Origin of the sequence: Rhodococcus sp. BP22 (assembly GCF_014281965.1) — a bacterium.
Classification (GTDB): domain Bacteria; phylum Actinomycetota; class Actinomycetes; order Mycobacteriales; family Mycobacteriaceae; genus Rhodococcoides.
The window spans coordinates 169874-285216 of sequence record NZ_JACFTB010000003.1; the positions used below are offsets into that span (position 1 = coordinate 169874).

A 115343-nucleotide genomic window follows, 5' to 3' on the forward strand; every position below is an offset into this window, starting at 1 on the left:
AGGGGATCGAGACCCTCGACATCTCGGACATAGACGAGGTGCTGCCTCCGATCGACTACTCCGATGGCGACTACGAACCGAAGAAGTGGGAGACAGCGCGAGTGCTCGGTGAATTACATTCGGTGCCACGTCGACGCACCGCGATAGGTCTGCGGGTGAAAGGTGGGGCTCTCGTACAGGCATGGGCCAAGGACGACGACGCACTGCGGGCGGCACTCGAACATGCGCGAATCGAGTACTCGTGATCCGGGGAATCGCCGTCGCCGAGATCGTCTCCGCAGTCATGTTCGTGGCTCTTGCGATCCTGTGTTGGAACGCTGGTGTGACCGAGACGCTGTTCGCTGCGGCCGGCAACGGTGGGCCCGAGTATGTCTCCACCCGTTATGCCGGGCCATGGATCGCGCTGGGTGCGGTGGGTGTCGTCATCGCAGGGTTGTTGCTGATCGATGGCGTTCGACGACTCCTCCAGCCACCTCCGCATACCCGGTAGGGGTATGGTGGGCCTATGAGCAGCTATGCCACTGAACAAGACGACCTGCTGAAGAGGCTCAGGCGCATCGAGGGACAGGTTGCGGGCATTTCGCGGATGGTCACCGAGGATCGCTACTGCATCGACGTACTCACTCAGGTGTCTGCGGCAACGAAAGCGTTGCAGTCGGTATCGCTGAAATTGCTCGACGCGCACCTCGCCGGGTGCGTCGTCGAGGCGGCACGCAAAGGTGGCCCCGAGGCAGACGCCAAGGTCAAAGAAGCGTCCGACGCGATCGCGCGACTCGTCCGATCCTGATTCCCTGTCCAGAAAGGTGAAAAAGTGCAGAACAAGTACATCGTCGAGGGAATGACCTGCCAGCATTGCGCCGCATCGGTCTCCGAGGAAATATCCGAGCTGGCAGGCGTGAGCGGCGTGGACGTCGACGTCGCCAGCGGTGAAGTTGTCGTCACGAGCGATCAGGACATCGACGCGGCTGCCATCGCTTCCGCGGTCACCGAAGCGGGATACACACTCGTGTCCTGATGAGAGAACGGCACCTGATCGTGTACCCGAAAACGAATCGCCGCGTGGGCAGACCATCCGGCGCAATGCGATGAACACACTGCTGTCCGGTTCCGGCATTCTCGTCTCGATCATGGCGATTACTCTGGCCTGTTCCTCCGGATCGGTTGCCCGGGATGACAGCGGGGCACCTGCGCTGGATGTGACAACCGAACTGGACGGCCTGAGCAGGCCATGGGATGTGGTCGCGGCGCCCGACGGCGCAATACTGACCGGCGAACGGTCGGGCCGATTTTTAGTCGAGCGTGCGGACGGATCGGTGGCAGACCTCGAAGCCGATCTCGGCGATCTCTATGCCGAGGGTGAAACCGGTCTGATGGGAATCGAACTGGCACCGGATTTTTCCTCGTCCAGAACGTTGTACACCTGCCAAGGCGTCCTCGGCGAGGGCGCTGGAATGGACAGTTCAGGCGACCCGGAGGGAAACCGCATCGCCGTCGTTCGTTGGTCCGTCGACGCGGCCTGGACTGAATTGACGCGGGTCGCGACCGTGCTCGACGGTATCCCGGTCGCCGGCAACGGCCGTCATGGCGGCTGCCGAATCCTGGCTGCAGAAGATGGTTCGCTGTTCGTGGGAACCGGGGACACTGCGAGCCCGACTGTCCCGCAGGATCGAACTTCACTGGGCGGCAAAGTGCTTCATATCGATGCCGACGGCTCGCCCGCCGCAGACGCACCCGACCGCGTGTACACACTCGGACATCGCAACGTGCAGGGTCTGGCATTCGCGCCCGGCACCGACAGACTGTACGAGGTGGAGCAGGGCACGAGCCGGGACGACGAACTGAACCTCTTGGTTCCCGGCGGGAACTACGGATACAAGCCGGATCGCGAGCCGGGAATCTACGACGAGTCGGTGGAGATGACCGACTCCGATCGCGTGCCGGGTGCACGCGCTGCGGTCTGGAGTTCCGGATCACCGACGATTGCGACGCCAGGGCTGGCATTCGCCGATGGCGCAGCGTGGGGTGAGTGGAACGGCGCAGCTGTCGTCTCGAGTCAACAGGGCCAGAAGCTGGTTTTTCTGAAGCTGACGGACGACGGTACTGGGGTCGCTCAGCATGCCGTTGCGCTCGAGAACGAGTACGGCAGGCTCCGTTCGGTCACGAGCCTGCCCGACGGTTCGCTTCTGGTTACCACCGACAACGGCTCGGATGACAAGGTGCTGCGCATATCTCCTCGATGATGCCCATATGCCCTCCATAAGTCGGGGACCATCACGCAACCGGCGATGGTCCCCGACTTATGGCGGCGTCAGACTGCGTGAGCCTTGCTCGGATGATCTGCGGACTCCTCGTCGCTTCCCGCGCCCGGATGACCGAGCATGGCGGCGCCGAGGAGTCCTTCCGGCACGCCGAAGCCCTCGACCAGCTCGAGTGCGTGCGGACGCAGCGAGCGGCACCGCTCGTTGATCCCGCGGGTGACGGCCTTCGATCGCTCCGTCGAGAGATAGCGGTGCTCGACGAACCAGGCTTTGTCCTCCTCGATGACGGAGAGTGCATAGAGATCGCACACCTGCTCGAGGATCTTCTTGGCTGCTTCGTCTTCACACGAGTTGATACCGGCGCAGAACGCTTCGAGAACGATCCGATCGATGTGTGCGCGCGCTGCGTGCAACACATGGTCCTGGACGGAGTTGAATGCGTCGAACGCACTCATTTCCTTCGAGTTCTTCTGCAGGCGCCGTGCGACCGTCGAGAGAAGATAGTTCTCGCGATCCTCGAACATGCCTACCTGCGTGCCGCGATTGAACAGCGATCCCTCTTCCTCGTTGTCTTGGCGAGTGTCGAGGATGGTCTGGATGATCGTCTGTGCTGCAGTGCGTTTGATCACGCGATCGCCGGCGAACTCCGCGGCGAAGCGAACCCACTCGACCGGGCTCATGCTCTTCACGTCGTCGGCATAGGCGGTGAGTAGCTCTTTCGCGACGAGCTGCGTCAACACGTGATTGTCACCCTCGAACGTGGTGAACACATCGGTGTCCGCTTTGAGCGAGATGAGTCGATTCTCGGCCAGATAGCCTGCGCCACCGCAGGCTTCGCGCGCTTCCTGAATTGCGGCGGTCGCGTGCCAGGTGTTCGCCGCTTTCAACCCCGCTGCGCGGGACTCCAACTCGCGCTGCTCCTCTGGATCCGGGTCGTCACTCGTCTGAAGCTCGTGCATCTTTGCCACGAGCTCGTTCTGAGCGAATTGCAACGCGTAGGACTTGGCGATCAGTGGGAACAGTCGACGTTGATGCACCAGGTAGTCCATGATGAGGACTTCTTCTTCGGAATCCGGTGCCGTGAACTGCCTGCGCTGCAGGGCATATTGCGTCGCGATAGCCAGGGCGACGCGAGCAGCTGCGGCCGCGCTGCCACCGACTGTGACGCGACCACGAATCAACGTACCGAGCATGGTGAAAAAGCGTCGACTCGAATTCTCGATCGGTGAGGAGTACGTGCCGTCCGCGGCGACGTCGGCGTACTTGTTGAGCAGGTTGTCGCGCGGAATGCGGACGTGGTCGAACATGATGCGTCCGTTGTCGACTCCGGGGAGTCCGCCCTTGTATTGGCAGTCGCTCGTCGTAACTCCGGGGAGGTCTGCGCCGTCGGAGTCACGCAACGGAACGAAGAAGCAGTGGACTCCGTGTCCTTCCGGTTCCTCGCCCGGTCCTGCTGTGATCAACTGTGCGAATACTGCTGCGACGGTAGCAGTTTCGGCTGCGCCGCCGATGTAGTCCTTGCGTGAGGACGGCGTGGGGGAGTGCACGACGAATTCGCCGGTATCGGCGTCGTACGTCGCGGTGGTCTCGAGAGCCTGCACGTCGCTGCCGTGGCCGGTCTCCGTCATCGCAAAACAGCCGAGAAGGTCGAGGTCGATGAGGGGCCGCACGTAGGCCTCGTGATGGCGTTCGGTGCCGAGGTTTTCGATGGCTCCGCCGAACAGTCCCCATTGCACTCCGGCTTTGACCATCAGTGAGAGGTCCGACATGGCGAGCATCTCGATCATCGTCACGGCCCCGCCGACGTCTCCGCCGCCGCCGTGTTCCTTCTTGAAACCGTCTTCGGCTACGCCGTTTCGAGCAAGTAGCTTCATTTGTTCCAAAGCTTTGGTGCGGGCGATCACGGTGTTCGGGGTGTAGTGCGGACGGAACTCATCTCGAACGAGTTGCCTGCGTGCCTCGTTCTTCACATCACGCCAGCGGCCGTCCAATGTGTTGCGAAGGTGCTCAGAAGTGGTTGCCATACTCGACGGTAACCTTTCGGCCGCCGCGCCGGGAGTGAAGGGTCAGGAAGGCCACAGATAATTTCGGCCGCACCGCAGAACCTCCCGCATCCATCGATCCTTTAGTGTCGGCGCATCGATACCTCACAGATTCTGCGAACCGATGCCGCGCACGTCTGGCACCCGTACGGCGGCTTTCCCGCCTCGACCGCACCACTTGTCGTGGAGAGTGCAGCCGGCGTCCGGTTGCGACTGAGCGACGGCCGCGAGTTGGTCGACGGCATGAGCTCGTGGTGGGCGGCCGTGCACGGATATCGCCATCCGGTGCTCGACGCGGCGGTGCTGGACCAGCTGGGCAAGATGAGTCACGTCATGTTCGGCGGACTTACCCACGAACCGGCCGCTCGGCTCGCGGAACTTCTGGTGTCGATCACCCCGGATGGCCTCGACAAGGTGTTCTTCGCCGATTCCGGGTCGGTCTCGGTCGAGGTCGCGGTCAAGATGTGTATTCAGTTCTGGCGCAGTCGCGGTCTGCCCCGCAAGAGCAGATTGTTGACCTGGCGCGGCGGTTATCACGGAGACACGTTCGCGCCGATGAGCATTTGCGATCCCGACGGCGGGATGCACACGCTGTGGACCGACGTGCTCAACGCCCAGATCTTCGCCCCCGTTCCTCCGAGTGAATTCGATCCGGACTACGTCGCACTGTTCGAGAAGATTCTCGCGAGCAACGCAGGCGAGATCGCGGCGATCGTCGTCGAACCGGTAGTGCAGGGTGCGGGCGGGATGCGGTTTCACGATCCGCGCTATCTCGCCGAGTTGCGTCGGATGGCCGACGACCACGATGTCTTGCTGGTGTTCGACGAGATCGCCACTGGTTTCGGTCGAACCGGTGCACTCTTCGCGGCCGAACACGCGGGCGTTGCCCCGGACGTCATGTGCGTCGGTAAGGCTTTGACCGGCGGGTACATGACTCTGGCAGCTACCTTGTGCACTTCGGAGGTCGCGGAGGTCATCAGTGCAGGGGAGGCCGGTGGCTTGATGCACGGCCCGACGTTCATGGCGAATCCGTTGGCGTGTGCGGTTGCGGTTGCTGCCGTCGAGTTACTTCTCGCCCGAGAGTGGCGTACGGAGGTTGCTGCACTCGAATCGGGCCTGCGCTCGGGTTTGGCGCCGGCGCAGGCACTGTCCGGTGTTGCGGACGTCCGAGTGCGAGGTGGGATCGGGGTGATCGAGATGAAGGAACCCGTCGACATGCAGCTCGCGACGGATACGGCTGTGGCTCATGGTGTGTGGCTTCGTCCGTTCGGCAGGCTGGTCTATGCCATGCCGCCGTACGTGTGCGAGAAGCAGGACGTGGAGCGCATCGCGACGGCAATGGTGGCTATCGCCTCAGCAACTTGAACACTGTTCAAGTATGGTGTCTCGAGTGAGCACACTCGACTGGCTGACCGAAGCGGCGAACACCCGCCGAACGCTCGGGCTACATCGCACGCCGAACGTACGCCGTCGAGGCGACTCGGTCATCGATCTCGCGTCGAACGACTACCTCGGCCTGGTTCGCCACCCCGAAGTTGTCGAAGCATCCTGCGCTGCCGTGCGTGATTGGGGCACCGGCTCGACCGGATCGAGGCTTGTCACCGGGACGACGACGCTGCACTGTGAGCTCGAATCCGAACTCGCAGCCTTCGTCGGCGCGCAATCGGGGCTGGTGTTCTCCTCGGGATATACCGCGAATCTTGCTGTGGTGTCGGCACTTTCGGGGCGTGGCGCACTCGTGATGTCCGACTCGGCCTCCCACGCTTCGCTCGTCGATGCCTGCAGGCTCTCGCGCGCTCGAATCGAGGTATTCGACCGAGCGGACCTCGGCGCAGTCGAGCGGACGCTGCAGACGAGGCAGGAAGAGCGAGCACTCCTGGTCACCGACTCGGTGTTCAGCGCCGACGGCGATCTCGCGCCGCTGACCGAACTACATGCACTGTGCCGCAAGTACTCCGCTCTGATGATCGTCGACGAAGCACACGGCCTGGGAGTCCGAGGAGCCGGCGGACGTGGCCTGGTGCACGAACTCGGTCTTCACGGCCTGCCGGACCTGGTGATCACCGCGACGCTGTCCAAGGCGCTCGCCTCCCAAGGAGGGGTGGTACTGGGCCCGCCCGCAGTGCGGGAGCACCTCGTCGACGTCGCAAGGCCGTTCATCTTCGACACCGCACTCGCGCCGGCGGCCGTCGCGGCAGCTCGAGCCGCTCTCGCAGTACTCGTGCGCGAACCTGCGCGCGCAGTCGCAGTGCGCGAGCGGGCGCAGGATTTGGCCGACATCGTCGGAGTGACGGAACCGCAATCGGCCGTCGTGTCGGTCGTGCTCGGAGATGCGATCGAAGCCTATGAAGCCGCGCAGTACGCCCGCCGACAAGGCGTGCACGTCGGCTGCTTTCGTCCACCGTCCGTCCCCGAGGGCACCTCGCGGTTGCGACTCACCGCACGGGCCACGCTGACCGAGGACGATCTCACCGTCGTTCGCGAAGTATTGGGATCCGTGCTGAACCGATCACTACTGTGAGCGTTCTCTTCGTAACCGGAACGTCCACCGACGTCGGCAAGACCATCGTCACCGCGGCGCTCGCGGCGACAGTACGCGCGTCGGGACGCTCTGTTGCAGTGTGTAAACCCGCACAGACCGGTATCGCACCAGGCGAGCCGGGCGACCTCGAAGAGATTTCTCGACTCACCGGTGTCGAAAATCTACTGGAACTGGCCCGCTACCCGGAACCCTTGGCACCCGACGTCGCGGCTCGTCGTAGCTCGATGCCGCTACTTCGACTCGAAGACGTCTGCGATGCCGTGCGCGCCCTCGACGCGGACGTGGTGCTCGTAGAGGGGGCGGGTGGGCTGCTAGTACGCCTGGGAACCGACGGGTTCACGCTTGTCGACCTCGCCCGCAGAGTAGGCGCCCCGGTCCTCGTCGTCTGCGGGGCGGAGTTGGGAACTCTCAATCATTCCGCTCTCACCGTGTCCGCGCTGGAAACTGCCGGTGTATGGTGCGCAGGCTTGGTGATCGGGTCATGGCCGAGTGCACCGGATGTAGCGGCGGTCTCGAACCTCGAAGAACTGCCCTCGGTGACGTCGGCGACGCTGCTGGGCCGCCTACCAGAAGGAGCGGGCAAGCTGAGCGCACCCGAATTCACCGCTGCAGCGCCGTCATGGTTCGACGGAATCGAAGACATTCTGTTTCGGTGACACCGGATTCGCTCACGATTTCGACCACTGCGCCGCTGGTGAAAGCTGAGAACGGCGAGAAAAACCGGACTTTTCGTTTATTGCCGTCGGCGTCGGGTACTCAATGAACCACACCTACAGTTGGGGGCTGAAAATGAACACTGCAGTATGGATAGTGATTGCTGTTGTAGTAGTACTGCTCATCGTTGCGATTGCATTGGCGCTCGCCCGGAAGCAAAAGTCCGGCCGACGCGTGGAAGCCGAGCGTATTCGTGAGAAGGCCGCTGAGAAGTCCGTGCAGGTCGAGGAGCGCCAGGCGATTGCCGACGAGAGTGCCGCGAAAGCGCGCCGCTCGCAGGCCGATGCCGAGGCGAAGGCCGCCGAAGCTCGCCGTCTGTCGTTGCAGGCGGAAACCCACCAGGGTGATGCTGCAACCTCGCGCGACGAACTGGAGGCAGAGTTCGCCCGCGCCAACAAGATCGATCCGGATGTGAACACCAAGACCGGTGCCAGCAAGTCGGGCAGTGTCGACAAGGCATCCGCCGAGAAGATGGTTGCCCCGAATGCCACTCATACCGGCCACAATGACACCGGCAATCATGACGCCGCCCACAATGACACCGCCCACCATGACACCGGCCATCACGTAACCGATCGCCATGAGGGTGCAGTTCATGACGAAGGAGTTCGCGACGGCAACGTGCGTCCGGACGGCGTCGTAGGCAACGAGGACAGTGCTGTTCGTGGTGACAGTGCTGTTCGTGGTGACAGTGCTGTTCGTGGTGACAGTGCTGTTCGTGGTGACAATGTTGTTCGTGGTGACGAGGTTGTTCGTGGTGACGAGCACCTGCCGAACGACCCGCGTGGTGGCGAGCACCGCGCACCGTAAATTTCAGCTGTAGCTCTCTACTGCCCGCCCGCCGAAGTCTCTTCTCCTACTGGGAGCGGAACTTCGGCGGGCGGGTTTTGTCGTTGCTACACCCCGCGCAGCGCAGTCAGCCACTAAAATATCTCCGCAAACGGCAGGAGAAGTCGATGCACGATTTCGTCTTGATCCCAGGTGCGGGCGGCGACGGCTGGTACTGGCATTTGTTGGAAGCGGAGCTGGTACGGCGAGGCTACGACGTCGTCGCGGTGACCCTTCCGGCCGGCGATCCGGACGCCGGTCTGGTCGAGTACACCGATGCAGTCCTTGCTGCGATGGGGGGCGTCGGTACCGACGTTCTCGTTGCGCAATCGCTCGGCGGCTTCACCGCACCCCTCGTCGCGCGGAGAACAGAAGTCTCGATGATCGTCCTGCTCAATGCGATGACGCCGAAGCCCGGCGAGTCCCCGGGCCGGTGGTGGGAGTCGACGGGGTCAGCGCAGGCGCGAGCCGAACTGGCACAGCGTGAGGGCCGTTCGATCGACACCGAGGATCTCGTTGCCGACGTCTTCTTTCACGACGTTCCCCCTGAGGTCACTGCCGAGGCCATGCGGCGTGGTGCTCCCGAACAATCCGACGGCCCGTTCGTCCTTCCGTACCCGTCGACGCAGTGGCCCGATGTCCCGACGCGTTTCCTGCAAGGTGCGGAGGACCGTTTCTTTCCGATCGAGTTTCAGCGAAGAGTCGTGGCCGAACGGCTCGGTATGGACCTCGACGTGATGCCCGGTGGGCACTTGACGGCTCTGTCGCAGCCCATTCTGCTCGCCGACAGACTTCAAGCGTATCGAGCCGAACTCGGCGGCGATCGGTGAATTATTACGCCCTGTAGTTGGCGAAACGAGTAAACCTGGGACACTGGAGTTCGTGACTGTTCCGACCGGCGACGATGCCCCTGTTTCGGCCCGACTCTTCGAGCGCGCGAGCGCGGTGATTCCTGGTGGAGTGAACTCCCCGGTTCGCGCCTTCCAATCGGTAGGTGGAACCCCACGGTTCATCGCCGAGGCCAGCGGATACACGATGATCGACGCCGACGGAAAGTCCTATGTCGACCTGATCTCCTCGTGGGGCCCGATGATCCACGGACACGCTCATCCGGTCGTGGTCGAAGCGGTCCAGAAGGCAGCAGCGACGGGCTTGTCGTTCGGCGCGCCGACCGAGCGGGAAATCGAGCTCGCGGAGGAAATCATCGGCCGTGTGGGCCCGGTGGAGCAGGTTCGGCTTGTGAATTCCGGCACAGAGGCCACGATGAGCGCGGTCCGCCTCGCGCGTGGTTTCACCGGACGCACCAAGATCCTCAAGTTCTCCGGTTGTTATCACGGCCATGTCGATGCGCTGCTCGCCGATGCAGGCTCGGGTCTCGCGACCCTCGGGCTGCCGACGTCGCCAGGAGTGACGGGTGCGCAGGCCGGCGACACGATCGTGGTTCCGTACAACGACCTCGCCGCTGTCGAGGCCGCGTTCGCCGAGAATCCAGGCGAGTTCGCTTGCATCATCACCGAGGCTGCCGCAGGCAACATGGGCGCAGTCCCGCCGGTCACCGGCTTCAACGAGGGTCTGCGTCGCGTCGCCACCGACAACGGTGCGCTGCTGATCATGGACGAAGTGATGACGGGATTCCGCGTCAGTGCCGCCGGTTGGTACGGCATCGACGGCGTCGCCGGCGATCTCTACACCTTCGGAAAGGTCATGAGCGGCGGGCTCCCCGCGGCTGCATTCGGTGGTCGCGCCGACATCATGGCCTACCTCGCCCCAGTCGGCCCGGTCTACCAAGCGGGCACCTTGTCCGGTAACCCGGTTGCCGTCGCAGCCGGACTGGCCAGCCTGCGACTGGCCGATGCAGCGGTCTACGAGAAGCTCGAGAACAACTCCAAGCAGCTCGGCGGACTCCTCGGTGATGCCCTCACCGCAGCAGGTGTCCGTCATCATGTGCAGTTCGCGGGCACTATGGTGAGCGTGTTCTTCTCCGACGGACCCGTCACCGACTATGCAGGTGCCAAGGCAGCCGAGACCTGGCGTTACCCGGCCTTCTTCCACGGCCTGCTCTCCCGCGGCGTCTACCCGCCGCCGAGCGCATTCGAAGCCTGGTTCGTCTCCGCAGCCCTGGACGACAACGCCTTCTCGATCATCGCCGACGCTCTACCCGCCGCCGCTCGCGCAGCAGCCCAAGCAGAAGCTGGAACCTCCAAGTGACCGACGCGCCCACCACGAACGACGCCACGCACCCGCACCAGGCCAGCAGGACCATCGTCCATGTCCTGCGGCACGGTGAAGTGCACAATCCGAAGGGCATTCTGTACGGACGCCTCCCCGGATTTCGGCTGTCGGTCACAGGCCAGGCCCAAGCCACTGCCGTCGCCAATGCTCTTGCCGGACACGACATAGCGCTCGTCGTCGCATCGCCGCTCCAACGCGCACAGGAAACTGCGACACCGATCGCGGCGGCGCACGGTCTCACGGTGGCGGAGGACGAGAACCTCATCGAAGCAGGAAACGACTTCGAGGGCCTTCGCGTCGCCGTCGGTGACGGCGCCCTGAGCCGTCCGCGCCACTGGTGGAAGCTGCGTAACCCGTTCACCCCGTCGTGGGGCGAGCCGTACCTACAGATCGCGCACCGCATGCTCGCCGCGGTCGGAGCCGCCCGTGTCGCCGCGGTGGGCCACGAAGCCGTCGTCGTCAGCCATCAGTTGCCGGTGTGGACACTGCGGCGATTCCTGCAGGGAGAACGTCTCTGGCACGACCCGCGGCATCGTCAGTGCGGCCTCGCCTCGCTCACCTCCCTCGTCTACGAGGGCGACACCCTCGTCGACATCGTCTACTCCGAGCCCGGCGGTGCCAGCGATCCCAGGATCACCGGTGCGTAGATTTCTCGCTGCCGCATCTGCCGGCATCTCCGTCGTGGCACTGCTCGGCGCCTGCGCTACCGGCACCGACGCGGTCGCCACCGGCGGTACCTTCGACTTCGTCTCGCCCGGTGGTAAGACCGAGATCTACTACGACCCACCGTCCGAGCGCGGAACGATCGGAACGTTGTCCGGGCCCGACCTGATGACCGAAGGCGATACGACGTCGTTGTCCGATTACGAAGGCAAAGCCGTCGTGATCAATGTCTGGGGGCAGTGGTGCGGCCCATGTCGTGGTGAGGCCGACGATCTCGAAGAGGTCTACGAGAACACCAAGGATCTCGGCGTCGAATTCCTCGGTATCAATGTCCGCGACAACGCCCAGGACAAGGCGCAGGACTTCGTCATCGACAACAAAGTGACCTATCCGTCGATCTACGACCCCCCGATGCGCACACTCACCGCTCTCGGCGGCATACCGACCTCGGTGGTGCCCACCACGATCGTGCTCGACAAGAAGCACCGCGTCGCAGCAGTCTTCCTACGTGAACTGCTCGCCGAGGACCTGCAACCCGTCGTCGAACGGGTCGCGGGTGAGGGGCCCGAGCAACAGTGAGTAACACGGTCTACTTGGCGGGCATCGGTGAGACGTTCCAGACGACGGCGTCGACGGGCCCGCTCGTCCTCGCCTTCGGCGTGTGCGTGCTCGCCGGTCTCGTCTCGTTCGCGTCGCCGTGCGTGGTTCCGCTGGTGCCCGGATATCTGTCCTATCTCGCCGGGGTAGTCGGAGCAGACGCTCCGGCGGTGACCGCGACGGAAGCTGCGACGACGAAGGTGCGGACTCGGACTCGAATGCGAGTCGCCGGTGCGGCAGGGCTGTTCGTCCTAGGCTTCACCGTGGTTTTCGTATTGGCGACGGCAACGGTCTTCGGCGCTATCTCGGTACTGGCAGTCAATCGGGAACTGCTGATGCGAATAGGTGGAGTCGTCACCATCGCAATGGGGTTGGTGTTCGTCGGGCTCGTACCTGCCCTGCAGCGCGACGTCCGATTCGAGCCGCGCCGAGTCGGCAGTCTCGTCGGCGCACCACTGCTCGGTGGCGTGTTCGCATTGGGATGGACCCCGTGCCTCGGACCGACCCTCGCGGGCGTCATCTCGCTCGCAGCGGGAACCGAAGGGGCGACGGCGGCACGCGGAGTAATACTCATCATCGCGTACTGCCTCGGACTCGGATTGCCGTTCGTCATTCTCGCCTTTGGATCGGTCAGCGCACTTCGCGGAGTCGGCTGGCTTCGTACCCATTCACGACAGATACAGGTATTCGGCGGAATCATGTTGATAGCAGTAGGAATTGCCCTCGTGACAGGCGCGTGGGACGTGTTCGTCGGTTGGGTCCGCGACGCCTTCGTATCGGACGTGGTGTTGCCGATATGACCGATCTCGACACCCGGCCGGAGCAGACGCCCCGGCGGCAATCCCCGGCACGACGCGTCCTCGCCGGCGCCCGCAACGTCTGGCGTGGTCTGACGAGCATGCGGACGGCGCTCGTACTGCTCTTCCTGCTGGCCTTCGCGGCGATTCCCGGTGCACTGGTTCCCCAACGCAGCCTCAACGCGGGCAAGGTCGACGAGTACATCGCCGCCCGCCCGACGCTCGGCCCGCTGATGGACCGACTCGAACTCTTCGACGTCTTCAGCAGCTTCTGGTTCACCGCCATTTACGTGCTGCTGTTCGTCTCCCTCATCGGCTGCATCCTTCCGCGCTGTATCGAGCACGGAAAAGCCCTGCGCACCAGGCCTGTTCGGGCCCCCCGGAACCTGTCGCGACTACCTCACCATCGCCGGTACGTCGCCGACGGTTCACCGGAGGACACCGCAGCAATCGTGCAGGCACAATTCAGCGGCTGGCGCGTGGAGAAGCGTGAGAGCAACGGGGAGGTGACGCTGTCGGCGGAGAAGGGGTACCTCCGAGAGTTCGGCAACCTCGTCTTCCATATCTCGCTCGTCCTTCTCCTCGCCGCAATCGCATTGGGCAAGCTGTTCGGATACGAAGGCAACGTCGTGGTCATCGCCAACGACGGTCCGGGGATATGTAGCACCTCACCGGCAATTTACGACAGTTTCCGCGCAGGCAACCTCGTCGACGGCACCGGACTCGAACCACTGTGCGTCAGGGTCGAGGACTTCAAAGCCGACTATCTCGAGAACGGTCAGGCCGAGCAGTTCACGTCCAACATCGAATACCAGGCGGGCGATGACCTCGCGAACAACGTCTGGAAGTCCGATGTCCTGCAGGTCAACCATCCGCTACGGGTGGCAGGGGACCGTGTGTACCTGCAAGGTCACGGATACGCACCGACATTCACGGTGACCTTCCCGAACGGCGAAACCCGCACCGAGACCATCCAGTGGCAACCGACCGACGCCACGACCTTCCTCTCCAGCGGCGTCATGCGCATCGACCCACCGGGCGGGCTCTACCCAGACGCAGAGGACCGTCGCAAGAACCAGATCGCGATCGAGGGCCTGTTCGCACCGACTGCGTTCTTCCACGGCAAGCTGCTCTCCTCCAGCTACCCGGCGATGACCGACCCCGCCGTCGCCATCGACATCTACAAGGGTGACACCGGACTCGATACCGGACTTCCACAGTCACTGTTCACGCTGAACCAGGAGATGATCAACCAAGGCAGGCTCGTCAAGCAGGACCGAGTCAACCTGAAGCCAGGTGAAGCGTCGACGTTGTCCGACGGTACGACGGTCCGATTCGACGGTGCCGAAGAGTTCGTGAATCTGCAGGTGTCGCACGATCCGGCGCAGACCTGGGTGCTCGTTTTCGCGCTGACGATGATGAGCGGACTGCTGGTCTCGCTGGTGATCAAGAGGCGCCGAGTGTGGGTCCGACTCCTCGCGGACGCTGACCCACGACGTACTGTAGTAGAACTTGGCGGGTTGGCTCGTACCGATCAGGCCGGGTGGGGTGAGGAGTTCGACAACCTCTGCGAGCGTCTGATTGCCGACGTGAAAACTGTGGACACAAACTCTGTGAACACGAAGAACGACCAGGAGAACTGACCGATGCCGATTAACGAGACGCTCTCGCAGTACAGCGACTGGTCTTTCGAGTCCTCATTCACGATCTACGTACTCGCATTTATCCTGCTCATTGCGCAGTACGCCTCGGTGAAGGCCTCGGCCGTCCACTCCAAGGAACTGGTCGGCTCCGGTGCGCCCATCGCTACGGCCACCGGCCCAGGGCGGATTGCCGACGTGCCGAAGCCGCCGCTGTCCGAGCGTCTGGCAGGCATGGGATACGCGCTGCTGATCCTCGCACTCGTGCTGCATGTGGCAGCGGTCGTCCTGCGCGGGTTCGCAACGCACAGGTTCCCGCTGGGCAACATGTACGAGTTCGTCACCATGGCCACCGCCGCTGCGACCCTGACGTCGATCGTGTTGCTGCGCAAGCGTGCGATGCGCCCGATGCTCGTGTTCGTCCTGGCACCGATCATCATTCTGATGTTCCTCGCCGCCACGAAGCTCTACGCCGACGCCGCACCCGTCGTGCCTGCACTGCGCTCCTACTGGCTGCCGATCCACGTCACCATCGTCAGCGTCGGCAGTGGAATCCTGCTCGTCTCCGGCGTCGCGAGCCTGCTGTTTCTGCTGCGCATCAAACAGCCTGCCGGCGAGGAGAAGAGCACCGCGCTCGGCAGATTCGCCGCCAAGCTGCCCGACGCTCAATCGCTCGACCGGCTCGCGTACAAGACGACGATCATCGCGTTCCCGCTGTTCGGTGCAGGCGTCATCCTCGGTGCGATCTGGGCAGAAGCAGCGTGGGGCCGCTTCTGGGGCTGGGATCCCAAGGAAACGATGTCCTTCATCACCTGGGTCATCTACGCCGCATACCTGCACGCACGGGCAACGTCCGGATGGCGCAACACACGTGCAGCCTGGATCAACGTCGGTGGTTTCGTCACCATGTTGTTCAACCTCTTCATCATCAACATGGTGGTCTCCGGTCTGCACTCCTATGCCGGTCTGAACTAGCTGGTAACGTCCGCCTGAAATTATTGGCAGGACCGGGGTGGCGCGCTGGGGAGCGCGTCACCCGTCTCGGTAACGGTGGGGGGACAAGTTCATGGCCGATTGGCAGATGAGTTCGTGGCAGGCGGTGCGGCCGGAAGAACCGGACGAGGACCGGCCTTCGCCGATCGCTGCACCACCAGAAGTCACGCCTGCAGAAGTCACACCTGCAGAAGTCACACCCCAGGCAGTGACACCCCCGGACGCCGTAGCCCCGGTCGTCGCGCCGGTGGAGAATCCGTCCCGTGAGCCTGAGTCCGAGCCTAAGCCCGAGCCCGAGCCTGCAGTGGTTCACGACGCCGAGGCACCGGTCGTCGCAGCGTCCGACGCTGGCTTCCGTTCGACGCCCGTACCGATGCCGGCCGAGGATCAGTATCCACGCACTGCTGCGCCGCCGACTGCGCTGCCAACGCCGGTAATCGCTTCGTCCGCACTCGATCTGACCAACGCTTTGCTGGTGAAGCAGGTCAGTCCCGCGCCACTATCGGGCTGGCGTCGGTGGCTGTATTCCGCGTCGGGCAAGCGGGTGAACCTGGGCAACAGTCCGCGGGACGAAAAACAGTTGCGCCTGATTCGACAGGTCGACCGACAACTGGTCGGCTGCTACCGAGTGTCGGTGCTCAGCCTCAAGGGAGGCGTCGGAAAGACCACGACGACGGCGACTCTCGGGTCCATGTTCGCGAGCATCAGAGGCGACCGCGTCATAGCTGTCGACGCCAATCCCGATCGAGGGACACTGAGTCAGAAAGTGCCCATCGAAACGCCGGCGACGGTGCGAAACATGCTGCGCGACATCGATAGTTTGGATCGATACAGCGACGTACGCGGATACACCTCGCAGAACGAGTTCAGGCTCGAGGTGCTCGCGTCGGACTCCGACCCTGCTGTGTCGGAAGCATTCAGCGGCAGCGACTACGATCGCACCGTCGATCTGCTCGAAAAGTTCTACAGCATCGTCCTGACCGATTGCGGTACCGGTTTGATGCACTCCGCAATGGACAGCATCCTGTCCGGTTCCGACTCACTGGTCGTGGTCAGTTCCAGCTCGGTCGACGGCGCTCGGAGTGCGTCGGCCACCCTCGATTGGCTCGACGCACACGGCTACCGAGATCTCGTTCGATCCTCGGTAGCCGTCGTCAATGCCGTGCGGCCGCGAGCGGGGAAAGTCGATCTTACGAAGGTTGTAGAGCACTTTGCGCAACGGTGCAGGCAGGTCGTGCTCGTGCCCTTCGACCCGCACCTGGAAGAGGGAGCGGAGATCGATCTCGGTCGACTCAAACCCAAGACTCGGTTCGCTCTGCTGGAATTGGCTGCTGCCGTAGCCGCTGACTTCCCCAGTAGTCGACCGGACGCCGCTCGCGCGGAAGATCGGACAAGAACAGCCCGCTCCTGAGGAGCGGGCTGCAGACAGAGGCGCGAGGACGGTTTACCCGTCTCGCTCGTTACTCTGGTTGATCTTGTTTCCCCGAATCCTGACCATCGGTGCCCGAGCGTCGAGTATCGCGATTCATCTTCCACAGGAATTCCGGGTCGTCGTCAGGCCCGATCACCTTGCCTGCGGGTTCCTGCATCGTCGGACCGAACGCCTTCCAGAACAAGACGATCACTGCTACCAAACCGATCATCGCCAAAAGATAGATCATGTCGCACCTCCTCATAAGAGGGTAGCCGCGTGGGGATGTCATGTGCACCCCACGCGGCTCGCAGTTTCCTGAGAATCGCCTCTCCTGTGTGAGCGGCGGGCTATCTGTGTCCGGCCTCCGTGGTCAGCGAGGTCAGCAAAGCCATGACCTCGGACTCGCGGAAACGGCGGTGGCCCCCGGGCGTCCGAAGTGATCCGAGCCGTCCTGCGTGTGCCCATCGGGTCACAGTCTTGGGATCGACATGAAAGAGCGCCGCTACCTGCCCCGGTGTGAGCAGTGAATCCTGAGCCTTGTGCAGAGTTGGTGCGCTCATCTTCTCGTGTCCTCCTGCGTGCTGAATCGCATGTGATCGATCGCTGATGTGTCCGGTACTGCTGGTGTGTCTTCACCCCGACGTGGTCCTCGGTGAAGCAAGACCCGCCCTCATAGGGTGTGAATCCCGAATCGGGATCCGCCCACGAGGACCTGCGTTCTCGTCCGATCGGTCGAGCACGCGTGGTGTACGAGACCCATGGTTACATCCAGACCCCTAGGTACTCGACTGACCTAAAGTTGGTAAAGGGGAGGTAATGGACAAATCGGATAAGTCAGGCGGCATCGAGATGGGTTGTTCCGAGCGGTAGCCTGGGGTCGTGACCGAAAGCAACACGCCCCCCGCGCCCACCGCAACAAAGGGTCAGCTGTTCCGTGACGTAGCTCTTTACACCGGAGCACGCTTGTTGCTCGTCATCGTCATCGCCGCCGCCATCTTCGGAATCGGGCTCATCTTCGGCGTCGAGGTGCCCATACTCGTCGCCGCGGTATTCGGAGTACTGATCGCCCTGCCGCTGTCACTGCTGCTGTTCAAGTCGCTTCGCATACGAGTCAACGTGTCGATCGCCGGAGTGGACGAGGGACGCAGACAAGCGCGCGCAGATCTGCAATCGAAGCTGCGCGGAGAAGACGGCCGTTGATGACCCGCATCGTCGATCACTCGGCGTCGCGTGAATGGGTCGACAACGCAGTCCGGCTGATCGACGCCGACGCCCAACGCAGTGCCGACACCCATCTCCTGCGCTACCCACTGCCGGCCGCCTGGAACGTCCAGCTCTACCTCAAAGACGAGTCCACGCACATCACCGGAAGCCTCAAGCACCGGCTTGCCCGCTCACTGTTCCTCTACTCGATCTGCAACGGTTGGATCACCGAGAACACCACCGTCGTCGAAGCATCCTCCGGATCGACAGCAGTCAGTGAGGCATACTTCGCGCGCCTACTCGGCCTGCGCTTCGTCGCCGTCATGCCGCGCAGCACCAGCCCCGCCAAAATTGCGCTCATCGAAACCCACGGCGGCCGATGTCACTTCGTCGACGACCCAGCCGCGATGTACACCGAAGCACACCGACTCGCCGCCGAACCCGACACGCACTACATGGACCAATTCACCCACGCCGAACGCGCAACCGACTGGCGCGGAAACAACAACATCGCCGAATCCATCTTCGACCAACTCACCCGCGAAGAGTCACCCATACCCACCTGGGTCGTCGTAGGAGCAGGGACCGGCGGCACCAGCGCCACCATCGGCCGCTACATCCGATACCGACGACACGCCACACGATTGGCCGTCGTGGACCCGGAGAACTCCGCCTTCATCGGAGGCTACGAAAGCGGAAGCGCCGACTTCGAGACCGACAAACCATCGCGCATCGAAGGAATTGGACGTACACGAATCGAACCATCCTTCGTCGGACAGGTCATCGATCGCATGATCGCCGTACCCGACGCAGCATCCGTCGCCGCCACCAGACACACATCCACAGTTCTCGGAAAGCGCGTCGGCGGATCGACCGGAACCAACATGTGGGGTGCCTTCGGGCTCATCTCCGACATGATCTCCGCCGGCAACCACGGCAGTGTCGTGACAGTGCTGTGCGACGGCGGAGAACGCTACGCCGACACCTACTTCGACGACAGCTGGGTCGCCGATCAAGGAATGGACCTGACCGGCCCGACAACGGTCCTAGAGAACTTCCTCAAAACCGGAGAATTCGCACCCTGAACTCCCAGTTCCGCAGGCTCTACTCCCGCCCATCTGGGTCGTTCCGCAGGCTCTACTCCCGCATCAACACGAACGACGCCGCTGCCGTCGCCGCCGCCACCGAGCCCACCGCAGGCCAGGCGCCGATCTTCTTCGCCAACGGGTGCGAGGCCCCGAAACCCACGAGATAGGTCGCCAGGAGCGCACTGGCGACCTTCGGGCCAGAGGACGCATTCCATGAGACGGTGCACGCGACACCTGCCGCCGCGAGGACAGCGCCTCCAAGTTGCCGGTTCTTGGTCTTCCGTGCCACCGCGAAACCACCGAGGAGTCCACCAGCCGCGAGTGCCGACGTTGCAATCGTATTCAGAGCCATACCCCCGACAATAGTGCCGAAGGGTGCCGCACGCCGCATACGAGGTCGGTCAGGACTCCGCCGCCTCACGCACCCGAATTGCCCGGGCCAGGTGGTCCCGCTGTTCGATGACGAGCCTGCGAAGCGCCGCCGGCGCCCACTCGTGAGCAGCGAGCCACGCATCGGCGTCCTCGGTGCTCTGCTGCTGCGGGAACAATCCGATGACGAGCCTCCTGGCGATCTCGATACTTCGCCTGGCCCAGAGGTCCGAGATCACCTCGAAGTAGCGAGAGTCGAAGGGCGCCAACACATCACGTCGCCCACCGGCACGGAAACCGGACACCGTTGCGTCGACGGCGTCGTTGGACAGGTCGTCGGAGTCCATCAACGCCGACCACGCAGCCGACTTCGCTTCGGAAGTAGGTCTGGCCGAGATCGCGGCGCGATACGAATTGCGGCTGGAAGCCGATGCGTCCAAGGTTAATTCGGCATCGATCGCGTCCTTGTCGGCGCGACCGGAGGCGCTGAGCGCGCGCATCAGCAACCACCGCTGCTGTGGATCGAGGTCGAGGCCCTCGAGGGGTAGGGTGCCGTCGAGTAGTCCGAAGATGTCCTCGGCCCTGGAATCGGAGTTCTGGGCCGCCGCGCCGACCGCGCGTAGCCACACTACTTGCGCATCGCTTCCGGCGTCGGCCGACATCAGTTGAGACCAGCACGTGTCCAACCAGAGTCGATCAGCATCCTGACCGTCCGGAAGGTAGTGATCGATCGCGTACTGGGCATTGGCGAGAACAGCCTCCAGAATGCCGACCTTGCTCTCCGACGGCGCGAACCGCGAGACCAGGTCGAAGAACTTCGTCGGTGCGAATTCTGCGTCCCGTGTCGCGTTCCACAGTGCCGACCAGATCAACCCCCGAGCCAAGGGATCGACAATTCGGTCCAGTGAGCCGGCGATAGTGACAAGGGACTTCGCGTCCAGTCGAACCTTGGCGTATGTCAGGTCGTCATCGTTGAGGAGAACCAATGCGGCACTGGGCAATTCGATGGGGGTACTCGCATCGACGATATCGATCTCGCGACGCCCCGTCCGAACGAGATTGCCGTCGGCATCCGCGTCGTAGAGTCCGATGGCCAGGCGATGCGGGCGTGGATCGGTCTGCTCGACGCTTGTGCCGGTGTAGGAGAGCGTCGATACGCCGCTGGTCTGTAGCCAGGCGGTAGCCCAGCTGTCCAGATTTCTCCCGGAGGCGGCGGAGGCATGAGTCAGCAGATCTGCCAGTGTCGTGTTGCCGAAGGCGAACTCGGCGAAATACCTTCGCGAGGCCTCGAAGAAAGCCTCGTCTCCGACGTATGCTGCCAGTTGTTTGAGCACGCTGGCGCCTTTGGCGTAGGTGATGCCGTCGAAGTTCAGTTTGGCAGCTTCGAGGTCGGTGATGTCGGCGACGATGGGGTGGGTCGTCGGGAGTTGGTCCTGCAGATATGCCCAGGCCTTACGCTTGTTCGCGAAACTGACCCAGGCGTCGGTGAAGCGCGTTGCGTTCGCGGAGGCGAATGCGCCCATGAAGTCGGCGAAGGATTCTTTCAGCCACAGGTCATCCCACCACTCCATGGTCACGAGATCGCCGAACCACATGTGCGCCATTTCGTGCAGAATCGTGTTGGCGCGAGCTTCGTACTGGGCATCTGTTGCAGCGGAACGGAATACGTAGGACTCGGTGAAAGTGACCAGGCCCGGATTCTCCATTGCACCGAGGTTGTACTCCGGAACGAAAATCTGATCGTATTTGCCGAACGGATACGGGTATCGGAATTTGTCGTGGAAGAAGTCGAGCCCCCGACGAGTGATATCGAAGATGTCCTCGGGGTCGAAGTAGTCGGCGAGAGAAGCTCTGCACAGTGCGCCGAGCTCCACGGTGAGATCGTCTCGAGTCCAGGATGATTCGGATCGGTGATAGGGACCTGCGGCGACGGCGGTGATATATGTCGAAATAGGCAAGGTGGGGGCGAAGGTCACCGTATCTCCTGTGCGGATTCCAGTCCGGTTGGAGAGAACTTCCCAGCCCGACGGCGCGGTGACCACAAAGGTGAACGGCGCCTTCATATCGGGCTGTTCGAAATTCGCGAACACGCGTCGGGCGTCGGCCGGTTCGAATTGGGTGTAGAGATATACCTCGTCGTCGACAGGGTCGACGAAACGGTGAAGACCCTCACCGGACCGGCTGTAGCGAGCCAGCGCGTCGACGACGAGCGTGTTTGTCGAGGCCAAACCCACGAGCTGAATGCGTGCCCCGTCGTAGACCACGGGAATGTCGACGTCGTTGAGCCTGAGCGATTTTACTTCCGCGCCGATGAAGTCGATCCAGGTCGCCGGTGTGGACGCGTCGAACGTGATGGTGGTGCGAGAGGTAAACGTGTCGGCGTCGGCGTCGGTTGCACCGAGTAGGTCCAGCTCGATCCGATACGAGACATCGGTGATGTGTCGCGAGCGACGGCGTGTCTCGGTACGGGTGAGGTTCGCAGTGTTCACCTGTCGAGCGTAAGCCGCTCGACAGTGCTGCGGGTGGGCACACCCGTCGCCGCTGCGCCGCATAGTCTTGTGCGCATGACATTTCTGGTACGGCTCGTTATCAACGCTCTTGCGATCTGGTTGGCTGCGCAGTGGGTCGGTGGCATCGAACTCGCGAGCTCAGGCCGTGGAACAGGATGGGATTTGATCGTCCTGGCGGGTATTGCAGCGGTCTTCACCATCGTCAATGCGTTCATCAAGCCGATGGTGAAACTGCTGTCGCTTCCCCTGGTCATTTTGACGCTCGGATTGTTCACCCTCGTCATCAACGCGCTGATGCTGCTCCTCACCGCTTGGATTTCCTCGGTGACCGATTACGGCTTGGCGATTGCCGGCTTCGGTGCAGCATTCTGGGGCGCACTCATCATTTCGATCGTCAACTTCCTGCTCGGCGCGTTCGTGCCCGAGAATCGCTGACGGTCTACGCCAACGCCAATGCGGCTCCGGTCGTCAAGCCCCACACCAGCATCGCCAGACCGGAGTCGCGAAGCGCCGGGATGAGTGCGAATCCCGTCGCACCCGTACGTACCGGCGTGTTTGCGCGTGCTGCCAGCGGCAACGCGAGCAGCGCGAGCAGCGCCCACGGCGTACGCGCGACGAGCGCGACCGTCACCGCGAACGGAACGATCATCAGTGCAAGGTGGAGCAGGCGGGTGCGGGAGTCACCCAGTCGCACAGCGAGTGTGTGTTTTCCGGAGTCCGGATCGGTGTCGATGTCACGAAGGTTGTTGGCGACGAGCACAGCGCTCGAGAAAGATCCGACTGCGACGGCCGCGACCACGCCAACCCAGTCGACCCGACCCGCCTGCACGAACTGGGTACCGAGAACCGCAACGAGGCCGAAGAATACGAAGACCGCTACCTCACCCAAGCCGCTGTATCCGTAGGGCTTCTTGCCGCCGGTGTAGAACCATGCACCCGCGATGCAGACAACGCCGACGAGGATGAGCCACCATGCGCTGGTCACCGCCAACGCGATCCCGGCAACGCCGCCCACTACGAAACATCCGACGGCAGCAGCCTTGACGGAACCGGGCGAGGCAACCTTCGACCCGACGAGCCGGAGCGGGCCGACGCGTTCGTCGTCGGTTCCACGGATGCCGTCGGAGTAGTCGTTGGCGTAGTTGACACCGATGATGAGCGCCAGCGATACGACGAGCGCGAGCAGCGCCTTCCACCACACTGCGTCACCGAGTGACGCCGCTGCACCTGTTCCGACGAGAACGGGCGCAATAGCGTTGGGCAACGTGCGCGGGCGTGCGCCTTCGATCCATTGAGCAGTGGTGGCCATGCTGTGATCTTTGCGCATCGCCGTCGTAGATCTCCTCGGAGGGCCGAGTAACACGGCCCAGAATCAGGGAAGAGGCAGACGAGGCAACTCGGGCAGCTGAAATTTCGGCAGCTGAAGCGGCGGCAGCTGGAACTGCCGCGGAGGGGGCGGGGCGGGTGGGGCTTCGGGGGTCTCATCGGTGCTGCGATCGGGCACGTACCGAGTTTCGGTGGTCGAAGCAACAGGCGGCGCAGTGGTCGTAACGGGCGCCGCATCCGCCGTCGGAACCACGACCGTGGTGGTTACCGCTGTCTTGGGCAAGGGCGTCGTGGTGGCCTCGGCGGTGGGTTTCTCGGCGGTGGGTTTCTCGACGGCGGTGTCCTGGGTTCCGGTCAGCGACGGCTCCTCCCCGGCGCCGGGCCACAGCATCCAGGTGAAGAAGCTCAATGCGGCGAGGGTGGGAAGTCCGAAACGTACGAGCGGGGTCAACAGTGATGTGACGCTCCAGCGTGAGGCTCCGGATTCGGCTGTCTGCTGCTGGTCCACCCGGGCTGCGTACAGCGCTGCACCGCGAGCACTGATCAACTCCGGATCGCCGGGTACGACAACGGGAATCCGGAGATATCGCTCTAGTACCTCTTTCAGCAGGGGAATTCTCGCGCCGCCACCGATCGCGACCACCACCTCGGGCGGAATCTCGGACATCTCGGCGAGATCGCGGAGGGCGATTGCCGAGTGCTCGGCCGCTCGCATGATCTGCAGTTCGAACATGTGACGATCCAGCAGTCGAAATGCGCCGTCCGAAGTCTGTGTCGCCTCGTGTGTGGACAGTGCTTCCTTGATCTCACAACTGAATTCCAACAGAGCGTGTTCTTCGGATTCAGTGCGTGGTATCGCAAGAATGTCGAGGGTGAGGAGATGATCTCGCACAGCGCGATCGAGGACTTCGCCGCTCATCTCGGATGTTCGAGTCGCGGCGTAGACCGTTCCGCTGTCGATATCTGCGACGGTCATCTCGAGACCGGTAGCCCCGAGGTCGTAGAGCACGACGGTGCGATACCGGAATTCGGGGTCCGCTCTCAGCTGTTCGAGAGTGCCCGCAACCTCCGAGATCACGCGTACCTCCGACACGTACTCCTCGACCAGCGCCGCCTTCAACGCGGCACTGTAGCCGGGGTCGGGGAAGGCGACGCCGAGAGAATGCGGAGCGTCCGGCCGGTCGACAACGGCCCGGATAGCGTGCGCGACGTCCTCGGCATCGGGCGTCGGACCGGCGGTGGGGAACCATTCGGTGGAGAACGACCGGCCGTCGACGGTGCGGACTGCTCGAATGCCACTGGCACCCATCGATATGCCGACTGCTGAATCCATCGCTCTCGTGGCTTCCTTCCCTTATCGGCGGCGGCACACCTGTAGAACTTCCGTGTGAGCCTACCGTGTAAGGGTCGGTTTTCCGGTCGATAACAGACCTTTGATTCTTTTTCGGTGCACGAAGAGATGGACACCGGTCGGAGCGGGCATTCCCACCGAAAAAGACTCTAGGTGCCCAATCCCCAACCTTGCACCACCTCGACGGACTCGCCCAATGGCCGGGTCATGGACCACAGTGGGACCGCACGGCAATACGAAATCTTCCATTCGCCGGCCTCGACAACGTACTTGTCCTCGTACTCCATGGACGACACGGTTTCGGTGCGTGCGGTCATATTCAACTGGCGAAACGCGAGAGTCCACTTGCCTTCGGCATGGTCATTATCGACGACTCGGATTTCCGGATGAAATGCGTGATGCATGTCGAGGATGACGAATTTTCCCGATTCTTTCTTCAGCGCGACTTCGCGGAAGATTTCTGCGACTGGATCCGCATCCTCGTGTTTCCCTAATTGGCCGTAGTCCATGATCGCACCGCGCTCGATGAAGCATGCGCGAAATGTCTCGACATCCTTGGCGTCGCATGCTCTCAGGTAGCGATGTTTGAGGGACTTGATTGCCTCGATCTTCTCGAGGTCGGACATTCTTTGCTCGATCGATGGAATGCTCACATCAGTATCCTTTCGTCGGAAAAATTTGAATCGGTCTGAGCCTCAATCGATTACCGCGGAACTGTACTGCGGTGGATCGCCCAGCATCGGCCGATGCGAAGGGGGCAGATTTCCGTCGACGTCGACCACGCCGAGTTCGGCGGCGAGTTCTGCACCGACGAGAACCTGTCCGCTGCGCTGCATCAGGTGCGGATCACGCGCCAACGCTGCGATGATCCTTCCGGTGAATTCCGGTGTTTCTGCAGTAGCAGCCAACTGTGCGTACGCGTCCGGATTGGCGGCAAAGCTCGCGAGTGTGCGCTCGGTCTTGAGCAAGCCCATCCAGATCGAGACCACTGCCACACCGAACGGCCGGAAGTCGTGTGCCATGTCGTGTGCCATCTTGTCCACAGCTGCTTTTCCTGCGCCGTAAGCAGGTCCGTGCATGTAGCACGTGCCGCCGAAGCTGGAAGTGTTCACCACGAGGCCGCTTCCACCTTCGATCAGCAATGGCGCCGCGAAGTGTGTAGCGACATAGGTGGATCGCATCCCCACATCGAGCAAATCGAGCAACGACAGCGGCTTCTCCCAGAACGGACCCTTCATGGTCAAAGCGTCGGGAACGGCGAGCGCATTGTTGACGAGGATGTCCAGGCGACCTTGCTCTGTGCGAACTCTCTCGAAAAGATTCTCGACCTCACTGTCCACCGAGTGGTCGGTGATCACAGCGATGCCGGTTCCGCCGCGACGAGTGATCTCCTCGGCGGTGGCGAAAACAGTGCCTGGAAGACGCGAATCTCCCTCCGAGGCCGTACGTCCCGTGACATACACGGTGGCGCCGGTAGCGCCGAGCGCCAACGCTATTCCCTTGCCGGCCCCGCGGCTTGCGCCCGTCACCACGGCGACGCGATCAGATTTCGAACTCAACACAAGCTCCTTCTTCGATTCTTCCGTCACGGGATCACCCGAACGGTACGCGTTCGATCTCTCAGTGCAGCAACAAAAGTAGAAAGTCGGCTCACCGAAGGAACACCTTCGGTGAGCCGCATGCGACAGCTGTGCGGATACCGACCCGGGTGGATCAATTCATGGCGGATCGGTCCGAATCGCAGCGGCGACCATATATGTCGGAAGTCTTACCGTCAGATCATCGCTCGCAGTGGCCCCTCCGGCACTTCGCCCATGGTGGTGAGAGCTGTTGAATGGTAAAGGGTCCCTGGAACGTGAATCGCATGCTGCAATCCGACGTGTGCGTCCCGCCAGAAGCGCTGTACGACGTTGGTACGCCTCACCGCATTGCCGCCCGAGCGCGCGAAGATCTCGTCGACTGCATTGACAGCCCGCCACGCTGAACGCACCTGGTTCCGCCGGACCAGCGAGCGGTCCTCGAACGAGATCGTCTGCCCGGCGTCCGCGAGATCGTAGACACGTGAGATTCCATCGAGCAGTTGGGTTCGGGATGCAGCGATCTCTGCGGCCGCATCAGAGATCGCGTACATCACATAGGGGTCGTCCTTGATTCTGGTCCCTATGGCGGAGACGCGTCCCCGCTGGTAGTCGAGATGCGAGGCCAGTGCGCCCTCGGCGATACCGATAACGGCAGCGGTGATTCCGAGCGGGAACATCGTCCAGAACGGCAACTTGTACACGGTCTCGGTCCGGCCGACACGCTCCGCCACTCCGACCCCGGCCTGTACCTCCTCGTAGTCGATCGTCCGATAGGACGGGATGAACGCGCCGTCGACGACAACATCTTTGCTGCCGGTTCCTTGCAGTCCGATGACATCCCAAGTGTCGTCGACAATCGTGTAATCCTTGCGTGGCAGCACCACGTGAATCATCTCGGGTGGCATCAAGGCGTTTCCCTTGGCGTCGCCGACCATCGCGCCCAGAAAAATCCAATCGCAGTGATCGGTGCCCGAGGAGAAGTTCCAGTGGCCGCGCAGGGTGTATCCACCATCGGTAGGCGTCGCGATACCTTGGGCGGCGTACGGAGATGCGATCCAGGTGTCCGGATCCTCGCCCCAGACTTCCTCCTGAAGTTTGCGATCCATCAGGGCCATCTCCCAGGGATGGACTCCGCCCACACCACACACCCATCCGGTGGAACCGCAATTCTTTGCGACGGCCATGACGGACTCGGCGAAATCCCGGGGATGGGCTGCGTATCCACCGAAGTCGGTGGGCTGCAGCATTCGCATCACACCGGCTTGCCGGACCAGCTTCACGCTCTGGTCCGAGAGCTTGCCGAGATCCTCGGTCTCCTGGGCCGCTCCAGCCAACTGAGCGGCAATTTCCTGGACTTTGAGAACCACTTCATGCGCCATCGTGTACCTCCATGTGATGTCGGGCAACTCACCCTGTAGCTGAGTCCTTGATCACAGTAAGTTCCGGCCGTCCTCCGAAAGAACGGGAGCTCCCGCTCATCGGAAGCGCACTACGTATCGTCACGCCGGCAAGGGGCATCGATTCCCACGCCGTCCTCGGTTTGTTCGATGTTCCGGGGCAGCAGTATTACCCGACGTGCGAACAGGCACCCGTTCCATTAAATCTTTTCGCTCGAATCGTCTGCGCCTCGAGACATCCGGACGTCCTCAGGGGACCAATATGCTTTCGTCGAGGTGATCAGTCCATCGCCATCCAGCGTCATCACATCGAACGGCTCGATCTCGACAACTCCGTCTGCTGTGTAGGTCCGCACGAGAAAGTGAAATGCGACCGAATTGCCGCTGTGGCGGAAGTTGAGCAGTTCGGTCTCTCGTCTGGACTCGATCAACGGCTTGAAGAAATGTGCAATCGCGTCCTTTCCGCAGAGTGCAGCGGATCCGACTGGATCCTCCACCGTTGCTCCCTCGACGTACAGGCTTGCGATCTGGTCCGATGACGTCGCATCCGCGATCGTGGCCAGGTATCGGGTGACGGTGGAGAGGGCTGAATCGCGAGTGATCTCGTTTGTCCGGGTCATGTGATGAAACTACGACCACTCCACACTCGTAGGACACTGCTACTCCTACTGAGCGGACTGATCGAGAGTGCCCCCTCGCTCGGCCGGATTCCACAAAACGCGTCCGGGATCTGCCGATGAGCGGAAGGATTCGCTTCGGTGGTCGAACAGACGCAATAGCTTTGTGTCGAAAGCGAACTGAGACCTACCGTTTCTACACCGAGATACTGGGATTCCTACGAAGCGGAAGTTCCCGGTGTCTTCGACCCTCGGTCGGCACACCAACGACCAGATTTCCGCGAGTCTCAGGCTTTGGACATCGGGTTGATTCCCACGGAGCGTGAAATCTCACGTGAGGCAGAGCGTACCGAGCTGACCATTCGAGCGTCCATTTGATCGAGGGGGCCACAGATAGAAATAGCTGCCACAGTATGTCGGCCGTCGCTAGAAGTGGCGTGGCCTGCGCTGACAGAGCTTGCCACGCAGCCGATGTCGACGAGTCCCTCCCCGCGGTCGAAGGCAACACCGTCTTCACGTACCTTCGTGATCTCACGCGCAAGTTGCTCGCGGGTAACGATCGCCAGGGGTAGGCCGGGTTTCATTCGGTCGAACACCGGGGCGTGCAAGTATTCGTCCGGCTCGGCCGCCAGGAGCGCTTTACCCAGCGCTGTGCGATGTGCAGGCTGGTGACTACCGATGCGCGTGGGTATGTGTGCACCGAATTCTCCATCGAGCTTTTCCCAGTAAACAACGTCTCCGCCGTCGAGGTAGGCGAGGTGTACCACCAGTTTCGTGCGTTGCTGCAACTCGAACAGGTGGGGACGGACAAGCCGATAGAACCAGTGTGTGCGTACGCCTTCCGAGCCGAGTTCGAACATCCGAACGCCTATTTCATAGGCGTCACCGACACGGAACAGCCAACGTAGTCGCACCATTCGTTCGAGTAAGCGGTGCGCCGATGAGCGCGGAATCCCCGTTGCGTGCACCATTTGCGTCAGCGTCAAAAAGCCCTCGGTTTGCAGTGTATCGAGCATGAGCTCAGCTCTGCTGAGCTGGTCCGAGGGAGGTTCACCATGTGTCTGCATCAATCACCGCCCTTGAACGATCAGCAGGAACAACGCCCCACTGTGATCTGATCCACAGTAGCTCACTCTCGTGGAGCGTCGGATCAACGGTGAATCCGACGTCGGTGGTGGTTGGGTGCCTATCGACTCGACGTACCCTGTGCATCATGTCTGAGGCAAGTGAACTCGAAAATGCCCGAGGTGCTGCGCAAACGAGGCTGGAACGAGCAGTCGGTGAGGGGAGGCTGACGCTTGCGCAATATTCCGACCATGCGGCCGTGGTGTGGGCACCGACGGTAGAGCAGAACGAACTCGACGCGATTGCGCCCAACACGATGGAACCCGTCCCGACCCGTGCGCAATCTCAGTCGAAAATCCTGTGCCTGTTGAGTGATGTGAAGCGCGCGGGCCGATGGGCTTTGGCGAAGTCGACAGTCGCGGTGCTGATCATGGGTGACCTCACCTTGGATCTACGGTCAGCAATCATCGGCTCCAACGAATCGACCATCACCATCGTCTCGCTCTTCGGCGACTCCGAGCTGATCGTGCCCGACGGCGTGAACGTCGAGATCGGAGGATTCGACGTCCTCGGCGATCGCGACATCGATACGGGGTCGGTGGACCCGGGCCCGTATGCGCCCACCATCAAGATCCGATCGTTCTCGATGTTCGGTGACCTGAAAGTGCAGTCCCCACGCTGACCGTCACAGCGGCAATGCAGTCTCCGTCGGACCAGGCTCTGCGCCGACGCGTCGGAACCATTCGCGGCCGAATGCAGCTGTGAGCATGTCGAGCGGCAGGTCAAGGAACGGTCCGAAGTCGCCGACCTGAGTCTCGTGCGCGTGCATCGCTGCCCGCTTGGCGTCCATCGCGGCGCTGACGTCGACGATCGTGGTGATCTCCGCTTCCGGGAGCCCGAACGAATCGAGGTCGGGCGGAGAGTTCTCCTCGGACCAATTCGGGTTCGCCATCACGAGGGCCTTCATATGGTCGCGATTGGTCGTTGCCTCGTAGAGGTTTGCGATGCCTGCTAGTTCGGCCGCACGCATACCCACGACATGCACTTTGATGTGATCGGGATGCCCGTAACCACCATTGGGGTCGTAGATCGTGAGGACATCGGCCTGCTCTTCTTCGAGCACGTCGGCCAGCTTTCGCGCTGCGGCATCCACATCGGCATTGCAGAACGCGTCGGGATTGTCGTTCTCGACTGTCCCTGCCATCCCCGAGTCCGCATAGTGCAGCATCACCACACGGTCGGCGCCGAGGACCGACGCGGAGCTCTCCAATTCGAACCTGCGTCGCTCGACGAGGGTTTCACCGTCGCGGAGGATGCCGTCGGGGAACTCGCCGAGTGCACCGTCGGTTGCGATGACCAGAACGACGCGGTGACCGGCGTCGGCGGCGAGACGCATGATCCCGCCGGTGGTGAAGACCTCGTCGTCGGGATGGGCGTGAAAGCAGACCAGAGTGCTCATGCCCGAAATGTTTGCACGAACGCTCCGACAGTTCCTACTCGGTCGAGTCGGAGCACACCGAGTGCACACCCTTTTTGTAAACCGCAACCCTATCCTCGGACGTCGAAATGGTGTTTTGGTTTGCAAAAACGGTGCGCGCTCACCCAAGCAGCGAGACCTACGACGGCGTCAGCCCGGCCAGCGTGAGACGCAGCGCCGCCCGATCGAGTTTGCCGGGGCCGCGGGTCGGCAGGGAGTCGAGCAGGTACAGCTCGCGCGGTGCGGCGGTGACGTCCAAGGTGCTCCCGACGTGTTCGCGTAACGCCGCCAATGTCACTGGCCCGCCGACGACAGCGACCACGACGCGGTGCCCGAGACGGTCGTCTTCGAGGCCGACCACCGCGCATTCGCGCACCGCCGGGTGCGTCGAGAGTGCAGCTTCCACTACTTGCGGCACGACGGTGAGTCCGCCGGTCGTGATGGCCTCGTCGAGGCGGCCCTGTATCGACAGCACCCCGTCGAGGAGAACTCCGGCATCGTCGGTGCGGAACCACCCCGGCTCGGCGAAGGCAGGGTGAGCGGGCATGCCGCGGTAGCCGAGCGCGAGGGTCGCCCCACCGAGTACGACTCTGCCGTTGTCGATGCGGACCAGGGCGCCATCGAGCGGCATACCGTCGTACACGCAGCCGCCGGCGGTCTCGCTCATCCCATAGGTGCCGACGATGGTGATTCCGGCTGCAGCCGCCCGTTCGCGTAGGGGCACAGGTGCGGCCGCGCCACCGAGCAGCACCGCATCCAACGACGCGAGTGCCTCGACGGCAGCAGGGTGGTCCAGCGCTTTGACGAGCTGGGTAGGAACGAGCGAGGTATATCGACGCGGGCCGGCGAGCGCTCCGATTGCAGCAGGCAGCGCCGACGGGGCGAAGCCGGTGGAGACGTCGAGTATCACCGGATCGGTGCCGGCGAGAACGCTGCGCAGCAACACCTGTAGGCCGGCGATGTGATGGGCGGGCAGGGCCAACAGCCATGAGCCGGGGCCGCCGATGCGCTCGTGCGTAGCGGTGCCACTTGCCCGCAACGCTGCCGCGGAGAGCATCGCACCCTTCGGGGTTCCTGTGGTTCCGGAGGTGGCCACGACGAGGGCGGCGGCGGAATCGATCGGTGTTCCGGGAGCCAGCGCGTCGCGCAACCGAGCGCTCTCGCGCGCGTCGGACGCCGGGACCGGAAGTACCGCAGGGCAATTCCCGTCGAGTATGTCGCTCAGTCGTGACAGCAGATCGGCCGCGGCTGGTCCGGCCGGGATCGGTAGTTCTTCGAGCAGTTCCACATCGGGGAGCTTAGTCGGGTGCTCCCAGCGTGAACGGATCGGCGAGAGGCCATCCGCCCGTCGTGAGCTTCGACCGAACCCGATCGATGTCTTCTTCTCGTGGCATCTCGTTGGTGACTTTGGTGATGGTCACCGCGATACCTGCCTTGTCCGCGGGAAGTTGCCCGTCGGCGATGAGCGCGTCCATGACGGAATGAACCTCGTTGTCGGACAGTCGGCGGGCCAGCAGCGCCAGCAGCGGAATGTAGTCCGCGTCGGGTACACCTTCGGGGTACCCGACGCGGAACCAATCGAGGATCGCGGTGAGGAATGAAGGAACCGCCATCTACTTCAGCGATACCGGATCTGCGAGGGGCCATCCGCCTGCAGCGAGTCGGGCCGAGACGCGAGCAATGTCTTCGGGGGTCGGCTCGGTATCGATCAGTTCCTTGATGAACTCGGAGATCTCGTCGTTGGAGATCGCCCCGGCGCTCAGCGCACCACCGATGGGGGCGACCAAGCCGAGTACGACCTCGTGTACTTGGGCGTCGGTCAATTCGGCGCGACGCAGCAGAGCCACGAGAGGGAAGCGATCCTTCGGAGGTATGCCCTCGGGGTAACCGGCACGCAACCATTGGAGGACGGATGCAGGAAACGTGGTCTTGGGGTCGGTCATGATGCTTGTCCTTCCTGGTCGAATAGCGAAGATGGATCAGAAGACGGAAATTCCGAACGTGTTGTCGAGGAAGTCCTTCATGATGAAGAGAATCCCAGCGACGATGGCGAGTACGACAACGGCGAAGCAGAGCGCCGCGACGGCGGTGGCTGCTGCTGGGCGGGTAGTGCGGAGCTGGGCGGTGCCGGTCGCATCGTCCGGTGTCTCGCCGACGGCGAGGGCTCTGAGGCCTAGAGCGAAGATTGCCGGCAGGCCTGCTCCTAGAAGTAGCCCGACGAGTACGACTTTCCACAGCGAGTCGAGCGTGTGCGTGAGGGTTTCCATTGCCGCTCTTCCTAAACCGTTGTGGGGGACTTCTCGTCGGCCGGAACGAGGCCGCCGTCCCACTCGTCGTTGACGTTGTTCGGGTCGATCGGCTGGCGACGCGACCGCAGGTACATGAAGGCCGCCAAGGCGATGAGAATGGCAAAGACGACCAGCACGCCGGGCAGTCCGCCGACGATATCGGCGAGGTGCCAGCACGCCGCGCCGACGACGCCTGCGAGGGGCAGGGTGATTACCCACGCGACTGCCATGCGTCCCGCGACGTTCCAGCGGACCTGTGCGCCCGGCTTGCCCACGCCCGAGCCGAGGATGGATCCGGTCGCGACCTGCGTCGTGGACAACGGAAGTCCCAGGTGGCTGGAGGTCAGGATGATTGCGGCGGAGGAAGATTCCGCTGCCATTCCCTGGGGGGATGCGATTTCGACGAGTCCCTTGCCGAGTGTGCGGATGACACGCCAACCACCGAGATAGGTGCCCAGTGCGATCGCGAGTGCGCAGGTGAACTTGACCCACAACGGCATGTCGGCTTCGGGACCGACGGTGCCGTACGCGACGAGAGCCAGGAAGATGACGCCCATCGTCTTCTGTGCGTCGTTGGTCCCGTGGGCGAGCGAGACCAGCGATGCGGAGCCGATCTGGCCCCAGCGGAAGCCACGCTCCCTCGACTTCTCCGGCACCGCATTGGTGATGCGGTAGATGAGCCGGGTGCCGACGGTGGCAACGAGACCTGCGACGACAGGTGCGAGCACAGCGGGGAGCACGATTTTGCTCCAGACGCCGTCCCAGACGACCCCCGATGTGCCGAGGCCTGCGATTGTCGCGCCGATGAGCCCGCCGAACAGTGCATGTGACGAGCTGGACGGTATGCCTAGCAGCCACGTTGCGAGATTCCACAGAATCCCGCCGACGAGACCGGCAAAGATGATGGTCAGCAGCGCTTGACCACCGGTATCGCCGAGGTTGACGATGCCTTTGGCGACCGTGGCTGCCACCTCCACCGACAGGAATGCGCCGACGAGATTCAAGACGGCGGACAGGGTGACTGCAACCTTGGGCCTTAGTGCACCTGTTGCGATCGACGTCGCCATGGCGTTGGCGGTGTCATGGAAACCGTTGGTGAAGTCGAACGCCAAAGCGGTCACGACGACAACCAGAAGTACGACGAATTCTGCGCTCACACTACAAAGTGTGACGCCTGTACACCTCGATCTGTTAACTTCCCCCGAAGTGTTCTTCTTCGGTCCCTGGCCGACGCCACCTGTTCACCTTCCGTTCACTTGGCCGTCCTATATGTCCGATTTCGGAGAGGTCTGTGTCACGTCGTACCGACCGAGCTTTCGGAGACGGCTGTGGGACAGTGGAGCCCGTGGAATTCGACGACGGAATCGGTGGTGAGCTCGGGGGCCGGGACGACTCTGTGGCTGCTGCGCTGTCGTATCTCGACTCCGTCGATCCAGCGTCCGGGGCGGACGCTCGCATCGGCTGGGACGGACTGCAGGATGTGTCTCCGGATTCCGGTCCCACTCAGACTTCGGTGCAAACATTTCTGTGGATGCATCTACGCCTTCTCGGCGAGGATCGGGATCGGTCGTGGGAAGTGGCGCGGGCACTCGCCGATCTGCTCGATCGTCTCGGCCACGCCAGGTACGCCGACATTGCGCGAAGCGAACAGACGCGGACTCTGCTCTCGGCGGTAGACGACGCAACCTGGCAAGAGCAGTACCTCACCGCCGTCGCCGAATCCGGAATCGGGCCCGCGGACACCGAATTGGTCACCTGGCAACAGACACCGGAAGGTACCGAACGAGCCATCGTCGAGCTGATCGGGGAGACCCTCGAAGTCGCTACGGTTGCAGGTGAGTTCACGCCGTCTCGACACCACGCACCGCCGCTGAAGGCGAGTGCACTGGCCGCCCGTCGGCGCGGTATGACCGATGCCGTCCTGCGAACCGAGCGGCTCGGGGGCGTGCTCCTGGAACAGCTACTCGACCACCGGATCGCCCTCTGGTCCGCCTACAGCACCCCGCGGGCCGAGCTCTATCGCGGACTGACCGAGGAGCTGCACAGCGCGAACGAACCCGCCTTCGGATGCGTCCGTCGACTCGAAGGCATTCTCGACCTGGTCGGCGACGGCATCACGCTGACCGACACCGGTTTTCTTCCCGACTCGGTCGTGGAGCGGGCCATCGGCACCCTGTGGTCGCCGCGGGAATGGCCCTTTCCTGCCGGCTCCGAACGCGAGACGGCACCGGTCCTGACCGTTCGGCGCCTCTTGCTGCGGCTCGGGTTGGTTCGCAAACACCACGGTCGGCTGGTGCCGACGGCCCGGGCACGTGGAATGAGTGCCGACGGGATGTGGCGGACCCTCGTCGCCAGGCTGGTCGGGACCCAGTACCACCCGGAAACGATTGCAGCCGAAGTGGTGCTCGGCGAGGTCGCCCGAGGACGTAGGCCCGTCGAGACCACCGGACTCACCTCGGCTCTGCTGGCGGCCGAAGGGTGGACGCACAGCGGTCAATCTCCTCGGGTCGCCGACATCGAGCCACTCGCCGACGTCATGACCGCCGAACTGACGGCTCTGGGCGCATTTTCGTTCCCTGATTCGCGGTCCGGGCAGTTCTCGGAAACCCCGTCGCCCGACGGCGTTCGACTCGCAGCGGCCCTGCTCCGACACCGTCTTTTGCACACGCGGCTTCCGACTATCTGATCTCGTCGAGGGCGCGCACCGCTAAGCTGGACGAATACGTAGTCGGTCGGACCGCGCAGAGAGCAGGGAGACGCCGGTGGACCACGATCCCACGTCGCCCAATCTTCGGCCGCGTGCGCGTAGGCAGAGCGACTCGGCGAGGCGTTACCTCGACGTCGAGGCAACCACTCCGGCCCTTCGGAACACCGTCGAATTGGCAGCGAAAAGCGTCGGATTCGCCATTGCGCAGTTGAACGTACTCGATGAACAAACCCTGTACACACTGGTCAATATAGGTTTGCCGCCGATGTCGACCATGGATCGCTCCATCACGCTGTGCGATGACGTCGTCCGCGGAGGGAAGCCGGCAGTAGTGTCCCGCAATCGCGTCGACGCGACTGTTCGGCAACGTGACATCCTCGATCAGGTGGGATTGAGGGCCTACGCGTCCGTCCCACTGCGTGGTCGGGAAGGCCTGGTGATCGGGACGCTGTGTCTACTCGATCTGATGCCGCGTGAGGTCAGTGACGGCCAATTGCAGGAACTGGAGCAATTCGCGTCGGTTCTCGAGGAGCAACTGGACCTGCATCGACGCGTCGGGTCCACCACCGCCAAGCTCGACAGCGACGTCGATCTGGCCGGCGCACTACGTGGCGGTCAGATCGTGCCGTGGTTCCAATCGATCGTCGACCTCCGTACCGAGGAGATCGTCGGCTTCGAGGCGTTGGCGAGATGGCATCACCCGACCAACGGCCTGGTCTCCCCAGCGGACTTCGTCCCCTTGGCCGAGTCGAGCGAACTGATCATCGACGTCGACCTGGAGGTTCTGCGGCAGGCCGTGCGCGCGGCGGAGACATGGCAGAAACTTCGCCCGGGTCTGCGACTCAGCGTCAACCTGTCCGGGCGTCATCTGGCCCATCCGGACGCCGTGGCCCAGTTGCAGTGCGCAGTAGCGGAGGCCGATGTCGACCCACGCTCGATCTCGCTCGAGCTCACCGAAACGTCTGCGGTTACCGACGGTCCGCTGATTCGACGACACATCGATGACGTGCACGCCCTCGGGTTTCGAGTACTGCTCGACGATTTCGGCTCCGGCTGGTCATCCTTGGAACGGCTCGTCACCCTCGAACCCGACGGAATCAAGATCGACGGTCAGTTGTCTCGGCTGGTGGATACTCCTCGCGGCAACGCTCTGCTCGGCGCCATCTCGAAAGTCACGCGGGAACTCGGCCTGTCGATGATCATCGAAGGTATCGAGACCCGCGTGCAGGCCGATATCGCCCTCGAACTCGGATGCACACTGGCCCAAGGTTTCCTCTGGTCGCGCCCACAATCGGCCGGCGCGGTCCTCCGCCTTCTCAGCAGTGATCAGTCGCCGCGCACATCGCGGCGCAACGGATGATCGGGCGGGATCTGCACCAACACGATCTCGACGCCGTCCGGGTCGCGTAACCACATCTCGATCAAACCCCAGAACTCCGTTTTCGCTGCTCGTTCGATCCGAACCCCGCGAGCACGCAGTTCGGTCGCGGCGGACTCGATATCGCGAACCTGCAGCCACAGCGCGCCATCGAACGACGTCGGTTCGCTCGCTCCGCCGTGTGCGGCGATCTCGATGAGGCTCTGGCCGGCGAAGAACACTGTGCCGGCGCTGTATTCGCGATGTATGGCCAGACCGAGTCCGTCCCGGTAGAACGCGAGGGTGCGCTGGTAGTCGGCAGGGCGCAGAATCGTTCGACTACTCAAGATCTCCACACCACATCGATATCACATATGCGTCGACCCGTCGGTCGCCGTCATGGCGTCGCCTCGTGGCCGGGGGCGTGGTGAGTTCTGCGCGTCTCCTTCATCTCGGCCTCGAACACGTGCCGCTTTCCTTCCTGCAGTTCGGCACGTACCTGCTGCTCGTGGCGTCGGAAATGAGACCAGTACAGATCGTCGAATTCCTCGACGATCTGGAACGACCATCGTCCTTCGATCGCATTGCGTCCGACCATCTCTGTTTCGAGCCTGTCCGCCTGCGTGTGATGCCCGGCCTCCGTCAGCGCGGTGATTGCCTCGCCGAGTTGGAGATCGGCATGCCCCATCAGCTGATGAAACGAATAGAGGTGGCCGCGGGCCCGTTCGATGGTTTCGAGGGCCTCGGAGACCTTTCCGATCGCCGCGACGGTGTCATCGGAGGTGTTTGCCGGCCGTACATGCTCGGGCTCGGGTTTCTGGCGATCGTTGCTCATGACGCAGGCATGCCCCCACCGGCTCGATCCGAACCTGGTTCCTCAGACCAGGGTGGTTACCACTCGGTTGCCGCCGGCAGTTTTGGCCTCGTACATCATCGAATCCGCGACGCGAGTCGCAGTGCCGACGGGATCGGCGCTGTCGGTCCATAGATCCGATTCGGCGTAGAGAATGGCGGCTCCGATGCTGACTGTCACCGGTATGGCGTCGTTCGGGCCATGGAGTGCGCGCCTGACTCCGTGAATCAAAGCGTCGATGTGCAGGCGCGAGGTGACGACGGCAGCCAAATACTCCTCGCCACCGGTACGGCCCACGACCCCGTATCTCGAGACATGAGCGGTCAGGCGTTCCGCTACGCGGCAGATGACAGCGTCACCCTCGTCATGGCCGTAGATGTCGTTGACCGACTTGAAATTGTCGATGTCGACGACCACCACCGCGGCGCACCACCCGTGGCGTTGTCCCTGCGGCAGCAGGTCCTCGATCGCTGTCGTCAGTCCTCTGCGATTGAGTAGTCCGGTCAGCGGATCGAGGACCGAGCTCCGAGCGTCCGCCGACAATGTCGTCAGAAAGATGTGTGAGGTGATCGGCACACTCATGATGGCGAGGAGTACGACGTTGGTTCTGACCAACAGATTCAGTGTGTCGGTCCGGCCCTGTAGATACAGGGCCCCCGCGATGCCGAGTACGACGGCGGATGCGAACACCAGATGCAGCACGACCCATCGCGGGCTCGTGAAGAACGTGACGAACGCACCGATCACCGCGAACAGGACGCAACCGAGTAGAGCGTTCCCAAGTTCGAACAACACCAACGTGGATGCGATGCCGAGATCTGCGTACAAGGCGAACAGAACAACCCCGAGCCGTCCAGGAAACGACAGCAGTATCCACAGCGCCGCAACGATCAGGTTGGTAGTGCAGAGTGTCAACGTCCAGATAGTCGCGGCAGGACCGCTCGGGCCGCCGGCGGCGTACAACGACAGAAACGACATGAGGCTGATATTGATCATCGACAGCGCGATGAGCAGCCTGATGACCTTGCCCGAACGATGAGAGTTCTGGAACTCGCGCATCCATTCGTAGTCGTGAGCTGCCGTGAACCATTCGACGACAGCCTTCCGTGCGCCGGCGGCCGGCGGCCGGCGACTGGGTAGAGCTTCGCGCGAGAGGGACATGAGGGGGGTGTCGACTCTTTTTAGAAGTAGCGGGGGAACGGCGACCAGTCGGGATCGCGCTTCTCGAGGAACGAGTCGCGGCCTTCGACGGCTTCATCGGTCATGTACGCCAACCGTGTCGCCTCTCCCGCGAACAATTGCTGACCGACGAGGCCGTCGTCCTGCAGGTTGAACGCATACTTGAGCATCCGCTGCGCCTGTGGCGACTTGGCGTTGATCTTCGCGGCCCACTCGATGGCCACGTTCTCGAGTTCGTCGTGATCGACGACGCGATTGACGGCACCCATACGATGCATGTCCTCGGCCGTGTAGGTGTCGCCGAGGAAGAAGATCTCGCGAGCGAACTTCTGTCCCACCATCTTGGCGAGGTATGCGCTGCCGTAACCGCCGTCGAAGCTGCCGACGTCGGCATCGGTTTGCTTGAACCGAGCGTGCTCGCGGCTGGCGAGAGTCAGATCGCATACGACGTGCAAGCTGTGGCCACCGCCCGCTGCCCAGCCGTTGACGAGGCAGATGACGACTTTCGGCATGAAGCGGATCAGCCGCTGCACTTCGAGGATGTGTAGTCGGCCTGCGCGTGCTCGGTCCACCGTCTCGGCGGTCTCGCCGTCGGCGTACTGATAACCGCTTCTGCCTCGAATTCGCTGGTCGCCACCGGAACAGAACGACCACACGCCGTCCTTCGAGCTCGGTCCGTTACCGGTCAGCAACACCGTGCCGACGTCGGAGCTCATCCGAGCATGTTCGAGCGCGCGGTACAGCTCGTCGACGGTGTGGGGACGGAAGGCGTTCCTGATGTCGGGTCGATCGAACGCGACGCGAACCGTGTCGTCACGTACGTGGCGGTGATACGTGATGTCGGTGAGGTTTTCGAAGCCGGGAACGGTTTGCCACAGGGAAGGAGTGAAGGTCACCAGGCCACGATAGAGCGCCACGATCGGTACGTCGCGAATACCCGGTTCCTGACGACGGGTTACGGTGCTGGAATGAGCGAACAGGCAGGCCAGGACCAGTACGAGCGCCACGGCGGGTTTCCTAAGTACAAACAAGCCGACGTAGGACCTGAATACGGAAGGCTCGTGGAAGGGCTGCGAACGCTTCAGGATCTGGCGGTGAGCACCGCGCCGACGCCGGAGGCAACCGTCGAGGCCGCCGAACGAGTCGAAGCATTGATCGATTTGCTGAAGCCGTTCCAGGTGCCGGAGGGTCTCGCGCCTGCAGGCCGTGTGATGACCCTCCCCGGCCGCGGCTCGCTGCTGATGCTTCCGTGGACCATCGAGAAGTTCGATGCCGAAGGAGTCCGTAGCCGTGGCGTGTTCCGGCGTTATCACCTCGGTGGAAACGGAGCTGCGCACGGCGGCACGCTTCCGTTGCTGTTCGACGACATGCTGGGGCTGATTCAGCATGCCTACGGCAGGCCCATCAGCCGGACCGCATTCCTGCACGTCAATTACCGCAAGATCACCCCACTGGACACCGAACTCGTCGTCGAGGGCAGTGTCGACCGCGTCGAAGGGCGCAAGACGTTCATCAACGCCGTACTGCGCGATCTGGAAGGCAACGTTCTCGCCGACTGCAATGCGCTGATGCTGCAACTTCTGGAGGGTCAGCCGTGAACCCACCTTCCGTCGAGGAGTTTCTCGATGGATCTCACGTCCTCTCGATTCCGTTGCACACCAAGTTTCGCGGCATCACCACCCGTGAAGTCATGCTGGTCCGAGGACCGGCAGGGTGGGGTGAATTCTCGCCGTTCATCGAGTACGACGACCAGGAATCCTCCGCGTGGCTGCGCTCTGCCATCGAAGCGGCCTGGGAGGGGCCGCCCACGCCGTACCGCGAGCGGGTCCGCGTCAACGCGACAGTGCCCGCGGTGTCCGCGGCCGAGGTGCCGACAATTCTCGATCGGTTCCCCGGCGTCGACACCGCGAAAGTGAAGGTGGCAGAAAAGGGCCAGAGCGTCGCCGACGACGTCGAACGAGTGCGTGCCGTGCGCGCACTCGTGCCGCGGGTACGCGTCGACGCGAACGGAGGCTGGACCGTCGATCAGGCCGTGGAGGTCCTGTCGAAGTTGCTCGAAGACGGCGAACTCGAATACGCCGAACAGCCGTGTGCGACGGTGCCAGAACTCGTCGAGGTTCGCAGACGTCTACCGGCCGTTCGGATCGCAGCAGACGAAAGTATCAGGCGTGCCGAGGACCCACTGCGAGTTGTTCGAGCTGGGGGAGCCGATGTCGCCGTACTGAAAGTGGCGCCGCTCGGCGGGATGCGCGCGTTGCTGGAGCTGGCAGGCGAACTGGGCGAATACGGGGTTCCCGTGGTGGTCTCCAGCGCCTTGGACTCTGCTGTCGGTATGGCGTCCGGACTTGCTGCCGCGGCGGCCATTCCGAAACTCGAGTTCGCCTGCGGCCTCGGCACCGGAAGTCTGTTCGAATCCGATGTCGTTGCCCTGCAGGAACTTCTGGACGGCACTATGCACGCCGAGCCTGTCGAGCCCGACCCGGAGCGGTTGACGGCGCTGGCGGCACCGGAGGATCGGGCGCTGTGGTGGCGCGAGCGGGTGCGGCGGTGTTGGGCGGGAGCGCAGCCTGCGGAGTGACCTGGGGGCGGGAGCGCAGCCTGCGGAGTGAGCAGGTAGTGACCAGGGAATCGGGAGTCCAGCCTGTTGAGTGCCGGGGAAACAATCCTGAGGTACTCTTTCCCACGTCGTTCGCCGAACGTGAAGATCTGGGAGGAATTTCGAAGTGGTTGCTGCACTGAAGGAATCGTTGCTCGACGAGTCCAAGCGCGATGCTGTAATGCGTGATGTCTTGGCTTTGATCGACGCGGAGGTGTCGGACAAGAAGGGCGCGAGCGGCTTGGCCGTCAAGGGCGGTTACGGGGCGGTCAAGAAGGTCGGCCCGTCGTACATCGAGCGGGCCGTCGAACAGTTGTGGCCCGAGTTCGTGGACAAGTTGGAGCCGCTGTGGCAGTCGTACAATGCTGCTCCGGTGGGGTCGTTCTCGGACTATCTCGTCGCCAACTCGGATCAGGCATCGGACGCGCTGCTGGCGGTCACGGACGAGCGTATCGATGAGACGGACAAGAGCGTGGTGAAGAAGTTCTACGGGAGCCTTCGTGGCTCGGCGAAGAAGAATGTTGCCGAGGCGTTGCCGCGCGTCGGTGACCTGGTCACCACGTACGCAGGCTAGGCATTTCGTCTCGGATGAAGGGGATACGTTCGCAAGGACGTATCCCCTTCATCTGCTTGTGAGGCGGCCGTTCTTGATCGCCTGCAGTAGCAGTGCATGATCAGCCTCGGTTTGATCGGCGTACAGCCGCGCGAATCTGGAAAGCGCCACATCGAGAACGTCGGATTTGCCCACGTAGCCGGCGATCATCGAGGCCCCACTGGTCCGGGCGTGACCTTTCGCCAGCAGTCTGCCGACAACACCTGCGTAGTCGACGAGCGCAGGGGCGTCGATCGAGGACAGGTCGATGGTTCCCTTCATGTTGCGGAACTGTCGGACGTAGTACTGGCGCCCGTCGATGGTCGTCCACCCCAGCAGTGGATCGCTCACGGTCTGCAGATCCTGCTGGTACTCCACGACGCGTTGGCCCTGATGTGCATGCCACGCGGACTCGCCGTGGACATAGGGGGCCAGGACGGAGCGTCGTGCCTGCTTGAGTTGAAGGAACACGACGTCGTCGGGACTGCTGCCTTCCAGGAGCGCCACATAGGCGCGCAGGCCGACACTGCCGACGCCGACGACGCGATGCGCGACGTCGATCAACGTGTAGCCACCGAGCACGCGGCGCCAATGCGGGGACAAGGTGGCCAGGTACTCGTCGAGTCCTTGGGCGAGCAGTTCTTCGTCACGGGCAGGGATGCGTGTGGTGATCGGCGGTTCCTCGACCAGGCGGCGCTGCCCCTCGTGTTCGAAGGTGAATCTGGGGAGCGCACGATCGCTGGTACTTCGCCGAGCCTTCTTCGATGCCCGTTTGATCTCCTTGCGCAACGACCCTTCGGTGACGTCTGCCTCCAGTTTCTCGGCGGTCAGGCGTTGGAAGGACCGCGACATCAGCGGTTCGTCGGCCAGTCTCGACACTTCGAGTCGGTAGGAGCGGACGCAGGCAGCTACTGCTTCCTCACATTGGGATTCGGTACGGCCGTTCTGCCGTCCGGCCACCCAGATGCTCGCGGCGAGGCGTCGTAGATCCCATTCCCAGCCCCCCGGATGTGCCTCGTCGAAATCGTTGAGATCGATCACCAGGTCGCGTTCGGGGGAAGCGTAGAACCCGAAATTTCCCAGGTGCGAGTCCCCGCTGATGATGGGCGTGATTCCCGTGGACGGCAACAGTGCGACGTCTCGCGCCATGACGATCGCAGTCCCGCGGAGGAACCCGTAAGGAGACTCGGCCATCCGCTGGACGCGCACCGGTATCAGCCAGTCGATGCGACCGTCGTGCGAGAACTCGATCTGCCGGATCGGATCCGGTCGGTCGTGGGGCGCGGTCCAGTCGCCCATCGATTCGCGGGAGACCTTCTCGCGCAGGCTCCGACCGAGCTCGTATCGCTCGGCCCTCGGCGTCGGACGAGCCCTCAACGTCGCAAACGACCGTTTGTCGTCTTCGCCGATGCTGGCGACGACGGCGTGGCCATGGGGAGCGTTGGGCATAGGTGAACTCTAGGACCTGGCTGTCTCGGAGATGGGTCAGGTCGTGCAGCGGGCGGCAGAGTCAGGGTCGCGTGGGGCGATCGAGCGAGCGCACCCGAGGTGGGAGCCCCCATTCGGTTCGGCCGAGCCTGCTGAGTGGGGCGATGTCGGCGAACGACGGTAGGCCGTCTTCGGCGAGGAATTCGGGGCGCACGGCGACGGCGACGACGTTGCCCATGACGACGAAGGAGTCACCGACTTCGATGATCCGATGCAGGGTCGCCTCGATGGCTATCGGTGATTCGGCGACGCGCGGGGGAGAGACTTTCTCGCTGGGCTCGTGCGAGATTCCGAGTTCGTCCAGTTCACTGACGCCGTGTTCGTAGTCGGCGGACGACGCATTCACCTGTTCCATGAGCGGTTCGGTTGCGAGATTGATCACGAACTCGCCCGTTGCCTCGATGTTCCGCAGGCTGTCTTTTCGGCCTACCGAGGTGAATTGCACCACCGGCGGGTTGGCCGAGGACACCGAAAAGAAGCTGTAGGGAGCGAGGTTCGCCACACCTTCCGGCGACAGTGTCGACACCCAGGCGATGGGTCGCGGCACGACCGAGGCGGTGAGCACGCGATAGAAGCCGCTCGGGGGCATTTCGGACGGATGGAAGACGGTGCGCATCGGTTCATAGTGTCAAAGGACTCTGAAGCAGACGGCATCGGTTATTCGAAAGACCGGCTTGGGATTCGAAGACTAGGCCGAATACGCCGCGCCGCGTCGAATCTGACAACCTTGGAGATGTGAATCCGTCCAGTGCTCAGGCCACCGCCGTCGTCGACGAGCTGGTTCGGGGTGGTGTTCGTGAGGTCGTGCTGTGCCCGGGCTCGCGTAATGCTCCGCTCGCGTTCGCGCTACAGGAAGCCGACGCTGCAGGCTTGCTGCGGTTGCACATGCGGATCGACGAGCGCACCGCGGGATTCCTTGCGATCGGGTTGATTCTGGCCGGGGGGCGTCCTGTTCCGGTGGTCATGACCTCCGGAACCGCGGTCGCCAATCTGGGGCCAGCCGTTCTCGAAGCGAACTATGCACGAATGCCGCTGATCGTGCTGAGTGCGAACCGGCCCTACGAGATGCTCGGCACCGGCGCAAATCAGACCATCGAGCAGTTGGGGCTATTCGGCAGTCAGGTGCGAGCCACGGTCAGCCTGGGTCTGGCAGAGGACGGGTCCGGACAGAACAGTCAGTGGCGCAGCGCGGTATGCAGGGTGCTGGCGGCGGCGCGTGGAACTCGATCGGGCAACGCCGGTCCGGTGCACTTCGACATTCCGCTACGTGAGCCTTTGGTACCCGATATCGGCGACCGTGAGCCCGCCGGTCTCGGACGTCCCGACGGCGCAGCCTGGACGACGACCCAGCAGGCAACTCTCGATGTGCCGGTCGACATCGATCTCACCGTGGACACGATCGTCGTCTCCGGTCACGGTGCAGCCCTACGGCCCGAACTGGCGGGCCTGCCGACGGTCGCGGAACCGACGGCTCCCTTGCATGGCGTCCCTCTGCATCCGATGGCTCTGTCGCAGCTGAAGCCGCGTCAGGTGATCATCACCGGGCGTCCGACACTGCATCGAACCGTCTCGAAAGTGCTGGCCGATCCGGCTGTCGACGTCTTCGCCTTGACGACGGGTCCGCGGTGGCCCGACGTGTCCGGCAACGTCCTTGCCACCGGCACCCGCGCGCGCGTGTCGGGGACGCCGAGGGCAGCCTGGTTGGAGCGTTGCGCGACGCTGTCCGAGAAGGCGGATCGCGCCGTCCGAGATCAGCTCGATGCGCATCCCAAGCCGACGGGACTCCACGTCGCGGCAACGGTGATGTCCTCGCTGCGCGTCGGCGATCGGTTGCTGTTGGGAGCTTCGAACCCGGTTCGCGACGCGGCCTTGGTGAGTTATCCGAGCGAAGGCGTTTCCGTGTTGTCCAACCGTGGGGTCGCGGGAATCGACGGCACTGTCTCGACGGCCGTCGGTGCGGCGCTGGCAGGTGGGGGTCGCACGATTGCGCTTCTCGGCGACCTGACGTTTCTTCACGACGCGTCCGGCTTGCTCATCGGTACGGGGGAGCCACGGCCGAGTGATCTCACGATCGTCGTCGCCAACGACGACGGCGGTGGCATCTTCGAACTTCTCGAGCAGGGGGATCCGCAGTACGCCGGTGCGTTCGAGCGAGTGTTCGGAACTCCTCACGGCATGGATCTGGCGGCGTTGTGCGCGGCGTACCGCATCCCGCATCGCAGTGTCGACACAGCTGAGCTTGCCGTTCTGCTGGAGGGCAATGCCGATGGCATCCGAGTCCTCGAGGTCACCACCGAGCGGTCGGGGCTAAGGGAGTTGCACGCGGGGATTCGCGCTCGTCTCTAGAGGGAGTCGTTCGGATCGTTTTGTGCGGCAACCCAATCGATGGTTTCTTGGGTTTCGGTGTCGATGATGTCCTTGATCATGTCGTTGACGAGAGACTCGATCTTGCCGCCGATGAGTGGAATCTTGACCGTGGAGCTGCCCTTGACAGTCAGCTTCGCCCCGGTGCCCGCAGGCCGGAGAGCCAACGTGCCTGCGACCCTGGCTGGGAGCGAGGACGATCCGCCCGTCAAGGTGCCGTCCGCGTGGTCGCCTTGCAGCGGGCCCCAGTGGTCGGACCGGGTGATCAGCAGGGTGCCCTTGATGACCTTCTTGACCAATGCCGGTAGCTCGGTCACGCCGACTTCTTCCGAGATGTCCACTGTCAGACCGCCATCCTCGTGACTGGTCAGCTGGTAGCCCTCGGTCTTCTCGGCCTTGGCGAACCTGGCCATCCACTGCTCCTCGCTGGTCAGTGCCTGGTAGACCTGGGCGGGAGTGTGCTCGGAGGAAATGGTGAACTCGAAGTCGCGCGACATGTCAGCAGAGGCTACCGTCAGGCGCCCACCTGTGCGCCGAACTCGGGAAGTAACCTCTATCGACGTGGACGCCCCCGACAGTGCCGACGGACCGAACAAGGGGTTGGCTCGCGCGCGGATTTCGGTTCTCGTCGTCGCGATCGGAATTTCCGTGCTGGCGTTTCTTCTCGTCGTTGCAGCGTGGCAGAACGATCGAACGATCACCTCCGACGAGGGAACGGCGACGGCAGAGGTCCTCTCGGCAGGCAGACTCCGCTCTGCGGTCAGCTTCATCACTCCCGACGGGGTCACCCACAATCCACAACTGGGTGTGCTCTATCCGACCAATCTGATAGCCGGGCAACGAATCGACGTCGAATACAACAAGGCCGACCCCGATCTCGTTCGCGTGTCCGGCCGCGATGCGAGCGTTGCGATCATCCCGGCCGCGTCGGTCATCGTCGTGACCTGGCTGATTGCACTTCCAGTTCAACTGCTTCTTCGTAGGCGTGAACAAGCCCATCGGTAACCGTTCGGGTGAACTTCGCTCGCCCGTAACGTCGACGCTCCCTGGTAGCAGAAGACGCTCCCCACACTGAGGATCGTGCGAGTAGCCATCGTTGCGGAATCGTTCCTACCCAACATGAACGGCGTCACCAACTCGGTGCTCAGAGTGCTCGAGCATCTCGAACGAACCGGCCACGACGCCATGGTCATCGCGCCGGACAACCCGTCGGGCAGCCCCCGGGCAGACACCCTAATAGGGCGAATTCCGGTCCACCGGGTGCCGGCCGTCATGGTGCCCAGGGTGAGCTCGCTCCCCGTCGGGGTGCCGGGGCCTTCCCTGACGGCGGCTCTGCGCGGGTTCGGCCCCGACATCGTGCATCTCGCGTCGCCGTTCGTCCTCGGCGCGGGCGGGATGGCGGCCGCCAAACGGCTCGGAGTTCCCTCGGTCGCGGTCTACCAGACCGATGTCGCAGGGTTCGCCGAAAGCTACGGGCTCGGCCTGACGTCGAAAGCTGTGTGGCGGTGGACGCGTCGGGTTCACCGCGGTGCGGCGCGGACGCTTGCGCCGTCCTCGTCCGCGGTCCAGGCCTTGGAGGAGCACGGTATTCCGCGGGTGCATCGATGGGCTCGAGGCGTCGACGCTGTCCGGTTCGCACCGTCCGCCCGCCGAGAAACATTGCGCAGACAGTGGGCGCCGAGCGGCAAGCTCATCGTCGGGTTCGTCGGACGGCTTGCACCGGAGAAGCACCTCGAGCGGCTCGCCTCGCTGAGCGAGTCCACCGAACTCGTGATCGTCGGTGACGGTCCGGAGCGGGGTGCGCTGGAGAAGCTGATGCCGTCGGCGATCTTCACCGGGCAGCTGGGCGGCGAAGAGCTCGCCCAGGCGTACGCGAGCTTCGACATCTTCGTTCACCCGGGCGAACACGAGACGTTCTGTCAGGCCGTCCAGGAAGCCCTCGCCAGTGGAATTCCCGTCATCGGACCCGACGCAGGTGGACCACGAGACCTGATCACACACTGCCGCAACGGATATCTGTTGCCGGTGGACCGGTTCGCGGAACTCCTCCCGAGCGCGGTGTCGGCACTCGCGTCGCCGAAGATGCGAGCTCGGTTCGGTGAGGCAGCGCGGAGGTCCGTGCTGCACCGCACCTGGCCCGTGATCTGCGATGAACTTCTCGAGCACTACTACGAGGTCCTCGGTTGGGAAAACCGCGCCGCGCTCCGGACGGCGTGACCCGTAAGCTCGAGACGTGCCTACAAGTTCGCGTGCAACGCTCGACAAGGACCCACACGAGGTCGCATCGATGTTCGACGGCGTCGCCCGTCGCTACGACATCACCAACACCGTGCTGTCCTTCGGCCAGGACCGCAGCTGGCGGAAGGCCACGCGCGCCGCGCTGAATCTGAAAGCGGGCGAGAAAGTCCTCGATCTCGCAGCCGGTACCGGGGTGTCGACGGTCGAACTCGCTCGCAGTGGTGCGTGGTGCGTTGCCACCGACTTCTCGAAGGGGATGCTGCAGGCAGGTTCCGGTCGTCCGGTCCCGATGGTCGCGGGCGATGCGATGCACCTGCCGTACGCCGACGCGAGCTTCGACGCCGCAACCATTTCCTTCGGGCTGCGCAACGTCTCGGATTTCGAGGCCGGACTACGTGAGATCGCCCGCGTCACCAAGCCAGGCGGAAGGCTCGTCGTCTGCGAATTCTCGACGCCGGTCTTTCGGCCGTTCCGCACGGTCTACATGGAATACCTGATGAAAGCGCTTCCCGCAGTCGCTCGGGCGGTCTCGAGCAACCCTGACGCGTACGTGTACCTGGCCGAGTCGATCCGGGCATGGCCCACGCAGGATGAACTCGCGACGCGGATCGCCGACAGCGGTTGGTCGAACGTGCAGTGGCGGAACCTGACCGGTGGGGTCGTGGCTCTGCACCGTGCCGTTCGCTGATCACCTCAGCTGAACGGCGGTCGGGAATCGGCTTTCAGTGACACGCTGCCCGATGCACGCCACGCTCGTGCAACGAGGTCCGAATCGGCTTCGGTGACGAGGTTTCCCATCACCCGCACCGCGATCTTCATCAGAGCTGTCGAACGCATGCCGATAGGTCCCGTTGCGGGTAGGAACCGGGGGACCGTGAGTAGGCCTGCGAGTCGGCGGGCTATGGAAAATGCCTGCCCGTAGTGCTCGCGCAGCAGCGCGGGCCACGCCTCGCTCAGGTCGTTCTCGTCGAGCATGTCCGCGATCAAGCGTCCACCTTCGAGCCCGTAGTCGATCCCTTCACCGTTGAGTGGATTCACACAGGCAGCCGCGTCGCCGATGATCGCCCAGTTCTTTCCTGCAACGTTGGACACCGCGCCGCCCATCGGTAGCAGGGCCGACGCCACGGCCCGAAGGTCGCCGGTCAGTCCCCAGTCTGCGCGACGCTGCTCGGTGTAGAGATCCAGCAGCGGACGCAGTGCGCCCGGCCCAGGCCGCTTGGCCGTCGCAAGCGTGCCGACGCCGATGTTCACCTCGCCGGTGCCGAGCGGGAAGATCCAGCCGTAGCCCGGTTGCAGCACACCCTCGCCGTCGCGCAGCTCGAGATGTGAGGAAATCCATGGGTCTTCGCTTCGGCCGGAGGAAATGTAGGCACGAGCGGCGACCCCGAACGTGGTGTCCCGATGCCACTCGCGGCCCAGCTTCCTACCGAGGGAGGACCGGACGCCGTCGGCGATGATCAGCGTTTTGCACGTGAGAGTGCGTTCCATACCGCCGTGCTCGAAGGTGACCGACTCGACACCTCGCTCGTTCCGCGCTACCGACACCGCCTTGGCGCCTTCGAACATCCGAGCGCCGGACTCCAGCGCAGTGCGACGGATTCTGTCGTCGAGCTCCGAGCGGGGGACCGCGCTGCCTACCGTCGGAAGTGAACCGCCTGGCCATTCGAGCTGCAGTTCCTGCCCGAACCCGGACAGTCGCAGACCACGGTTCTCGACGCGTCCGCGGACCCACTCGCCGAGGCCCAAGCGATCGAGTTCGGCGATGGCACGTGGGGTCAGGCCGTCTCCGCACGTCTTGTCACGCGGGAACGTCGCAGCATCGGCGAGAACTACCTGCCGACCGGCGCGCGCCGCCCAGGCAGCTGCCGCCGAACCTGCGGGGCCTGCGCCGATTACCAGCACTTCGGCTTCGGTGGGAAACTGCGCTGTTGTGGACACAGATCCAGTATGCAGTGGACGGCGGCGGGTCCCACCGCGCCCGGACGTGGGGTGAAGCACCTTGTGGGTACGGCGCGCACTAGATTCACTACGGTAGTAGCGGGTATCCGGGGGCGCCGACCAACAGACGAGATTTCAGATCCGTTCAAGACACCGAGGACAGGACCAACAAACGTGAGCACAGACGACGCGGCCGGATCGACGGTCGTTGCCGGGGTGGATCTGGTCGATCCAGAGCTTGCACGAACCGTGGCCGCAGGTTTGGTCAGCGTCGAGAATCTGATGATCTCGGAACTGTCCGATGGCGAAGACTTTCTGACCGAGGCCGCGTTGCATCTCGCGCGGGCAGGTGGAAAGCGTTTCCGCCCGTTGTTCACCGTGCTGACTGCCCAGCTGGGACCCAATCCGACCGACGATGCAGTGGTGACCGCGGCGACGGTCGTCGAGCTCGTCCATTTGGCTACGCTTTATCACGACGACGTCATGGACGAAGCCTCGATGCGACGTGGCGCCGAGAGCGCCAACGCGCGATGGGGAAACAGCATCGCGATCCTGGCAGGCGACTACCTCTTCGCGCACGCGTCGCGGCTGGTCTCAACGCTCGGTCCCGAAGCAGTCCGAATCATCGCCGAGACGTTTGCGGAGCTGGTCACCGGCCAAATGCGCGAGACGATCGGTGTCAAAGCGGACCAGGATCCCGTCGCGCACTACCTCAAGGTCGTGTGGGAGAAGACCGGGTCCTTGATCGCCGCGTGCGGAAGGTTCGGCGGGACGTTCTCGGGCGGGGACAGCGACCATGTCGCCGGCCTCGAGCGTCTGGGCGATGCCGTAGGCACGGCGTTCCAGATCTCCGACGACATCATCGACATCTCTTCGGAGTCCGAGCAGTCCGGTAAGACTCCCGGCACCGATCTGCGCGAAGGTGTCCACACTCTGCCTGTGCTCTACGCACTCGCCGAGCAGGGCGTCGACGGCGACCGCCTCCGAGTACTGCTGGACGGGCCCGTCACCGACGACGCCGAATTGGCGGAAGCACTCCAATTGTTGGAACGCTCGCCAGGAATGGCAAAGGCCAAAGCGACACTGCAAGAGTTCGCCGACAAGGCCTATGCCGAGCTGGCGAAGCTCCCACAGGGTGCCGCGAACGACGCGCTGGGACGCCTGGTCCACTACACCGTCGAGCGAGTGGGCTGACCGCAGGGAACCTTGCCGAGTGTCGTGGACGTTCTCACGGTGAACAACCACGACACTCGAGGAAGAGGCACCATTGCGCTTCGCAAACGGGGCAAAGACGTTCGGGCTGCTGGTCGCGATGTCCGCGCTGATCGTATTCATCGGTGCACTGTTTCGGAGCCCGGTCATACTCTTCGGCTCGATCGTATTTGCCGTCGGAATGAACGGCTACGTCTATTTCAACAGTGCAAAGCTCGCACTGCGATCGATGCGTGCCCAGCCGGTGACTCAGCTCGAGGCACCCGCCATGTACAGAATCGTGCTCGAGCTGGCCACCACCGCGCATCAGCCCATGCCGGCGCTGTACATCAGTCCCACCAACAGTCCCAATGCGTTCGCCACGGGTCGTAACCCGAGGAACGCGGCTGTGTGCTGCACCACCGGCATCCTGGCGATCCTCGACGAACGTGAACTCCGAGCCGTTCTGGGACATGAGCTTTCTCACGTCTACAACCGGGACATCCTGATCTCCTCCGTCGCAGGGGCGATGGCCGCAGTGGTCAGCGGTCTCGCGAACTTTGCGCTGTACGCGTCCATGTTCGGTGGCCGCGGAAACGGGGGCGCCAATCCGGTCGCGCTCATACTCGTTTCGTTGCTGGGACCCATCGCGGCAACCGTCGTCAAGCTCGCGGTGTCGCGGTCGCGGGAGTATCAGGCCGATCAGTCGGGCGCCGAACTCACCGGTGATCCGCTCGCGTTGGCATCGGCGCTACGCAAGTTGGAGCGCGGCATTGCGGCCGCCCCATTGCCGCCTGAGCCGCGGATAGCCGCGGAGTCGCACTTGATGATCGCGAACCCGTTCAGAGCGGGGGAGAAGGTCGGACGGCTCTTCTCGACTCACCCGCCGATGGCTGAGCGGATCGAGCGACTCGAGCGGATGGCGATGGGCGGCTGACGACGTAGGTGGAAAGTGAGCTTCAGCTCACGTCTCACCCACCTACGTCGTATCAAGCCCGTCGTATCAACCCACGTCGATCACCTACCGGTAGTTGACGAACTGCAGTGCGATGCCGAAGTCCTCGCCCTTGAGCATCGACTGAATGGCTTGCAGATCGTCACGCTTCTTGCTGCTGACGCGAAGTTCGTCCCCTTGAATCTGCGCTTTGACGCCCTTGGGGCCGTCGTCGCGAATCTTCTTGGTGATCTTCTTCGCGTTCTCGGTGGTGATTCCCTGTACCAGCTTGCCGGTGACCTTGTAGATCTTGCCGGATGGCGACGGGTCGTTGGCCTCGAACGCCTTGAGTGAGACGTCGCGTCGGATCAATTTTTCCTTGAACACGTCGAGCGCGGCCTTGACCTTTTCCTCACTCTCGGACGTGATGACGATCACCTCTGATTCGCCACTGCCCGACCACTCGATCGTCGTGTCGGAGCCGCGAAAATCGAAGCGCGTCGACAGCTCCTTCGCCGCCTGTCCTACTGCGTTGTCGACCTCCTGCCGGTCGACCTTGCTCACCACATCGAAGGACGAATCTGCCACTTGACTACTCCTGTGTCGAATCGAATTGCGCAAGGCACTTACCCCGACGTTAGCCCGTTTGCATGGCCTCTATGCACCCGGTTTGCGTTCGAGGGGCACGTTCGTTGTATTCTTCAAACCGCATCGAGGAGAGCGAATCTCTCCGGTGCAAGCACGGCAGATTGCCCGAGCGGCCAATGGGAGCGGACTGTAAATCCGTCGGCGTATGCCTACGTAGGTTCGAATCCTACATCTGCCACCCAGGAGCCCCGGCGAGTTTCGACTCGCTGGGGTTTCTACTTGAAGAGTTGCGTTTCACCGGCGCCGAGCACGCAATTTGGTACTCGACGCTAGGAATGTGTAACCTCTTGAAGGCTTCAGTGCACGGCTTGCCGTGCTTGTCGCCACGCCCCCTTAGCTCAGTCGGTAGAGCGTTTCCATGGTAAGGAAAAGGTCAACGGTTCGATTCCGTTAGGGGGCTCGCTGGGTTGGATGGTTCGCGTCGGCACCCTTACTTTCGGTTACACACTCGGAAGTGAGAAGGTGTAGGGGTGAGCACCTGAGGCGGTGTAGCTCAGTTGGTAGAGCAAACGACTCATAATCGTTGCGTCGCCGGTTCAAGTCCGGTCACCGCTACACAAGAAGACCAGATACACGCAGCACCAGAAGTAAGCACAGTCCTGATTAACCGGATCAGATTTACCCGAAAGTAGGCGTCCAGTGGCCTCCTCCACCGATGTGCGGCCCAAGGTCACCTTGGCCTGCGAGGTTTGCAAGCACCGCAACTACATCACGAAGAAGAACCGTCGTAACGATCCCGATCGCCTCGAGTTGAAGAAATTCTGCCCGAACTGCGGCACGCACCGCTCACACCGCGAATCTCGTTAGGAAGCGGCCGGTTCGCCGGCCGCTCTTCTTCGTTCGGAGTCGATGCCACGCGTTGGGCTTACTCTTCGAACCCTAACGTCTGCGGCGTCCTGGGTAGAAAAGGTTCGTATACCGCGTGACAGAGTTAGTTCAAGATCCCGCCGCGCATGCTGCCGGTATGGTCGGCCACCACTACAGGGTGGACCATCCGTACGAGGTCGGTCGCGAAAAGGTGCGGGAGTATGCTCGTGCCGTTCAGGATCTGCATCCGGCGCACCATGACGAGGATGCCGCCAAGGCACTCGGCTACGACGGCCTGTTGGCGCCGCTGACCTTCATCTCGCTCGTCGGCATCATCGCTCAGTCGAAGATGTTCAAAGAGATCATCACCGGTTACGACCCGAGTCAGATTCTTCAGACCGATCAGCGTCTGCAGTTTCACAAGGCGATCCAGGTCGGCGACGAACTCACGTGCGACGTGCACCTCGAATCTTTCCGTCAGATGAGTGGTAGCGACATCATCACGACGAAGAACATCGTCACGGACCAACACGGTGAACTCGTGCAGACCACCTGGACAACACTGGTGGCCCGTACGGGAGGCGAAGTCGACGAGAACATCGCCCACGCAGTGAAGGACGTGATCATGCATGGCGCTTCGTAGATTTGCCGATGTCACGGTCGGTGAGGAACTTCCCGATCGTATCGTCAAACTCACTCGTGGCGACTTGGTCAATTACGCCGGGGTGTCCGGAGATCCCAACCCGATCCACTGGAGCGACGAGGTTGTCAAGCTTGCGGGCTTGGACAACGTGATAGCGCACGGCATGTTGACGATGGGTCTCGGGGCGGGATTTGTGACAGCGTGGCTCGGCGATCCAGGTGCGGTCACCGAGTACAACGTTCGTTTCACCAGCTCGGTGTACGTTCCGGCAGATTCGGCCGCGTCCGTGGAATACACCGGCAAAGTCAAATCGGTCGATCCTGAGTCCAAGTCGGCAGTTATTGCGATTACCGCGAAGTTCGAAGGCAAGAAGATCTTCGGACGGGCGACTGCGACCGTTCGTCTGGCGTAACCGGTCTGTCGATCCATTGATCCCGCGCAGGGATTTCAGGGTTTACACGCCGTGCAGTACACTGAGATTTCTGGGGTTACTCAGCCCTGCGCGCTGCCATGGCTCTCATTTCGAAAGTCCAGGGTTGGCGCGTATGTTGTGTAACGCAGTGTTGTGTAATTCCAGAACGGTTCCACCCGCGTGCGGGTAGTGCCGAAGGGGCGTAGCTCAATTGGTAGAGCAACGGTCTCCAAAACCGTAGGTTGCAGGTTCAAGTCCTGTCGCCCCTGCCCATGTTGCTCGTCTCCCGCCATTGGCGGGGGCTGCAACGGTGTCAGCTACTGAGAGGAACGACGGTGAGCGAGGAGCGCGGAAAGCGCGACGACCAGTCCGAGGACTCGTCGACGCCCGACGACGCCGCGGCCCGCACCGCCGACCGAGCTGCCACCGAGGGTGCAGCCGATTCGACAGCAGCGGTCCGGCCGACCGGCAAACGAACAACTCGTCGGACGCGCAGTGCGTCGGATGCAGAGTCTGCCGATGGAGCATCATCCGGCAAGGTCTCCGTCACCAAGTCGTCGACAGCCAAGATCTCGACTCGTGCTGACAGAACTCGTCAGCCGAAGCGCATGAATATCTTCAAGCGCTTGCGTAAGTTTCTTCGTGAGGTCCTCGCCGAGTTGCGTAAGGTCATCTGGCCGAACCGCAAGCAGATGGTCACCTACACCTCGGTAGTGCTCGCGTTCGTGGTGTTCATGGTTGCGTTCATCAGCGGCTCGGATCTGGCGTTCATCAAGGGTATCGGCTGGCTGTTCGGCTGAAACTTCACGACCAACACTGCGACGACCAGGTCGACGACCGCCGACACGCACGAAACGAAAGAAAGGGTGCTGCTGTGAGCACGCCGCACAACGACGCCACCGAAGTGGCCGCATTCGACGCCGATGTCGAGGCGACCAAGCAGGGCCTCGAAGCGGAGCAGGCCGCTCAGGACCGCGAGACCGACGAAGCCATCAAGGCCGACGTCGCGGCAGCCGCCGGTGAAGACGTTCCGACCGAAGGTGACGACGCCGATTCAAGTGTCGATGCTGACATATCAGCCGAACCCGAGGACCCAGTTGCGGAGATGAAGGCTGCGCTGCGGCGCGCCCCCGGCGACTGGTACGTCATCCACTCGTACGCAGGGTACGAGAACAAGGTCAAGGCCAACCTCGAAACCCGAGTTCAGAACCTTGACGTCGGCGACTACATCTTCCAGGTCGAGGTTCCGATCGAAGAGGTCACCGAGATCAAGAACGGCCAGCGCAAGCAGGTCAACCGCAAGGTTCTGCCGGGTTACATCTTGGTCCGCATGGAACTGAACGACGAGTCCTGGGGCGCGGTGCGCAACACCCCCGGTGTAACCGGTTTCGTCGGCGCTACCTCGCGCCCTTCCCCGTTGACCATCAACGAGGTCGTCAAGTTCCTGATGCCGCAGGAAGGCTCGAAGAAGGACGCCAAGGACTCGAAGGCGTCCGGCGACCAGGGCGAGTCTTCTTCGAAGCCGACCATCGAGGTCGACTTCGAGGTCGGCGAGTCGGTCACCGTCATGGACGGCCCGTTCGCGACCCTTCCGGCCAGCATCAGCGAGGTCAACGCCGAGCAGCAGAAGCTCAAGGTTCTGGTGTCGATCTTCGGTCGAGAGACTCCGGTCGAACTCGGCTTCACCCAGGTCGCCAAGATCTAGCCGGCCTCCTCACAACTTGCAGTAGCAACCGCAAGAAACCCGAGCGAATACAAGGAAAAAGAAATGCCCCCGAAGAAGAAGAAGAAGCTAGCCGGGATTATCAAGCTCCAGATCCAGGCAGGAATGGCCAACCCGGCCCCTCCCGTCGGTCCCGCGCTGGGTCAGCACGGCGTCAACATCATGGAGTTCTGCAAGGCGTACAACGCAGCGACGGAGTCGCAGCGCGGAAACGTCGTGCCGGTTGAGATCTCGGTTTACGAAGACCGCACGTTCGACTTCAAGCTCAAGACTCCGCCGGCAGCCAAACTGCTCCTCAAAGCAGCAGGCGTAGCCAAGGGTTCGGGCGAGCCGCACAAGACCAAGGTCGCCAAGGTGACCATGGAGCAGGTGCGCGAGATCGCCAAGACCAAGGCAGAAGACTTGAACGCCAACGACATCGATCAGGCCGCGAAGATCATCGCAGGCACTGCTCGCTCGATGGGTATCACCGTAGAGGGATGACCTCCTCGTCAGCTTCTACCAGGAGCTGGCAACCGTACGACGTGGTAGGGCCGGCCAGGCCCGTCAACCACTTCTGAACCAACGATTGGACAGTAAACATGGCAAAGAGAAGTAAGGCGTACCTCGAGCAGGCAGCGAAGATCGACGCTGACAACCTGTACTCGCCGCTGGAAGCAGCACAGTTGGCCAAGGACACGGCGTCGACCAAGTTCGATCCGACCGTCGAGGTTGCTGTTCGTCTCGGTGTCGACCCTCGCAAGGCCGATCAGATGGTGCGCGGCACCGTCAACCTTCCCCACGGCACCGGCAAGACCGCTCGGGTTATTGTTTTTGCCGCTGGCGAGAAGGCTATCGAGGCACAGGCAGCAGGAGCCGACGTCGTCGGCGCCGAGGATCTGATCGAGCGCATTCAGGGCGGATTCCTGGACTTCGACGCAGCGATCGCTACTCCCGATCAGATGGCCAAGGTCGGCCGCATCGCCCGCGTCCTCGGACCGCGTGGCCTGATGCCGAACCCGAAGACGGGCACAGTCACCAATGATGTGACCAAGGCCGTCAACGACATCAAGGGCGGCAAGATCAACTTCCGTGTCGACAAGCAGGCCAACCTGCACTTCGTCATCGGCAAGGCGTCGTTCGATCAGACCAAGCTGGTGGAGAACTACGGCGCTGCACTGGACGAGATCCTGCGCGCAAAGCCGTCTTCCGCGAAGGGCCGCTACGTCAAGAAGATCACCGTATCGACCACGACGGGCCCGGGCATTCAGGTCGACCCGACCCGCACGCGTAACCTTCTCGAGAACGATGTGACCGCGTAGTCACACCGCAACGACAAGAAAAAAGGCCGGCCCCCTCGATGGGGCCGGCCTTTTTGCGTCAGATAGTTGCGGCCTTCGCGAAGTTGGTGGACAACTCGCCGAGGATTTCGTCCCACAGCTGCTTTGGGAGGTCGTGCCCCATGCCCTCGATCAGATGCAGTTTCGATCCTTCGATCGCACGCGCGACGGCCCTTCCGCCTGCCGGCCGCATCAGCCGGTCGGCGCGTCCATGGATCACGACGGAAGGGGAAGTGATCGATGCGGCAATGCGCCGCAGACTGCCGGTTCCGGTAACTGCAGCCATGTGGCGGAGTGCACCCGCGGGGTAGTAGTTGCGGTCGTACATCTCACCGGCTGTCACGAGTAGTTCGGTGAGCGGTGTCGGGTACGCAGGGCTGCCGATGACCCGACGGGTATTGGCCGAGTGCGCGATGATCTGCTCGCGCGTTGCATCCGGTCCTGGGCCCTTCATGAGTGGGAGCAACGCCCGTGGATCAGGTGGCGGCAGGAAGGCCTCGTTGGTACTGGAGAAGATGATTGCGGTGCTCGATACTCGCTCCGGATACAGGCCGGAGAATACCTGCGCGATCATTCCGCCCATCGATGCGCCGATGACGTGCACCCGCGGAATCTCGAGGTAGTCGAGCAGTCCGAGCGCATCGAGTGCCATGTCCCTCAACGTGTATGGAACTTTGCTGGACGCACCGAGTTCGGTACGCAACAACCGCAGCAGCATCGAACCTTCGATACGGTGGCCGTCCATCTTGGTGGACAGGCCGATGTCGCGGTTGTCGAATCGGATGACTCGAAAGCCTTGCCGGACAATCCGTTCGCAGAACTCGCGTGGCCACAACGTCATCTGGGCGCTCAGGCCCATGATCATCAGAACCACGGGGTCGTTCGGATTGCCCATGTCCTCGTAGGCGATCTCGATCGAATTCGAGGGCGCGAAACCCGTTGTGGAGTGCATGGTTCTCCTTACCAGCCAGGTTCGCCGAGTAGCGGAACCACGAGGAAACTCGGGTGCTCGGGGTCGAGGATCAGGTCTTGTCTTCGCCCTCGCGTGCGCAGCAGATCCGGGAGAATGGGCATGAATCGTGGTGCGTCCGTGGGGAAGACGTCGACCCGGAGACGGTGGCCCGCTGCGATCATCGCTTCGGTGGTCAGTAGATCGATATCGAGAGTCAACGGCCGACCGATGGGAACAGGCAGGAGAGTCGCTGCCGTGAGCGGGTGATGCGGGCGGGTGTAGTCACCGTTGGGTGCGTAGAGGGACAACTCGTCGTCCACCGCGCGACGTGTAGTCAACAGCGCGCCGTTGGTCAGGACGGTGGATCGCCCGTGCGGATCGACGTCGCACAGCATGATCGCCCATAGTGCTTCCGGGGCATGACACACCACTCGGAGGTGGAGGTTCATCGGACCCGAAAGGACGGTGTCGGAGTGGGCGACGGGCGTGGTGAAGGTCAGTGCCCCCCGCTCGGCCGTTCTGTTGTCATAGGTGAATCCACCACCGAGAATGGCGGGGATGCCTGCAAGAACCTGAGTGGTGTCGCGCGAGATGATCGACCACAACGACGGCCGCACTGTGAATTCACCGCATGTCCCATCGGGTGAGCTCCCGAGACTTCCATCGTCCACCGCATGTGGCGCCGTCCCCGACGTCGCAGCCGAGAGATACAGGCGCGTGGGTTGCGCCTGCGGTGCGGGGAATCTGCCGTGCGCGGTCCACTGTCCGCCTTGCTGGCGAAGGGTGACGGGTCCGTAGTTTTCGATTCCGTTGTCCTCGTCGCGAAGCCACTTGTCGAACCAGGCGCGCTCGAGCACATCGAGTCGTGGTGGAAACCCGGGTTCGCCGAATCCGATACCCGGGTTCCCGTGGTAGCCGTCGCCGACGAGAAGTTGTTTGTCTCCGCGCGGTAGTGACAGCCGGTTGTAGATATCGGGCGCCGATCCGCCGAAGATGTCGTGCCAGCAGCCGTAAAGAAACGTCGGGGCAGTGATCTCCTCGATCGTCGCGTTGATCGTGTCGTAGTAGTCGACGTCGTAGATTCGCGGATCACCGCCTGTGACGAAACCTCTTGCCAGGTCCAGGAGATCGGTTGCGGGTGAGCGCAATCGGTCCCGTAGCCATTCCGAGAACTCGAGATCGCCGAGGGACGGTGCCCACTTGAGCGCATTGACTGCGGTGAGCCACAACGGAATGAACAGCGACGGCGCACCACCGGTCGCGAAGATTTCCCGAACTATGTCCACCGACCCTTCCACGGCGAAAACTGCCTCGAGTCCGGCGGGGCGTTTGGAAGCAGACTGGAGCGCGTTGATCGCGGAGTACGAAATTCCTGCCATTCCGATTCGACCGTTGCACCATCCCTGGGTCCTTGCCCATTCGATGATCTCGAGTGAATCGAGTTGCTCACGGGTACCGAGAACATCCCATGTTCCCGTCGATGACCCGGTTCCGCGAACGTCGACGATGATCTGCACGTATCCACTACGCACCAGATGGCGATTGACCGACATCAGGTCGGCGGCTCCACCTGAGACGACCCTGGTCATCTCGGTGATGCCATCGAACGGGGTGCCCAACAGGTCGAATGATGCAGAGAACTTTCTGATCAGGGGGCCGAGCACCGGAGTGTCGAGGACCGAGTCGATCCCCTTGATGAGCAGTTTGTTGTAGGGCGTGATGTTGAGGACGGTAGGAAATTCGGCCTGCACGGCACGTCCCGATGCATCGGCGGGGCGAAAGACGTAGGCGCGCAGCACAGCGCCGTCGCTCATCGGGATTCGTACGTTCTTCGAGATGGCGATCTTCGGGTGGAGAGGGTGCTCGTCGATCAGTGCACGCCACCGCTGAGCTGCGGTACCCCCGCTGGGGTCGCGCTCGCTTCCCGACCCGGGAGCGCGGCCGGGGCGAAGCAATGGACGTAGTTGTGCTGCCGTCATGCATCTGATTGAACAGTCATCGACGCGGTTTGTCTTTCAACAGGACAATATTGTCCCAACTGGCAGTGTGTTCGGCGAGTAGTCGGTGCGTGGTCACAGGGTGCCGACCATGCTGTGCGTGCAGCGCTTGTGGAAACCAGGCCTGCCGTTCACCGCTCGTTTTGGAGTTGGCGCCCTGGCTGAGGTAACCTGGGCGACGGTTCTGATCACGGTGACTTTCGAGTGGCCGCGGGATGATCCGCCCAAATCAAGTTCTACCCAAGACCGTTGGTCACCGCCTTTCTCGAGGGCTTGTTCTGATTCCAGGACGTCCTGAGAGGTATGCGGTTGAAGGTCCGAGCATGTTCGGACGACCCACGCAGGAGAACGAGGTCAGGGACCTGCTGTACGGCCTTCGAGCCGTATGTATGTCTACGCCCCGTGTGCTTCCTGCGCCCGGGGCGTTCGTCGTTTTCCGGCCCTCTCGCGATCGACAAAACCTCAACGAGAGGAGGCGAAGTATGGCAAAGCCCGAAAAGATCTCAGCAGTATCGGAGATCACCGAACAGTTCAAGGGATCGACGGCTGCTGTCGTCACGGAATACCGCGGTTTGTCGGTTTCCGGTCTGACGCAGCTCCGACGTGCACTTGGCGATGGTGCCACGTACTCCGTCGCCAAGAACACCCTGGTCAAGCGTGCAGCTGCCGAGGCCGGTATCACCGGGCTCGACCAATTGTTCGTCGGACCGACCGCCATTGCATTCATCAAGGGCGAGCCGGTCGACGCTGCGAAGGCCATCAAGGCCTTCGCTAAGGACAACAAGGCCTTGGTCATCAAGGGCGGCTACATGGACGGCGCAACGCTGTCCGTGGACGAGATCAACAAGATCGCCGACCTCGAGTCGCGCGAAATCCTGTTGGCAAAGCTCGCAGGTGCCATGAAGGGCAACTTGTCGAAGGCTGCAGGCCTGTTCAACGCTCCCGCATCGCAGTTCGCCCGCTTGGCGTTCGCATTGCAGGAGAAGAAGGCAGCAGGAGAACCTGCAGCTGCCGAGGCTCCTGTAGAAGCAGAAGCCCCGGCGGAAGCTCCCGCCGAAAGCTGATCCGCGCACCAGCGAACAGCTCAACCCGAAACACTTTCGTCGCGGATCAGCGACTGGAGTACTTATCAGGAAGGACCCGCCACCATGGCGAAGCTCAGCACCGAAGAATTGCTCGGCCAGTTCAAGGAGCTCACCCTCCTCGAGCTCAGTGAGTTCGTGAAGGCATTCGAGGAGACCTTCGAGGTCACCGCAGCCGCTCCCGTCGCAGTTGCCGCTGCAGGCGCAGCCGGCGCTCCGGCCGAGGCTGCAGAAGAGCAGGACGAGTTCGACGTCGTGCTCGAGTCGGCTGGCGACAAGAAGATCCAGGTCATCAAGGTCGTCCGTGAGGTCGTTTCCGGCCTGGGCCTGAAGGAAGCCAAGGATCTCGTCGAGAGCGCTCCGAAGGCCATCCTGGAGAAGGTCGCCAAGGATGCTGCCGAGGCAGCCAAGGAGAAGCTCGAAGCAGCAGGCGCGAAGATCTCCATCAAGTAATTCTTGATGGGCCGTCTTCACGGTCTGTTCTGTTACAACGAAAGGGCCATTCCCATAACGGGAATGGCCCTTTTTGTGCTCTCGGGAGTGAATTCTTTTGGAGCGTACCTTTTGCTTTGCGCGCCGAATGGTGACCGGATGGTCGATCAATCCGCAGTAAACAGTGTTCGACGACAGACCGGCGCTCGTTCGCAGCGCCCCCACTCGGACCCGGGCGAAAATTCGGCGAGTTGCCCGCGTGCCGCCCTGTGATGGGTCACACTGACTACAGGATCCGGGTCCGGGTTCGAGGATGTTGTTACTCGGCAGTAGGCTCCATTGTCGGTGCGGACACTTACATGCGATAGAGTGACGCAACCCACATGAGGGTCGATGTCAACGAACTGTGGAGGTCAGCGTGGGAGTCGAGGTTTCGGTCGAGGGATTGACCAAGTCTTTCGGTGTACAGAAGATTTGGCAGGACGTCTCTTTGACGTTGCCGTCGGGTGAAGTCAGTGCGCTGCTGGGGCCGTCGGGTACGGGTAAGTCGGTGTTCTTGAAGTCGTTGATCGGATTGCTCCGTCCTGAGCACGGCAAGATCTTCATCGACGGGACAGATATTTTGCAGTGCTCCTCGAGGGAGCTCTACGAGATCCGCAAGTTGTTCGGGGTGCTGTTCCAGGACGGCGCATTGTTCGGATCGATGAATCTTTACGACAACGTCGCGTTCCCGCTTCGTGAGCACACGAAGAAGTCCGAGTCCGACGTCCGCAAGATCGTGATGGAGAAGCTCGAGCTGACGGGTCTGATCGGCGCGGAGGAGAAGCTTCCCGGTGAGATTTCCGGCGGTATGCGCAAGCGCGCCGGACTGGCACGTGCCCTCGTACTCGACCCGGAAATCATCCTCGTCGACGAGCCGGACTCCGGTTTGGACCCAGTGCGCACGACCTACATCTCGCAGACCTTGATCGATATCAACGCCGAGATCGATGCCACCATTCTGATCGTCTCGCACAACATCAACCTGGCGCGGACGGTCCCGGACAACATCGGGATGCTCTTCCGTCGTCAGCTGGTTATGTTCGGTCCCCGCGAGGTGCTGTTGACCTCCGACGAGCCGGTGGTGAAGCAGTTCTTGAACGGCACGATGATCGGACCGATCGGAATGTCGGAGGAGAAGGACGAAGCGCAGATGGCGCAGGAACAGGCGATGGTCGATGCCGGTCACCATGCCGGCGGTGTCGAGGACGTCGAAGGCATTGTCCCGCAGATGAAGGCCACCCCAGGTACACCGGTGCGCAAGGCAGTGGGGCGTCGTCAGGAACGAGTACGCCAGATCATGCATACGCTCCCGCACAGCGCACAGGTCGCCATTCAGGAAAGCCTCGACACCACCGACCCGGGTGATCATATTCCGGCCTACAGTGGCGCGGGCTCGTACGAAGAAGGCACTTACGCCGAAGCAGGTCAGGGCCAGGTCAACGACAACGCTGCTTACGGTAACGCTGCCTATGACAACTCCGGTTACAGCAACCCGGGTCAGGACAGCGCCGGGTACGACAACGCTGGTTACGAGACCGGGCACAACGACCCGGGCCACAGCCCATCGCAGGGGCGGGGACAGTAAGAGCTATGGGCAGTTCCAAAAAATCCGTTTTCGCTCCGGCGGAAGCCGCAATTGCGCAAGCCGGAAACATTGTCGAACTGCTCGTAGACGTCGCACGGAACACATTCAGAAGGCCTTTTCAGTTCCGCGAGTTCATCGAGCAGGCCTGGTTCATCGCCAGCGTCACAATTTTGCCGACGGCTCTGGTTGCCATTCCATTCGGTGCTGTCGTCTCACTTCAGACCGGGTCGCTGATCAAGCAGCTCGGTGCAGAGTCCTTCACCGGCGCCGCAAGTGTTCTCGCAGTCATTCAGCAGGGAAGCCCGATTGTCACGGCACTGCTCATTGCCGGCGCCGCCGGTTCTGCAGTGACCGCTGACCTCGGTTCGCGGACGATCCGCGAAGAGATCGACGCAATGCGTGTGTTGGGTATCGATCCGGTACACCGACTGGTGGTCCCTCGGGTCCTTGCGATGATCCTTATCGCGTTGCTGCTCAACGGCCTCGTATCGGTCGTCGGAATTACCGGCGGCTACTTCTTCAATGTTGTTCTTCAAGGTGGTACGCCGGGCGCCTATCTTTCGTCGTTCTCGGCGCTCGCCCAGCTTCCGGATCTCTACGTTGCAGAATTGAAGGCGGCCATCTTCGGCCTCATCGCCGGAATCATCGCCTCCTACAAGGGTCTCAACCCCAACCCGGGTCCGAAGGGCGTGGGTGAAGCAGTGAATCAGACGGTGGTCATCACCTTCCTGTTGTTGTTCTTCGCCAACCTCATTCTCACCCTGGTTTACCTCCAGGTTGTTCCGGCGAAGGGAAGCTGACCCGCAATGACCATCTCGAAAGGTCGGGGCGACCGTACCCTCATGCGCGTGAAACGCGTTGCGAGTGCACCACTGAACGTGCTCGACAAGGCCGGCGAGCAAATGTCGTTCTACGCCCGTGCCATCGGGTGGATACCTCGGACTCTGATTCATTACAAGAAGGAAGTTCTGCGTCTTCTTGCAGAAGTCACCTTCGGTAGCGGTGCACTCGCCGTCATCGGCGGCACCATCGGTGTCATCGTGATGCTGTCCGGCGCAACAGGCGTCGTCGTCGGACTACAGGGCTATGCCGCACTGGAGCAGCTCGGCAGTTCCGTCCTCACCGGCTTCTTGTCCGCATACGTCAATACTCGCGAGATCGCCCCCATCGTCGCCGGTCTCGCGCTGTCCGCGACCGTAGGAGCCGGCTTCACAGCGCAGCTCGGGGCGATGCGCATCTCGGAGGAGATCGACGCGCTCGAGGTCATGGCAGTCCCCAGCGTTCCGTTCTTGGTGACGACCCGCATGATCGCCGGTTTCGTCGCCGTCATCCCGCTGTACATCGTGGGTCTGCTCGCGTCGTATATCGCTTCGCGTGGGATCAGCACGATCTTCAACGGTCAGTCCGGCGGATCGTACGACCACTACTTCAACCTCTTCCTACCGCCGGAAGACGTTCTGTATTCGTTCCTGAAGGTGTTGATCTTCGCCTTCGTGTTGATCATGATCCACTGCTACTACGGATTCCATGCTTCGGGCGGTCCGGCAGGCGTGGGTGTCGCCGTGGGACGCGCTGTTCGAACTGCCATCGTGACGATTGCTGTTCTGGACTTCTTCCTCAGTCTCGCTATCTGGGGAACCACCACCACAGTGAGGGTTGCCGGATGATCGACTCGCCATCGCGATTGAGGCGAACTCTGCTCGGTCTTGCCTTCTTCTTGATTCTCATCCTGTTCGTCGGATGGTCGATCACGTCGTACAACAAGACCTTCAAGAAGGTCGTCAGTATCGATCTGGTGACCGATTCGGTCGGCAACGCCTTGCCGTCCAACGCAGACGTCAAGGTCCGCGGCCTCATCGTCGGTGAGGTGCGCTCGGCGTCTACCCAAGACGGAGTCGTCACTGCACATCTGGCGATCGATCCGGACAAGGCAGAGTTGATCCCGTCGAACACCACGGCACGGCTGCTTCCGAAGACATTGTTCGGTGAGCGGTACGTATCGCTGATAGTCCCACCTGGTGATACGGCATCGCCGATCACCAACGGCACTGTGCTGAAACAGGACACCAGCGGCAATGCGATCGAGGTCGGTCAATTGCTCGACAATCTGTTGCCGTTGCTCGAAGCGATTCCGCCGCAGGACCTGGCGAGTACGCTCGGTGCGCTGGCGCAGGGGCTGAGCGGGCGCGGTGAACAGCTCGGCTTCACGATCGACCGGTTGGAAAATATCTTCAAAGGGTTGAATACCGAACTCCCGAACATTCAACAGGGTCTGCGTGGCCTCGCCGACTTCTCCGAGACCTATTCCGATGCGGCTCCGCAGCTGATCGATGCTCTCGACAATCTCAGCGTCACCGGAAACACGTTGGTAGAACAGCGTCCTGCGGTGGATACGTTGATTTCCTCGTTGACCTCGACCAGTTCGAGTACGGCCGATTTTCTGCAGGCCAACTCGTCGAATCTGATCGCTATCGCTGCCGATTCGCGGGAGGCGTTGGGATTGTTGGCGGAGTATTCGCCGTCGTTCGGATGCACTTTTGCTCAGTTCGTTCCTATCGTGGCGCGTGCGCAGCAGGTGATCGGCGTCGGTGACGAGTATCGAGGCATCAATGTCTCGGCGTCCTTCGTCAATCCCAAGGGTCGTTATCTACCAAATCAGGATGAGCCGCGACTGTTCGACGATCGCGGCCCGCGCTGCTATACCCCCGCAGATACTGCTGCGGGAGAGTTCTTTCCCCAGTACCCGGGTGGTTCGGCGAACGACGGCTCCTACCAGGTTCCGTCGAGAAACCCAGGGCCGCAGGATGTTCCGGAGCTACCGTCCCCGCAGTACTCGGCAGTGCCCAGGGCTGCGACCGGTGATGCCGCACCGGCAAGCTACGAGGGTTCCGATTTCGAACGCGACACTCTGGCAGTGATCTACGGCCAGGCAGGGGGAGTGGCCCCAGGCGAGATTCCGTCGTGGACGACGTCTTTGGGAGCACCGGCACTGAGAGGAGCGGAGGTGACCATCAAATGAGGGGACTTCTTGCTCCACTCGTCAAGTTGATCGTGTTCGCAGTGGTGACGATCTTGGCCACCGCGACGCTTGCATTCTCGATTGCCAACATCAGTGGTGGCGGTGGCGAGACGTACAGCGCTGTGTTCAGCGATGTAGCGTCGCTGAACAAGGGCGACGAGGTCCGTATCGCAGGCGTCCGTGTCGGTGACGTCAAAGACATAAAGATCGTCAACGAGCGCGAGGCGGAAGTCGAGTTCTCGGTTTCGGGTCGAGACTGGCTGCCGGCCACCGTAACTGCGAATCTGCGGTACCGGAACCTGGTTGGTCAGCGCTACATCGCGCTCGAGCAGGGGGCTGGTGAGCAAGGCCGCAAGATCAACCCGGGTGAGACGATTCCGCTCTCGCAGACGAAACCCGCTGTGAATCTGACGACGCTGTTCGACGGTTTCCGTCCGCTGTTCACCACACTCAACGCCGACGACGTGAACAAGCTGTCGTACCAGATCATTCAGGTGTTCCAGGGTGAGTCGGGAACGATCTCGGAGTTGGTACGCAGCACCGCGAGCCTCACGAACACCGTTGCAGACAAGGACCAGGTGATCGGCGCAGTGATCACCAATCTCAATACGGTGCTGCAAACGGTCAATCAGCATGACAAGGAACTCGATTCGTTGATTGTCAATACCCAGCAATTGGTGTCGGGACTTTCCGCCGATCGTGAGGTTGTCGGCTCGGCCGTCACTTCACTCGCCGGCCTGACCGATGCGACGGCTGGTCTGCTCGAACCGACACGTCCGGCGATTCAGGGTTCGATCGCTGCACTGAACACGTTGGCGACGACGTTGAACAACCGAGAAGATGACCTGACGAAGGTAATCCAGACGTTGCCGAAGAAGCTCGACAAATTGGTTCGTACCGCACAGCAGGGATCGTGGTTCACCTTCTACCTGTGCGGTCTCGACATCAAGGCAGGGCCGGGTTCTTCACCCAATCTGAATTTGCCGACAGGACTTCCGACCGTGAATCAGCCGCTGTACACGAATTCGGCTTCGCGTTGCAAAGCTGGGGGGATCCAAGGATGACAAAGCGCAGCCCGCTGGTACTAGGCGCGCTCGGCATTTCGATCGTGCTGCTTGCGACAATTTCGGTCTTCTTTCTCGACAAGCTTCCGATTCTCGGGGCCGGCTCGACGTTCAGCGCCGAGTTCTCCGAAGCTGCAGGCCTGAAGCCCGGCAACGAAGTTCGCATCGCCGGGGTCAAGGTAGGCAAGGTCGACTCCGTGGAACTCGCGGGTGACCGTGTTGTCGTCGACTTCCGAGTCCAGGACGCATGGGTCGGCAACAACTCGTCCGCATCCATCCAGATCAAGACTGTGCTGGGTCAGAAATACCTTGCTATCGACCCCCGCGGCGACGCTGTGCTCAAACCCAAGGACCCGATCCCGTTGGAGCGCACCACGTCCCCGTACGACGTCATCGACGCGTTCTCCGACGCGGCATCGACCATCACCGATATCGACACCCCGCAGCTGGCATCGAGCTTCGAGGCGCTCTCGCAAGCGTTCTCCGAAACCCCGGCCGACGTTCGGGCGTCGCTGGACGGGGTGAGCCGGTTGTCGGAGACCATCGCCAGCCGTGACACGGATCTGAAGAAGCTCTTCGAGGCGACGGGAAAGACGTCGAAGGTTCTCGCCGACCGAAACGAAGAGTTCAACCGCCTCATCACCGACGCCGGCCCATTGTTGGCCGAACTCAACAACCGGCAGCAGTCGATCTCGCAGCTCCTGACCGGCGTTCAGCGCCTGTCGACACAGCTCACAGGGCTGGTTCGTGACAACGAAGAGCAGATCAACCCGATGCTCCAGCAGTTGAACGGAGTCATCGACATTCTCAACCAGAACAACGACGCGCTCTCGCGTGGACTGGAGCTCTACGCACCCTTCGTGCGGCTCTACGCCAACGTCGTCGGTAACGGACGCTGGCTCGACATCACGTTGGCCAACCTCACGCCTCCTGGCCTGCCGCTGATCCCGGGCTACCGTCAGCCTGCGCAAGACCTGGGAGGCAACTGATGAGTGACACCGGAGAATCCGTGAAGAAGGCAGGCGGGGGCCGTGTTGTCATCATCGGCGTAGTCATCGTCGCCCTGGTCGTCGCAGTCGGTGGCTGGTGGCTGCTCACCCGCGCTGGTTCGACGAACATCACCGCCTACTTCGACAAGTCGGTCGGAATCTATTCCGGTTCCGATGTGCGCGTGCTGGGGGTAGAGGTAGGGCAAGTGACCTCAGTGGTGCCACAGGGGGACCAAGTCGAGGTGAAGATGCGCGTCCAGCGTGGGGTCGACATCCCCGCGGATGCCAAGGCCGCTCAGATCACGCCGTCGTTGGTGTCCGACCGATACGTTCAGCTTGCCCCCGCATACACCGGCGGCGACACGATGGCAGATGGCGCAGTGATTCCGCGTGAGCGCACGGCGACCCCTGTCGAGGTCGATCAGCTCTACGCAAGCATCGACGAACTCTCCACTGCCCTCGGGCCGGACGGGGCCAACAAGAACGGCGCTCTCACCGATCTGGTCAACACCGGCGCAGCCAATCTCGATGGCAACGGAGAGGCATTGGGGGACACGATCACTCAGCTGTCCGAGGCATCGCGAACTCTCAGCGACTCACGCGGGGACTTGTTCGACACGGTGAAGAACCTGCAGACGTTCGTGTCGGCGCTTGCTGCCAACGATCAGCAGGTTCGGGAGTTCAACAATCAGCTCGCAGACCTGACGGGCTTCCTCAACGGAGAACGCGACGACCTCGGCGCTGCATTGAATCAACTGTCGATCTCGCTCGGTGACGTCGCTGTGTTCGTCGCAGACAACCGCGAACAGCTCGTCACAGCCGCCAACGGCTTGGTGCAGCCGACGCAGACGCTGTCCGATCGAAAGGATTCGCTGGTCGAAACGCTGACCCTGCTGCCTCTGGCCATCAGTAATCTCGTCAACTCGTACGACGCGGAGTCCGGAACCCTTGCATCCCGTGCCAATTTGCAGGGTGAGACTCAAGATCCGCTGGGAACGGTGTGCAAGCTGATCGACCTCGGCAAGCTCGTGCCGGGCGACCCGCGATTCGAACAACTGGGCGCCCAGATTCAACCGATCATCGACCGTTGTGGTGAGTTCACCAAGCTGATCCAGGGGCCCGTTCTCGACAATCCGGATCTAGTCCTTCCGTTCGGATTGCTCAGCGGCGAAAAGGAACAGAGGAATGCGGTTCCGGGAACCGTGCCGGGGACCGTCTCACCGCGGTTCAGCAGTGGCACCCCATTGCCCGGGATCGAGCAGTCGCTTGGAGGGGGACAGTGAGCATGTCGAAAATGGGTAGGCGCCCACTCGTCGCCATCGTTGGGGCTACCGTCGTCGCATTGTCGGCTACCGCGTGCTCGCAGGGTGTCTATTCGATTCCACTACCAGGTGGCGCGGACACCGGCAGTGACCCGATGCACCTGACCCTTCAGTTCGAGGACGTTCTCGATCTGGTTCCACAGTCGACAGTCAAGGTCGACGGCGTCCAGGTCGGTCGCGTCGACTCGATCACAGTCGCGGACGGGGAGTGGACGGCCAATGTAGGTGTCGTCGTCAACAACTCGGTAGATCTGCCTGCCAATGCCTTTGCTGCGGTGGAACAGACGTCGATCCTCGGTGAGAAGTTCATCCAGCTCACGGTGCCCGAGGGTGATGCGGATCCGCAGAAGCTATCCGACGGTGACACGATTCCCCTGGATCGGACTCGCGCGACCATCAATATCGAGCAGGTACTGGGTGCCTTGTCGTTGTTACTCAACGGCGGTGGCGTCGGACAGCTCGCTCCGATCGTGAAGGAGCTCAACGCGGCTTTCGCCGGTCGCGAGGGGACGACCCGAAGTTTGCTCGAGCAGGCGAACACGCTGATCGGCGGGTTGGATGAGCAGCGCAACGACATCACGAGGGCTTTGGACGGACTCGATGTTCTGACGACCGAGGTCAGTGGTCAGACGGAGAAGATCGACAGGGTGTTGCAGGACCTCCCGATCGCTACCGAGACGTTGGAGCAGCAGCGTCCGCAGCTCACTCAGATGTTGTCTCAGTTGGATCGTCTCGGCGCTGTCGGTACCGATGTAATCGAGCAGTCGAAGGACAATCTCATCGCCGATCTGCGCGCGTTGCGGCCGACGCTACAAGCACTTGCGGCCTCGGCGGACGACATCGTCTCCTCGTTGCCGTTGGTTCCGACCCTTCCATTCCCCGACGGCATCGAAGAGGTAACTCAGGGAAACTCCGCCAATCTGTTCCTCTCACTCGACTTGACGATCGGAACTGCGCTACGCAACTTCGGTGTCGGAGAGGGCGACCCGGTGTACATCCCGCCGAAGTTCGGTGACACATTGCCGTTGGTCGACCCGACGAACCCGTACTACAACGGCAACGGCCCACGCCCAGGCTGGCCGACCGTCTCGTTGCTGCCGTTGCCGCCGATCACTCCTGCCCCCGCACCTGCGCCCGGTGTGCCGGTGGCACCGGGAACGGAGCCGGTATCTGCCGTTGCGAACGGTGGGGCGAAACCGACGCCGTTCGGTCCGCTCAATGATCTGATCGAGCAATTCGGAGGTGGACAGTGAGGTCGAGGCTGGTCAAATTTCAGCTCATCGCGTTCGTCCTCGTCGCCGTGCTCGGCGTTCTTTACGTCGGCGGAAAGTACGTTCGTCTCGACAACCTGCTCGGTTTCGGGCAGTACAGCGTCAATGCTCAGTTCGCGGACTCCGGGGGCATCTTCAAGAATGCCGAAGTGACCTACCGAGGTGTGCCAGTGGGAACTGTCGGCGCTTTGTCGTTGACCTCGGATGGCATCAACGTGGAGTTGCTGTTGAACGATGGCGGTCCGAGCATTCCGTCTTCGGCAAAAGCAGTAGTGGCCAACAGATCCGCAATCGGAGAGCAGTATGTCGATCTGCAGCCGACCAGCGACGAGGGACCGTATCTGGAAGACGGTTCGATCATCACCGAGGCGAACACCGCGACTCCTGTTCCGGTGGAGGAGGTGCTCGCGAGCACAGATCGGCTGGTGAGTTCGGTTCCGACGAAGAATCTGACCACCGTAGTGAAGGAACTCGGCACCGCTTTCAACGGCAAGGGCGACGACCTGCAGCTACTGATCGATTCGCTCGGAACACTGACGGAGACCGGTAACGAAGCGTTACCCCAGACGCTCGCGCTCGTTCGCGACACCCGAACAGTTCTGGACACGCAGTCCGAACAGTCCTCGTCGATTCGGCAATTCAGCAACGATTTGAACAATGTCACCGCCCAGCTGCGAAGCAGCGACCCCGATATCAGGCGTCTCATCAATACCGGGACAGCGGCAAGCGATCAGATGGGTGCCTTGATCGCCGAGGGCGGCCCTGCGTTGACGACCGATCTGACGAACATCAACTCGGTGACCTCGCTTGCCGCACCGCGTGCAATGGCACTGAGACCCTTGCTGATCTTCCTGCCCGCCTTGGCTGCGGGAGCAGGCACTCTCACACCGGGTGACGGGACGATTCACCAGGGTCTGTTGCTGGAAGCGAACAATCCACCGCCGTGCACCATCGGTTACGAGGCTTCGCAGGCAATTCTTGACGAGGAGAAGGCGAAGAACCCGAACTTCGATCTGACCCAGGAAAACTATCCGCTGAACTTGCAAGCGAATTGTGCAACACCGCAGGGCAGTATCACCGGTGTGCGTAGCTCGAATCGGATCGTTTTCGCAGACCCGGCGACACCGCAACCGTGGGATCTGAAGCCGAAGGTCGATCCGGACAAGCTCAACTTGAATCCGATCGCCACTCAGCTAGCACCCCTCGTTGGAGCGTCGCCGAAGTAAGCGTCGGTATCGTGGCCGGTGGCTGTGTACCTACCGATGGATCGATAGAAGACAAGTAACTAAGTTACTGAGTAGTAGGGTTGTGAGTGTGACGTCAAACACCGACACCCAGGAGGCGACACCGTCGTCCCCTGGGTCGAAGAACAAAGCCAGGCCGGTCCTGATCGGCGTATCCATCGTTGCCGTCGCAGCTCTCGTCGCTGCGGTGTGGTTCGGAATAGGCTGGGGGCGAGCCCTCTTCGTCGACAAGCCCATCGCCGACACCCGAGATTCTGCGTTGACAGGCGCACAGCAGGTGGCGATCAATCTCAACACCGTCGACGCAGCCAATATCGACCAGTCGTTCGAGGACATGAAGTCCTCTATCACCGGTGACTCTATGTTGAACGACCTGACTTCCACTCAGTCGACCATTTCCGACGCAGTACGCAATTCGGGTGCCAAAGGTTCAGCCGAACTGCTGCACGGGACCCTCACCGAACTCAGCGCCGATGAGGGAACCGCAACGGCGCTCGTGGTCATCGCAACGACCACGACCTGGCCGGATCGCCCCGCAGTCAAAAGCAAGCTGACCTTGCGTCTGTTCATGGAAGAAGTGGACGGTACGTGGAAGGCCAACAAGGTCGACCCCGTAGGGACCGGAATCGCCCTCGACAACGGTGCCGGCGATCCGAACGCGGTGCCGACGAATCCGAATGCAGTGCCGGTCGATCCGAACGCAGTCCCGACGGATCCGAACGCTGTGCCGGTTGATCCGAACGCGGCACCGTCCACAATCGAAGGTCCCGCGGCGGTACCCGACGCAACCGGTGGGCAGTAAGCCCGTCCGGATGTTTCGTCGAACCACATGTGCGTCGGTCGAAGAACATATCTCACAAGGAGTTGTCCGCAGTGCCTCCTCAGCGCCGGAAAATAGTTCCACCCAACACCACCAGCAAGGCCCGCAAGAAGGTCGCCGGATCGAACCGAACTCAGAGCGGCGAACCTGCACAGGTGCAGGATTCTGCCATTCGCGAAGCGTCTCCAGCGGTGAATACGACTGGCGTCGGCCCCTCAGGCGGTACAGAAGCGGCTGACACGACGTCCCCTGCGACGCCGAAGGTGTCCATTGCGAAGGCTGAGAAAGCAGACGCGGCAGAGCCCGTCGATGCTCCGAAAGTCGGCGCTGTCACCGCTTCGAAACGAACCAACTGGAAACCGGTGATCGTGGTCGGCACAGTCGCCGTCGTCCTGGCCGCGTTTGCAGTGGTTGCGGCGTTTCGACCTGGTGCGACCATCGACAACCAGGCCTGGGTAGACCAGGGCGCAACGTCCGAGGCCACTCGTGCTGCGACGGATGCCGTCGTTACTTTGTACTCGTATAAAGACACGACCATCGACGAGGATTTCGACAGGGCGCGAACCTACCTCAATCCACAGATGCTGTCCGATTTCAACGAGGCGGCCGAGACGACGAAGTCGGCGGTTCAGCAGACCCAGACAGCGACAGAGGCCAGCTTGACCGATATCGGTGTCACGATCCTCGAGGACGACAAGGCTGAACTCGTTGCGAACTTGAATGTCAGTGCGACTCGAGAAGGTGTCGCGCAAGGCAACGCCGAAGGACCGATCACCATCAACCTCGAGAAGGTCGACGGGAAGTGGCTGTTGTCGGCGCTGTCGGACAAGTAGCACTTTCGTAGGATCGTGGCCGGGCCGATCGGGGCATGGGATCGGATACACGCAAAAGGTCCGTCCAAACTGCGGTTAACATCGCGACTGCGTCCTGCAGTGGGGCGAGCTCTGGTTGCTCGAGGTCGCCGCGGGGTGCGCGGGCGGCCAGGGGCGGGTTTCGCGAGATCACGGAGCAGTCATGACCGACACGACAAGTGCACGAGTTTCAACGCAGTCCTCCGGGAGGGTCGGATTTTCGGAGCGGGTGAACCCCGAGCTGATGCGGCTGTTGAGCGCCGTCGACCTGGACACGGAGTATGTCCGGGGCGACGGCACAGTCTTGTTCGACGCCGAAGGTCGAAGCTACCTCGATTTCGCGGGCGCATATGGGGCCTTGCCTTTCGGGCACAATCCTCGAGCTGTGTGGCAGGCGATGGACGCCGTACGCAACAGTGGTGAGGCCGTCTTCGTACAACCGGCTGTGCTCTCTGCGGCCGGGGATCTTGCGTCGAGTTTGGCCTCTGTCGCGCCTGCAGGCCTGGGGCGGGTCACGTTTGTCAACAGTGGCGCCGAGGCGGTGGAGGTCGCCATCAAGATCGCACGATCAGCGACAGGGCGACTGGGAGTTCTCAGTACCCACAACAGCTTTCACGGAAAAACCCTCGGCGCACTGTCGGCCACCGGGAATGCCAAGTATCAGGCGGGCTTCGGCGCTCCGGCCCCCGGGTTTGCCACTATTGCGTTCGGTGACAGTGACGCGCTCGACGCAGCGCTCACCGACAATCCAGATCAGTACGCGGTGTTCATGGTCGAACCCATCCAGGGGGAGGGTGGGGTAATCACGCCACCGGAGGGATACCTGCGTCGCGTACGTGAAATCTGCTCTGCGCATGGAGTTCTCATGGCAGTGGACGAAGTGCAGACCGGGCTGGGGCGAACTGGAAGGCTGTTCGCCTGCGAACACGAATCGGTAGTTCCGGACATCTTGACGCTTGCCAAGGCTCTGGGCGGCGGCGTTCTGCCCAGTGGCGCAGTGCTGTGCAAGCCTGAGTTGGTTGGCGAAAGCTTCTCTCTCCGTCACACTTCGACGTTCGCCGGAAATGCCTTGACCGCTCGCGTCGGAGTGGCCGTGGTGAATGAATTGATTGCCGACAGTCAGGCGCTGGTCCGAAGAGTCCGTGACTGCGGTGAGGTGTTGAAGCGTGAATTGGAAGGGGTCGCACAGAAGTATCCGTCGGTCGTCACCGATGTTCGTGGGCGTGGACTTCTCCTCGGCGTCGAGTTGACGGCCGACATCAATTTCGTGGGTGTGCAGTCGCTCCTCGGCTCCATCGCACATCAGGAGAACCTTGCGGTGATGATCTCCTCATACCTGTCACGGGTCGAAGGAATACGTCTCGCGCCGACGCTGTTCGGGGCGCGGGTACTTCGTGTCGAACCACCACTGACCGTGTCCGACTCCGAATGCCGTCAATTCGTGGCAGCTTTGGATCGCGCCCTCGCCTTCGTGGCAGAGGGTGATCTGGGCGGTCTGATAGGCCACCTCGTCGGACGGCCGGCCAAAGCGGAGCCGACGGTATATCCGACGGGGGCACGGCGGATCCCACACATACCGGCACAGGAGAACGACCACCGATTCGGCTTCATCGCGCACCCCCTGAACTTGGAGGTGTTCGGCGCGTTCGATCCGACCCTTGTCGAATTCACACACGCGGAACGGGCGGAACTGTTGAATCGATTCGCTTCGGCAACCTCGGAATTGAATCCGTCACCGTTCGTCATCGGAAGTGGCCGAGTCGTTCCGACTTCAGGGGATGCCGCGCACGGGTACCTGATCGGATTGCCGTACACCTCTGCGGCGCTACTCCAGTTGCCGCCCGAGGTAGCGGTGGCATCGGTAGCGGCCGCGGTGGAGTTGGCCTTCGACGCGGGAGCCGAAGTTGTAGGTCTGGGTGGGTATTCGTCGGTGGTCACCGCCAACGGTCTGGCGCTCGGTGAGATGTCGGGTGTCGTGACGACGGGAAATTCGTTCACCGCGGCAGCCAGTATCCGCGCGGTGCGACGTGTCTGCGCTGAGCGGGGGCTCGACCTTCCAGATCTTCGCGTGACCATCCTCGGTGCCGCGGGTGCGATCGGTCGGACGATTGCGCGAGCTCTGGCGCCCGACGTCGGCACCGTCACTTTGGTAGGCCGCCCCGGCGAACGGGGCCAGATTGCCCCGAAGCTGTGGGATGCCGCAATCGAAATCGCAGCAGCCGCGCGTGGCGGGAGAGGTGCACTGGCCGATGCGGCAGAGCGGGCAGGTGGATCGGTCGACGACTTGATCGGATCAGGGCATCTGGAATTCTTCGATGACCCGGCGGCGGGCGTAGCGCACGCACATATCGTGATCGCGGCGACGTCGGCCCCCCACGCGCTGATCGAAGCAGCCGACCTGGCTCCGAACGCGATTGTGTGTGACGTCGCTCAGCCGCCGAACATTCCTTACGACGTCGGCCTCGTCCGCCCCGACGTGACCGTGTTCGACGGTGGGATCGTGCGTCTGCCCGAGGGTTCGGACTTCGGTCTTACTTTCGGCCTCGCACCTGGCCTGACTTACGCATGCTTCGCCGAGACGATGTTGTTGTCGTTGTCTCGGCAATTCGAACTTCGTAGCCTCGGTACCGCTCTGGACGGTGCGAATGTCGAACGGCTCGGAGAGTTGGCCGACCGCTACGGTTTCGAGCTGGCAGAGGCGACCCGCTGGCGCGAGACGAAGTAGGGACGAGCCGGTAGCGGTGGTGACGGGTGGGCGTGGTCGAGTGGCTGCTGCCCGCCCGGTACGTCGCGGCCCTATCGCTTGAATGGCGCACCCAAGTCATCTGATCGTATGAATGGCACATCGAAGCGATGGTGGGGTGAGGTGCGCCTCGGTTCGGCCAAACCGGACTGTAAAGCGCATGGAAAGCGCATGGAATACGCATGGAACGCAGACTCGCCGACCGGCCCTCTTGACGCGCGGGCGCGCAGGGTCCAGTCTTGTCGTCGTAAGCACCCCCGCGGTGAACGACCGGAGTGTTCGGTCGAACGCACGGTCTGCGACTCGCCGTTCTCAGGGCCTCGCAGGATCGAATCCCGGGTGCTACTTTTGATGCCCCTGTTGCGCCGTGCGCACGTATGGGGTACCTTTGGACGTTGCGCTGGGTGCCTCCTGTCCACCTCTCGATTGCTGTGCTGCGAAGTGATTACTTCGTCGGTGTTGTGATGGGGATTCGTTCGGGTTGTGACCAGCGAATTCGCCCCACATTAAGCAAGCAGATACAGCGGCGGTCGCACTGCACGAGCGGCCCGCGTGAGGTGCTGGAAGGACGCATCTTGGCAGTCTCTAGCCAGACCAAGGCAGTTGTCGGAACACCGGGAGCCCCGAGGAGGGTTTCGTTCGCGAATATTCGCGAGCCGTTGGAGGTACCCGGTCTCCTAGATGTACAGACGGACTCTTTCGAATGGCTGGTAGGTGCGCAGAGTTGGCGCGACCGTGCCGCCGCGCGCGGAGACAGTGGTGTCTCCGGCGGTCTCGAGGACATCCTGACCGAGCTGTCCCCGATCGAGGACTTCTCGGGCTCTATGTCCCTTTCCTTCTCTGATCCACGGTTCGACGAGGTCAAGGCCTCGATGGACGAGTGCAAAGACAAGGACATGACGTACGCGGCGCCATTGTTCGTGACGGCCGAGTTCATCAACAACAACACCGGTGAGATCAAAAGCCAGACGGTCTTCATGGGTGATTTCCCCATGATGACCGGCAAGGGCACGTTCATTATCAACGGCACCGAGCGTGTCGTCGTCTCCCAGCTCGTCCGCTCTCCAGGCGTCTACTTCGATCATTCGGTCGACAAGACGACGGAGAAGGACCTGCACAGCGTCAAGGTCATTCCTGGTCGCGGTGCCTGGTTGGAGTTCGACGTAGACAAGCGCGACACCGTCGGTGTTCGTATCGACCGTAAGCGTCGCCAGCCCGTCACGGTGCTGCTGAAGGCTCTCGGCTGGTCCACGGAGCAGATCACGGAGCGCTTCGGCTTCTCCGAGATCCTCATGGCCACGCTGGAGAAGGACAACACAGCCGGTACCGACGAGGCGCTTCTCGATATCTACCGCAAGTTGCGTCCGGGCGAGCCGCCCACGAAGGAGAGCGCGCAGACGCTCCTGGAGAACTTGTTCTTCAAGGACAAGCGCTACGACCTCGCTCGCGTGGGTCGTTACAAGATCAACAAGAAGCTCGGCCTCAATGCAGGTCAGCCGATCGTCGCTTCGACGCTCACTGAAGAAGACATCGTCGCCACCATCGAGTACCTCGTGCGTTTGCACGCAGGTGACACCTCGATGACGGCACCGGATGGTGTCGAGGTTCCCGTCGAGGTCGACGATATCGACCACTTCGGTAACCGTCGTCTCCGTACCGTCGGTGAGCTGATTCAGAACCAGATCCGCGTGGGGCTTTCCCGCATGGAGCGCGTCGTTCGTGAACGTATGACGACTCAGGATGTCGAGGCCATCACGCCGCAGACCCTGATCAACATCCGTCCCGTCGTCGCCGCGATCAAGGAGTTCTTCGGAACCTCCCAGCTGTCGCAGTTCATGGACCAGAACAACCCGCTGTCGGGTCTGACGCACAAGCGTCGCCTGTCGGCTCTCGGACCGGGTGGTCTCTCTCGTGAGCGCGCCGGCCTCGAGGTCCGTGACGTTCACCCGTCGCACTACGGCCGTATGTGCCCCATCGAGACCCCTGAAGGCCCGAACATCGGCCTGATCGGTTCGCTGTCGGTATACGCACGGGTCAATCCGTTCGGCTTCATCGAGACCCCGTACCGCAAGGTCGTCGACGGTCAGGTCACCGACGATGTCGATTACCTGACGGCCGATGAAGAGGATCGCCACACGCTCGCACAGGCCAACGCGCCTCTGGACGACAGCGACCATTTCGTCGAGGACAAGATTCTTGTTCGCCGTAAGGGTGGCGAGGTCGAGTTCGTGTCGTCTTCGGACATCGACTACATGGACGTTTCACCGCGCCAGATGGTCTCGGTCGCAACCGCGATGATTCCGTTCCTCGAGCACGACGATGCCAACCGTGCCCTGATGGGTGCGAACATGCAGCGTCAGGCTGTTCCGCTGGTACGCAGCGAATCGCCGATCGTCGGTACCGGCATGGAACTGCGCGCCGCAGTCGATGCAGGCGACGTCGTGATCAGCGAAATGACCGGTGTGGTCGAAGAGGTCTCCGCCGACTACGTCACGGTCATGGCCGACGACGGTAGCCGCAAGACCTACCGGATGCGCAAGTTTGCGCGTTCCAACCAGGGCACGTGTGCCAACCAGCGTCCGATCGTGGACGAGGGTCAGCGCGTCGAGTCCGGTCAGGTCCTCGCCGACGGCCCATGCACCGAAGACGGTGAAATGGCGCTCGGCAAGAACCTGCTCGTGGCGATCATGCCGTGGGAAGGCCACAACTACGAGGACGCGATCATTCTTTCGCAGCGTCTCGTGGAAGAGGACGTTCTCACCTCGATTCACATCGAGGAGCACGAGATCGATGCCCGCGACACCAAGCTCGGTGCCGAGGAGATCACTCGCGACATTCCGAACGTGTCCGATGAGGTCCTCGCTGACCTCGACGAGCGCGGCATCATCCGTATCGGTGCCGAAGTTCGTGACGGCGACGTGCTGGTCGGAAAGGTCACGCCGAAGGGCGAGACCGAGCTGACCCCGGAAGAGCGTCTCCTGCGTGCCATCTTCGGTGAGAAGGCTCGCGAGGTTCGCGATACTTCCCTCAAGGTTCCGCACGGCGAGAACGGAAAGGTCATCGGCATTCGCGTGTTCTCACGCGACGACGACGACGATCTGCCTCCCGGCGTCAACGAGTTGGTCCGCGTGTACGTCGCCCAGAAGCGCAAGATTCAGGACGGCGACAAGCTCGCAGGCCGGCACGGTAACAAGGGCGTCATCGGCAAGATCCTCCCGCAGGAGGACATGCCTTTCCTGTCCGACGGCACCCCGATCGACATCATCCTCAACACTCACGGCGTTCCGCGTCGTATGAACATCGGTCAGATCTTGGAGACCCACCTCGGGTGGATCGGCAAGACCGGCTGGAATGTTCAAGTGGCCACGGACGGCACCCGGCCCGATTGGGCCGAGCGCCTTCCGGAGGAGATGCTCTCGGCACCCGCGGACAGCAATATCGCTACCCCGGTGTTCGACGGCGCCAAGGAGAATCAGCTGACCGGCCTGCTGGCCAGCACGATTCCCAACCGTGACGGCGAGCAGATGGTCGGTCCGGACGGAAAGGCCACCTTGTTCGACGGCCGTTCCGGCGAGCCGTTCCCGTACCCGGTGTCCGTGGGCTACATGTACATCATCAAGCTGCACCACTTGGTCGACGACAAGATCCACGCTCGTTCGACCGGGCCGTACTCGATGATCACTCAGCAGCCCCTCGGCGGTAAAGCGCAGTTCGGTGGACAGCGCTTCGGTGAGATGGAGTGCTGGGCCATGCAGGCCTACGGCGCTGCGTACACGCTGCAGGAGCTTCTCACCATCAAGTCGGACGACGTTGTCGGCCGCGTGAAGGTGTACGAAGCGATCGTCAAGGGCGAGAACATTCCCGAGCCCGGTATCCCAGAGTCCTTCAAGGTGCTCCTCAAGGAGCTCCAGTCACTGTGCCTCAATGTGGAGGTGCTGTCCTCGGACGGCGCTGCCATCACGATGGCCGACGGTGACGACGAGGACCTCGAGCGTGCCGCGGCCAACCTGGGAATCAACCTCTCCCGCAACGAAGCTGCAACGGTCGACGACCTCGCTCAGTAGTTCTACGGTCCTCGGGCCTGCGGTTATCGCAGGCCCGAGGGCGCTCTTTCTCATATGACTGTTCTCAATGGCAGTTTGGTACAACACCCATAACGGGGAAAGGAAGTTACGTGCTCGACGTCAACTTCTTCGATGAACTTCGCATTGGCCTCGCCACTGCGGACGACATCCGTCAGTGGTCCTACGGTGAGGTCAAAAAGCCGGAGACTATCAACTACCGCACGCTCAAGCCCGAGAAGGACGGCCTCTTCTGCGAGAAGATCTTCGGCCCCACTCGGGACTGGGAGTGCTACTGCGGTAAGTACAAGCGTGTCCGGTTCAAGGGCATCATCTGTGAGCGTTGTGGCGTCGAGGTCACTCGCGCCAAGGTGCGTCGTGAGCGCATGGGTCACATCGAACTCGCCGCTCCCGTCACGCACATCTGGTACTTCAAGGGTGTGCCTTCACGTCTGGGTTACCTGCTCGACCTGGCTCCGAAGGATCTCGAAAAGATCATCTACTTCGCCGCCTACGTCATCACGACGGTCGACGACGAGCTCCGTCACAACGAGCTGTCGACTCTCGAGGCCGAGATGGAGGTCGAGAAGAAGTCTGTCGCCGATCAGCGTGACGCCGACCTCGAAGCTCGTGCGCAGAAGCTCGAGGCCGACATCGCCGAGCTCGAAGCCGAGGGCGCCAAGTCGGACGTACGTCGCAAGGTGAAGGACGGCGGCGAGCGCGAAATGCGTCAGCTGCGCGACCGTTCGCAGCGCGAGCTGGATCGTCTGGAAGAGATCTGGACTACGTTCACGAAGCTGACCCCGAAGCAGCTCATCGTCGACGAGCTCATCTACCGCGAGCTCATCGACCGGTACGGCGAGTACTTCACGGGCGCCATGGGTGCCGAGTCGATCCAGAAGCTCATGCAGACCTTCGACATCGACGCCGAGGCAGAGTCGCTGCGCGAGACCATTCGTAGCGGCAAGGGCCAGAAGAAGCTTCGCGCGCTCAAGCGTCTGAAGGTCGTCGCGGCCTTCCAGAACAACCGCAACTCGCCGATGGGCATGGTGCTCGACGCTGTTCCGGTCATCCCACCGGAGCTTCGCCCGATGGTTCAGCTCGACGGTGGACGTTTCGCGACGTCCGACCTCAACGACCTGTACCGCCGTGTCATCAACCGCAACAACCGCCTCAAGCGTCTGATCGATCTCGGTGCTCCCGAGATCATCGTCAACAACGAGAAGCGGATGCTGCAGGAGTCGGTCGACGCACTGTTCGACAACGGCCGTCGTGGACGTCCGGTCACCGGACCGGGTAACCGTCCGCTGAAGTCGCTGTCCGACTTGCTCAAGGGCAAGCAGGGTCGCTTCCGTCAGAACCTCCTCGGCAAGCGCGTCGACTACTCGGGTCGTTCCGTGATCGTCGTCGGTCCTCAGCTCAAGCTGCACCAGTGTGGTCTGCCGAAGCTGATGGCACTCGAGCTGTTCAAGCCGTTCGTGATGAAGCGCCTGGTGGATCTCAACCATGCGCAGAACATCAAGTCGGCCAAGCGCATGGTCGAGCGTCAGCGTCCGCAGGTGTGGGATGTCCTCGAAGAGGTCATTGCCGAGCACCCGGTGCTGCTGAACCGTGCACCTACCCTGCACAGGTTGGGCATCCAGGCGTTCGAGCCACAGCTCGTCGAGGGCAAGGCAATCCAGCTGCACCCGCTCGTGTGTGAGGCGTTCAACGCCGACTTCGACGGTGACCAGATGGCTGTTCACCTGCCGCTGTCCGCAGAGGCTCAGGCCGAGGCACGCATCTTGATGCTGTCCTCGAACAACATCCTCTCGCCTGCGTCGGGCCGTCCGCTCGCCATGCCGCGTCTGGACATGGTCACGGGTCTGTTCCACTTGACTCGTCTCGACGACGGTGCCATCGGTGAACGTGCCGACGCCAAGACTGACCATGCCGAGTTCGGTGCGTACTCCAGCCCGGCCGAGGCCCAGATGGCCGTCGACCGCGGTTCGCTCACCGTGCAGTCGTTGATCAAGGTTCGGTTGACGCTGCAGCGTCCGCCGCGCGACATCGAGACCGAGCGTTTCCCCGACGGTTGGCGTCGTGGCGAGGCTTGGATCGCGGAAACGACATTGGGACGCGTTCTCTTCAACGAGCTGCTGCCGGCGGACTACCCGTTCGTCAACGAGCAGATGCCGAAGAAGCGTCAGGCGACGATCATCAACGATCTCGCCGAGCGTTACCCGATGATCGTTGTTGCGCAGACCGTCGACAAGCTGAAGGACACAGGCTTCTACTGGGCCACGCGCTCGGGTGTCACGATCTCCATCTCCGATGTCCTCGTGCCGCCGGAGAAGCCGGCGATCATGGAGACCTTCGAGGCGCAGGCCGATCAGATCGAGAAGAAGTACCAGCGTGGCGCACTCGACAAGATCGAGCGCAACTCTGCATTGGTCAAGATCTGGCAGGACGCGACCGAGCAGGTCGGTAAGGCCATGGAGGCACACTTCCCCGACGACAACCCCATCCCGATGATCGTGAAGTCCGGCGCAGCCGGAAACATGACTCAGGTGCGGTCGCTCGCCGGCATGAAGGGCCTGGTGACCAACCCGAAGGGTGAGTTCATCCCGCGTCCGATCAAGTCTTCCTTCAAGGAAGGCCTGACGGTCCTCGAGTACTTCATCAACACGCACGGTGCTCGTAAGGGTCTGGCGGATACGGCACTTCGTACCGCTGACTCGGGCTACCTGACCCGTCGTCTCGTCGACGTCTCGCAGGATGTCATCGTTCGGGAAACCGACTGTGGCACCGAGCGCGGCATCAACACGACCATCGCCGAGAAGCTTGCCGATGGCACGATGATCCGCGACGCTCACGTCGAGACCAGCACGTACGCCCGCACGTTGGCGAGCGATGCTGTCGACGCGAACGGCACGGTCATCGTCGCTCGTGGACATGACCTCGGCGACCCGGCCATCGATGCGTTGCTCGAAGCGGGCGTCACGTCGGTCAAGGTTCGTTCGGTCCTGACCTGCACCACCGGTACCGGCGTCTGCGCCACTTGCTACGGCCGTTCGATGGCCACCGGCAAGCTGGTCGACATCGGTGAGGCTGTCGGTATCGTCGCCGCACAGTCGATCGGTGAGCCCGGTACTCAGTTGACCATGCGTACCTTCCACCAGGGTGGTGTCGCCGGAGATGACATCACCGGTGGTCTGCCTCGCGTGCAGGAACTGTTCGAGGCACGTGTGCCGAAGGGCAAGGCTCCGATCGCGGACGTGTCGGGTCGCATCCAGCTCGAGGACGGAGATCGTTTCTACAAGATCACCATCGTCCCGGACGACGGCGGTGAGGAGGTTGTCTACGACAAGCTCTCCAAGCGTCAGCGTCTGCGTGCTTTCAAGCACGACGACGGCACCGAGCGACTTCTGTCGGACGGTGACCACGTCGAGGTTGGCCAGCAGCTCATGGAAGGTGCTGCCGATCCGCATGAGGTTCTGCGCGTGATGGGTCCTCGCCAGGTTCAGATCCACCTGGTCAACGAGGTCCAGGAGGTGTACCGGTCGCAGGGTGTGTCGATTCACGACAAGCACATCGAGACGATCGTGCGCCAGATGCTCCGTCGTGTCACGATCATCGACTCCGGCTCCACCGAATTCCTGCCCGGTTCACTTACCGAGCGCAGCGAATTCGAGGCGTCGAACCGTCGCGTCGTGTCCGAAGGTGGCGAGCCCGCAGCCGGACGTCCGGTCCTGATGGGTATCACCAAGGCCTCGCTGGCAACCGATTCGTGGCTGTCTGCAGCGTCCTTCCAGGAGACCACTCGTGTGCTTACCGATGCGGCGATCAACTGCCGTAGCGACAAGCTCATAGGTCTGAAGGAGAACGTCATCATCGGAAAGCTCATCCCGGCTGGTACCGGCATCAACCGGTACCGGAACATCCAGGTGCAGCCGACCGAAGAGGCGCGTGCCGCGGCATACGCGGTGCCGTCGTACGACGATCAGTACTACAGCCCGGATGGCTTCGGAGCCAACACCGGCGCAGCAGTGCCGCTCGACGACTACGGCTTCTCCAACGAGTACCGCTAGCCAGTAACGCCAAGAGGCCCCGCACCTACTGGGTGCGGGGCCTCTTTGTGCGACAACGAATCAAGCCCCGCACTCCGACTTCGGTCGGGAGGCGGGGCTTTTTCGTGCACGGGTGGCGCCGGGTTCGAATCGAACTACCGACCGTCGGCAATCACTTTCGCGATGTTCCGTTCGGCCAGGGCGGTGATGGTGAGCGAGGGGTTGGCTGCGCCCGTACTGCCGGGGATCAGGGCGCCGTCGACGACATAGAGTCCTTCGTGTCCTTTGACGCGTCCGTACGAGTCGGTGACGTCGCCGAGGACCGCACCACCGAGTGGGTGGGCGGTGAAGGTGTCGTCGACGTCGCGGGTGAACGGTTCCGCGGAGACCACGGTGCCGCCGGCCTGAGCCATCTTGTTCTGCACTGCGCGTAGTGCTTCGACGGTGTCACGGCTGCCGCCCTTCGGCCAGTTGAGCGTCATCGAGTCGGTGGCGGCGTTGTACTGGAAGTCGGCCCGCAGTGGGTCGATCGTCATGCCGAGCGAGCCGATGAAGCCGAGGTCCGTGGGTACGCCTGGGACATACCAGTTCTCGACGGTGAGGGGGAGTCCGGAATCGTCGACGATTCGGGAGGCGCACGGTGCGCCTTGCGGAACGCCTGCAGCAGGTCCGAGCGATCGCGTCATCGAGGCGTCGCCGTTGGTGCCCCAACCGCGACCGACGAACTCGTTCAGATTGCCCAAGGTGCCGGTTGCCTGCGCACGCACGAGAAGCTCTGTGGTGCCGATCGATCCGGCTCCGAGTACGAGTTTGTCGCACGTGAGCGTACGGGTTTCGAGAATGTTGCCTACCGCGTCGAGGCGTCGTACCTCGACGCGGTAGCGGCCGCCGGATTCAGTGCCGATCGAGGCGACTTCGTGGCTGTGGCAGACGGTTGCTCGTCCGGTGTTCTCGGCCTGCGGGATGTAGTTCTGGGTCAGATCGTGCTTGGCGCCGTTGGAGTTTCCGAAGGTGCTTGCTCCGACGGTTGCGGACGGGCGGGACCGCCCGGTCATCTCGTCGCGCAGGACGTTCCAGTTCCAGTTTCCGTCGACTCGCTCGGGTTGGTAACCGGCGCGTCGGGCGTGGTCGTCCCAGGTGCGGGAGTGCGCGAAATTTTCGCTGTTGTAGATGTCCCCGGGCATCTGTGACGGCATCAGCATCGATCGGGCCTTGGGGTACCAGGTTCCGGCCATGTCGTCGTAGCTGAGCCTGCCGCCGAAGGAGAGGTCGAAGAATCGGCGTTCCGGTGCGATCGTGACGCCGGTGTAGACGATGGATCCTCCGCCGACAGCGGCGCCGCGCCAGACGGAGAGGTTCTCGAAGCGGGTGGTGTCGAGTACACCGCCGAACCTGTCCACGGGCCCGACCGGTAGGCCGGTGATGTTGGTGAACGAATCTTGTTGCCACAGGCCACGGCCGTCGGCGGTCATGTCGGCGGTGAAGATCTCGCGCCATGGGTCCCTCGGCCAGCGTAGACCGCGTTCGAGGACGGTGACCTGACTACCAGCCTGCGCGAGGCGTAGCGCGGCTGCGCTGGCACCGAAGCCGGAACCGATGACGATGACCGACGAGTGCTCCGGCGGTCGTGGCGGTTCGGCGAAGATTTCTGGGACGAGTGACCGGATGGAGCCGACGCCGATGGGGATCGCGTGTGCTCGTGTTCCGGACAGAAGTGGAGGTGCGGTAAGTCCAACGAGCCCTGCTGCTGCCAGTTGAAGGAGTTGCCTGCGTTTCACGTGTGTTTTGTCCCTTGAATTCGGTCGCGACTCGTCGGCCATTGTTCCTCATTGCGCAGCAGAAAAGCGACTGGTCTTTCGGATTGCGTGAGATTTGTCAGGAGCAGCCCGGGGTGAACAGGTTTTGCCAGCTCTTCCACAGGTGTGCCTGGGACACTGGCTCGAATGATCATCGTTCTGGGGGCCGTATTCGTTGCGGTCGCGTTGCTGGGCATTGCCGCGCATCTTGTCGATTCGACGGGTCAGTTCATGGCCGTTGCGGCCGCGCTTGCTCGTCTTCTCATGGTGGCGGCGGTTCCGGGTGCGGTGCTTCTCGGTGTGGGTGCCGGGTGGTGGGGCGTCGTAGCAGGGTCGTTGGTTGTCGCAGTTGCATTCTCGACTCAGTTCCCATTGATGCGGTCGCGGCTTCGTAAGCGCGGCGCTCAGGGCACGCCGTTCGGTGTGATGAGTGCCAACATCCTGCTGGGTGAGGCTGATCCGGGTGCTGTTGTGACTGCAGTGGATGCTCACGCGCCCGATGTGCTGACCGTGGTCGAGTTGACTCGTTCGGCGCACGAGGGGCTCGTTGCGGCGGGAATTCTCGAACGCCTTCCTTACACGTTCGTCAGCGCTGCGTCAGGTGGAAATGGGACCGGAATCTACTCGCGATATCCCATCGGTGACGAGACTCGGCACGATGGCTACATCACCGAATTGCTCTCGGCGCGGGTGCAGGTCCCCGATGGTCCATGGCCGCTCGTGTTTGCGGTGCACCCGGTGCCGCCGTGGCCACGGCACCCATCGGCGTGGGTGCGCGAACTTGCCGCGCTCAGGCAGTTGATGGACAAGATCCCGCTCGACGAGGGCCCGGTGGTGGTGTCGGGGGATTTCAATGCGACGTTCGACCACAAGAGGTACCGAGACTTGCTGAGCGATCGTTATCGTGACGCCGCGATGGAGGTCGGCGCTGGTCACTTGGCTACGTATTCTGCAGACGCGTGGTACCCGCCGTTGATAGCGATCGACCATATTCTCGTCAGCGACGCCGCGGTGATCGATGTGGGAGTCGTCGAGCTTCCTGGCTCCGATCACCGCGGCATCCGCGCGGACTTGCTGCTACGCGCGCCCTGAGGCGGTCAGTCTGTGTGGGCGTAGTCCGGGAGTTCTTGGACTGCCCATTTGTTTCCGTCGGGATCGGCGAAGAACACGAACTTGCCCCATCCCATGTCGACGACGGGGTCGACGTCGAGGCCTGCTGCGATGAGGTGCTTGCGCGCCTGTTCGGCGCTGGCGACGACGACCTGCATTCCCTCCACGCTTCCAGGTGCAGCTGTGGTGATGCCTTCGCCGATGGCGATGGAGCAGGCGGATCCGGGTGGGGTCAGCTGTACGAAGCGGATCCCCTCCGTCGGGCGCTCGTCGTAGTCTGCGTTGAATCCGATCTTGACGTAGAAGTCCTTGGCTCGGTCGACGTCGCTCACCGGGATCATGACGAGTTCGAGTTTGATGTCCATATTTCGTTCGCTCCCTTTCGTTGTGGTGACATCAAGCCTGCCAAGTATTGCGGACAGTTTCGGTCCGCGAGTCGAGTGTTCGTCAGGTGAACACTGCTGGCCGGAGAAATATGCAGACCCGATGAACTGTTGACGCTGGTGTGCTTCTGTCCATACTCGACCGCTCTCGCACGAGGACAGGTTTCGACGACGCGTCTGCTTTGGCCGGCTCGATCGAGCGCGCTGTCCACGCCGAACAGCTTGGTTACCATCGGTTCTGGGTGGCAGAGCATCACGGCGTTCCCGGTATCGCCAGTGGTGCCCCGTCGGTGTTGCTCGCGGCAATCGGCGCCCATACCTCGCGGATCCGGCTCGGTTCCGGTGGCGTCATGTTGCCGAACCATCAGCCGTTCGTCGTGGCCGAGCAGTTCGCGATGCTCGCCGCTCTCTACCCGGGGCGTGTGGACGTGGGTCTCGGGCGTTCGCTCGGCTTCACCGAACCTGTCCGCCGCGCGCTCCGAACCGGTCGTGAGGAAGCAGATACATTCGCCGACGATCTGGCCGAACTCGCGGGATATCTCGACGGGACGGGCCCGGTGACGGTCAGGCCGGCAGTTCCTGCCCCACCGATGTACGTCCTGGCAACTGGGAAGGGGTTGGCGATAGCAGCGAAAGCGGGATTGCCGGTGGTGGTCGGCGGCCCGATTCTCTGGGGCGACGGTGCCGAGATCGCAGCTTATCGACGTCAGTTCCGCGCCACCGAGCTCACGCCGAACCCGCGCGTCATCGTCTCGCTCGACATCATGATCGCGGACTCGGCAGCCCGCGCTCGCGAGTTGATGCTGCCCGAGGCCTGGGCAATGGCTCAATCGAGGAATACCGGTGAGTTTCCACCGCTCGTTCCTGCCCGAGATATCGATCTCGACGCCGCGCCCATTCGTACGCGGGAGCGGGTGGAACGTTCGATCGATTCATCGGTGCACGGCACTGCCCACGAAGTCGCCACTCGTCTCGACGAGCTGATCGAGCGCACCGACGCCGACGAGATCCTGGCGTCGACCTCGACGTACGACCGAACCGCGCTGGCGATGGCCGACGCCGAACTATGGAAGCTGTTCGCTCCCTCGCTGTCGTCTCGAGCCATCGCCGGGTGAAGGTGTTGCGCAGTACAGTGAAGAAAGAGGCGAATCAGTTACCGGAGAGGTCGTCATGGCAGGCAAAAAGCTGGACAGAGTTCATGCACAATCCGCGCTCGAGACAGTGCGTGAGAACCCGCTTATCGCGGTGATCGCTGCGGCGCCTGCCTTGGTCGTTTTCGGTCTCGTATGGTGGCTCGCCGGATTCGGAACCGCAGTGGTTCTACTTCTCGCGATCGGTGTCGTCGGCCTGGTCGTCGCCGAGTTGCGCAGCTAGTCCGTCGTTTCCCGGGGGACGTGAAACTGCGTGAGCGAGCACGTGCCCGGCCCCAGTTCGGTCCACGGCGTTGCGGTGGTCAGCACGGCGATGGCTGACGTCGGGAACTTCATGGTGATGGCATCGATAGCCGAGGACTCGTTTTCCGACGCCAGTTCCAGTGCCGTCCAGGGGATTCCGGGTGCGTGTCCGACTATGAGCAGGGTCGAAATGGCAGCTTCGGTCAGCGTGGCTTCCTCGATAACTTCTTCGGGAGAGCCGCCGTAGATCCGTTGTTCGAATCGCACCGGCGCATCGATGCCCGTCGCGATCAAGGTTTCTCGGGTGCGGGTGGCAGTGGAGCATACGACGGCGTCGATGTTGCCGACGTTCTCGGCTATCCAGCGGCCTGCGAGTGCTGCCTCGCGCTGGCCACGTTCTGCGAGGGGGCGATCGTGATCCGGCGTCCCTTCCGGGTAGCCGGATTTACCATGTCGCATGAGTACGAGGGTGCGCAGTTCGGCCATCGATCCACCGTATCGGGCCGGGGCCACCACATCCATATGCTTGCGCAGCGGAGGTCGCGATGCAGACCTCGGGGTGAGTACCTGCTACCTTGAACGCCGTTCAAGTTTGCGCTCACAAGGAGTCGTCATGGCAGGTCTCGAAGGTGCACAGAGCTCGGCAGCGTCCAGTTCCGAAGCAGTGTCCGGTTCCAAGGTAAGGATTTCTGCACGGGACATGGCGCAGATAGCCGTCTTCGCCGCGCTGCTGGCCGCCCTGGGACTTCCTGGCGCAATCACGGTGGGTTTCAGTGGCGTTCCCATCACGCTCCAGACCCTCGGTGTCATCCTCGCCGGTGCGATCCTCGGTGCCCGAAAAGGCACGGCCGCCGTCGTGGTGTTCATCGCACTGACCCTCATCGGTCTGCCTCTGCTGTCCGGTGGCCGCACCGGCCTGACAGCACTCGCGGGCCCCAGCGCCGGATATCTCATCGGGTGGATTCCGGCGGCGTTCGTCATCGGCCTGCTGACGGCTCGCATCCTCCCGAAATATCCGATAGCGCTCGGTTTGGCGATCAATGCCCTCGGTGCGATCGTGATCATCTACATTTTCGGCACGATCGGCCTGTTGCTGCGCACCGACATCGGCGTGTGGGGCGCGATCTCCACCAACTTCGCTTTCATCCCTGGTGACCTGGTGAAGGTCGTCATCGGCGCCGTCGTCGCCAAAAGTGTGCACCGAGCGTATCCCGGCCTGATTCGTTCGTGAGTCTGCTCCTCGGCAGCAGTGGATCCGACCTTGCGATCGACTGGAAGGGGCGAGCCCTTACTTACGAACAGCTCGACGCCGCCATCGACCGATGGCCGCAGTCTCGCATGCACGACGCGTCGGACTTGGACCTTCCCGATGCTCTGATCTGTGTGTTCGCCGCTGCGCGTCAGGGGGCAGCGGTGCGCGTGGAGAATCCGGACGCCAGGCCGCTCCGCGGGACCGTGGAGCCCGACGCGTTCTTGCTCGTTGCGACGTCGGGTTCGACCGGTAGGCCGCGCGCGCTGGCCCGCACTGCTGCGTCGTGGACCGACAGCTTCGCCGAGTTCACCTCGATCACCGGCATCACCGCTGCTGATCGAGTGTTGGTCACCGGTCCGTTGCACGCCACGATGCATCTGTTCGCTTCCGTCCATGCTCTGTGGATCGGTGCCTGTGTCACTGACGATAGTGCGAGTGCGACGGTGGCTCACGCCGTCCCAGCGGTCCTTCGCGATCTCCTCGATCGAGCACCGGCGCTTCGCCTCGCCGTCGTGGCCGGTACGGCCCTGGATGCGGGAGCACAGGAACGCGCGCACGGCATCGAACTCGTCGAGTACTACGGGGCGGCAGAGCTGTCCCTGGTCGCTGCGCGTCGGGTGCCGGCACCGTTGACTTTGCTGGCAGGCCTCGAAGCGGAGGTTCGCGACGGGCTCCTGTTCGTGCGCTCGCCGTATCGGGTCCTCGGAGCTCCGGAGTGGTTCGGTGTCGGAGACCTCGCCGAGCTCGGGCCGAATCGGCAGCTCGTCGTGCGAGGGCGCGGTGATGCCGCGGTCAACGTGGGCGGAACGACGGTGATCGCGGAGGACGTCGAACTGGTGCTGGATTCGATCGACGGTGTCCGGGCTTCAGCTGTCGTGGGCACGCCGCATTCGGTGCTCGGTGCGACCGTGACTGCCGTTGTGGAGCTTCACGAGGGGGCGGACGTCAATTCCGTCAAGGCCGAGGCCCGTGGACGCTTGTTCCGTGAAGCCGTGCCCAGGCGCTGGATCGTCGTCCCGGCTCTGCCTCGCACAGGTAGCGGCAAGATCGCCCGCGCGAGGGTGACAGACTCGATCTCATGACCTCCGCTCCAGTTCTCGTCGCTCCGTGGCGGACCCCGATCGGTACAGCCGGTCACGGATTTGCCGATCTGACGACGACCGACCTCGCTGCGCCGGTGTTGCGGGCGGTGTTGGCGTCGTTGCGTGAATCGGGTTGCGAGGACGCAGTGGACGACGTGGTTCTCGGCAATTGTCTGGGGCCTGGCGGCGATCCGGCCCGTATTGCTGCACTGAGCGCCGGCCTCGGCGTCGAGGTGCCGGGGGTGACGGTCGATCGGCAGTGCGGTTCGGGGCTCGATTCGGTGATGCAGGCCGCGATGCGGGTGCGCAGCGGGGACGAGAGCGTGATCCTTGCGGGCGGAGTCGAATCGGCGAGTACCGCACCGTGGCGGTTCTGGCCACCGCAGGCGGGGTCGGAACCAGTTCGCTACACCCGTGCGCCCTTTGCGCCCGACAGCTTTCCGGACCCGGACATGGGCGTCGCTGCCGACGATCTTGCTCGCCTTCGAGGTATCGACCGTGTTCGCCTGGACGCGTATGCCGCACGGTCACACCGGCTTGCCGCCGAATCGAACTTCACGTCCGAGATCGTGCCGATCGCCGGGATCGAGCGAGATCAGCGCATCAGATCGAATATGACCGCCGAACGGCTGGCGCGGCTTCGCCCGAGCTTCTCCCCGTCGGGTACCGGTACGGCCGGCAACTCGTGCGGAATCTCCGATGGCGCAGCGGCGCTCGCAGTCACCACCGAATCGCGCGCGAAAGGTCTTCCAGCGCTGCGTGTTCTGGGCGCAGCCGTCGCCGGCTCGGATCCGGCGTTGCCCGGCCTCGGGCCGGTTCCCGCTATCGAGAAGGTGTTGCGTCGAACGGGCGTCGCCCTCTCGGATGTGGGAGTCGTGGAGATCACCGAGGCTTTTGCGGCGGTGGTACTCGCGGTGTCGGACGAACTGGGGCTCGATGAAAACCTACTGTGCCCGCAGGGTGGCGCCATTGCGATGGGGCACCCGTGGGGGGCATCGGGCGCGATCCTGTTGGTGCGCTTGGCCTCTCAGATGCTGGCTGACGGTGGCCCCGAGTTGGGACTGGCTGCGTGCGCCATCGGCGGCGGACAAGGGATTGCGATGATCGTGGAGCGTGCATGGTGAGCGAAGTCGTGTTCGAGGGCGTCAAGCACGCGTTCGGTGATCGTGAGGTGTTGCGCGGCATCAACCTTCGGTTCAGTGAGCGGCGTGTGGGGATTATCGGTTCCAACGGTTCGGGTAAGTCGACACTGGCTCGGATGATCAACGGTCTGTTGGCGCCGACGTCTGGGACGGTGACCGTCGACGGTGTGGACGCATCCAGGAAGGGCGCGCAGGTCCGGAAGAAGGTCGGCTTCGTCTTCACTGATCCTGATACGCAGATAGTCATGCCGACTGTCTCGGAGGATCTCGCGTTCTCGCTGCGCCGTTCGGGACTGAGCAAGGCCGAGATCGCCGAACGTGTGCAAGAAATCCTGGTGCGATTCCGCCTCGACCACCACGCAGAGCATCCGTCCCATCTGTTGTCCGGCGGGCAGAAGCAACTCCTGGCGATCGGAGCCGTCCTCATCCGACGCCCCGAGGTCGTCATTGCCGACGAGCCGACGACGCTCCTCGATCTGCGCAATGCCCGCGTCGTCGCCGAGGCGCTCGATTCGATGGATCAGCAAGTGATCGTAGTGACGCATCATCTGGCGCTGCTGGACAGCTTCGAGCGCGTCATCGTCATCGACGACGGGCTGATCGCGTTCGACGGCACCCCGGAAGATGCGGTTCCCGCGTATCGGGAACTCGTCGAATGATCGGCTTGTATCGGCCGGGGACGTCGTTCCTGCACCGATTGCCCGCGGGGGTGAAGCTGCTCCTGCTCATCACCTCGATCGTCACCGCTACCGTCGTAGTCCGGACGCCGATTCAGGTAGGCATCGTCGCTGCGCTGGTCGCGGCACTGTTCTTCCTTGCTCGTATACCTGTGAAAGTTGCTCTCGCCCAATTGCGCCCGATCATCTGGATGCTGCTGATCATCGGCATCTTCCAGGTGATCATCACTTCTCCCGCTCGTGCTGTCGTGGTGTGCGGCGTACTGCTGATCTCGGTGGCGTTGGCGGCGCTGGTCACGCTCACCACTCGCGTGACCGACATGCTCGACACAGTCACCCGCGCTCTGGGGCCGCTGCGGAGATTCGGCGTCGACCCCGACCGGATCGGCCTCATGCTCGCCCTGGCGATCAGGTGCATTCCCATTCTGGCGACCATCGTGCACGAGGTCGCCGAGGCACGGAAGGCGCGCGGCCTGCAGTGGTCCATGACCGCGCTCGTGACACCCGTGCTGGTTCGTGCGCTGCGCACCGCGGACGCGATGGGCGATGCACTCGTCGCGCGGGGTGTCGACGATGACTGAGGTCCTCCAGTGAGCGAACTACTGACCGATCGGATCGCGCGGCATATCCACGACAAGCCCTCCTCGCTTGCCGTCGTCGACCGGCGAGGCGCAGTGACATACGGCGAGTTCGGTGAGCTGGTCACAGCCACGACGGCAGGCATGTCGGGAATGCGAAGAGTGGCCGTGCTGCCGACGTCGGACATCGGGTCGCTCGTAGCCGTGACAGCGGCGATGGCGTCGGGAATCGGTGTGGTGCTTCTGCATCGTCACTTGCTGCCCGAGCAGTTCGCCCGCGTGCTGTCTCTGACGCGACCCGATGTTGTTCTGGCAGCACCGAATCAGCATGCGCGGCTGCGGAGGATGGGAGCCGATGCCCCGACTTCTGTCGACAGCATCCAGGTCGAGGGTGTTCGGACCCGTGGTGCTGCCGACGACGACAGTGAACTTCTCATCGGAATCACCTCGGGAACGACGGGGGAACCCAAACTGTTCGTCCGCGATCAACGATCCTGGGCCCGTACCCTCGACCGTTCCGATTCGACATTCGACATCCGCGCGGGCGACCGCGTGGCGACGCCGGGGGCGCTCGATCACACGCACTTCCTCTACGGTGCGCTGCACGGACTCACCCGCGGCGCGACCGTCGACGTCCGACCGGTGAACAGTTCGCTTCCCAGCGGCGCGACACACCTGTATTCGGTTCCGACTATTGCCTGGGATGTGGTCCGGTCCGGGATCGGACCGGTGCCGAGTGTGCGCGAAGTGCTGTCCAGTGCGGCGCGTTGGCCGTCTTTCGGCCGATCGGCGCTGCAGGAAGCTCTTCCGAATGCCTCGATCGTGCACTTCTACGGCGCATCGGAGTTGAGTTTCGTCTCCTTCGACCGCGGCATCGATCCGGGACCGGGGACATTGTTCGACGGCGTCGACGTCGAGATCAGGGACTCGATCGTGCATGTGCGCAGTGACATGCTGTTCGACGGCTACCTCACCGAGGACGGTGTGGCCGGCGGCCCCGTCGACGGATGGATGACCGTGGGGGACCGGGGAAGACTCGGAAGCGGTGAAAATCGGGACGGCGGTGAAAACCTGGAGCGCTGTGAAAGTCTCGAGGGCCGCACGGGAAGTCTCAAGGGTAGACAACTGACGCTGCTCGGCCGGGACACCGACATTCTGATTCGGGCGGGCCTGAATGTGGAGTTGGCTCCCATCGAGACCGCGCTCACTGCGATTCCGGGCATTGTGGAGGCAGCGTGTGTCGGAGTTCCGGACGTCCGCATGGGTGAAGTCCCCGCGGTGGTGATCGTGGAAGGTGCGAACCCGCCGTCGACTGCCGAGATTTGGCGGCATCTGCGCCGAGAACTACCGAGCCCTAGTATTCCGGTGCAAATTCTGACGCTCGAACAGTTGCCGCGGACGCCGCGGGGCAAGGTCGATCGTCAAGAGATCGGGGCGATTTTCGCAACGGTCCGGACTGCGCCGTCGACGACGAACCAGACTGTGAGCGAACCACTTTCGTAGCGGTGCCGAATGTCGACCTGTTCTTTGCCGAGAACCGGGTACAGGTACTCGATGACGGCCCGGTGTGGTCCGGAGACGAGATCGGGGTAATCGACCAGGAACTCCTCGACGGCATGCCAGTATGCCGCGTTGTTGACGTGATCGAACGAGTCGATGTCGGTCGCACGCAACGGAAACTGGATATCTGAATCCGACTCGGACGGAACCGGCTCGGTGAGCCATGCCTTCCATTTGAGTCGATGCTGATCGGTGGTGCGGGCAAGCATGTCGAGGGCATCGTCGCTGATCCGTGTCGGCATGCCGGTCTTCGCGCTGATGCTTATCCAGAAGCCCTCGGTTTCGATGGAACCGCCCTTGCCGGTCGACATCGAGACCCGCATGTTGGACCAACGAGTCGACATCGACGAACACCAGCGCCGCAGGTGAATGTGGTCGGGAAACTGTACGGGTTCATGGACGTCGATGACTGTACGTCGAACGATCCAGAAAGGATCGGTGAGACCGAGAGGTGTCGCTGCGAGATTGTCCGAGCCGATGTCCTGCAGGTAGCGAGCGATTCCATCGAAGCGCAAGCGGCCGGCCGGGGCGACGTCACCGGTACGTACCGGCCAATCGGTTTCGAACCCTTCACCTTCGGCAGGTAGTGGTGCCAGGGCGTCGTCGAAGCCCGCTGGCTCTACGGTTCCGGCATTGTCCACGTGTGTCGCTCCTTGTTACCGGTGGGTTCGTGCTCGCACCGAACCTACCCGGTGCGGGTCAGAGAACTCGACGAGCCTTCATCCCGTCGAAGACCGGAGCGACGCGGACGACGTCGCCGGTGGTGGGGGCGTGGACCATCTGACCGTTGCCGATGTAGATGGCCACGTGCCCTGGCCCACCGGATTGCCAGTTTCCGAACAGTAGATCCCCGGGCTGAGCCATCGACAACGGAATCTCGGTGCCGACACCCCATTGGGTCTCGGAGGTTCGGGGGAGTGTCACCGTGCCGCCGGAGGCCTTGAACACCGCGTACGACGTCAACCCCGAGCAGTCGAACCCACCTCCGGACGGCCCGTTGATGTTGCCGCCGCCCCACACGTACGGCAGGCCGAGGTAGTCCATGGCGAGCTGCACTGCTCGTCCACCGATACCGGCGATATCGATGCCGGCGAACGGCGTCAGGATTGCGGCGAACTGCATTTCCGTCGCGCGAATCTTGGCCACGTACGGCTTTGTTTGATTCTCGTAATCGGGTGTTCCCGAGGGCATTCCGCCGGACTTCAGGACCGCGCCTGCGCCGGCGTTGTAACCGGCGATGGTCAGGTCGAGACTGTCACCCTTGACCAATCCGGCCGACTTCCATTTCTCGACCTGGCTGTTGATGTCGCAGAGCAGGTTTCCCGATGCCATCACCGAATCGGCGATGCCGTTGATGTCGGCTACGCCGTCGCCGTCGGCATCTTTGCCGTAGGTTCGCCAGGTGGCGGGCATGAACTGGCCTGGCCCGCGGGCACCGGACACCGATACCGGTGCGGTCGGCCCGTGCCGGAATCCGTTCTCCGCTGCGTACAACGCGGCGATGGTCGGTGCTTTGACTCCGCCACAGATCGATCCTGCGCGTGTCAGCCACGGCACGAATGCGGTGATTGCACCTATCGGTGACAGCGAGACTCCGGTGAAAGTCGCAGGTAGACCGGGGAACAGCGCCCGCCGGAGTGCTTCGGCGGCAGGCATGAACGCGGTCTGGTTGGTGATCTGCCCGAGCGAATACGTCAATCCGCCGAACTGGACCGATCCTGCGTTGGTGGGAAACACCGAGGGCGCAAAGGCGCTTGGCGTAGTGGTCGTATCGGTTGACGTCGACATCGCGGCGGCAACAGGCGCCGGAACGTCGGCGACGGGAGCAGTTTCCGGCTTGGCGGGTTCCGCTGGCTTCGGGGGCAACATCGGTTCGGCTGCATCTTCGACGGCCGTCGCTGCGTTGTCGAGGGCAGTGCCCGCGACATCAGCTGCCGGCGTGGGCAATGTACCGAGCAGGTCATCGAGTTGCTTCTGCAACGCTGGACCGGTGTCCTCCGCGGCCGCCGCGACGCTGTGGGCGCCGTCTTTGACCTGTGGGGGAAGGTCCGTCGCCGCCACCGCTCCTGCAGCGGACACGATTACGGCAACGATGACTGCGATTGGATCGCCTGCCATGTAACAACTCCTGGTGCTCGAGCTCTCCCCGACGTTCCATGTCAACTCATCCATGTGAGGTGACTCACACATCATGCACGTTGGAATCGAATCGCGGAGCGAAATAGAACACGTTCTAGTGCCTGTCGACAAAAATTTCGCCCCCGACCCACACGTTGCACCGACCCGAGCTGGTGTTCCGCGTAAGTTGGCGGTGAGAAATCACTATCGACTATCCGAGCAAGGGGAGCGAAGATCATCGACAAATACGTGCTGTCGCCCAAGACCGTGTGGGACCCCGGTGCACAGCTACTGTCGCAGTGCGTCGTCGTGGAGAACGCCGACCGCACGCTGTATCTGTCCGGCCAGACGTCGATCACCGCAGATGGTCAGTTCGCGGGCATCGGGGACGTCTCGGCTCAGATCCGGTTGGCGTTCGAGAACATTCGTCTCATTCTCGACGCGGCCGGCGGCACCTTGGCAAACGTCGTCAAGTTGACCGTGTACTTCACCGACCTCGGTGACTTGGACACGTACACCGGCATTTTGGGTGAGCTGTTCGTCGAGAGCAGGCCTGCGCAGACCGTTGTCGAAATCAGCAGGCTCGCGATGGACGAGTTGCTGATCGAGATCGATGCGATCGCGGTGCTCTAGACGAGCGTCGACCAGTAGTCGGAAAACTCGATTCCGATGGCTGCGATGACGATTGCGTACCAGACCGCCAAGATCGTCCAGCGCCATTCGAGGAGAACTCGGGTGACGGCGCCGGCGTGTTCGCGGTCGACGAGTTGGGACAGCGAGACGATGAAGATCGGTATCGTCACTGCCCACACGACCATGCAGTAAGGGCACAGCGCATGAATCTCGTAGAGGCTCTGGTAGATCAGCCAGTGCACGAACACCACACCGATTGCCGTGCCGGTGCTGAGACCCAGCCAATACCAGTGCGGCAGTTCGATTCGGCCGAACGTCAGAATCCCCGTCATCAGCACCACGGTGAAGGCCACGATTCCGAGGATCGGGTTGGGGAACCCGAACAACGCAGCCTGCTCGGTCGTCATGACCGAACCGCAGGACAGCACCGGATTGAGATTGCAGGACGGCACGTATGCGCTGTCTTCGAGCAATTTGATTCGCTCGATGGTCAGGGTCAGCGCCCCGAGGAGACCGAGAAATCCGCCGATCGTAAGGACCCAGGCGGTGGCTCTACTCGCTCTCACTTCACACCCTTCACTGCGCAGCGGTGATCGCGGCGCGCAAAGCGTCAGGAGTCGGGTTCGACACGACCTTTCCGTTGACGGAGACAGTCGGTGTGCTCGAGATGCCCTCGTCGAGCGCGGCCTTCGTCTGGCTCGTCACGTAGTCGGTGTAGGTGCCGCCGGTGATGCAGCTCGACAGCTCCTGGCTTTCGATGCCTGCCTGCCGGGCGATGGCCACGAGCTCGTCGTCGCTCAGGCCTGCAGCGCCCTCGGCCGGCTGCTGATCGAACATCGCCTTGTGCCAGGCAGGCCACGCGGAGGCATCGGCTTCGGCGACGCACAGGCTCGCGTTCGCGGCGCGCGTGGAGTAGTTGGTCGAGGACATGCGATCGAGGATCGCGATCGGGCGGTAGTCGACGGCAATGGTGTTGTCCGCGACCAGTTCGGCGAGCGTGTCTCCGCTGATCGACTCGAACTGCTTGCACGCCGGGCACTGGAAATCCTCGACGACGCTGACGACGACCGAAGCATTCGGATCACCGATTCGGATCGCCCCGTTGTCCTGAGTCGACGAAGGGGCTGCGGCCGGTGCGTCGGAGTCGGAGTTCTTCGATGCAATGGAGAATCCGATCGCGGCAATCAAGGCGACCAGGACAGCGGCGATGCCGATCTGGATCAGCGTGCGTCGCTTCTTGTCTTTCCCTTGCATGCCTGCTGCGGCAGCCTGTGCCTTCTTCTTGCTCTCGTTGCTCACTGCAGATCCCTTGCTCGCCCGACCAATGAAGTCCGGGACAATCATAGGCGGGTGAACCTGAGGTCAGGCTGAGCGCTGGAGAGTCAGGTCAGCGAGATGATTCGTTCGACGGCGAATCCGTAGCCCGCCACTCCGAGGCCGGCGATGACGCCGCTGGCTATGGGGGATACGAACGAGTGGTGACGGAATTCCTCGCGAGCGTGCACATTGCTGATGTGCACCTCGATGATGGGGACTTCGGGGATGACGAGTGCGTCGCGCAATGCCACGGATGTGTGCGTCAGACCGCCGGGATTGATGACGATTCCCGACGCGGTTCCGCGTGCTTGGTGTATCCAGTCGATGAGCTGTCCCTCGTGATTGGACTGCTCGGCGCGAATGGTTCGGCCGTGCGCAGCGGCGGTTTTCTCGCACAGTGCGACGACGTCGGCGAGGGTTTCGTGGCCGTACACCTCGGGTTGGCGAGTACCGAGCATGTTCAGGTTCGGTCCGTTGAGCACGAGGATGTGTCCTCGGGCCGCGCTCGAGTCGCCGACCATGTGATTGCTCACTTTCATTCAGGGCGCGTACTACCGAAGGAGATCATTTCACAGGTCGTTGGCACACTGTCCTAGTGAAAGCTGTGTGGCTGGTCTGGGGTGTAGGCGTCTTCGCGTACATCGTGGCCGTCCTGCACCGCACCGCGTTCGGAGTGGCAGGCCTGAACGCGGCCGATCGGTTCTCGGTCAGCCCGTCGCTGCTGTCGTCGTTCGTCGTTCTTCAGGTCGTCGTTTACGCCGCGATGCAGATTCCTGCCGGTGTGGTGTTGGATCGCGTCGGTTCACGCAAGATGATTGCGCTCGGTGCTCTGCTGATGACGATCGCGCAGATCACGCTCGCGCTGACGGAGTCGCTTCCGGTGGCGGTCGCCGCACGGGCGCTCGTCGGGGTGGGCGATGCGTTGACCTTCATTTCGGTACTGCGGCTCGTCCCGCGGTGGTTCGCTCCGCGCCAGGTTCCTGTCGTGTCGCAGCTGACCGGTTTGCTAGGTCAGACCGGTCAGATTCTGTCGGCGGTGCCGTTCTTGATGTTGCTCGACGGCCCGGGCTGGACGTTTGCGTTCGGCAGTGCCGCGTCGCTCGGTTTCCTTGCGTTCGTCCTGGCACTGGTGTTGATCCGTGATGTACCGCCAGGATCGGAGGTTGTCGAGTCGTCTACCTCGATGGGCGAGACTCTCGCCACGATCGGGCAGGTGTGGCGACGCCCGGGCACTCGTCTCGGTTTCTTCAGCCACATGGGGACGCAGTTCTCCATCACCGTTTTCGCTTTGTTGTGGGGAATCCCGTACTTGACTTCGGGGCAGGGTCTGTCTGCATCGACCGCAGGTGTGTTGCTGTCCATCTCGGTGTTCTCGGCCGTCGTGTCCGGTTTGCTTCTCGGATTTCTGACGGGCCGGTACCCGATGCGGCGGTCGTGGCTGGTGCTGGCCATCATGATCAGCAATGCCGTCATGTGGACGATCGTTCTCACGCTGCCGGGCCCGGCGCCACTGTGGTTGCTGGTGATGCTCGTCGTTGTCATTTCGGTCGGGGGACCGGGGTCGGTCATCGGATTCGACTACGCCCGCACGTTCAATCCGAGCGCCAATCTCGGCACTGCCCAGGGAATGGTGAACATCGGTGGATTTCTGGCTTCGCTGCTCGTGATCGCGTCCATCGGGGCGATCCTGCAAGCGAACGGCGGGTACACGTTCGACGCGTTTCGGTTGGCGTTTCTGGCGCAGTATCCGGTGTGGGTGGTTGCGATCACCGGGGTTTTGCTGACGCGACGCAAGACTCGACGGCAGTTGGCCGATGAAGGGATCCACCCGCGCACGATCCGGGAGATTTTCGAGTCGCGTCGAAAATCGTAAATGGACGCTGCGGTGGCAGGGCTGCGCGTCTGACAAATCGGATTGCAATCTCGCGTTCCCGAGAGCATGCTGGTGTTCCCAATTTACTTGTGTGCTGCAAGCAAACATATCGTAAAGGTGTGACCAAGCGGTGGTAACCGAACAAGAAGTGACGCAGCCAGCGTCCGGAGAACTGACACACCGACAGATCATGGTGATCCTATCGGGGCTGATGATGGGCATGTTCCTCGCAGCACTCGATCAGACGATCGTGGCGACGTCGGTTCGCACGATCGCCGATGATCTCAACGGATTCTCGGTTCTCGCGTGGGTCACCACGGCGTACCTGATCACCTCGACGATCTCGACGCCGCTGTACGGAAAGCTTTCCGACCTGTATGGCCGCAAACCGTTCTACATGACGGCGATTTCGATCTTCGTCATCGGCTCGATGCTGTGCGGCATCTCGACGTCGATGTACGAGCTCGCTGCATTCCGCGCAGTGCAGGGGCTCGGTGCGGGTGGCTTGATGTCGATGGCGCTCGCCATCATCGGCGACATCGTTCCGCCTCGTGAGCGAGCGAAGTACCAGGGCTATTTCCTTGCGGTATTCGGCACTTCGAGCGTGCTCGGTCCCGTCATCGGCGGGCTGCTCGCAGGCCAGTCGTCCATTCTCGGCATCACGGGTTGGCGGTGGGTGTTCTACATCAACGTCCCGCTGGGAATCATTGCGCTCATCGTCGTGTGGCGCGTGCTCAATCTTCCGGTGTTCAGGCGTGAGGCGCGCGTCGACTGGTGGGGTGCACTGCTGCTGGCGATCGGTCTCGTTCCGTTGCTCATCATCGCCGAACAGGGCCGGGTGTGGGGCTGGACTTCGCCTCTCGCGTTGCTGTGTTTTGCGATCGGTATCGTCGGCGTCCTCGCATTCATTTTCGCGGAAATAAAGATGGGCGACGACGCACTCATCCCGATGCGTTTCTTCCGCAATCGATTGTTCGCACTGTGCATTGCGGTCAGCGTCGTCGCTGGTGCGGCAATGTTCGGTGGCATTTCGCTGTTGCCGCAGTATTTGCAGGTAGTCAAGGGGTCGTCACCGACGCTCGCCGGCTATCAGACGCTTCCAATGGTTGGGGCCCTGATGATTTCGTCGATCGTGTCGGGGCGCATGATCTCGAGAACTGGCCGCTACAAGATCTTCCCGGTAGTTGGCACAGCACTGATGGCGATCGGAATGTTCCTCTTCCACTATGTCCACGCGGATACTCCGCTGTGGCAGACAATGCTGATCATGGCCTTGTTCGGTATCGGTCTCGGCTGCATGATGCAACCGCTGACACTGGCAATTCAGAATGCGATGCCCCCCAAGGACATGGGAGTGTCGACTGCTGCTGCGACCTTCTTCCGTCAAATCGGTGCGACGCTCGGCGTTGCGGTCTTCCTGTCGATGCTGTTTACACAGCTCACACCGAAGACCACTGACGCGCTGGTAGCGGCCAGTACGACGCCGGAGTTCCAGCAAGCCGTCCAATCGGCGTCGACGAGTGCCGACCCGCTGGAAAAGGGCTTCGCCGACGCGATCATTGCGCAGGACTCGTCGATCGCTGGCAGTGCATTGGTCGACAGTTCGTTCATGCAAAAGCTCGACAGTGCGCTGGCAGAACCTTTCCGCGTCGGATTCTCCGACGCCATGGACTATGTCTTCCTTGCCGTCTCCATCCTGATGGTTATCGGATTCGTGTTGGTCATCTTCGTCAAGGAAGTGCCGCTACGGACGATGTCCGGTCTCGCGGCTGCCCAGCAGGAACGTGACGAAGCTGCAAAGGATGAGGCTGCGAAGGACGAGGCTGCGAAGGACGAGGCTGCGAAGGACGAAACAGTGAAAGACGAAGCTGCCAGAAGTGACACGGCAAAGGTCGAGGCTGCCAGTGGTGAGGCGGCAAAGGTCGAGGCTGCCAGAGCAGGCGGGGATCTTTAACGAACGCAGCGCTCGGGAAAGAGATCGATCCCTCGGAACGCTCTCAGGTCCCTCGTAACTTTCGATTGTTACGAGGGACCTCCTGTTTCACAGTTCAGAACGGCGCAGGGCCATCTGCATCCTCCGTACTCCTGGGACTCCCCGGACCGTCGGGACCGCTGGTGCTCGCGGAAGTCTTATTGCTGCGCGCTGCGTCGCGGTGGCCTCCGCTGTGCCGGCCCGATTGTGCGTACGGGCGATCGGTGAATGGTGTGCCTGGTCCGTCAGGTACGGCGAGTTCGGTGTCCGGCTTGTTCGTGTTCGCCGGTGGAAGGCTGCAGTGGGGGCGTCGCCTGCGCGGAATGTGGGGGATCAGGCGGCAGTCGGACAGATCGGTCGTCCCGACTGTGCCCCCAGGCAAAGTGATCGCCGTTGATCCGGAACTCGAAGTCCAGTAGTCGATGCCCCGCGAGAGCATGACAGGAACCCAGACGCCCATTGTCTTGAGCATGTGGTGATAGCGGCAAAGGCAATGCAGATTGGTCAGTACCGTCCATCCGCCGAGTTTCGGGTCGTAGTGGCGATAGGGCACCACGTGGTCGATTTCGCAGGCCGCGGCCGGAACATCACATCCCGGATGGCGGCAGGTGCGATCCCGTTGTCGAACGCATTTGGCCAGTTCGCTACTCGGGCGATAAGTGAGCGCACCGTCGGGTGGTTCGAGGAATCCGCCGTGACCGTCGGGGTGCAGAGCCTCGGCCCGCGCCGGGTTAGCTGCAACAGCCTCTTCGATGTGCGCTAGCAGCGTGTAGGACCCGGTGTAATCGGTAGCGGACTCAGTTGCATTCGGCGCTGTAGTGCACGGCTGTGACTTTGCCGGACGCTTCGGAAAGGTGAGTCCACGCCTGCGGCGTCCATGACCCAACGGATTGAGCACAGTGTGCTTACCGAGATTGATTCCAGTGCCTGTGCCTGCGGAGTCGCCGGGCCCGTCACTCTCTGCACCTGCACCTGCACCTGCACCTGCCCCTGCCCCTGCACCTGCACCTGCACCTGCACCCGTCCGCTCGTCACCTGGACCTGGACAGGCACCCGCATCCTCGCCCGTCCGCTTGTCACCCTCGCCACGCTCTGACCGAACATCGACATCATGATCAGGGATCACGTCTAGTAGACCGAGCGATGCGGTGAGATCGGCCGCTTCGGTCAGCAGTAGCTGCCAGTCTCCGTTTGCAGCAAGTTCTCGGGCATAGTCCGCATCGATCAATCCGTGCCCTGCGAGGTACCCAGGTAGATCGGCGAGTCCGGCAAGGGTCGGCAGATCGATCGTGACGGTGGTCAGTGGGCTACGGCGGTCAGGCAATTCCCGCCGGGCGGTGCACGGATCGTCTTCGTCCTGTTCGCACGTGCACGAAACAAATGTCTCTTGATGCATGAGCGCCACGTACGCCGCCGCGAGTCGCTGGCCACGCGTGCGCGGATCACGGCGGCACAGAGTGTTCGCCATTTCGTTTACCAGTTGCCAGCACGCCGCGGCGTCACCTGCTTCGAGGTCTGCCTCGATGGTGGCGATCATGTCTCTGTCGCGGTATCGAACGCGGGTGAGCTTGACGAGATCTTTGCGAAGCGCAGCGGCCTCCTCCGGTGCAACGCGCTGCACGATTTCACAGATCTCGGTGGCGAGTGGCCCGGGGGAGAGGCGGCGCGCTGCGTGGAGTATTTCGGACTCGATGTGGACGGCAACTTCGAGTGAGAGCGAGTTGGTGTTTCGATAGATCGCCCGCACCCGCGCGAGATCCAACTCGCCTGCGTCGAATGCTGCTCTGACCCTGGGTAATCGGAGCCGGAGATCCATCCCGATCTCTGCATAAGTGTCCGCCACAGTCTTGGAGCATCCCAGCGCCTTCGCTGTCTCCGATGCCGCATAGCTCCCCGCATCCATGATCACGTCACCGACTTGGACATTCTGATGAATGCACGAATCCCAGATCGACGCTGCGAGCCGAACTTTGCGTGCGCAGGCCTGGTTCTCGATCACCGCCGCGTCGGAGAGCTCCTGAAGTACTGATCGATCGACGACCGGCGTGTGCTGCGGACCTGCATACGAAGCGAATGCACTTCTGCGACTCGAACTCATGAATCGAAGCCCCCCGGCAAGTCGATTAGAACGTATGTTCGATACTATAGCCCCCCCGGGATGCCCGTCAAGGGTTGGCTTCTTCGATTCGCTTGTAGTGCAGTCGAATACAAATATCGAGTGCATACACCATGTCGCCGACATTTCAGCCGGAAGTTCTCTGGCCTGCGGCCGGCCACCTCGCGGCGTGTGGGCGCCCTGTGACCCTCAGGTCAGCCCCCGTGTGCTGCAGTCGCACCCTTTGGCAGGTCGGCCGCCTCGAGCAGTGCGACGGCGTCGAGTTCGATCGCCGGATCGTGCGGAACCATCCCGCAGGCGAGCTCGGGATGCTTCACGGCAAGGTGGACCGCCAATTCGCACCCGTACGAATGGCTGATGATTACAACACGACCGTGGGCATGGTTGTCTCTTCGGTCGGCTAGTCCAGGCTCTGTGTCAGCCCCCTCTCGCCCTCCGGACAGCTCGACGCTTCACTTCCGGCGAGGCTTGATACTTCCTCTCCGGCCAGCCATCTCTCGCCCTCCGGACAGCTCGACGCAGTGCCTACGTCCGGGGCCGATGGCATCGAAGTCTTCGCCGACGATTGGCACCTCCTGGCCGCCGGAAAGCCGATTGAACCATTAACAAGCAAGCGTGCTTGCTTTTTTATCGATCAGATGTGAAACTTCCTCCATGGCCGACCTCGACTCGATCGTCGATGACCTCCGCGCCGAGGGTGACGCGCTCGACGCTCTCGTTGCTGGACTGACCGAAGACCAGTGGGCGACGCCCACACCAGCACCGGGATGGACCGTCGCGCATCAGATCGCGCATCTGTCCTGGACCGACAATGTTGCCGAACGGACCACCTCGGGGGCATCGGGGGATGCGACCGCTGCCGCAGAGTTCGATGGCGTGCTGAAGGCTGCATGGTCCGATCCCGCTGGTTTCGTCGACTCCGCCGCAGCGGAGGAGGCCAGAAATTCTGATCTCCTCGCGCTCTGGCGTACCCGCAGGCATGCCATGGCCGACGCACTGAAACGTGTCCCGTCCGGTGTGAAGATTCCGTGGTTCGGACCGCCCATGAGCGCTGCTTCGATGGCAACGGCTCGCCTCATGGAGACCTGGGCCCACGGCCAGGATGTCGCCGACGCACTCGGTATCACCCGCGAGCCGACCGAGCGCATCGAAGCTGTCGCGCATATCGGCGTCCGTACCCGTGATTTTGCCTATGTGATCAACCAACAGACTCCGCCGTCCGAGCCGTTCCGAGTCGAGCTGACCTCCCCCTTGGGTGAGCTTTGGACCTGGGGCCCCGGTGACGCTGCTCAACGCGTCACCGGCTCGGCGGTGGATTTTTGTCTTCTGGTGACTCAGCGGGCGCACCCGGAAAATCTCGACATCGAGGCCGTCGGACCGGACGCTCAGCACTGGCTTACCATCGCTCAAGCCTTCGCAGGCCCTCCAGGACCAGGACGACCCAAAAGATGACAGTCAGAATCGGTAACTGTTCCGGCTTCTACGGCGACCGCCTCTCGGCGATGCGCGAGATGCTCGAGGGCGGCGAACTCGACTATCTCACCGGCGATTACCTCGCGGAGTTGACGATGCTCATCCTGGGCCGTGACCGGGCGAAGGATCGGTCTCTAGGCTACGCAAAGACTTTCCTCCGCCAGGCCGAGGACTGCCTGGGGCTTGCGCTCGACAAGGGCGTCAAAATCGTCTCGAATGCTGGTGGCCTCAACCCGAGCGGCCTGGTCGAGGCACTCGACAAGCTCGGCACCGGCGCCGAAATCGCCTATGTACACGGCGACGATTTGCTGCCGCGAGCCCAAGAACTCGGCCTCGGTAGTCCGCTCACCGCCAACGCGTACCTTGGGGCCTGGGGCATCGTCGAGGCCCTGAACGCAGGTGCCGACGTCGTCGTCACCGGGCGCGTCACCGACGCTTCCGTCATCGTCGGACCAGCAGCCGCCCATTTCGGTTGGAGCAGAACCGATTACGACGCTCTCGCCGGGGCTGTGGTTGCCGGGCACATCATCGAATGTGGTACGCAGGCCACCGGTGGCAACTACTCGTTCTTCACCGAGATCGCCGATATGTCGCGGCCAGGATTCCCGATTGCCGAGATCGAGGCGGACGGATCGTCCGTCATCACCAAACACGAAGGCACGTCGGGTGCGGTGAGCGTCGGTACCGTCACAGCTCAACTGCTCTACGAGATCACCGGTGGCCGCTACGCGAACCCCGATGTCACCGCTCGAATCGACACCGCGTCGGTGTCACAGGCGGGAGCGGACCGCGTGCTGGTCAGCGGAGTGAAGGGTGAAGCGCCCCCGCCCACTGCCAAGGTTTCTCTCAACGCACTCGGCGGATTCCGCAACGAGTTCACCCTGATCCTGACCGGCCTCGACATCGAGGCCAAAGCCGCACTGGCGCAGCAGCAGTTCGAGTCGTGGCTTCCGTCGCGGCCGACCGAACTCGACTGGACGCTCGTGCGCACCGACAAGCCCGACGCCGAGACCGAGGAGACCGCGAGTGCCTTGCTCCGGTGCGTCGTTCGCGACAGCGATCCGAATGTTGTCGGGCGGCAATTCTCCTCGGTGGCGGTCGAGCTGGCACTTGCCAGCTATCCGGGGCTTTCGGTGACGGCGCCTCCCGGGAACGGAGCGCCGTACGGGGTGTTCACCGCCGGTTATGTGCCGATCGGCGAAGTGCCACACGTGGTCGTACTGCCGGACGGGACGCAACGGGAGATCGAACCCGCGACCGAGACGCTCGAACTCGAACCGCTGACCGAACCGGAACTACCACCGGCGCGAGAGACGGAACCGACCATTCGCGTTCCGCTCGGCACCATCGCCGCCGCACGCAGCGGGGACAAGGGTGGGAATGCGAACGTCGGCGTCTGGGTTCGCACGGACGACGAATTTGCTTGGCTGGCACACGCTCTGACGGTCGAGCAGGTCGCACTCATGCTGCCGGAGACCGCGGATCTCGTCGTCACCAGACACCTTCTCCCGAAACTACGGGCCGTCAACTTCGTCATCGAAGGAATCCTCGGGGAAGGCGTCGCGTCGCAGGCTCGTTTCGATCCACAGGCCAAGGGGCTCGGTGAGTGGCTGCGTTCGCGCCACATCGACATCCCCGAAACTCTCGTCTTCACAGGGACACTCTCATGACAATGTGGAACACTCCGGAGCGCGAGCAACTCCGAAAGACCGTGCGTAGCTTCGTCGAACACGATATCGCGCCGTACCTGAACGATTGGGAAGCCGCGGGGGAGCTACCCCGCGAGCTGCATCGGAAGGCCGCGGCACTCGGTTTGCTCGGCGCCGGTTTCCCGGAGAGCGTTGGTGGTGAGGGCGGAGATTTCGCCGACGCCGTCGTCATCTGCGAGGAAATCCACCAGGCCGGTGCCTCGGGTGGGTTGTTCGCGTCGTTGTTCACCGCTGGGATCGCGCTGCCGCATCTGGTGGCCGCAGGCGACGCCGAGCAGATCGACAAGTGGGTTCGACCGACTCTCGCCGGCGAGAAGATCGGTTCGCTGGCCATCACCGAACCCGGCGGCGGCTCCGACGTCGGGCATCTGCGGACCAAGGCTGTGAAAGACGGCGACCACTATGTCGTGAACGGCGCCAAAACGTACATCACCTCGGGCTGCCGCGCGGACTTCGTCGTCACCGCGGTGCGTACCGGCGGCGACGGGGCAGCGGGGGTATCGCTACTCGTGATCGAGAATGACACACCAGGTTTCGAGGTGACGAGCAGACTCGCGAAGATGGGCTGGCGTGCCTCCGATACCGCGGAGCTGTCGTTCACCGACGCCCGAGTGCCGGTGGGCAATCTCGTCGGGGCCGAGAACTCCGGTTTCGCGCAGATTGCGCAGGCCTTCCTCACCGAACGCATCGCTCTCGCTGCACAGGCGTACTCCAGTGCCCAACGCTGCTTGGATCTGACTCTGCAGTGGGTCCGCGATCGTGAAACTTTCGGCAAGCCGCTCATCGCGAGGCAGTCCGTGCAGAACACGGTCACCGAGATGGCTCGCAAGATCGACGTTGCCCGGGTGTACACCCACTATCTCGTGGAGCAGTCGCTCGAATCGAACAAAGACTTCATCGCCGAGGTGTGTTTCGCGAAGAACACTGCCGTCGAAGCCGGTGAGTGGGTGGCCAACCAGGCAGTTCAGCTGTTCGGCGGCCTGGGCTACATGTGCGAAAGCGAAGTCGAGCGGCAATACCGCGACATGCGCATCCTCGGCATCGGCGGCGGCACGACCGAAATTTTGACCGGGCTTGCAGCAAAACGATTGGGGTATCAGGCATGAGCGTGCTGAAGTCCACTCTCGACACTGCGTCCGCGCAGTATGTCGAGGCAACCGAGGCGATGAACACCAAACTCGCCGAGATCGATGTCGAGCACACCAAGGCGCTGCTCGGCGGAGGCGAGAAGTACATCGAGCGCCATCGCAAGCGGGGCAAACTCCTTGCCCGCGAACGCATCGAGTTGCTCGTCGACGAGGACTCGGCTTTCCTCGAACTGTGCCCACTTGCTGCCTGGGGCAGCGACTTTCCGGTCGGCGCCAGCACGGTGGTAGGCATCGGCGTCGTCTGCGGCATCGAATGCCTGATCGTGGCAAACGACCCGACGGTCCGCGGCGGCGCCAGCAACCCGTGGACGCTGAAGAAGGGGTTCCGCGCCAACGACATCGCAATGCAGAACCGTCTGCCGGTCATCTCGCTCGTCGAGTCCGGTGGCGCCGATCTGCCAACGCAGAAGGAAGTCTTCATTCCTGGCGGCCGCATGTTCCGTGACCTCACACAACTGTCCGCGGCGGGCATCCCCACCATCGCCCTGGTTTTCGGTAACTCCACCGCAGGTGGTGCGTACATTCCCGGTCTCTCCGACCATGTCGTCATGATCAAGGAACAGTCGAAGGTATTTTTGGCCGGACCACCGCTGGTCAAAATGGCTACCGGTGAGGACTCCGACGACGAGTCACTCGGAGGTGCCGAAATGCATGCCCGAAAGTCCGGGCTCGCAGACTATTTCGCCGTCGACGAGCAGGACGCCATTCGCATCGGTCGCAGTATCGTCGAGCGTTTGAACTGGAAGAAACAGGGCCCGGAGCCGCGCGCCGACGTCATCGAGCCCCTCGCAGATCCCGAGGAACTCCTCGGCATAGTTCCCACCGACCTGAAGATTCCGTTCGACCCGCGCGAGGTCATTGCTCGCATCGTCGACGGCTCCGATTTCGACGAGTTCAAGCCGATGTACGGATCTTCACTCGTCACCGGCTGGGCCGAACTACACGGCTACCCCATCGGCATTCTCGCCAACGCACGAGGCGTTCTGTTCAGTGAGGAATCGCAGAAGGCGACGCAGTTCATTCAACTTGCCAACCGCTCGAACACGCCACTTCTCTTCCTGCACAACACCACCGGCTACATGGTCGGCAAGGAGTACGAGGAAGGCGGCATGATCAAGCACGGTTCGATGATGATCAACGCCGTCTCCAACTCCACCGTCCCGCACATCTCCATCCTGCTGGGCGCGTCCTACGGCGCGGGCCACTACGGCATGTGTGGGCGAGCCTTCGACCCACGCTTCCTGTTCGCCTGGCCGTCGAGCAAGTCCGCAGTCATGGGCGGTGCGCAACTGGCGGGTGTCATCTCCATCGTCGGACGCGCTGCTGCCGAAGGGCGCGGCCAGGTGTTCGACGAAGCAGCAGACGCAGGCATGCGCGCGATGATCGAGAAGCAGATCGATGCGGAGTCGCTGCCGCTGTTCCTCTCCGGACGCCTGTACGACGACGGAGTGATCGACCCCCGTGACACCCGCACGGTAGTGGGAATGTGCCTCTCGGCCATCGCCTCTGCCCCGATCGAAGGCACCGCAAACTTCGGTGTCTTCCGGATGTGACGCACATGACTATCAACTCGATCCTGGTCGCCAACCGCGGTGAAATTGCGCGACGCGTCTTCGCCACCTGCCGCAGTGAGGGCATCGACACGGTCGCCGTCTTCTCCGACGCCGACGCAGATTCTCCGCACGTGCGGGAAGCCGACACCGCGGTACGTCTGCCGGGAAATTCCTCGGCCGAGACGTACCTACGCAGTGAACGCGTCATCGCCGCTGCCGTGCAGGCCGGTGCCGACGCGATCCACCCCGGGTACGGATTCCTTTCGGAGAATGCGGAATTCGCACGACAAGTGCAGGACGCGGGGTTGATCTGGATCGGACCGCCGGCCGAGGCCATCGAACTGATGGGCAGCAAGGTCGAGTCCAAGAAGATGATGGCCGACGCCGGGGTACCGGTGCTGACGCAGCTCGATCCCGCGGCGATCGGCGAGGACGAGCTTCCGGTTCTCGTCAAGGCATCTGCCGGTGGTGGCGGCCGCGGCATGCGGATCGTGCGTGAACTTGCCGCGCTGCATGCAGAAATCGAAGCGGCACAGCGGGAAGCGCTGTCGGCATTCGGTGACTCGACGGTGTTCTGCGAGCGTTACATCGAAACCGGTCGTCATATCGAGGTACAGGTCATGGCTGACCGTCAGGGCAACGTGTGGACCGTCGGCGAGCGAGAGTGCTCGCTGCAGCGGCGGCACCAGAAGGTCGTAGAGGAGGCGCCGTCGCCCCTCGTCGAGCGGGTTCCGGGTATGCGCAAGCGACTCTTCGACGCGGCTCGGTTGGCCACCGAGGCTATCCGGTACGAGGGAGCCGGAACCGTGGAATTCCTGGCGGACGAAAGTGGGAACTTCTTCTTCCTCGAGATGAACACCCGCCTGCAGGTGGAGCACCCCGTCACCGAATGTACGACGGGATTGGATCTGGTTGCGTTGCAGATCCATGTGGCCGGAGGCGGTTCGCTGCCCGCAGACCAGCCTGTTGCTGCAGGCCATTCGATCGAAGTTCGGCTCTATGCGGAGGACCCGTCGCAGGATTGGCAACCACAGAGTGGCCCGGTTCACCGGTTCGAGATTCCTGGTGCACATTTCTCGGTACTCGAGAAAGCAGGCATCAGGATCGATTCCGGCATCGAGAGTGGCAATGTCGTCGGCGTTCATTACGATCCGATGCTGGCCAAGGTCATCTCCTATGCACCAACCCGTGAGCAGGCTGCGAAGCTGCTGGCGAAAGCGTTGCAGAATGCGCAGATTCATGGTCTGAAGACCAACCGTGACCTTCTGGTCAATGTCCTACGCCATCCGGCTTTCGTGGCAGGGGACACCGATACTGCGTTCTTCGACACTCATGGGCTCGATGCTCTCGCGCGTCCGGTAGGAGGCACCCACGCAGCGCAGCTGTCGGCGCTCGCCGCCGCGCTCGCCGATGCCGCCGTCAATCGCAGTACGGCACGGGTCGACAAAGGGTTGCCGAGCGGGTGGCGCAACCTGCCCTCCCAGCCGCAGCGGAAGTCCTATCGAACCGACGCGTCGTTGGGCGAGGTCGAGTCCGGTGATATTGCCGTCGAATACACGCTCGGCCGGTACGGGCTCACGACAAGTCTGGACGGCGTCACCTTGGTGTCCACTTCGCCTACGCGAGTAGTGCTCGACGAGAACGGTATTCGTCGGTTCTTCGACGTCGCACGATACGGCGACGACATCTTCGTCGATTCTTCCCTCGGGCCAGTGCGGTTGGTCAGGACACCGCGCTTCACCGACCCGAGCGAGGAGGTGGCGGCGGGATCACTGCTGGCTCCCATGCCGGGCAACGTCGTTCGCGTCGGCGCGGCGGCAGGTGACACGGTCACAGCTGGTCAGCCGATTCTGTGGCTCGAAGCGATGAAGATGGAACACACGGTTACCGCTCCAGCGGCGGGTGTACTCACCGAGCTGAATGTCGAAGTGGGACAGCAGGTAGAAGTCGGCGCATTACTCGCCGTGGTCACCGAATCCGAAGTCACCGAAGCAGTAGTCACCGAAGCAGTAGTGAACGAAGGGGAGAACACATGAGCTTCATCGAAACCGAGGAGCAGAAGGCGCTGCGTACGGCAGTCTCGTCTCTGGGCAAGCGCTTCAACTACATCGACTACGTGCTCCCCAAAGCGCGGCGTGGTGAACCGCTGACGGAATTGTGGAACGAAGCGGGCAAGCTCGGATTCCTGGGGGTGAATCTTCCCGAGGAGTACGGCGGTGGTGGAGCAGGCATCTACGAACTCGCGCTCGTGCAGGAAGAACTCTCTGCCCATGGTGCAGGTCTGCTCCTGGTGGTGGTGAGCCCAGCGATCTGCGGCACCATCATCGGTAAGTACGGCACCGAGGACCAGAAGCAGACATGGTTGACCGCGCTTGCCGACGGGTCGAAGATCATGGCCTTCGGGATCACCGAGCCCGACGCCGGTTCGAACTCGCATCAGATCACGACCACGGCCAGGAGAGATGGCGACGACTGGATCGTCAACGGCAGCAAAATCTACATCTCCGGGGTCGATCAGGCCGACGCCGTGCTCATCGTCGCGAGAACCGAAGACAGTAAGAGCGGCAAGCTGAAGCCGGCTCTGTTCGTTGTACCGACGGACACCGAGGGCTTCCAGAAAACTCGGATGCAGATGGACATCATCGAGCCGGATCATCAGTTCACGTTGTTCCTCGATGATGTCCGGTTGCCGGCCGACGCCCTCGTCGGTGAAGCTGATGCCGCGCTCATGCAACTGTTCGCCGGGCTCAATCCCGAACGCATCCTCGGTGCGGCGATGGCGGTCGGCATGGGCCGCTACGCGATCGACAAAGCCGTCAAATATGCAAACGAACGCACCGTGTGGAAGACGCCGATCGGAGCACACCAGGGCATTGCGCATCCTCTCGCTCAGGTCAAGATAGAGCTCGAACTGGCCAAGCTGATGATGCAGAAGGCCGCAGTTCTGTATGACA

General features: G+C 62.5%; 112 protein-coding genes and 4 tRNA genes (2 of these 116 running past the window's edge). 77 read left to right on the forward strand and 39 right to left on the reverse strand.

The window, feature by feature from the left end; all coding sequences use genetic code 11:
- From H2510_RS08120 to H2510_RS08140, 5 genes are all read left to right on the forward strand, one after another.
- Positions 1–245: the 3' portion of a hypothetical protein gene (locus H2510_RS08120; RefSeq protein WP_397517345.1), read on the forward strand. The gene continues 220 nt to the left of window position 1, outside the view; the window shows 245 of its 465 coding nt (coding positions 221–465); its start codon lies beyond the left edge, outside the window; it ends in the stop codon at positions 243–245.
- Positions 242–490, forward strand: coding sequence for a hypothetical protein (locus H2510_RS08125; RefSeq protein WP_315901292.1), 249 nt, complete (start codon positions 242–244; stop codon positions 488–490). The genes H2510_RS08120 and H2510_RS08125 overlap by 4 nt, the downstream gene beginning before the upstream one ends.
- 15 nt (positions 491–505) lie before the next feature.
- A complete protein-coding gene (locus H2510_RS08130) occupies positions 506–787 on the forward strand; it encodes a metal-sensitive transcriptional regulator (RefSeq protein ID WP_084346193.1) in 282 nt (93 codons plus the stop codon).
- Positions 788–811: 24 nt separating this feature from the next.
- On the forward strand, positions 812–1015 hold the full coding sequence (locus H2510_RS08135; protein WP_256895542.1) for a heavy-metal-associated domain-containing protein: 204 nt from the start codon (positions 812–814) through the stop codon (positions 1013–1015).
- A 70-nt stretch (positions 1016–1085) separates the two neighbouring features.
- The gene (locus H2510_RS08140; RefSeq protein WP_186627812.1) at positions 1086–2240 is read left to right on the forward strand and encodes a sorbosone dehydrogenase family protein; all 1155 of its coding nucleotides are present in this window, start codon (positions 1086–1088) and stop codon (positions 2238–2240) included.
- A 68-nt stretch (positions 2241–2308) separates the two neighbouring features.
- Here H2510_RS08140 and H2510_RS08145 read toward each other — a convergent pair whose 3' ends face one another.
- On the reverse strand, positions 2309–4282 hold the full coding sequence (locus H2510_RS08145) for an acyl-CoA dehydrogenase (protein WP_186627813.1): 1974 nt from the start codon (positions 4280–4282) through the stop codon (positions 2309–2311).
- A gap of 114 nt (positions 4283–4396) precedes the next feature.
- Between H2510_RS08145 and H2510_RS08150 the strand changes: the two genes are divergently transcribed.
- The 12 genes from H2510_RS08150 to H2510_RS08205 all read left to right on the forward strand — a co-directional run bounded on the left by H2510_RS08150 (position 4397) and on the right by H2510_RS08205 (position 16717).
- Complete coding sequence (locus tag H2510_RS08150; RefSeq protein ID WP_186628121.1) at positions 4397–5665, forward strand: adenosylmethionine--8-amino-7-oxononanoate transaminase; 1269 nt, start codon at positions 4397–4399, stop codon at positions 5663–5665.
- 13 nt (positions 5666–5678) lie between these two features.
- Positions 5679–6821 carry an 8-amino-7-oxononanoate synthase gene (locus tag H2510_RS08155; RefSeq protein WP_186627814.1) on the forward strand — a complete coding sequence of 381 codons (1143 nt, stop codon included), beginning with the start codon at positions 5679–5681 and terminating at the stop codon, positions 6819–6821.
- Entirely contained in the window at positions 6818–7498 is a 681-nt protein-coding gene (bioD, locus tag H2510_RS08160) for a dethiobiotin synthase (RefSeq protein WP_186627815.1), read from the forward strand. The genes H2510_RS08155 and bioD overlap by 4 nt, the downstream gene beginning before the upstream one ends.
- A gap of 133 nt (positions 7499–7631) precedes the next feature.
- Positions 7632–8366: a hypothetical protein gene (locus H2510_RS20770; protein WP_261392817.1), complete on the forward strand. Its 735-nt coding sequence runs from the start codon at positions 7632–7634 to the stop codon at positions 8364–8366.
- 146 nt (positions 8367–8512) lie between these two features.
- The gene (locus tag H2510_RS08170; protein WP_186627816.1) at positions 8513–9214 is read left to right on the forward strand and encodes an alpha/beta fold hydrolase; all 702 of its coding nucleotides are present in this window, start codon (positions 8513–8515) and stop codon (positions 9212–9214) included.
- Between the two features lie 52 nt (positions 9215–9266).
- Positions 9267–10592, forward strand: a complete 1326-nt coding sequence (hemL, locus tag H2510_RS08175; protein ID WP_186627817.1) for a glutamate-1-semialdehyde 2,1-aminomutase — start codon at positions 9267–9269, stop codon at positions 10590–10592.
- Positions 10589–11263, forward strand: coding sequence for a histidine phosphatase family protein (locus H2510_RS08180; RefSeq protein WP_084346186.1), 675 nt, complete (start codon positions 10589–10591; stop codon positions 11261–11263). The genes hemL and H2510_RS08180 overlap by 4 nt, the downstream gene beginning before the upstream one ends.
- Positions 11256–11858, forward strand: coding sequence for a TlpA disulfide reductase family protein (locus H2510_RS08185; RefSeq protein WP_186627818.1), 603 nt, complete (start codon positions 11256–11258; stop codon positions 11856–11858). The genes H2510_RS08180 and H2510_RS08185 overlap by 8 nt, the downstream gene beginning before the upstream one ends.
- Positions 11855–12676 carry a cytochrome c biogenesis CcdA family protein gene (locus H2510_RS08190; protein ID WP_186627819.1) on the forward strand — a complete coding sequence of 274 codons (822 nt, stop codon included), beginning with the start codon at positions 11855–11857 and terminating at the stop codon, positions 12674–12676. The genes H2510_RS08185 and H2510_RS08190 overlap by 4 nt, the downstream gene beginning before the upstream one ends.
- Entirely contained in the window at positions 12673–14316 is a 1644-nt protein-coding gene (locus H2510_RS08195) for a cytochrome c biogenesis protein ResB (RefSeq protein WP_186627820.1), read from the forward strand. Before H2510_RS08190 ends, H2510_RS08195 begins: the two co-directional genes overlap by 4 nt.
- Positions 14317–14319: 3 nt before the next feature.
- Positions 14320–15288: a c-type cytochrome biogenesis protein CcsB gene (ccsB, locus tag H2510_RS08200; protein WP_186627821.1), complete on the forward strand. Its 969-nt coding sequence runs from the start codon at positions 14320–14322 to the stop codon at positions 15286–15288.
- 91 nt (positions 15289–15379) lie between these two features.
- Entirely contained in the window at positions 15380–16717 is a 1338-nt protein-coding gene (locus H2510_RS08205; protein ID WP_261392818.1) for an AAA family ATPase, read from the forward strand.
- 49 nt (positions 16718–16766) lie between these two features.
- On the opposite strand, the gene H2510_RS08210 is transcribed toward H2510_RS08205, so the two are convergent.
- Both H2510_RS08210 and H2510_RS08215 read right to left on the reverse strand, forming a co-directional pair.
- Positions 16767–16967 (reverse strand): hypothetical protein, encoded by a 201-nt coding sequence (locus tag H2510_RS08210; protein WP_084346181.1) that lies wholly within the window; start codon positions 16965–16967, stop codon positions 16767–16769.
- Between the two features lie 100 nt (positions 16968–17067).
- Complete coding sequence (locus H2510_RS08215) at positions 17068–17280, reverse strand: BldC family transcriptional regulator (RefSeq protein ID WP_084346180.1); 213 nt, start codon at positions 17278–17280, stop codon at positions 17068–17070.
- A 319-nt stretch (positions 17281–17599) separates the two neighbouring features.
- Between H2510_RS08215 and H2510_RS08220 the strand changes: the two genes are divergently transcribed.
- A complete protein-coding gene (locus tag H2510_RS08220) occupies positions 17600–17920 on the forward strand; it encodes a DUF4229 domain-containing protein (RefSeq protein WP_186627822.1) in 321 nt (106 codons plus the stop codon).
- Positions 17920–19008, forward strand: a complete 1089-nt coding sequence (locus tag H2510_RS08225) for a PLP-dependent cysteine synthase family protein (protein WP_186627823.1) — start codon at positions 17920–17922, stop codon at positions 19006–19008. The genes H2510_RS08220 and H2510_RS08225 overlap by 1 nt, the downstream gene beginning before the upstream one ends.
- A gap of 52 nt (positions 19009–19060) precedes the next feature.
- On the opposite strand, the gene H2510_RS08230 is transcribed toward H2510_RS08225, so the two are convergent.
- Positions 19061–19363, reverse strand: a complete 303-nt coding sequence (locus H2510_RS08230) for a hypothetical protein (RefSeq protein ID WP_186627824.1) — start codon at positions 19361–19363, stop codon at positions 19061–19063.
- 49 nt (positions 19364–19412) lie between these two features.
- On the reverse strand, positions 19413–21869 hold the full coding sequence (pepN, locus tag H2510_RS08235) for an aminopeptidase N (protein ID WP_186627825.1): 2457 nt from the start codon (positions 21867–21869) through the stop codon (positions 19413–19415).
- Positions 21870–21944: 75 nt separating this feature from the next.
- On the opposite strand from pepN, the gene H2510_RS08240 reads away from it, so the two are divergent.
- Positions 21945–22325 carry a phage holin family protein gene (locus tag H2510_RS08240; RefSeq protein ID WP_084346175.1) on the forward strand — a complete coding sequence of 127 codons (381 nt, stop codon included), beginning with the start codon at positions 21945–21947 and terminating at the stop codon, positions 22323–22325.
- 4 nt (positions 22326–22329) lie between these two features.
- Here the strand turns inward: H2510_RS08240 and H2510_RS08245 are convergent, their stop codons facing one another.
- From H2510_RS08245 to H2510_RS08275, 7 genes are all read right to left on the reverse strand, one after another.
- Positions 22330–23199: a 1,4-dihydroxy-2-naphthoate polyprenyltransferase gene (locus H2510_RS08245; RefSeq protein WP_186627826.1), complete on the reverse strand. Its 870-nt coding sequence runs from the start codon at positions 23197–23199 to the stop codon at positions 22330–22332.
- 63 nt (positions 23200–23262) lie between these two features.
- A complete protein-coding gene (locus tag H2510_RS08250; protein ID WP_186627827.1) occupies positions 23263–24549 on the reverse strand; it encodes an Hsp70 family protein in 1287 nt (428 codons plus the stop codon).
- Between the two features lie 167 nt (positions 24550–24716).
- A complete protein-coding gene (locus H2510_RS08255; protein WP_186628123.1) occupies positions 24717–25193 on the reverse strand; it encodes a nuclear transport factor 2 family protein in 477 nt (158 codons plus the stop codon).
- A gap of 69 nt (positions 25194–25262) precedes the next feature.
- A complete protein-coding gene (locus tag H2510_RS08260; protein ID WP_222438455.1) occupies positions 25263–26126 on the reverse strand; it encodes an SDR family NAD(P)-dependent oxidoreductase in 864 nt (287 codons plus the stop codon).
- Between the two features lie 215 nt (positions 26127–26341).
- Positions 26342–27526, reverse strand: a complete 1185-nt coding sequence (locus tag H2510_RS08265; protein WP_186627828.1) for an acyl-CoA dehydrogenase family protein — start codon at positions 27524–27526, stop codon at positions 26342–26344.
- 218 nt (positions 27527–27744) lie between these two features.
- Positions 27745–28164, reverse strand: coding sequence for a nuclear transport factor 2 family protein (locus H2510_RS08270; protein WP_186627829.1), 420 nt, complete (start codon positions 28162–28164; stop codon positions 27745–27747).
- A 284-nt stretch (positions 28165–28448) separates the two neighbouring features.
- Positions 28449–29228: an IclR family transcriptional regulator gene (locus H2510_RS08275; RefSeq protein WP_186627830.1), complete on the reverse strand. Its 780-nt coding sequence runs from the start codon at positions 29226–29228 to the stop codon at positions 28449–28451.
- 146 nt (positions 29229–29374) lie between these two features.
- Here H2510_RS08275 and H2510_RS08280 point away from each other — a divergent pair, with 146 nt between their 5' ends.
- Positions 29375–29908, forward strand: a complete 534-nt coding sequence (locus H2510_RS08280) for a LiaF domain-containing protein (protein WP_186627831.1) — start codon at positions 29375–29377, stop codon at positions 29906–29908.
- 3 nt (positions 29909–29911) lie between these two features.
- Here H2510_RS08280 and H2510_RS08285 read toward each other — a convergent pair whose 3' ends face one another.
- The 6 genes from H2510_RS08285 to H2510_RS08310 form a co-directional block, all read right to left on the reverse strand.
- A complete protein-coding gene (locus tag H2510_RS08285; RefSeq protein WP_186627832.1) occupies positions 29912–30685 on the reverse strand; it encodes a PIG-L family deacetylase in 774 nt (257 codons plus the stop codon).
- 157 nt (positions 30686–30842) lie between these two features.
- Positions 30843–31991, reverse strand: a complete 1149-nt coding sequence (gene menE, locus H2510_RS08290; RefSeq protein WP_186627833.1) for an o-succinylbenzoate--CoA ligase — start codon at positions 31989–31991, stop codon at positions 30843–30845.
- A gap of 10 nt (positions 31992–32001) precedes the next feature.
- Entirely contained in the window at positions 32002–32316 is a 315-nt protein-coding gene (locus H2510_RS08295; RefSeq protein WP_186627834.1) for a DUF3349 domain-containing protein, read from the reverse strand.
- Entirely contained in the window at positions 32317–32646 is a 330-nt protein-coding gene (locus H2510_RS08300) for a DUF3349 domain-containing protein (protein WP_186627835.1), read from the reverse strand.
- A 36-nt stretch (positions 32647–32682) separates the two neighbouring features.
- Positions 32683–32970, reverse strand: coding sequence for a hypothetical protein (locus tag H2510_RS08305; RefSeq protein ID WP_186627836.1), 288 nt, complete (start codon positions 32968–32970; stop codon positions 32683–32685).
- 11 nt (positions 32971–32981) lie between these two features.
- Positions 32982–34148 carry an inorganic phosphate transporter gene (locus H2510_RS08310; RefSeq protein ID WP_186627837.1) on the reverse strand — a complete coding sequence of 389 codons (1167 nt, stop codon included), beginning with the start codon at positions 34146–34148 and terminating at the stop codon, positions 32982–32984.
- A 188-nt stretch (positions 34149–34336) separates the two neighbouring features.
- On the opposite strand from H2510_RS08310, the gene H2510_RS08315 reads away from it, so the two are divergent.
- Positions 34337–35677: a hypothetical protein gene (locus H2510_RS08315; protein ID WP_315901294.1), complete on the forward strand. Its 1341-nt coding sequence runs from the start codon at positions 34337–34339 to the stop codon at positions 35675–35677.
- A gap of 76 nt (positions 35678–35753) precedes the next feature.
- Positions 35754–37058, forward strand: coding sequence for an EAL domain-containing protein (locus H2510_RS08320; protein WP_186627838.1), 1305 nt, complete (start codon positions 35754–35756; stop codon positions 37056–37058).
- Here the strand turns inward: H2510_RS08320 and H2510_RS08325 are convergent.
- The 4 genes from H2510_RS08325 to H2510_RS08340 are packed head-to-tail and all read right to left on the reverse strand — an operon-like array spanning position 37025 to position 39983.
- Positions 37025–37411 carry a VOC family protein gene (locus tag H2510_RS08325; protein WP_186627839.1) on the reverse strand — a complete coding sequence of 129 codons (387 nt, stop codon included), beginning with the start codon at positions 37409–37411 and terminating at the stop codon, positions 37025–37027. The genes H2510_RS08320 and H2510_RS08325 overlap by 34 nt on opposite strands.
- A gap of 41 nt (positions 37412–37452) precedes the next feature.
- Positions 37453–37890 (reverse strand): hypothetical protein, encoded by a 438-nt coding sequence (locus H2510_RS08330; RefSeq protein WP_186627840.1) that lies wholly within the window; start codon positions 37888–37890, stop codon positions 37453–37455.
- Between the two features lie 42 nt (positions 37891–37932).
- Complete coding sequence (locus tag H2510_RS08335) at positions 37933–39069, reverse strand: diguanylate cyclase (protein ID WP_186627841.1); 1137 nt, start codon at positions 39067–39069, stop codon at positions 37933–37935.
- Between the two features lie 20 nt (positions 39070–39089).
- Entirely contained in the window at positions 39090–39983 is an 894-nt protein-coding gene (locus H2510_RS08340) for a 1,4-dihydroxy-2-naphthoyl-CoA synthase (RefSeq protein WP_186627842.1), read from the reverse strand.
- Between the two features lie 72 nt (positions 39984–40055).
- Between H2510_RS08340 and H2510_RS08345 the strand changes: the two genes are divergently transcribed.
- The 3 genes from H2510_RS08345 to H2510_RS08355 all read left to right on the forward strand — a co-directional run bounded on the left by H2510_RS08345 (position 40056) and on the right by H2510_RS08355 (position 42257).
- A complete protein-coding gene (locus H2510_RS08345; RefSeq protein ID WP_186627843.1) occupies positions 40056–40685 on the forward strand; it encodes a PaaI family thioesterase in 630 nt (209 codons plus the stop codon).
- The gene (locus H2510_RS08350) at positions 40682–41665 is read left to right on the forward strand and encodes an o-succinylbenzoate synthase (RefSeq protein ID WP_186627844.1); all 984 of its coding nucleotides are present in this window, start codon (positions 40682–40684) and stop codon (positions 41663–41665) included. Before H2510_RS08345 ends, H2510_RS08350 begins: the two co-directional genes overlap by 4 nt.
- A 145-nt stretch (positions 41666–41810) precedes the next feature.
- Entirely contained in the window at positions 41811–42257 is a 447-nt protein-coding gene (locus H2510_RS08355) for a DUF6918 family protein (protein WP_186627845.1), read from the forward strand.
- A gap of 48 nt (positions 42258–42305) precedes the next feature.
- Here H2510_RS08355 and H2510_RS08360 read toward each other — a convergent pair whose 3' ends face one another.
- Together H2510_RS08360 and H2510_RS08365 are read right to left on the reverse strand one after the other, a co-directional pair.
- Entirely contained in the window at positions 42306–43724 is a 1419-nt protein-coding gene (locus H2510_RS08360; RefSeq protein ID WP_186627846.1) for a DUF2252 domain-containing protein, read from the reverse strand.
- Between the two features lie 61 nt (positions 43725–43785).
- Positions 43786–44379, reverse strand: a complete 594-nt coding sequence (locus H2510_RS08365; RefSeq protein WP_186627847.1) for a flavin reductase family protein — start codon at positions 44377–44379, stop codon at positions 43786–43788.
- Positions 44380–44498: 119 nt separating this feature from the next.
- On the opposite strand from H2510_RS08365, the gene menD reads away from it, so the two are divergent.
- The gene (menD, locus tag H2510_RS08370; protein ID WP_186627848.1) at positions 44499–46109 is read left to right on the forward strand and encodes a 2-succinyl-5-enolpyruvyl-6-hydroxy-3-cyclohexene-1-carboxylic-acid synthase; all 1611 of its coding nucleotides are present in this window, start codon (positions 44499–44501) and stop codon (positions 46107–46109) included.
- Here menD and H2510_RS08375 read toward each other — a convergent pair.
- Complete coding sequence (locus tag H2510_RS08375; protein ID WP_186627849.1) at positions 46106–46624, reverse strand: DUF2505 domain-containing protein; 519 nt, start codon at positions 46622–46624, stop codon at positions 46106–46108. The genes menD and H2510_RS08375 overlap by 4 nt on opposite strands.
- A gap of 64 nt (positions 46625–46688) precedes the next feature.
- Between H2510_RS08375 and H2510_RS08380 the strand changes: the two genes are divergently transcribed.
- The 3 genes from H2510_RS08380 (at position 46689) to H2510_RS08390 (ending at position 49053) form a co-directional block, all read left to right on the forward strand.
- Positions 46689–47132 (forward strand): DUF3592 domain-containing protein, encoded by a 444-nt coding sequence (locus tag H2510_RS08380; RefSeq protein ID WP_315901295.1) that lies wholly within the window; start codon positions 46689–46691, stop codon positions 47130–47132.
- Between the two features lie 75 nt (positions 47133–47207).
- The gene (locus H2510_RS08385) at positions 47208–48344 is read left to right on the forward strand and encodes a glycosyltransferase family 1 protein (RefSeq protein ID WP_315901296.1); all 1137 of its coding nucleotides are present in this window, start codon (positions 47208–47210) and stop codon (positions 48342–48344) included.
- A 16-nt stretch (positions 48345–48360) separates the two neighbouring features.
- Positions 48361–49053: a demethylmenaquinone methyltransferase gene (locus H2510_RS08390; protein ID WP_186627850.1), complete on the forward strand. Its 693-nt coding sequence runs from the start codon at positions 48361–48363 to the stop codon at positions 49051–49053.
- A 5-nt stretch (positions 49054–49058) separates the two neighbouring features.
- On the opposite strand, the gene H2510_RS08395 is transcribed toward H2510_RS08390, so the two are convergent.
- Positions 49059–50303, reverse strand: coding sequence for a geranylgeranyl reductase family protein (locus H2510_RS08395; protein WP_315901297.1), 1245 nt, complete (start codon positions 50301–50303; stop codon positions 49059–49061).
- Positions 50304–50477: 174 nt separating this feature from the next.
- Here H2510_RS08395 and H2510_RS08400 point away from each other — a divergent pair, with 174 nt between their 5' ends.
- Positions 50478–51497, forward strand: coding sequence for a polyprenyl synthetase family protein (locus H2510_RS08400; protein ID WP_186627851.1), 1020 nt, complete (start codon positions 50478–50480; stop codon positions 51495–51497).
- Positions 51498–51570: 73 nt separating this feature from the next.
- Positions 51571–52431: a zinc metalloprotease HtpX gene (gene htpX, locus H2510_RS08405; RefSeq protein ID WP_186627852.1), complete on the forward strand. Its 861-nt coding sequence runs from the start codon at positions 51571–51573 to the stop codon at positions 52429–52431.
- An 84-nt stretch (positions 52432–52515) separates the two neighbouring features.
- On the opposite strand, the gene H2510_RS08410 is transcribed toward htpX, so the two are convergent.
- A complete protein-coding gene (locus H2510_RS08410; RefSeq protein ID WP_084346148.1) occupies positions 52516–53016 on the reverse strand; it encodes a YajQ family cyclic di-GMP-binding protein in 501 nt (166 codons plus the stop codon).
- Positions 53017–53171: 155 nt separating this feature from the next.
- Here H2510_RS08410 and H2510_RS08415 point away from each other — a divergent pair.
- From H2510_RS08415 to rplA, 11 genes are all read left to right on the forward strand, one after another.
- Positions 53172–53254, forward strand: a tRNA-Tyr gene (locus H2510_RS08415).
- Between the two features lie 149 nt (positions 53255–53403).
- Positions 53404–53476, forward strand: a tRNA-Thr gene (locus tag H2510_RS08420).
- An 82-nt stretch (positions 53477–53558) separates the two neighbouring features.
- Positions 53559–53631 (forward strand) — tRNA-Met (locus H2510_RS08425).
- An 84-nt stretch (positions 53632–53715) separates the two neighbouring features.
- Entirely contained in the window at positions 53716–53883 is a 168-nt protein-coding gene (gene rpmG, locus H2510_RS08430) for a 50S ribosomal protein L33 (protein WP_084346147.1), read from the forward strand.
- 157 nt (positions 53884–54040) lie between these two features.
- Positions 54041–54526, forward strand: a complete 486-nt coding sequence (hadA, locus tag H2510_RS08435; RefSeq protein WP_186628129.1) for a (3R)-hydroxyacyl-ACP dehydratase subunit HadA — start codon at positions 54041–54043, stop codon at positions 54524–54526.
- Positions 54513–54938, forward strand: a complete 426-nt coding sequence (gene hadB, locus H2510_RS08440) for a (3R)-hydroxyacyl-ACP dehydratase subunit HadB (protein ID WP_186627853.1) — start codon at positions 54513–54515, stop codon at positions 54936–54938. The genes hadA and hadB overlap by 14 nt, the downstream gene beginning before the upstream one ends.
- Before the next feature lie 196 nt (positions 54939–55134).
- Positions 55135–55207 (forward strand) — tRNA-Trp (locus tag H2510_RS08445).
- Between the two features lie 66 nt (positions 55208–55273).
- Entirely contained in the window at positions 55274–55738 is a 465-nt protein-coding gene (gene secE / locus H2510_RS08450) for a preprotein translocase subunit SecE (protein ID WP_186627854.1), read from the forward strand.
- 74 nt (positions 55739–55812) lie between these two features.
- Positions 55813–56643 (forward strand): transcription termination/antitermination protein NusG, encoded by an 831-nt coding sequence (gene nusG / locus H2510_RS08455; RefSeq protein WP_186627856.1) that lies wholly within the window; start codon positions 55813–55815, stop codon positions 56641–56643.
- Positions 56644–56706: 63 nt separating this feature from the next.
- A complete protein-coding gene (gene rplK, locus H2510_RS08460; protein WP_186627858.1) occupies positions 56707–57144 on the forward strand; it encodes a 50S ribosomal protein L11 in 438 nt (145 codons plus the stop codon).
- Between the two features lie 98 nt (positions 57145–57242).
- Complete coding sequence (rplA, locus tag H2510_RS08465; RefSeq protein WP_136171187.1) at positions 57243–57962, forward strand: 50S ribosomal protein L1; 720 nt, start codon at positions 57243–57245, stop codon at positions 57960–57962.
- 58 nt (positions 57963–58020) lie between these two features.
- Here the strand turns inward: rplA and H2510_RS08470 are convergent, their stop codons facing one another.
- Complete coding sequence (locus H2510_RS08470) at positions 58021–58932, reverse strand: alpha/beta fold hydrolase (protein ID WP_186627860.1); 912 nt, start codon at positions 58930–58932, stop codon at positions 58021–58023.
- 8 nt (positions 58933–58940) lie between these two features.
- Entirely contained in the window at positions 58941–60911 is a 1971-nt protein-coding gene (locus tag H2510_RS08475) for a CocE/NonD family hydrolase (protein ID WP_186627862.1), read from the reverse strand.
- A gap of 500 nt (positions 60912–61411) precedes the next feature.
- On the opposite strand from H2510_RS08475, the gene rplJ reads away from it, so the two are divergent.
- The 16 genes from rplJ to H2510_RS08555 all read left to right on the forward strand — a co-directional run bounded on the left by rplJ (position 61412) and on the right by H2510_RS08555 (position 85524).
- A complete protein-coding gene (gene rplJ / locus H2510_RS08480; RefSeq protein WP_084346138.1) occupies positions 61412–61993 on the forward strand; it encodes a 50S ribosomal protein L10 in 582 nt (193 codons plus the stop codon).
- 84 nt (positions 61994–62077) lie between these two features.
- Complete coding sequence (gene rplL / locus H2510_RS08485; protein ID WP_084346137.1) at positions 62078–62464, forward strand: 50S ribosomal protein L7/L12; 387 nt, start codon at positions 62078–62080, stop codon at positions 62462–62464.
- Between the two features lie 397 nt (positions 62465–62861).
- Complete coding sequence (locus H2510_RS08490) at positions 62862–64070, forward strand: ATP-binding cassette domain-containing protein (protein ID WP_186627863.1); 1209 nt, start codon at positions 62862–62864, stop codon at positions 64068–64070.
- 5 nt (positions 64071–64075) lie between these two features.
- Positions 64076–64870 carry an ABC transporter permease gene (locus H2510_RS08495; protein WP_136171191.1) on the forward strand — a complete coding sequence of 265 codons (795 nt, stop codon included), beginning with the start codon at positions 64076–64078 and terminating at the stop codon, positions 64868–64870.
- A 6-nt stretch (positions 64871–64876) separates the two neighbouring features.
- Positions 64877–65737, forward strand: coding sequence for an ABC transporter permease (locus tag H2510_RS08500; protein WP_084346134.1), 861 nt, complete (start codon positions 64877–64879; stop codon positions 65735–65737).
- Positions 65734–67089, forward strand: a complete 1356-nt coding sequence (locus H2510_RS08505) for an MCE family protein (RefSeq protein ID WP_186627865.1) — start codon at positions 65734–65736, stop codon at positions 67087–67089. The genes H2510_RS08500 and H2510_RS08505 overlap by 4 nt, the downstream gene beginning before the upstream one ends.
- Complete coding sequence (locus tag H2510_RS08510; RefSeq protein ID WP_186627866.1) at positions 67086–68153, forward strand: MCE family protein; 1068 nt, start codon at positions 67086–67088, stop codon at positions 68151–68153. The genes H2510_RS08505 and H2510_RS08510 overlap by 4 nt, the downstream gene beginning before the upstream one ends.
- Positions 68150–69142, forward strand: a complete 993-nt coding sequence (locus tag H2510_RS08515) for an MCE family protein (RefSeq protein WP_186627867.1) — start codon at positions 68150–68152, stop codon at positions 69140–69142. The genes H2510_RS08510 and H2510_RS08515 overlap by 4 nt, the downstream gene beginning before the upstream one ends.
- On the forward strand, positions 69142–70425 hold the full coding sequence (locus H2510_RS08520) for an MCE family protein (protein ID WP_186627868.1): 1284 nt from the start codon (positions 69142–69144) through the stop codon (positions 70423–70425). The genes H2510_RS08515 and H2510_RS08520 overlap by 1 nt, the downstream gene beginning before the upstream one ends.
- Before the next feature lie 2 nt (positions 70426–70427).
- A complete protein-coding gene (locus tag H2510_RS08525; RefSeq protein ID WP_261392835.1) occupies positions 70428–71717 on the forward strand; it encodes an MCE family protein in 1290 nt (429 codons plus the stop codon).
- The gene (locus H2510_RS08530) at positions 71714–72961 is read left to right on the forward strand and encodes an MCE family protein (protein WP_186627869.1); all 1248 of its coding nucleotides are present in this window, start codon (positions 71714–71716) and stop codon (positions 72959–72961) included. The genes H2510_RS08525 and H2510_RS08530 overlap by 4 nt, the downstream gene beginning before the upstream one ends.
- An 88-nt stretch (positions 72962–73049) precedes the next feature.
- On the forward strand, positions 73050–73781 hold the full coding sequence (locus tag H2510_RS08535; RefSeq protein WP_186627870.1) for a hypothetical protein: 732 nt from the start codon (positions 73050–73052) through the stop codon (positions 73779–73781).
- A 71-nt stretch (positions 73782–73852) separates the two neighbouring features.
- Positions 73853–74632, forward strand: a complete 780-nt coding sequence (locus H2510_RS08540; protein ID WP_186627871.1) for a hypothetical protein — start codon at positions 73853–73855, stop codon at positions 74630–74632.
- A gap of 181 nt (positions 74633–74813) precedes the next feature.
- On the forward strand, positions 74814–77375 hold the full coding sequence (locus H2510_RS08545; RefSeq protein WP_186627872.1) for an aminotransferase class III-fold pyridoxal phosphate-dependent enzyme: 2562 nt from the start codon (positions 74814–74816) through the stop codon (positions 77373–77375).
- A 575-nt stretch (positions 77376–77950) separates the two neighbouring features.
- The gene (gene rpoB, locus H2510_RS08550) at positions 77951–81457 is read left to right on the forward strand and encodes a DNA-directed RNA polymerase subunit beta (protein WP_136171201.1); all 3507 of its coding nucleotides are present in this window, start codon (positions 77951–77953) and stop codon (positions 81455–81457) included.
- Between the two features lie 110 nt (positions 81458–81567).
- A complete protein-coding gene (locus tag H2510_RS08555; protein ID WP_186627873.1) occupies positions 81568–85524 on the forward strand; it encodes a DNA-directed RNA polymerase subunit beta' in 3957 nt (1318 codons plus the stop codon).
- 134 nt (positions 85525–85658) lie between these two features.
- Here H2510_RS08555 and H2510_RS08560 read toward each other — a convergent pair whose 3' ends face one another.
- Positions 85659–87281: a GMC oxidoreductase gene (locus H2510_RS08560; RefSeq protein ID WP_186627875.1), complete on the reverse strand. Its 1623-nt coding sequence runs from the start codon at positions 87279–87281 to the stop codon at positions 85659–85661.
- A 165-nt stretch (positions 87282–87446) separates the two neighbouring features.
- Here H2510_RS08560 and H2510_RS08565 point away from each other — a divergent pair, with 165 nt between their 5' ends.
- Complete coding sequence (locus H2510_RS08565) at positions 87447–88391, forward strand: endonuclease/exonuclease/phosphatase family protein (RefSeq protein WP_186627876.1); 945 nt, start codon at positions 87447–87449, stop codon at positions 88389–88391.
- 5 nt (positions 88392–88396) lie between these two features.
- Here the strand turns inward: H2510_RS08565 and H2510_RS08570 are convergent, their stop codons facing one another.
- Entirely contained in the window at positions 88397–88774 is a 378-nt protein-coding gene (locus tag H2510_RS08570; protein WP_186627877.1) for a VOC family protein, read from the reverse strand.
- A gap of 140 nt (positions 88775–88914) precedes the next feature.
- On the opposite strand from H2510_RS08570, the gene H2510_RS08575 reads away from it, so the two are divergent.
- Positions 88915–89907 carry an MsnO8 family LLM class oxidoreductase gene (locus tag H2510_RS08575; protein WP_186627878.1) on the forward strand — a complete coding sequence of 331 codons (993 nt, stop codon included), beginning with the start codon at positions 88915–88917 and terminating at the stop codon, positions 89905–89907.
- 55 nt (positions 89908–89962) lie between these two features.
- The gene (locus H2510_RS08580; RefSeq protein WP_186627879.1) at positions 89963–90166 is read left to right on the forward strand and encodes a hypothetical protein; all 204 of its coding nucleotides are present in this window, start codon (positions 89963–89965) and stop codon (positions 90164–90166) included.
- Here the strand turns inward: H2510_RS08580 and H2510_RS08585 are convergent.
- The gene (locus H2510_RS08585) at positions 90163–90672 is read right to left on the reverse strand and encodes a histidine phosphatase family protein (RefSeq protein ID WP_186627880.1); all 510 of its coding nucleotides are present in this window, start codon (positions 90670–90672) and stop codon (positions 90163–90165) included. The genes H2510_RS08580 and H2510_RS08585 overlap by 4 nt on opposite strands.
- Before the next feature lie 214 nt (positions 90673–90886).
- On the opposite strand from H2510_RS08585, the gene H2510_RS08590 reads away from it, so the two are divergent.
- The 6 genes from H2510_RS08590 to H2510_RS08615 are packed head-to-tail and all read left to right on the forward strand — an operon-like array spanning position 90887 to position 96420.
- Positions 90887–91417 carry a biotin transporter BioY gene (locus H2510_RS08590; RefSeq protein WP_088942907.1) on the forward strand — a complete coding sequence of 177 codons (531 nt, stop codon included), beginning with the start codon at positions 90887–90889 and terminating at the stop codon, positions 91415–91417.
- Positions 91414–92520, forward strand: a complete 1107-nt coding sequence (locus H2510_RS08595) for an AMP-binding enzyme (protein ID WP_186627881.1) — start codon at positions 91414–91416, stop codon at positions 92518–92520. Before H2510_RS08590 ends, H2510_RS08595 begins: the two co-directional genes overlap by 4 nt.
- A complete protein-coding gene (locus tag H2510_RS08600) occupies positions 92517–93644 on the forward strand; it encodes a thiolase family protein (RefSeq protein ID WP_186627882.1) in 1128 nt (375 codons plus the stop codon). The genes H2510_RS08595 and H2510_RS08600 overlap by 4 nt, the downstream gene beginning before the upstream one ends.
- Positions 93641–94321, forward strand: a complete 681-nt coding sequence (locus tag H2510_RS08605; RefSeq protein WP_186628131.1) for an energy-coupling factor ABC transporter ATP-binding protein — start codon at positions 93641–93643, stop codon at positions 94319–94321. Before H2510_RS08600 ends, H2510_RS08605 begins: the two co-directional genes overlap by 4 nt.
- Positions 94318–94920, forward strand: a complete 603-nt coding sequence (locus H2510_RS08610; RefSeq protein ID WP_186627884.1) for an energy-coupling factor transporter transmembrane protein EcfT — start codon at positions 94318–94320, stop codon at positions 94918–94920. Before H2510_RS08605 ends, H2510_RS08610 begins: the two co-directional genes overlap by 4 nt.
- 9 nt (positions 94921–94929) lie before the next feature.
- Positions 94930–96420, forward strand: coding sequence for an AMP-binding protein (locus tag H2510_RS08615; RefSeq protein WP_186627886.1), 1491 nt, complete (start codon positions 94930–94932; stop codon positions 96418–96420).
- Here the strand turns inward: H2510_RS08615 and H2510_RS08620 are convergent.
- Both H2510_RS08620 and H2510_RS08625 read right to left on the reverse strand, forming a co-directional pair.
- Positions 96339–97118: an acyl-ACP thioesterase domain-containing protein gene (locus tag H2510_RS08620; RefSeq protein ID WP_186627888.1), complete on the reverse strand. Its 780-nt coding sequence runs from the start codon at positions 97116–97118 to the stop codon at positions 96339–96341. The two genes, H2510_RS08615 and H2510_RS08620, sit on opposite strands and share 82 nt — an antisense overlap.
- A 58-nt stretch (positions 97119–97176) precedes the next feature.
- A complete protein-coding gene (locus tag H2510_RS08625; protein WP_186627890.1) occupies positions 97177–98595 on the reverse strand; it encodes a bifunctional lytic transglycosylase/C40 family peptidase in 1419 nt (472 codons plus the stop codon).
- A 249-nt stretch (positions 98596–98844) separates the two neighbouring features.
- Between H2510_RS08625 and H2510_RS08630 the strand changes: the two genes are divergently transcribed.
- A complete protein-coding gene (locus H2510_RS08630) occupies positions 98845–99228 on the forward strand; it encodes a RidA family protein (protein WP_315901298.1) in 384 nt (127 codons plus the stop codon).
- Here H2510_RS08630 and H2510_RS08635 read toward each other — a convergent pair.
- From H2510_RS08635 to aroQ, 3 genes are all read right to left on the reverse strand, one after another.
- Positions 99225–99794: a vitamin K epoxide reductase family protein gene (locus H2510_RS08635; RefSeq protein ID WP_186627891.1), complete on the reverse strand. Its 570-nt coding sequence runs from the start codon at positions 99792–99794 to the stop codon at positions 99225–99227. The two genes, H2510_RS08630 and H2510_RS08635, sit on opposite strands and share 4 nt — an antisense overlap.
- A 10-nt stretch (positions 99795–99804) precedes the next feature.
- A complete protein-coding gene (locus tag H2510_RS08640; RefSeq protein ID WP_315901299.1) occupies positions 99805–100527 on the reverse strand; it encodes a thioredoxin domain-containing protein in 723 nt (240 codons plus the stop codon).
- Positions 100528–100610: 83 nt separating this feature from the next.
- Entirely contained in the window at positions 100611–101084 is a 474-nt protein-coding gene (aroQ, locus tag H2510_RS08645; RefSeq protein WP_261392819.1) for a type II 3-dehydroquinate dehydratase, read from the reverse strand.
- A 56-nt stretch (positions 101085–101140) separates the two neighbouring features.
- On the opposite strand from aroQ, the gene H2510_RS08650 reads away from it, so the two are divergent.
- Both H2510_RS08650 and H2510_RS08655 read left to right on the forward strand, forming a co-directional pair.
- Positions 101141–102418 (forward strand): nitrate/nitrite transporter, encoded by a 1278-nt coding sequence (locus H2510_RS08650; protein WP_186627895.1) that lies wholly within the window; start codon positions 101141–101143, stop codon positions 102416–102418.
- A 190-nt stretch (positions 102419–102608) separates the two neighbouring features.
- Entirely contained in the window at positions 102609–104372 is a 1764-nt protein-coding gene (locus H2510_RS08655; protein WP_186627897.1) for a DHA2 family efflux MFS transporter permease subunit, read from the forward strand.
- A 94-nt stretch (positions 104373–104466) separates the two neighbouring features.
- Here H2510_RS08655 and H2510_RS08660 read toward each other — a convergent pair whose 3' ends face one another.
- Positions 104467–106488 carry an HNH endonuclease signature motif containing protein gene (locus H2510_RS08660; protein WP_186627899.1) on the reverse strand — a complete coding sequence of 674 codons (2022 nt, stop codon included), beginning with the start codon at positions 106486–106488 and terminating at the stop codon, positions 104467–104469.
- Between the two features lie 212 nt (positions 106489–106700).
- On the reverse strand, positions 106701–106823 hold the full coding sequence (locus tag H2510_RS20775; protein ID WP_261392820.1) for a hypothetical protein: 123 nt from the start codon (positions 106821–106823) through the stop codon (positions 106701–106703).
- A gap of 337 nt (positions 106824–107160) precedes the next feature.
- Between H2510_RS20775 and H2510_RS08665 the strand changes: the two genes are divergently transcribed.
- The 6 genes in view from H2510_RS08665 to H2510_RS08690 are tightly spaced (at most 5 nt apart) and all read left to right on the forward strand, a layout consistent with a single transcriptional unit that may run on beyond the window.
- Complete coding sequence (locus H2510_RS08665) at positions 107161–107958, forward strand: TIGR03084 family metal-binding protein (protein ID WP_186627901.1); 798 nt, start codon at positions 107161–107163, stop codon at positions 107956–107958.
- Positions 107955–109649 (forward strand): acyclic terpene utilization AtuA family protein, encoded by a 1695-nt coding sequence (locus H2510_RS08670; protein WP_186627903.1) that lies wholly within the window; start codon positions 107955–107957, stop codon positions 109647–109649. The genes H2510_RS08665 and H2510_RS08670 overlap by 4 nt, the downstream gene beginning before the upstream one ends.
- Positions 109646–110794 (forward strand): acyl-CoA dehydrogenase family protein, encoded by a 1149-nt coding sequence (locus H2510_RS08675; RefSeq protein WP_186627905.1) that lies wholly within the window; start codon positions 109646–109648, stop codon positions 110792–110794. Before H2510_RS08670 ends, H2510_RS08675 begins: the two co-directional genes overlap by 4 nt.
- Positions 110791–112389 (forward strand): acyl-CoA carboxylase subunit beta, encoded by a 1599-nt coding sequence (locus H2510_RS08680; RefSeq protein ID WP_186627906.1) that lies wholly within the window; start codon positions 110791–110793, stop codon positions 112387–112389. Before H2510_RS08675 ends, H2510_RS08680 begins: the two co-directional genes overlap by 4 nt.
- Before the next feature lie 5 nt (positions 112390–112394).
- Positions 112395–114425 carry a biotin carboxylase N-terminal domain-containing protein gene (locus tag H2510_RS08685; protein WP_186627907.1) on the forward strand — a complete coding sequence of 677 codons (2031 nt, stop codon included), beginning with the start codon at positions 112395–112397 and terminating at the stop codon, positions 114423–114425.
- On the forward strand, positions 114422–115343 hold the 5' portion of the coding sequence (locus H2510_RS08690) for an acyl-CoA dehydrogenase family protein (RefSeq protein WP_186627908.1). Its footprint extends 239 nt past the window's final position; 922 of the gene's 1161 nt are visible here — the first part of the coding sequence; the start codon lies at positions 114422–114424; its stop codon lies off the right edge, out of view. Before H2510_RS08685 ends, H2510_RS08690 begins: the two co-directional genes overlap by 4 nt.

Coding starts and splice junctions, on each gene's coding strand:
- H2510_RS08300 (WP_186627835.1), bottom strand. CDS start 32,646: ATGACCGACCCCAAGACCACGTTTCCTGCATCCGTCCTCCAATGGTTG.
- H2510_RS08245 (WP_186627826.1), bottom strand. CDS start 23,199: ATGGCCACCACTGCTCAATGGATCGAAGGCGCACGCCCGCGCACGTTG.
- H2510_RS08250 (WP_186627827.1), bottom strand. CDS start 24,549: ATGGATTCAGCAGTCGGCATATCGATGGGTGCCAGTGGCATTCGAGCA.
- H2510_RS08525 (WP_261392835.1), top strand. CDS start 70,428: ATGTCGAAAATGGGTAGGCGCCCACTCGTCGCCATCGTTGGGGCTACC.
- H2510_RS08670 (WP_186627903.1), top strand. CDS start 107,955: ATGACAGTCAGAATCGGTAACTGTTCCGGCTTCTACGGCGACCGCCTC.
- H2510_RS08590 (WP_088942907.1), top strand. CDS start 90,887: ATGGCGCAGATAGCCGTCTTCGCCGCGCTGCTGGCCGCCCTGGGACTT.
- H2510_RS08275 (WP_186627830.1), bottom strand. CDS start 29,228: ATGCAGACACATGGTGAACCTCCCTCGGACCAGCTCAGCAGAGCTGAG.
- H2510_RS08510 (WP_186627866.1), top strand. CDS start 67,086: ATGAGGGGACTTCTTGCTCCACTCGTCAAGTTGATCGTGTTCGCAGTG.
- ccsB (WP_186627821.1), top strand. CDS start 14,320: ATGCCGATTAACGAGACGCTCTCGCAGTACAGCGACTGGTCTTTCGAG.
- H2510_RS08515 (WP_186627867.1), top strand. CDS start 68,150: ATGACAAAGCGCAGCCCGCTGGTACTAGGCGCGCTCGGCATTTCGATC.
- H2510_RS08580 (WP_186627879.1), top strand. CDS start 89,963: ATGGCAGGCAAAAAGCTGGACAGAGTTCATGCACAATCCGCGCTCGAG.
- H2510_RS08680 (WP_186627906.1), top strand. CDS start 110,791: ATGAGCGTGCTGAAGTCCACTCTCGACACTGCGTCCGCGCAGTATGTC.
- H2510_RS08210 (WP_084346181.1), bottom strand. CDS start 16,967: ATGATCTATCTTTTGGCGATGATCGGTTTGGTAGCAGTGATCGTCTTG.
- H2510_RS08685 (WP_186627907.1), top strand. CDS start 112,395: ATGACTATCAACTCGATCCTGGTCGCCAACCGCGGTGAAATTGCGCGA.
- H2510_RS20770 (WP_261392817.1), top strand. CDS start 7,632: ATGAACACTGCAGTATGGATAGTGATTGCTGTTGTAGTAGTACTGCTC.
- H2510_RS08500 (WP_084346134.1), top strand. CDS start 64,877: ATGACCATCTCGAAAGGTCGGGGCGACCGTACCCTCATGCGCGTGAAA.
- H2510_RS08545 (WP_186627872.1), top strand. CDS start 74,814: ATGACCGACACGACAAGTGCACGAGTTTCAACGCAGTCCTCCGGGAGG.
- H2510_RS08145 (WP_186627813.1), bottom strand. CDS start 4,282: ATGGCAACCACTTCTGAGCACCTTCGCAACACATTGGACGGCCGCTGG.
- H2510_RS08335 (WP_186627841.1), bottom strand. CDS start 39,069: ATGTCCCTCTCGCGCGAAGCTCTACCCAGTCGCCGGCCGCCGGCCGCC.
- H2510_RS08625 (WP_186627890.1), bottom strand. CDS start 98,595: ATGGCAGGCGATCCAATCGCAGTCATCGTTGCCGTAATCGTGTCCGCT.
- H2510_RS08265 (WP_186627828.1), bottom strand. CDS start 27,526: ATGGCGCATGAAGTGGTTCTCAAAGTCCAGGAAATTGCCGCTCAGTTG.
- H2510_RS08130 (WP_084346193.1), top strand. CDS start 506: ATGAGCAGCTATGCCACTGAACAAGACGACCTGCTGAAGAGGCTCAGG.
- H2510_RS08570 (WP_186627877.1), bottom strand. CDS start 88,774: ATGGACATCAAACTCGAACTCGTCATGATCCCGGTGAGCGACGTCGAC.
- H2510_RS08475 (WP_186627862.1), bottom strand. CDS start 60,911: ATGACGGCAGCACAACTACGTCCATTGCTTCGCCCCGGCCGCGCTCCC.
- H2510_RS08660 (WP_186627899.1), bottom strand. CDS start 106,488: ATGAGTTCGAGTCGCAGAAGTGCATTCGCTTCGTATGCAGGTCCGCAG.
- H2510_RS08240 (WP_084346175.1), top strand. CDS start 21,945: ATGACATTTCTGGTACGGCTCGTTATCAACGCTCTTGCGATCTGGTTG.
- aroQ (WP_261392819.1), bottom strand. CDS start 101,084: ATGAAAGTGAGCAATCACATGGTCGGCGACTCGAGCGCGGCCCGAGGA.
- H2510_RS08665 (WP_186627901.1), top strand. CDS start 107,161: ATGGCCGACCTCGACTCGATCGTCGATGACCTCCGCGCCGAGGGTGAC.
- H2510_RS08330 (WP_186627840.1), bottom strand. CDS start 37,890: ATGAGCAACGATCGCCAGAAACCCGAGCCCGAGCATGTACGGCCGGCA.
- H2510_RS08295 (WP_186627834.1), bottom strand. CDS start 32,316: ATGGCGGTTCCTTCATTCCTCACCGCGATCCTCGATTGGTTCCGCGTC.
- H2510_RS08470 (WP_186627860.1), bottom strand. CDS start 58,932: ATGCACTCCACAACGGGTTTCGCGCCCTCGAATTCGATCGAGATCGCC.
- H2510_RS08375 (WP_186627849.1), bottom strand. CDS start 46,624: ATGTCGCGCGACTTCGAGTTCACCATTTCCTCCGAGCACACTCCCGCC.
- H2510_RS08170 (WP_186627816.1), top strand. CDS start 8,513: ATGCACGATTTCGTCTTGATCCCAGGTGCGGGCGGCGACGGCTGGTAC.
- H2510_RS08600 (WP_186627882.1), top strand. CDS start 92,517: ATGACCTCCGCTCCAGTTCTCGTCGCTCCGTGGCGGACCCCGATCGGT.
- H2510_RS08215 (WP_084346180.1), bottom strand. CDS start 17,280: ATGAGCGCACCAACTCTGCACAAGGCTCAGGATTCACTGCTCACACCG.
- rplA (WP_136171187.1), top strand. CDS start 57,243: ATGGCAAAGAGAAGTAAGGCGTACCTCGAGCAGGCAGCGAAGATCGAC.
- H2510_RS08495 (WP_136171191.1), top strand. CDS start 64,076: ATGGGCAGTTCCAAAAAATCCGTTTTCGCTCCGGCGGAAGCCGCAATT.
- H2510_RS08610 (WP_186627884.1), top strand. CDS start 94,318: ATGATCGGCTTGTATCGGCCGGGGACGTCGTTCCTGCACCGATTGCCC.
- H2510_RS08155 (WP_186627814.1), top strand. CDS start 5,679: ATGGTGTCTCGAGTGAGCACACTCGACTGGCTGACCGAAGCGGCGAAC.
- H2510_RS08225 (WP_186627823.1), top strand. CDS start 17,920: ATGACCCGCATCGTCGATCACTCGGCGTCGCGTGAATGGGTCGACAAC.
- H2510_RS08285 (WP_186627832.1), bottom strand. CDS start 30,685: ATGAGCACTCTGGTCTGCTTTCACGCCCATCCCGACGACGAGGTCTTC.
- H2510_RS08360 (WP_186627846.1), bottom strand. CDS start 43,724: ATGCCCAACGCTCCCCATGGCCACGCCGTCGTCGCCAGCATCGGCGAA.
- H2510_RS08305 (WP_186627836.1), bottom strand. CDS start 32,970: ATGGAAACCCTCACGCACACGCTCGACTCGCTGTGGAAAGTCGTACTC.
- rplJ (WP_084346138.1), top strand. CDS start 61,412: ATGGCAAAGCCCGAAAAGATCTCAGCAGTATCGGAGATCACCGAACAG.
- H2510_RS08195 (WP_186627820.1), top strand. CDS start 12,673: ATGACCGATCTCGACACCCGGCCGGAGCAGACGCCCCGGCGGCAATCC.
- H2510_RS08270 (WP_186627829.1), bottom strand. CDS start 28,164: ATGACCCGGACAAACGAGATCACTCGCGATTCAGCCCTCTCCACCGTC.
- H2510_RS08230 (WP_186627824.1), bottom strand. CDS start 19,363: ATGGCTCTGAATACGATTGCAACGTCGGCACTCGCGGCTGGTGGACTC.
- H2510_RS08505 (WP_186627865.1), top strand. CDS start 65,734: ATGATCGACTCGCCATCGCGATTGAGGCGAACTCTGCTCGGTCTTGCC.
- H2510_RS08520 (WP_186627868.1), top strand. CDS start 69,142: ATGAGTGACACCGGAGAATCCGTGAAGAAGGCAGGCGGGGGCCGTGTT.
- hadA (WP_186628129.1), top strand. CDS start 54,041: ATGGTCGGCCACCACTACAGGGTGGACCATCCGTACGAGGTCGGTCGC.
- H2510_RS08205 (WP_261392818.1), top strand. CDS start 15,380: ATGGCCGATTGGCAGATGAGTTCGTGGCAGGCGGTGCGGCCGGAAGAA.
- rplK (WP_186627858.1), top strand. CDS start 56,707: ATGCCCCCGAAGAAGAAGAAGAAGCTAGCCGGGATTATCAAGCTCCAG.
- H2510_RS08585 (WP_186627880.1), bottom strand. CDS start 90,672: ATGGCCGAACTGCGCACCCTCGTACTCATGCGACATGGTAAATCCGGC.
- H2510_RS08365 (WP_186627847.1), bottom strand. CDS start 44,379: ATGCGCACCGTCTTCCATCCGTCCGAAATGCCCCCGAGCGGCTTCTAT.
- hadB (WP_186627853.1), top strand. CDS start 54,513: ATGGCGCTTCGTAGATTTGCCGATGTCACGGTCGGTGAGGAACTTCCC.
- rplL (WP_084346137.1), top strand. CDS start 62,078: ATGGCGAAGCTCAGCACCGAAGAATTGCTCGGCCAGTTCAAGGAGCTC.
- H2510_RS08655 (WP_186627897.1), top strand. CDS start 102,609: ATGGTGATCCTATCGGGGCTGATGATGGGCATGTTCCTCGCAGCACTC.
- H2510_RS08345 (WP_186627843.1), top strand. CDS start 40,056: ATGAGCGAACAGGCAGGCCAGGACCAGTACGAGCGCCACGGCGGGTTT.
- H2510_RS08675 (WP_186627905.1), top strand. CDS start 109,646: ATGACAATGTGGAACACTCCGGAGCGCGAGCAACTCCGAAAGACCGTG.
- H2510_RS08565 (WP_186627876.1), top strand. CDS start 87,447: ATGATCATCGTTCTGGGGGCCGTATTCGTTGCGGTCGCGTTGCTGGGC.
- H2510_RS08255 (WP_186628123.1), bottom strand. CDS start 25,193: ATGTCCGACCTCGAGAAGATCGAGGCAATCAAGTCCCTCAAACATCGC.
- H2510_RS08280 (WP_186627831.1), top strand. CDS start 29,375: ATGTCTGAGGCAAGTGAACTCGAAAATGCCCGAGGTGCTGCGCAAACG.
- H2510_RS08140 (WP_186627812.1), top strand. CDS start 1,086: ATGAACACACTGCTGTCCGGTTCCGGCATTCTCGTCTCGATCATGGCG.